Origin of the sequence: Bradyrhizobium canariense, assembly GCF_019402665.1 — a bacterium.
In the GTDB taxonomy this organism is placed as follows: domain Bacteria; phylum Pseudomonadota; class Alphaproteobacteria; order Rhizobiales; family Xanthobacteraceae; genus Bradyrhizobium; species Bradyrhizobium canariense.
The window spans coordinates 1-113,101 of the sequence record NZ_VSST01000039.1; the positions used below are offsets into that span (position 1 = coordinate 1).

At 64.5% G+C, this 113,101-nt stretch carries 105 protein-coding genes, 1 tRNA gene and 1 pseudogene (1 of these 107 cut by a window edge); 50 read left to right on the plus strand and 57 right to left on the minus strand.

Annotated elements, in window-relative coordinates; genetic code table 11:
• The coding region (locus FXB41_RS20590) for an IS110 family transposase (RefSeq protein WP_246649001.1) at positions 1-328 on the minus strand (328 nt) is incomplete at its 3' end.
• 24 nt (positions 329-352) lie between these two features.
• On the minus strand, positions 353-1,162 hold the full coding sequence (locus tag FXB41_RS20595) for an OmpA family protein (protein WP_246649002.1): 810 nt from the start codon (positions 1,160-1,162) through the stop codon (positions 353-355).
• Between the two features lie 176 nt (positions 1,163-1,338).
• Between FXB41_RS20595 and FXB41_RS20600 the strand changes: the two genes are divergently transcribed.
• Positions 1,339-2,145: a lytic murein transglycosylase gene (locus FXB41_RS20600; protein WP_219683003.1), complete on the plus strand. Its 807-nt coding sequence runs from the start codon at positions 1,339-1,341 to the stop codon at positions 2,143-2,145.
• A gap of 190 nt (positions 2,146-2,335) precedes the next feature.
• On the opposite strand, the gene FXB41_RS20605 is transcribed toward FXB41_RS20600, so the two are convergent.
• The gene (locus FXB41_RS20605) at positions 2,336-3,169 is read right to left on the minus strand and encodes an SDR family NAD(P)-dependent oxidoreductase (protein WP_219683004.1); all 834 of its coding nucleotides are present in this window, start codon (positions 3,167-3,169) and stop codon (positions 2,336-2,338) included.
• Positions 3,170-3,298: 129 nt separating this feature from the next.
• Here FXB41_RS20605 and FXB41_RS20610 point away from each other — a divergent pair, with 129 nt between their 5' ends.
• The 4 genes from FXB41_RS20610 (at position 3,299) to FXB41_RS20625 (ending at position 6,796) form a co-directional block, all read left to right on the plus strand.
• Complete coding sequence (locus FXB41_RS20610; RefSeq protein ID WP_007596606.1) at positions 3,299-3,673, plus strand: response regulator; 375 nt, start codon at positions 3,299-3,301, stop codon at positions 3,671-3,673.
• Positions 3,674-3,729: 56 nt separating this feature from the next.
• Positions 3,730-4,341: a LysE family translocator gene (locus FXB41_RS20615; RefSeq protein ID WP_007596605.1), complete on the plus strand. Its 612-nt coding sequence runs from the start codon at positions 3,730-3,732 to the stop codon at positions 4,339-4,341.
• A 582-nt stretch (positions 4,342-4,923) separates the two neighbouring features.
• Positions 4,924-6,135, plus strand: coding sequence for a GGDEF domain-containing protein (locus FXB41_RS20620; protein WP_219683005.1), 1,212 nt, complete (start codon positions 4,924-4,926; stop codon positions 6,133-6,135).
• 34 nt (positions 6,136-6,169) lie between these two features.
• Positions 6,170-6,796, plus strand: a complete 627-nt coding sequence (locus FXB41_RS20625) for a peptidoglycan recognition protein family protein (protein WP_219683006.1) — start codon at positions 6,170-6,172, stop codon at positions 6,794-6,796.
• Positions 6,797-6,847: 51 nt separating this feature from the next.
• On the opposite strand, the gene FXB41_RS20630 is transcribed toward FXB41_RS20625, so the two are convergent.
• The 3 genes from FXB41_RS20630 to FXB41_RS20640 all read right to left on the minus strand — a co-directional run bounded on the left by FXB41_RS20630 (position 6,848) and on the right by FXB41_RS20640 (position 9,633).
• Positions 6,848-7,189 (minus strand): hypothetical protein, encoded by a 342-nt coding sequence (locus FXB41_RS20630; RefSeq protein ID WP_219683007.1) that lies wholly within the window; start codon positions 7,187-7,189, stop codon positions 6,848-6,850.
• Positions 7,190-7,508: 319 nt separating this feature from the next.
• The gene (gene rpoH / locus FXB41_RS20635) at positions 7,509-8,408 is read right to left on the minus strand and encodes an RNA polymerase sigma factor RpoH (RefSeq protein ID WP_007596598.1); all 900 of its coding nucleotides are present in this window, start codon (positions 8,406-8,408) and stop codon (positions 7,509-7,511) included.
• Between the two features lie 217 nt (positions 8,409-8,625).
• Positions 8,626-9,633, minus strand: coding sequence for an RluA family pseudouridine synthase (locus FXB41_RS20640; RefSeq protein ID WP_219683008.1), 1,008 nt, complete (start codon positions 9,631-9,633; stop codon positions 8,626-8,628).
• On the opposite strand from FXB41_RS20640, the gene FXB41_RS20645 reads away from it, so the two are divergent.
• Entirely contained in the window at positions 9,632-9,976 is a 345-nt protein-coding gene (locus tag FXB41_RS20645; RefSeq protein WP_219683009.1) for a hypothetical protein, read from the plus strand. The two genes, FXB41_RS20640 and FXB41_RS20645, sit on opposite strands and share 2 nt — an antisense overlap.
• A gap of 188 nt (positions 9,977-10,164) precedes the next feature.
• A tRNA-Glu gene (locus FXB41_RS20650) sits at positions 10,165-10,239 on the plus strand.
• A 96-nt stretch (positions 10,240-10,335) separates the two neighbouring features.
• Here the strand turns inward: FXB41_RS20650 and FXB41_RS20655 are convergent.
• A complete protein-coding gene (locus tag FXB41_RS20655) occupies positions 10,336-11,289 on the minus strand; it encodes an alpha/beta hydrolase (protein ID WP_246649003.1) in 954 nt (317 codons plus the stop codon).
• 1,027 nt (positions 11,290-12,316) lie between these two features.
• Between FXB41_RS20655 and FXB41_RS20660 the strand changes: the two genes are divergently transcribed.
• Complete coding sequence (locus FXB41_RS20660) at positions 12,317-13,807, plus strand: amidohydrolase family protein (RefSeq protein ID WP_219683011.1); 1,491 nt, start codon at positions 12,317-12,319, stop codon at positions 13,805-13,807.
• Positions 13,808-13,810: 3 nt separating this feature from the next.
• Positions 13,811-14,740 carry a CobW family GTP-binding protein gene (locus FXB41_RS20665; protein ID WP_219683012.1) on the plus strand — a complete coding sequence of 310 codons (930 nt, stop codon included), beginning with the start codon at positions 13,811-13,813 and terminating at the stop codon, positions 14,738-14,740.
• A 61-nt stretch (positions 14,741-14,801) separates the two neighbouring features.
• Here the strand turns inward: FXB41_RS20665 and FXB41_RS20670 are convergent, their stop codons facing one another.
• Positions 14,802-15,275 carry a hypothetical protein gene (locus tag FXB41_RS20670; protein ID WP_219683013.1) on the minus strand — a complete coding sequence of 158 codons (474 nt, stop codon included), beginning with the start codon at positions 15,273-15,275 and terminating at the stop codon, positions 14,802-14,804.
• Positions 15,276-15,287: 12 nt separating this feature from the next.
• Entirely contained in the window at positions 15,288-15,638 is a 351-nt protein-coding gene (locus tag FXB41_RS20675; RefSeq protein WP_246649004.1) for a hypothetical protein, read from the minus strand.
• Between the two features lie 437 nt (positions 15,639-16,075).
• On the opposite strand from FXB41_RS20675, the gene FXB41_RS20680 reads away from it, so the two are divergent.
• The 4 genes from FXB41_RS20680 to FXB41_RS20695 all read left to right on the plus strand — a co-directional run bounded on the left by FXB41_RS20680 (position 16,076) and on the right by FXB41_RS20695 (position 23,861).
• Positions 16,076-17,758: a methyl-accepting chemotaxis protein gene (locus FXB41_RS20680; protein WP_007596584.1), complete on the plus strand. Its 1,683-nt coding sequence runs from the start codon at positions 16,076-16,078 to the stop codon at positions 17,756-17,758.
• Between the two features lie 11 nt (positions 17,759-17,769).
• On the plus strand, positions 17,770-18,453 hold the full coding sequence (locus tag FXB41_RS20685; RefSeq protein ID WP_007596583.1) for an aspartate/glutamate racemase family protein: 684 nt from the start codon (positions 17,770-17,772) through the stop codon (positions 18,451-18,453).
• Between the two features lie 127 nt (positions 18,454-18,580).
• Complete coding sequence (locus FXB41_RS20690; RefSeq protein WP_219683014.1) at positions 18,581-21,886, plus strand: carboxyl transferase domain-containing protein; 3,306 nt, start codon at positions 18,581-18,583, stop codon at positions 21,884-21,886.
• A 109-nt stretch (positions 21,887-21,995) separates the two neighbouring features.
• Positions 21,996-23,861: a sigma-54-dependent Fis family transcriptional regulator gene (locus FXB41_RS20695; protein WP_007596575.1), complete on the plus strand. Its 1,866-nt coding sequence runs from the start codon at positions 21,996-21,998 to the stop codon at positions 23,859-23,861.
• A gap of 211 nt (positions 23,862-24,072) precedes the next feature.
• Here FXB41_RS20695 and FXB41_RS20700 read toward each other — a convergent pair whose 3' ends face one another.
• Positions 24,073-24,642, minus strand: coding sequence for a flavin reductase family protein (locus FXB41_RS20700; protein ID WP_219683015.1), 570 nt, complete (start codon positions 24,640-24,642; stop codon positions 24,073-24,075).
• Between the two features lie 57 nt (positions 24,643-24,699).
• Positions 24,700-25,797, minus strand: coding sequence for an LLM class flavin-dependent oxidoreductase (locus tag FXB41_RS20705; RefSeq protein WP_007596571.1), 1,098 nt, complete (start codon positions 25,795-25,797; stop codon positions 24,700-24,702).
• A 239-nt stretch (positions 25,798-26,036) separates the two neighbouring features.
• Between FXB41_RS20705 and FXB41_RS20710 the strand changes: the two genes are divergently transcribed.
• The 3 genes from FXB41_RS20710 (at position 26,037) to poxB (ending at position 29,414) form a co-directional block, all read left to right on the plus strand.
• A complete protein-coding gene (locus tag FXB41_RS20710; RefSeq protein WP_219683016.1) occupies positions 26,037-26,951 on the plus strand; it encodes a 2-dehydro-3-deoxygalactonokinase in 915 nt (304 codons plus the stop codon).
• A 13-nt stretch (positions 26,952-26,964) separates the two neighbouring features.
• Positions 26,965-27,597 (plus strand): 2-dehydro-3-deoxy-6-phosphogalactonate aldolase, encoded by a 633-nt coding sequence (locus FXB41_RS20715; protein WP_219683017.1) that lies wholly within the window; start codon positions 26,965-26,967, stop codon positions 27,595-27,597.
• An 80-nt stretch (positions 27,598-27,677) separates the two neighbouring features.
• Complete coding sequence (poxB, locus tag FXB41_RS20720) at positions 27,678-29,414, plus strand: ubiquinone-dependent pyruvate dehydrogenase (RefSeq protein WP_219683018.1); 1,737 nt, start codon at positions 27,678-27,680, stop codon at positions 29,412-29,414.
• Here the strand turns inward: poxB and FXB41_RS20725 are convergent.
• Both FXB41_RS20725 and FXB41_RS20730 read right to left on the minus strand, forming a co-directional pair.
• Complete coding sequence (locus tag FXB41_RS20725; protein ID WP_219683019.1) at positions 29,411-29,776, minus strand: hypothetical protein; 366 nt, start codon at positions 29,774-29,776, stop codon at positions 29,411-29,413. The genes poxB and FXB41_RS20725 overlap by 4 nt on opposite strands.
• A 68-nt stretch (positions 29,777-29,844) precedes the next feature.
• Positions 29,845-30,753, minus strand: coding sequence for a PaaI family thioesterase (locus tag FXB41_RS20730; protein WP_219683020.1), 909 nt, complete (start codon positions 30,751-30,753; stop codon positions 29,845-29,847).
• 150 nt (positions 30,754-30,903) lie between these two features.
• On the opposite strand from FXB41_RS20730, the gene FXB41_RS20735 reads away from it, so the two are divergent.
• Complete coding sequence (locus tag FXB41_RS20735) at positions 30,904-31,224, plus strand: hypothetical protein (protein WP_007596563.1); 321 nt, start codon at positions 30,904-30,906, stop codon at positions 31,222-31,224.
• Between the two features lie 38 nt (positions 31,225-31,262).
• On the opposite strand, the gene FXB41_RS20740 is transcribed toward FXB41_RS20735, so the two are convergent.
• Both FXB41_RS20740 and atzD read right to left on the minus strand, forming a co-directional pair.
• Entirely contained in the window at positions 31,263-32,732 is a 1,470-nt protein-coding gene (locus FXB41_RS20740; RefSeq protein ID WP_219683021.1) for an amidase, read from the minus strand.
• A gap of 125 nt (positions 32,733-32,857) precedes the next feature.
• Positions 32,858-33,970, minus strand: coding sequence for a cyanuric acid amidohydrolase (atzD, locus tag FXB41_RS20745; RefSeq protein ID WP_219683022.1), 1,113 nt, complete (start codon positions 33,968-33,970; stop codon positions 32,858-32,860).
• 399 nt (positions 33,971-34,369) lie between these two features.
• Between atzD and FXB41_RS20750 the strand changes: the two genes are divergently transcribed.
• The 4 genes from FXB41_RS20750 (at position 34,370) to FXB41_RS20765 (ending at position 39,360) form a co-directional block, all read left to right on the plus strand.
• Positions 34,370-36,706: a Tex family protein gene (locus FXB41_RS20750; protein WP_007596557.1), complete on the plus strand. Its 2,337-nt coding sequence runs from the start codon at positions 34,370-34,372 to the stop codon at positions 36,704-36,706.
• A 300-nt stretch (positions 36,707-37,006) separates the two neighbouring features.
• Positions 37,007-37,510 carry a hypothetical protein gene (locus tag FXB41_RS20755; RefSeq protein WP_007596555.1) on the plus strand — a complete coding sequence of 168 codons (504 nt, stop codon included), beginning with the start codon at positions 37,007-37,009 and terminating at the stop codon, positions 37,508-37,510.
• A gap of 97 nt (positions 37,511-37,607) precedes the next feature.
• Positions 37,608-38,300: a response regulator transcription factor gene (locus tag FXB41_RS20760; RefSeq protein ID WP_219683023.1), complete on the plus strand. Its 693-nt coding sequence runs from the start codon at positions 37,608-37,610 to the stop codon at positions 38,298-38,300.
• Positions 38,287-39,360, plus strand: coding sequence for a sensor histidine kinase (locus FXB41_RS20765; RefSeq protein ID WP_219683024.1), 1,074 nt, complete (start codon positions 38,287-38,289; stop codon positions 39,358-39,360). Before FXB41_RS20760 ends, FXB41_RS20765 begins: the two co-directional genes overlap by 14 nt.
• Here the strand turns inward: FXB41_RS20765 and FXB41_RS20770 are convergent.
• A complete protein-coding gene (locus tag FXB41_RS20770) occupies positions 39,357-39,728 on the minus strand; it encodes a response regulator transcription factor (RefSeq protein ID WP_007596549.1) in 372 nt (123 codons plus the stop codon). The genes FXB41_RS20765 and FXB41_RS20770 overlap by 4 nt on opposite strands.
• A complete protein-coding gene (locus tag FXB41_RS20775; RefSeq protein ID WP_219683025.1) occupies positions 39,725-40,591 on the minus strand; it encodes a S1C family serine protease in 867 nt (288 codons plus the stop codon). Before FXB41_RS20775 ends, FXB41_RS20770 begins: the two co-directional genes overlap by 4 nt.
• A 193-nt stretch (positions 40,592-40,784) precedes the next feature.
• Between FXB41_RS20775 and FXB41_RS20780 the strand changes: the two genes are divergently transcribed.
• The 3 genes from FXB41_RS20780 to FXB41_RS20790 all read left to right on the plus strand — a co-directional run bounded on the left by FXB41_RS20780 (position 40,785) and on the right by FXB41_RS20790 (position 45,248).
• On the plus strand, positions 40,785-41,750 hold the full coding sequence (locus tag FXB41_RS20780) for a VOC family protein (protein ID WP_219683026.1): 966 nt from the start codon (positions 40,785-40,787) through the stop codon (positions 41,748-41,750).
• A 64-nt stretch (positions 41,751-41,814) separates the two neighbouring features.
• Positions 41,815-42,690 carry a dihydrodipicolinate synthase family protein gene (locus FXB41_RS20785; protein ID WP_219683027.1) on the plus strand — a complete coding sequence of 292 codons (876 nt, stop codon included), beginning with the start codon at positions 41,815-41,817 and terminating at the stop codon, positions 42,688-42,690.
• Between the two features lie 233 nt (positions 42,691-42,923).
• Positions 42,924-45,248, plus strand: coding sequence for a xanthine dehydrogenase family protein molybdopterin-binding subunit (locus tag FXB41_RS20790; RefSeq protein WP_219683028.1), 2,325 nt, complete (start codon positions 42,924-42,926; stop codon positions 45,246-45,248).
• Between the two features lie 90 nt (positions 45,249-45,338).
• Here the strand turns inward: FXB41_RS20790 and FXB41_RS20795 are convergent, their stop codons facing one another.
• Genes FXB41_RS20795 through FXB41_RS20805 form a run of 3 tightly spaced genes read right to left on the minus strand, consistent with a single transcriptional unit; the run spans position 45,339 to position 48,559 of the window.
• Positions 45,339-46,535, minus strand: a complete 1,197-nt coding sequence (locus FXB41_RS20795; protein WP_219683029.1) for an acyl-CoA dehydrogenase family protein — start codon at positions 46,533-46,535, stop codon at positions 45,339-45,341.
• A 15-nt stretch (positions 46,536-46,550) separates the two neighbouring features.
• Complete coding sequence (locus FXB41_RS20800; RefSeq protein WP_219683030.1) at positions 46,551-47,699, minus strand: acyl-CoA dehydrogenase family protein; 1,149 nt, start codon at positions 47,697-47,699, stop codon at positions 46,551-46,553.
• A 5-nt stretch (positions 47,700-47,704) separates the two neighbouring features.
• On the minus strand, positions 47,705-48,559 hold the full coding sequence (locus tag FXB41_RS20805; protein WP_219683085.1) for an enoyl-CoA hydratase: 855 nt from the start codon (positions 48,557-48,559) through the stop codon (positions 47,705-47,707).
• 183 nt (positions 48,560-48,742) lie between these two features.
• Between FXB41_RS20805 and FXB41_RS20810 the strand changes: the two genes are divergently transcribed.
• From FXB41_RS20810 to FXB41_RS20820, 3 genes are all read left to right on the plus strand, one after another.
• On the plus strand, positions 48,743-49,351 hold the full coding sequence (locus FXB41_RS20810; RefSeq protein ID WP_007596535.1) for a LemA family protein: 609 nt from the start codon (positions 48,743-48,745) through the stop codon (positions 49,349-49,351).
• A 132-nt stretch (positions 49,352-49,483) separates the two neighbouring features.
• Positions 49,484-50,377 (plus strand): TPM domain-containing protein, encoded by an 894-nt coding sequence (locus tag FXB41_RS20815; protein ID WP_219683031.1) that lies wholly within the window; start codon positions 49,484-49,486, stop codon positions 50,375-50,377.
• Positions 50,378-50,380: 3 nt separating this feature from the next.
• Positions 50,381-50,878 carry a TPM domain-containing protein gene (locus FXB41_RS20820; RefSeq protein WP_219683032.1) on the plus strand — a complete coding sequence of 166 codons (498 nt, stop codon included), beginning with the start codon at positions 50,381-50,383 and terminating at the stop codon, positions 50,876-50,878.
• 155 nt (positions 50,879-51,033) lie between these two features.
• Here FXB41_RS20820 and FXB41_RS20825 read toward each other — a convergent pair whose 3' ends face one another.
• Positions 51,034-51,846: an MBL fold metallo-hydrolase gene (locus FXB41_RS20825; protein WP_007596531.1), complete on the minus strand. Its 813-nt coding sequence runs from the start codon at positions 51,844-51,846 to the stop codon at positions 51,034-51,036.
• Positions 51,843-52,214 carry a Crp/Fnr family transcriptional regulator gene (locus tag FXB41_RS20830; protein ID WP_219683033.1) on the minus strand — a complete coding sequence of 124 codons (372 nt, stop codon included), beginning with the start codon at positions 52,212-52,214 and terminating at the stop codon, positions 51,843-51,845. Before FXB41_RS20830 ends, FXB41_RS20825 begins: the two co-directional genes overlap by 4 nt.
• A 286-nt stretch (positions 52,215-52,500) precedes the next feature.
• On the opposite strand from FXB41_RS20830, the gene FXB41_RS20835 reads away from it, so the two are divergent.
• The 3 genes from FXB41_RS20835 (at position 52,501) to FXB41_RS20845 (ending at position 55,313) form a co-directional block, all read left to right on the plus strand.
• Positions 52,501-53,481, plus strand: a complete 981-nt coding sequence (locus FXB41_RS20835) for a hypothetical protein (RefSeq protein ID WP_219683086.1) — start codon at positions 52,501-52,503, stop codon at positions 53,479-53,481.
• Positions 53,482-53,575: 94 nt separating this feature from the next.
• Complete coding sequence (locus FXB41_RS20840; RefSeq protein ID WP_219683034.1) at positions 53,576-55,123, plus strand: hypothetical protein; 1,548 nt, start codon at positions 53,576-53,578, stop codon at positions 55,121-55,123.
• Between the two features lie 25 nt (positions 55,124-55,148).
• Complete coding sequence (locus tag FXB41_RS20845) at positions 55,149-55,313, plus strand: hypothetical protein (RefSeq protein WP_219683035.1); 165 nt, start codon at positions 55,149-55,151, stop codon at positions 55,311-55,313.
• Positions 55,314-55,322: 9 nt separating this feature from the next.
• Here FXB41_RS20845 and FXB41_RS20850 read toward each other — a convergent pair whose 3' ends face one another.
• The 3 genes from FXB41_RS20850 to putA all read right to left on the minus strand — a co-directional run bounded on the left by FXB41_RS20850 (position 55,323) and on the right by putA (position 60,441).
• Positions 55,323-55,970 carry a glutathione S-transferase family protein gene (locus FXB41_RS20850; protein ID WP_219683036.1) on the minus strand — a complete coding sequence of 216 codons (648 nt, stop codon included), beginning with the start codon at positions 55,968-55,970 and terminating at the stop codon, positions 55,323-55,325.
• Between the two features lie 151 nt (positions 55,971-56,121).
• Positions 56,122-57,327 (minus strand): CaiB/BaiF CoA transferase family protein, encoded by a 1,206-nt coding sequence (locus FXB41_RS20855; protein ID WP_219683037.1) that lies wholly within the window; start codon positions 57,325-57,327, stop codon positions 56,122-56,124.
• Between the two features lie 114 nt (positions 57,328-57,441).
• Positions 57,442-60,441, minus strand: a complete 3,000-nt coding sequence (gene putA, locus FXB41_RS20860) for a bifunctional proline dehydrogenase/L-glutamate gamma-semialdehyde dehydrogenase PutA (protein WP_219683038.1) — start codon at positions 60,439-60,441, stop codon at positions 57,442-57,444.
• A 114-nt stretch (positions 60,442-60,555) separates the two neighbouring features.
• On the opposite strand from putA, the gene FXB41_RS20865 reads away from it, so the two are divergent.
• Positions 60,556-61,017, plus strand: coding sequence for an Lrp/AsnC ligand binding domain-containing protein (locus FXB41_RS20865; RefSeq protein ID WP_007596520.1), 462 nt, complete (start codon positions 60,556-60,558; stop codon positions 61,015-61,017).
• Positions 61,018-61,187: 170 nt separating this feature from the next.
• Here the strand turns inward: FXB41_RS20865 and FXB41_RS20870 are convergent, their stop codons facing one another.
• The 4 genes from FXB41_RS20870 to FXB41_RS20885 all read right to left on the minus strand — a co-directional run bounded on the left by FXB41_RS20870 (position 61,188) and on the right by FXB41_RS20885 (position 65,178).
• Positions 61,188-61,388, minus strand: a complete 201-nt coding sequence (locus FXB41_RS20870) for a cold-shock protein (protein ID WP_007596519.1) — start codon at positions 61,386-61,388, stop codon at positions 61,188-61,190.
• Positions 61,389-61,596: 208 nt separating this feature from the next.
• On the minus strand, positions 61,597-61,905 hold the full coding sequence (sorB, locus tag FXB41_RS20875) for a SorB family sulfite dehydrogenase c-type cytochrome subunit (RefSeq protein ID WP_219683039.1): 309 nt from the start codon (positions 61,903-61,905) through the stop codon (positions 61,597-61,599).
• An 11-nt stretch (positions 61,906-61,916) separates the two neighbouring features.
• Positions 61,917-63,116, minus strand: a complete 1,200-nt coding sequence (gene sorA / locus FXB41_RS20880) for a SorA family sulfite dehydrogenase catalytic subunit (protein ID WP_219683040.1) — start codon at positions 63,114-63,116, stop codon at positions 61,917-61,919.
• Between the two features lie 328 nt (positions 63,117-63,444).
• Complete coding sequence (locus FXB41_RS20885) at positions 63,445-65,178, minus strand: adenylate/guanylate cyclase domain-containing protein (RefSeq protein ID WP_219683041.1); 1,734 nt, start codon at positions 65,176-65,178, stop codon at positions 63,445-63,447.
• Positions 65,179-65,512: 334 nt separating this feature from the next.
• On the opposite strand from FXB41_RS20885, the gene FXB41_RS20890 reads away from it, so the two are divergent.
• Complete coding sequence (locus FXB41_RS20890) at positions 65,513-67,141, plus strand: glycosyltransferase family 39 protein (protein WP_219683087.1); 1,629 nt, start codon at positions 65,513-65,515, stop codon at positions 67,139-67,141.
• Here FXB41_RS20890 and FXB41_RS20895 read toward each other — a convergent pair.
• Together FXB41_RS20895 and FXB41_RS20900 are read right to left on the minus strand one after the other, a co-directional pair.
• A complete protein-coding gene (locus FXB41_RS20895; RefSeq protein ID WP_007596507.1) occupies positions 67,050-68,078 on the minus strand; it encodes a YcjF family protein in 1,029 nt (342 codons plus the stop codon). The two genes, FXB41_RS20890 and FXB41_RS20895, sit on opposite strands and share 92 nt — an antisense overlap.
• Entirely contained in the window at positions 68,075-69,544 is a 1,470-nt protein-coding gene (locus FXB41_RS20900) for a YcjX family GTP-binding protein (RefSeq protein WP_219683042.1), read from the minus strand. Before FXB41_RS20900 ends, FXB41_RS20895 begins: the two co-directional genes overlap by 4 nt.
• Positions 69,545-69,728: 184 nt before the next feature.
• On the opposite strand from FXB41_RS20900, the gene trhA reads away from it, so the two are divergent.
• The gene (trhA, locus tag FXB41_RS20905) at positions 69,729-70,424 is read left to right on the plus strand and encodes a PAQR family membrane homeostasis protein TrhA (protein WP_219683043.1); all 696 of its coding nucleotides are present in this window, start codon (positions 69,729-69,731) and stop codon (positions 70,422-70,424) included.
• Between the two features lie 56 nt (positions 70,425-70,480).
• On the plus strand, positions 70,481-71,275 hold the full coding sequence (locus tag FXB41_RS20910; protein ID WP_219683044.1) for an SDR family oxidoreductase: 795 nt from the start codon (positions 70,481-70,483) through the stop codon (positions 71,273-71,275).
• 173 nt (positions 71,276-71,448) lie between these two features.
• Here the strand turns inward: FXB41_RS20910 and mdlC are convergent, their stop codons facing one another.
• The 4 genes from mdlC to FXB41_RS20930 form a co-directional block, all read right to left on the minus strand.
• The gene (gene mdlC / locus FXB41_RS20915; protein WP_219683045.1) at positions 71,449-73,071 is read right to left on the minus strand and encodes a benzoylformate decarboxylase; all 1,623 of its coding nucleotides are present in this window, start codon (positions 73,069-73,071) and stop codon (positions 71,449-71,451) included.
• A 145-nt stretch (positions 73,072-73,216) separates the two neighbouring features.
• Complete coding sequence (locus FXB41_RS20920; RefSeq protein ID WP_219683046.1) at positions 73,217-74,065, minus strand: HTD2 family dehydratase; 849 nt, start codon at positions 74,063-74,065, stop codon at positions 73,217-73,219.
• Between the two features lie 15 nt (positions 74,066-74,080).
• Positions 74,081-75,184 (minus strand): CaiB/BaiF CoA transferase family protein, encoded by a 1,104-nt coding sequence (locus FXB41_RS20925; RefSeq protein WP_219683047.1) that lies wholly within the window; start codon positions 75,182-75,184, stop codon positions 74,081-74,083.
• A 10-nt stretch (positions 75,185-75,194) separates the two neighbouring features.
• On the minus strand, positions 75,195-76,364 hold the full coding sequence (locus FXB41_RS20930) for an acyl-CoA dehydrogenase family protein (RefSeq protein ID WP_219683048.1): 1,170 nt from the start codon (positions 76,362-76,364) through the stop codon (positions 75,195-75,197).
• 125 nt (positions 76,365-76,489) lie between these two features.
• On the opposite strand from FXB41_RS20930, the gene FXB41_RS20935 reads away from it, so the two are divergent.
• The gene (locus tag FXB41_RS20935) at positions 76,490-77,410 is read left to right on the plus strand and encodes a LysR substrate-binding domain-containing protein (RefSeq protein ID WP_007596491.1); all 921 of its coding nucleotides are present in this window, start codon (positions 76,490-76,492) and stop codon (positions 77,408-77,410) included.
• A gap of 239 nt (positions 77,411-77,649) precedes the next feature.
• On the opposite strand, the gene FXB41_RS20940 is transcribed toward FXB41_RS20935, so the two are convergent.
• Together FXB41_RS20940 and FXB41_RS20945 are read right to left on the minus strand one after the other, a co-directional pair.
• Complete coding sequence (locus tag FXB41_RS20940; protein WP_219683049.1) at positions 77,650-78,924, minus strand: cytochrome P450; 1,275 nt, start codon at positions 78,922-78,924, stop codon at positions 77,650-77,652.
• A 180-nt stretch (positions 78,925-79,104) separates the two neighbouring features.
• Positions 79,105-80,370: a cytochrome P450 gene (locus FXB41_RS20945; protein WP_219683050.1), complete on the minus strand. Its 1,266-nt coding sequence runs from the start codon at positions 80,368-80,370 to the stop codon at positions 79,105-79,107.
• 372 nt (positions 80,371-80,742) lie between these two features.
• On the opposite strand from FXB41_RS20945, the gene FXB41_RS20950 reads away from it, so the two are divergent.
• The 3 genes from FXB41_RS20950 (at position 80,743) to FXB41_RS20960 (ending at position 83,594) form a co-directional block, all read left to right on the plus strand.
• Complete coding sequence (locus FXB41_RS20950) at positions 80,743-81,888, plus strand: DUF898 family protein (RefSeq protein ID WP_246649013.1); 1,146 nt, start codon at positions 80,743-80,745, stop codon at positions 81,886-81,888.
• 3 nt (positions 81,889-81,891) lie between these two features.
• A complete protein-coding gene (locus FXB41_RS20955; protein ID WP_219683052.1) occupies positions 81,892-83,001 on the plus strand; it encodes a M48 family metallopeptidase in 1,110 nt (369 codons plus the stop codon).
• A 101-nt stretch (positions 83,002-83,102) separates the two neighbouring features.
• Positions 83,103-83,594 (plus strand): DUF305 domain-containing protein, encoded by a 492-nt coding sequence (locus tag FXB41_RS20960; protein WP_219683053.1) that lies wholly within the window; start codon positions 83,103-83,105, stop codon positions 83,592-83,594.
• Positions 83,595-83,610: 16 nt separating this feature from the next.
• Here FXB41_RS20960 and FXB41_RS20965 read toward each other — a convergent pair whose 3' ends face one another.
• Both FXB41_RS20965 and upp read right to left on the minus strand, forming a co-directional pair.
• A complete protein-coding gene (locus FXB41_RS20965; protein ID WP_007596483.1) occupies positions 83,611-83,823 on the minus strand; it encodes a hypothetical protein in 213 nt (70 codons plus the stop codon).
• Between the two features lie 78 nt (positions 83,824-83,901).
• The gene (gene upp / locus FXB41_RS20970; protein WP_219683054.1) at positions 83,902-84,531 is read right to left on the minus strand and encodes a uracil phosphoribosyltransferase; all 630 of its coding nucleotides are present in this window, start codon (positions 84,529-84,531) and stop codon (positions 83,902-83,904) included.
• A 212-nt stretch (positions 84,532-84,743) separates the two neighbouring features.
• Here upp and FXB41_RS20975 point away from each other — a divergent pair, with 212 nt between their 5' ends.
• On the plus strand, positions 84,744-85,703 hold the full coding sequence (locus tag FXB41_RS20975; RefSeq protein WP_446479882.1) for an IS5 family transposase: 960 nt from the start codon (positions 84,744-84,746) through the stop codon (positions 85,701-85,703).
• Between the two features lie 120 nt (positions 85,704-85,823).
• On the opposite strand, the gene FXB41_RS20980 is transcribed toward FXB41_RS20975, so the two are convergent.
• Entirely contained in the window at positions 85,824-87,062 is a 1,239-nt protein-coding gene (locus FXB41_RS20980; RefSeq protein ID WP_219683056.1) for a URC4/urg3 family protein, read from the minus strand.
• 7 nt (positions 87,063-87,069) lie between these two features.
• Positions 87,070-88,326, minus strand: coding sequence for a GTP cyclohydrolase II (locus FXB41_RS20985; RefSeq protein WP_219683057.1), 1,257 nt, complete (start codon positions 88,324-88,326; stop codon positions 87,070-87,072).
• Positions 88,327-88,704: 378 nt separating this feature from the next.
• Here FXB41_RS20985 and FXB41_RS20990 point away from each other — a divergent pair, with 378 nt between their 5' ends.
• Entirely contained in the window at positions 88,705-89,832 is a 1,128-nt protein-coding gene (locus FXB41_RS20990; RefSeq protein WP_219683058.1) for a threonine synthase, read from the plus strand.
• A gap of 112 nt (positions 89,833-89,944) precedes the next feature.
• Here FXB41_RS20990 and FXB41_RS20995 read toward each other — a convergent pair whose 3' ends face one another.
• On the minus strand, positions 89,945-90,760 hold the full coding sequence (locus tag FXB41_RS20995) for a DUF2927 domain-containing protein (RefSeq protein ID WP_007596475.1): 816 nt from the start codon (positions 90,758-90,760) through the stop codon (positions 89,945-89,947).
• A 69-nt stretch (positions 90,761-90,829) separates the two neighbouring features.
• Complete coding sequence (locus tag FXB41_RS21000; protein ID WP_219683059.1) at positions 90,830-91,408, minus strand: L,D-transpeptidase; 579 nt, start codon at positions 91,406-91,408, stop codon at positions 90,830-90,832.
• 264 nt (positions 91,409-91,672) lie between these two features.
• Here FXB41_RS21000 and FXB41_RS21005 point away from each other — a divergent pair, with 264 nt between their 5' ends.
• Both FXB41_RS21005 and FXB41_RS21010 read left to right on the plus strand, forming a co-directional pair.
• Positions 91,673-93,220: an acetolactate synthase large subunit gene (locus FXB41_RS21005; RefSeq protein ID WP_007596473.1), complete on the plus strand. Its 1,548-nt coding sequence runs from the start codon at positions 91,673-91,675 to the stop codon at positions 93,218-93,220.
• Between the two features lie 181 nt (positions 93,221-93,401).
• Complete coding sequence (locus FXB41_RS21010; RefSeq protein ID WP_219683088.1) at positions 93,402-93,920, plus strand: hypothetical protein; 519 nt, start codon at positions 93,402-93,404, stop codon at positions 93,918-93,920.
• Between the two features lie 45 nt (positions 93,921-93,965).
• Here the strand turns inward: FXB41_RS21010 and FXB41_RS21015 are convergent, their stop codons facing one another.
• The 4 genes from FXB41_RS21015 to FXB41_RS21030 form a co-directional block, all read right to left on the minus strand.
• On the minus strand, positions 93,966-94,532 hold the full coding sequence (locus FXB41_RS21015; protein ID WP_219683060.1) for a hypothetical protein: 567 nt from the start codon (positions 94,530-94,532) through the stop codon (positions 93,966-93,968).
• Between the two features lie 22 nt (positions 94,533-94,554).
• Positions 94,555-96,156, minus strand: coding sequence for a tetratricopeptide repeat protein (locus FXB41_RS21020; protein WP_219683061.1), 1,602 nt, complete (start codon positions 96,154-96,156; stop codon positions 94,555-94,557).
• A gap of 262 nt (positions 96,157-96,418) precedes the next feature.
• A complete protein-coding gene (locus tag FXB41_RS21025; protein WP_219683062.1) occupies positions 96,419-97,954 on the minus strand; it encodes a peroxidase family protein in 1,536 nt (511 codons plus the stop codon).
• A gap of 325 nt (positions 97,955-98,279) precedes the next feature.
• Positions 98,280-98,513 carry a DUF3551 domain-containing protein gene (locus FXB41_RS21030; RefSeq protein WP_007596464.1) on the minus strand — a complete coding sequence of 78 codons (234 nt, stop codon included), beginning with the start codon at positions 98,511-98,513 and terminating at the stop codon, positions 98,280-98,282.
• 254 nt (positions 98,514-98,767) lie between these two features.
• Between FXB41_RS21030 and FXB41_RS21035 the strand changes: the two genes are divergently transcribed.
• The 5 genes from FXB41_RS21035 to FXB41_RS21055 all read left to right on the plus strand — a co-directional run bounded on the left by FXB41_RS21035 (position 98,768) and on the right by FXB41_RS21055 (position 103,055).
• Positions 98,768-99,106, plus strand: coding sequence for a hypothetical protein (locus FXB41_RS21035; protein WP_219683063.1), 339 nt, complete (start codon positions 98,768-98,770; stop codon positions 99,104-99,106).
• 150 nt (positions 99,107-99,256) lie between these two features.
• The gene (locus FXB41_RS21040) at positions 99,257-99,772 is read left to right on the plus strand and encodes a hypothetical protein (protein ID WP_007596461.1); all 516 of its coding nucleotides are present in this window, start codon (positions 99,257-99,259) and stop codon (positions 99,770-99,772) included.
• 40 nt (positions 99,773-99,812) lie between these two features.
• Positions 99,813-100,295, plus strand: a complete 483-nt coding sequence (gene greA, locus FXB41_RS21045) for a transcription elongation factor GreA (protein ID WP_219683064.1) — start codon at positions 99,813-99,815, stop codon at positions 100,293-100,295.
• A gap of 54 nt (positions 100,296-100,349) precedes the next feature.
• Complete coding sequence (locus tag FXB41_RS21050) at positions 100,350-101,027, plus strand: SNARE-associated domain-containing protein (protein WP_219683065.1); 678 nt, start codon at positions 100,350-100,352, stop codon at positions 101,025-101,027.
• Between the two features lie 696 nt (positions 101,028-101,723).
• The gene (locus tag FXB41_RS21055; RefSeq protein WP_219683066.1) at positions 101,724-103,055 is read left to right on the plus strand and encodes a tyrosine-type recombinase/integrase; all 1,332 of its coding nucleotides are present in this window, start codon (positions 101,724-101,726) and stop codon (positions 103,053-103,055) included.
• Here FXB41_RS21055 and FXB41_RS21060 read toward each other — a convergent pair.
• The 10 genes and pseudogenes from FXB41_RS21060 to FXB41_RS21105 form a co-directional block, all read right to left on the minus strand.
• On the minus strand, positions 103,000-103,359 hold the full coding sequence (locus FXB41_RS21060; protein ID WP_219683067.1) for a hypothetical protein: 360 nt from the start codon (positions 103,357-103,359) through the stop codon (positions 103,000-103,002). The genes FXB41_RS21055 and FXB41_RS21060 overlap by 56 nt on opposite strands.
• Positions 103,360-103,897: 538 nt before the next feature.
• Positions 103,898-104,887, minus strand: coding sequence for a hypothetical protein (locus FXB41_RS21065; protein ID WP_219683068.1), 990 nt, complete (start codon positions 104,885-104,887; stop codon positions 103,898-103,900).
• A gap of 181 nt (positions 104,888-105,068) precedes the next feature.
• On the minus strand, positions 105,069-105,491 hold the full coding sequence (locus FXB41_RS21070) for a hypothetical protein (RefSeq protein WP_219683069.1): 423 nt from the start codon (positions 105,489-105,491) through the stop codon (positions 105,069-105,071).
• Positions 105,492-105,569: 78 nt separating this feature from the next.
• Complete coding sequence (locus FXB41_RS21075) at positions 105,570-105,878, minus strand: hypothetical protein (protein WP_219683070.1); 309 nt, start codon at positions 105,876-105,878, stop codon at positions 105,570-105,572.
• A gap of 124 nt (positions 105,879-106,002) precedes the next feature.
• A pseudogene (locus tag FXB41_RS21080) lies at positions 106,003-106,278 on the minus strand (TatD family hydrolase); the annotation flags it as partial.
• Positions 106,279-106,565: 287 nt separating this feature from the next.
• The gene (locus FXB41_RS41540) at positions 106,566-107,042 is read right to left on the minus strand and encodes a DUF4238 domain-containing protein (RefSeq protein ID WP_311985867.1); all 477 of its coding nucleotides are present in this window, start codon (positions 107,040-107,042) and stop codon (positions 106,566-106,568) included.
• A gap of 26 nt (positions 107,043-107,068) precedes the next feature.
• The gene (locus tag FXB41_RS41545; RefSeq protein WP_219683071.1) at positions 107,069-107,545 is read right to left on the minus strand and encodes a DUF4238 domain-containing protein; all 477 of its coding nucleotides are present in this window, start codon (positions 107,543-107,545) and stop codon (positions 107,069-107,071) included.
• A 197-nt stretch (positions 107,546-107,742) separates the two neighbouring features.
• On the minus strand, positions 107,743-109,116 hold the full coding sequence (locus tag FXB41_RS21095) for a DNA methyltransferase (RefSeq protein WP_219683072.1): 1,374 nt from the start codon (positions 109,114-109,116) through the stop codon (positions 107,743-107,745).
• Between the two features lie 33 nt (positions 109,117-109,149).
• A complete protein-coding gene (locus FXB41_RS21100; RefSeq protein ID WP_219683073.1) occupies positions 109,150-109,749 on the minus strand; it encodes an RES family NAD+ phosphorylase in 600 nt (199 codons plus the stop codon).
• The gene (locus FXB41_RS21105) at positions 109,746-110,354 is read right to left on the minus strand and encodes an antitoxin Xre/MbcA/ParS-like domain-containing protein (protein WP_219683074.1); all 609 of its coding nucleotides are present in this window, start codon (positions 110,352-110,354) and stop codon (positions 109,746-109,748) included. Before FXB41_RS21105 ends, FXB41_RS21100 begins: the two co-directional genes overlap by 4 nt.
• 116 nt (positions 110,355-110,470) lie before the next feature.
• On the opposite strand from FXB41_RS21105, the gene FXB41_RS21110 reads away from it, so the two are divergent.
• The 3 genes in view from FXB41_RS21110 to FXB41_RS21120 are tightly spaced (each overlapping or abutting the next) and all read left to right on the plus strand, a layout consistent with a single transcriptional unit that may run on beyond the window.
• The gene (locus tag FXB41_RS21110; protein WP_219683075.1) at positions 110,471-111,331 is read left to right on the plus strand and encodes a hypothetical protein; all 861 of its coding nucleotides are present in this window, start codon (positions 110,471-110,473) and stop codon (positions 111,329-111,331) included.
• Complete coding sequence (locus tag FXB41_RS21115) at positions 111,328-112,434, plus strand: hypothetical protein (protein ID WP_219683076.1); 1,107 nt, start codon at positions 111,328-111,330, stop codon at positions 112,432-112,434. Before FXB41_RS21110 ends, FXB41_RS21115 begins: the two co-directional genes overlap by 4 nt.
• Positions 112,427-113,101: the 5' portion of a hypothetical protein gene (locus FXB41_RS21120; RefSeq protein ID WP_219683077.1), read on the plus strand. Its footprint extends 765 nt past the window's final position; the window shows 675 of its 1,440 coding nt (coding positions 1-675); it begins with the start codon at positions 112,427-112,429; its stop codon lies beyond the right edge, outside the window. The genes FXB41_RS21115 and FXB41_RS21120 overlap by 8 nt, the downstream gene beginning before the upstream one ends.

Sequence of the window (113,101 nt, forward strand, 5' to 3'; positions counted from 1 at the left end):
CGGCAACGAACCGCATGTTCGGCCGCTGCGCAGCTTCGCAGATCGACTCTGCATCGTTTGCATCATTCTTTTGCCGCTTTACAAACGGCTTCACATAGGCGGGCGGGATCAGCCGAACCTGATGGCCAAGCTGCGTAAGCTGCCGGGCCCAGTGATGGGCTCCGCCACATGCCTCTAAAGCTACCGTGCAACTCGGCTGAGCTGCGAAGAAATCCAAGAGCTTTCCTCGGCTGATCCGTTTGCTGAATACAGCCTGTCCTTTCCCGTCCGCTCCATGTGCGTGGAAAACATGCTTGGCGATATCCAGACCGATTGTGCTAACCTGCATCACGGACGCCTCCCTTAAGTGGTACTAAACACCTCCACTTTGGCACATCGATGCCGTCGGCGGGGCGTCCACCCCATCATAGGCGCCCTGGCTGTCGGTGTGGCCGACGATGAAGACGTTGAGCTGCGGCTGGCTCGTCAGCAGCTTTGCGATCTGCTCCAGCGTCGGGCGGCTTTCCGGTTTGAGCACCGCGTTGTCGGTGTCGAAATAGATGCCGTAGAGCGCGATGTGGCCGGTCTCGCCGAGTCCTTTCGCCATCGCGGCGGCATCCACCATCTTGTTCGCGATGGCGCCGAGCTCGGCGACGGTGACCTGCGCGGTGATGTCCTGGTTGTTCTGGCTGACCAGGACGCTGGCGAAGGTCTCGCGTCCGCCCTCGGTCTTGCGGCCGGCGTAGTAACGGTAGTTGAAACCATCGACCCACATCTGCGGGACCGGCAGCGTGTCGACGGCTTCCGTAAAGGGAATGGCGCCGCAGGCATCGGTGTCGCAGGCGAGCAGGGTCTCGAAGCCGGCTTTCGCAAGCTGCGTCTCGAAATTGCGCGACACTTCCAGGATCGAGGGGCCGGGATTGGTGCGATAGGCGATGCGAAAGACGCGACCCTCGAGCCGCCGCGCATCGACGGGCTGGCCGTCCTTGAAGGGAGCCGCCTGCATCCGCGCCGCGTCAAAATCCTTCATCACATATCCGGTGATGACGCTGCCGGCGAACCGGCCGATGCCGGGATAGTCGCGGCTGCCGGCGACATCGCGCGTCTGTGCGGAAGCGGCCGTCACGGTGAGGGAGAGCAAGGCGAGGACGGCAAGCATCCGGCGCGACATGGACATGAGCATGGAGATCCGCATAGGCATGGTCATCTCGATCGGTTGGGGAGGGGGCGAGCGCATTTCATTTGTCGCAGGCAGGCAGCGATCGGTTCTGGCGAGGATTTGCCGCTTTGACGCGAATCCGGTTCCCGGGCATGATCGTGCGCCGCTCTCCCGCCCATTCCCCTGTAGGATTCATCCGAATGTCGAAATACGCCTTGGCCATCGCCTTCATCGCCTGTCTGGCCGGCGGATCGGCGCAGGCCGCGCGCTGCGGCGGCGACTTCAACAGCTTTGTCGCCAGCATGACCTCGGAAGCGCAAGCCGCCGGCGTCTCGGCGAGCGTGACCAGCGCGGCGCTCAGCGGTGTGCAGCAGGACGGCGCGGTGCTCGCCTTCGACCGGCGCCAGCGCTACACCTTCAACAAGAGCTTCGAGCAGTATGTCTCGACCCGTGTCGGCCCTGGCCGCATCAATGGCGGCAAGGCACTGCTGCAGCGCCACGCCGCACTGCTGTCGCGCATCGAACAGCAGTTCGGCGTGCCCCGTTATATCCTAGTTGCGATCTGGGGGCTGGAGAGCGATTTCGGCAAGGGCGACATCGGCAAGCTGCCGGTGATCCGCACCCTGGCGACGCTCGCGCATGACTGCCGCCGCACCGAGCTGTTCCAGGGCGAGCTGCTTGCGGCGTTGAAGATCGTGCAGCGCGGCGACCTGCCGCTGCGCGACCTGATCGGCGCCTATGCCGGCGAGATCGGCCAGACCCAGTTCCTGCCGTCGTCGTACGTCAAGTACGGCGTCGATTTCGACGGCGACGGCCATGTCGATCTCCGCCACAGCGTCCCCGACGTGCTCGCCTCGACCGCGAACCTGCTCCACACCAGCGGCTTCAAGATGGGCCAGCCTTACGGCGAAGGCACCGCCAATTTCGAAGCCATGCGCGAATGGAACAGGGCGGTGATCTATCGCAAGACGATCGGGTATTTTGCCGATCGGCTGGCGGGGCAGTGAGGGCGTGACGTCTCTCCGCCGTCGTCCTGGCGAAAGCCAGGACCCATTACCCCAGGCGGGACTCGTTACAACGACTGGCAGTCACGTACCTGGTAACTGGCAGTCTTCGCCAAACTGAATTCGGTGGCTATGGGTCCTGGCTTTCGCCGGGACGACGGCCGCGGGTGAATGATGCCATTCGCCTCATGCCTCACTTCGTCCCCTTCGCCATTCTCTCCAGCTTGCGCTGTAACGGCGCCCAGTACGTTCCCGGGCGGAAGCGCTGCAGGAGATCCATGAAGCGCGCGTCGTTACCGATCAGGATGCGTGGCTCGTTTCTTTCGATGCCCCTGATGATGCGCAGCGCGGCGTCTTGCGGCGTGGTCTTGGCTGCGTTCTCGAACCGCTCGATCGATTGCGACCGGCGCGCATTGTCGGTGACGCCGACCCCGGTGTGCGAATTGCGGGCGATAGCGGTGGCGACGCCGCCGGGATGCACCACCGACAGCCTCACGGCGCTGCCCGCCATCGCAAGCTCGTGCCGCACGCTCTCGGAAAAGCCGCGCACCGCGAATTTCGCCGCGGCATAGGCCGACTGTCCCGGCGGGGCGATGATGCCGAAGATCGAGGACAGGTTGACGATGTGTGCCTCGCCCATCGTCTTCAGATGCGGCAGGAAGGCGCGCGTGCCGTGCACCACGCCCCAGAAATTGATGTCGAACAGCCAGTCCATCTGCGCCTGGTCGATCTCCTCGAACGAGCCCATCAGCGCCACGCCGGCATTGTTGACGACGATGCCGAGCGCGGGATGCGCGGTGGTCGCGTCACGCGCGAACTGCGCGATGTCGTCGGGTTCGCCGACGTCGAGGCGATGCAGGCTGACCTTGCATGCGGCTCCGATCTCGGCCGCGAGCGTCTTCAGCCCGGCCTCCTCGCGATCGGCGAGCGCGAGATCGCAGCCGCGCCGCGCAAGCTCGATCGCCAGCGCGCGGCCGATGCCGCTTGCCGCTCCGGTGACGGCGGCGGCGCCGCGGATCGCAGTCATGATGATCCCCCGTCGAGCCTCTCGAGCGGAACTATGATTTACATTTTTTCATATTGGAACCGAACCGCATCGCGGTTCCCACCTTAACCTACGTTACTTGATGAAGACAGGCAGCATTGGGAGCCGCCGATGGGACAAGCACAGCCATTTCGCGCCACCGCACTGATCGTGGAAGACGACCTCATGCAGAGGGAGATGCTCAGTCTTCTTCTCGAAGAAAGCGGCTACGACGTCATTCAGTGCGAGAGCGCCGAGGCGGCCGAGCTGGTGCTCGACAAAAGCGCGGGCGTGCTCTGCCTGATGATGACCGACGTCCAGCTTGCCGGCCGCATGAACGGGGTCGAGCTCGCGCACGTCGCCAAGGACCGCAACCCCAGGCTCGACATCGTCGTCACTTCCGGCCGCCCCTTGATGCAGGCCTTGCCCGACGGCGCAAAGTTCTGGGCCAAGCCCTGGGCGCCGCTCGACGTGCTCCGAGAGGCCGAGATCGCGCAGCTGTCCTGACGGTCGGTCCGGCTGGCCGGCTTTCGTGGTCCCGGGCGCGGTGATAAGGTCGGTCCATGACCTTGTCCTTCCTGCTCACTTCGCTGATCGTCGTCGCCTCGCCCGGCACCGGCGTGCTCTACACGCTGGCCGCCGCGCTGACCCGCGGCTCGCGCGCGAGCATCGCGGCCGCCTTTGGCTGCACCCTTGGAATCGTGCCGCACATGACGGCCGCGATGCTCGGGCTCGCCGCCGTGCTCCACACCAGCGCGCTCGCCTTCGCCGCGCTGAAATGGTGCGGCGTCGCCTATCTGCTCTACATGTCCTGGCAGGCGCTGCGCGAGACCGGTGCGCTGGCAGTCGACGGCGAGATCCGCGAGCGTTCGGTCGGCCGGGTGATCGTGACTGGCTTCCTGATCAACATCCTCAATCCAAAGCTGTCGATCTTCTTTTTGGCCTTCCTGCCGCAGTTCATCGCCGCGGACGAAGCCCATGTGTTGGCGCGGATGCTGGAATTGAGCGGCGCCTTCATGGCGATGACATTTGCGGTGTTCGTGGTCTACGGCCTCTGTGCGGCCTCGGTGCGCGAGCGCGTCATCTCCCGCCCGCGCGTCATGGCCTGGCTGCGCCGGAGTTTTGCTGCCGGCTTCGCCGCGCTCGGCGCCAAGCTGGCGTTCGCGGAGCGGTAGCTTCTCCAGCCGATAAAGGCGGCAGCCAACAAAAAAGCGGGCCTTGCGCCCGCCGTCTTCAAACTCAGAACTCCCACCCGACGCCCGGGCGGAGCGAGCTCCACCCGGGCAAAGAATAAGAAGCCTCGTTACTTCTTCTTCGCTGCCTTCTTGGCCTTTTTCTTCGTCGCCTTCTTCGCCTTCTTCGCTTTCTTAGCCATAGGATCCTCTTCAGGGTTAATGGTGAAACGCGACACGAGGGATGCTCGGCGGAGGGCCAGCCTCGCAACATCCTCGATGACAAGCTCAGCAGATTCGCGCGCTTCTGCCCCGCGCTGTCACATCCGTGTCATCGCGTTATCCACAGCTCAGATGCGTTTTCTGGCGATTTTGGCCCGCGAATCCGCATCGCCGGCCGTGCCTAACGATCCGACAATGCGCCAGCCGTTCATGATTCCAAAACCAAAGGCATGTTTTCGCGGATCGCAGTGAGACTCCGTTAAGCGCGACGGCCGCATTGTCCTCCGCAAGAAAACGGGGACGGGTCATGAACGGACAGCTGGCAGGGACAGAGGGCGCGACGCTGCGCGTGTGGCGCGCGCCATGCTGAACGTGCCGACGCTCTGGACCGTGTTCGTCGTCAACTTCCTGGCGCTCGGCCTGATCTGGGCCTACGTGACGCGCTCCTATCCGAAATTCGCGGCCGCGCGGTTCTGGATGGCATCGTGCTTCGTCGGCGCGACCGGCACGATGGCGGCCCTGATCCGCCTTTTCGTCGTTTCGCCTGTCCCGCTTCTGCTCGGAGCCGCCGGCGTCATCGCGGCGAGCTGCCTTGCCGCCATGGGCATTCAGCGCTTCTACGGTCGGCCGGTGTCCTGGCGCCTCATGACCGCGACGGGAATTCTCAGCCTCGGCGGCGTCGTGTTCTTCATGGTCGCATACGATCACATGCAGCTGCGTATGCTCAGCTACTCGCTCGGCCAGGCGCTCCCGCTGGCGCTATCGCTGCGTTTGCTGCTCTCGCCGCCGGAAGGCCGCGCCAGTCCGGGAGCCCGGCTCTCCGGCATCGTGATCATCACCATCATCGCGATCTTCGCGGCCCGTGCGGTCGGCAATCTGCTCGGCGGCGATTTCTCGTCGGTCTCCGGAGGGCAGTCTCATGCCGTCATGGTGCTGGGCCTCCTGTTCCTGTCGATGACGCTGAATTTTGGCTTCCTGCTGATGGCGATGGACCGCCTGCGCAACGAAGTTGCCGACCTCGCGCTGCTCGACGATCTCACCGGTGTCGCCAACCGGCGGCACCTGTTGCAGCGGCTGGGTGAAGAATGCGCCCGCTCGGAGCGCAGCAGCGAGCCGTTCTCGCTGCTGGTGATCGATCTCGACGGCTTCAAGGCCGTCAACGACACCCATGGCCATGCCGCGGGCGATGCCTGCCTGCAGCACTTCACCCTGATGGCGCAGACGCGCTTGAGGCCCGGCGACATGCTTGCCCGCACCGGCGGCGACGAATTCTGCGTCGTGCTGCCGTCGTCGACCTTGCGCGAGGCGGCTGTGATCGCCCGCCGCGTGCTCGAGGTCTGCCGCCAGGATGCCGTCAACTGCACCGGCATCGACATCCCGATCGCGATCTCGATCGGGGTGGCGCAGTGGGACCGCGGCGTCGGCCAGTTTCCGGACCGCCTGATCGCGCATGCCGACCACGCCCTCTATGCCGCCAAGAAGAACGGCAAGAACGACTTTGCGGTCCACGATCCGGCGCCGCCGCTCATGCCTGACCCGATCGGTCCAGGCGAGGCCTTGCGCAAATTCGCGTAAGGGCGTGCTAACGTCAGGTCCGCATTGGACCCGCATGATGATCTCTCGCCTGCTCGCGGCCGTTATCGCCGCCCTCATTCTGATCGCACCCGCCGCCGCGACCGACGCCGAGCTCGCAAAGCTCGCGCGCGCCTCCGGCACGCCCGACATTCCCGGCCTGAAGATGGTGTGGCTGGCGCCATGGGGCGATGTCGGCAACGCAAAACCCTGGCGCAACATCATCGTGCACCAGACCGAGGGACCGGCAGGCTCGGCGCGCGGCGGCGCGCAGGTGCAGGCTAAGAATCCCACGCGTCGCGGCGTCACATTGTGGGTCGAGACCGACGGCACCGTCTATTGGGCGGTCGCGGAAAACCTGGTGCCGACCCACGGCGACGGTGCCAACCGCAACGACAATAAGTACATCGACAACAAGCCGACCTATCGCCAGGTGGTGCGCGACAATTCGATCGGCGTCGAGTTCGCCGGCAACTATCCCGACGTCACCACGGGCCCGACCGCGGCGCAGGTCGCGGCGTGGAAGATCCTCGTCCAAATCCTGCGCGCGCGCTACGGCATCCCACTCGACCACGTCTATGCGCACAACTGGATCGACTACAAGGACGCCCGCTATTGCGAAGGCTGCTGGCTCGCGACGCTGGCGCGGACATGGGGGGAGTAGCTTGCGTGTCATTCCGGGTTCGCGCTACGCGCCCCGGAATGACGAGAGAGGTCACACCGGCTGCGACATCCAGCCGAACAGCCGCCGGATCAGCCCCGGCCGCTGCGGCAGTTCCGGTGGGCCGTCCGCCGCCAGCACGCGTTTGAAAAAGTAGTCCAGGAACACCATGTCGTTCGGCTCGGTGACGGTGAATGTCTCGTCGCCGAAATAGACGCTGTAGTTGAAGAAGAACGGACCCATCAGCGGGATCGTCGCGGTCGAGGCATAGTCCTTCGAGATCACGAACTCCGACGGCTCGAGCCCGTGGTCGCGCATCGCCTGCTCGACCAGCGGCAGCTTGCGCATGAACTGGGCGGAGAAGCCGCCGACGGTGGATTGCAGGATGATCGACACGGCGCGTGTCCGTTCTCTTGATGCTGTCGGCCCGATGCTTTTGGTCGGTCGACCGGCAGCGCGGGTTCAAGGCACCGCCACAACCCCCGCTGTCATCGCCCGGTTTAGCCGGCGATCAAGTATTCCATTGGAGACCTCGCTCTTACAACAAGCGCCGCGGCGTACTGGATGCCCCGCCTGCGCGGGGCATGACAGTACGCCTGGTGTGTCGCATCACTCACGTGAACGAGGCATCCCACCCCAAACAAAAAAGCCGGCGTTGCCGCCGGCTTTCTGTCTCTTGTCGATCCGCCAATCTCTGGCGCCAAAAACCTCGCGCTTAGAGCGCGGCTTCCAGCGCGGCCTGTTCGGCCTTTGCGATCGTGCCCTTGACCGCGGACTGCACCTTCTCGAAGGCGCGGACCTCGATCTGGCGGACGCGCTCGCGCGACACACCAAACTCGGCGGCAAGGTCTTCCAGCGTCATCGGCTCGTCGGCGAGCCGGCGCGCCTCGAAGATGCGGCGTTCGCGCGGGTTGAGCACGCCCATGGCGCCGTTCAGGGCGTCACGGCGGTGATCATACTCCTCGTGCTCGGCCAGCATGGCTTCCTGGTTGGGCGAATTGTCGACCAGCCAGTCCTGCCATTCGCCGGCTTCGCCGTCGTCGCGGATCGGAGCGTTGAGCGACGCGTCGCCACCGAGGCGGCGGTTCATGTCGACCACGTCCTGAGCCGTGACGCCGAGACGCTTGGCAATGATGGCCACCTGGTCGGGGCGGAGATCGCCTTCGTCCAGCGCGGAAATCTTGCTCTTCGCCTTGCGCAGGTTGAAGAACAGCTTCTTCTGGTTCGCGGTGGTGCCCATCTTCACGAGCGACCACGAACGCAGGATGTACTCTTGAATCGACGCCTTGATCCACCACATCGCGTAGGTGGCGAGACGGAAGCCCTTCTCGGGCTCGAACCGCTTCACCGCCTGCATCAGGCCGACATTGCCTTCCGAGACGACCTCGGAGATCGGCAGGCCGTAGCCGCGATAGCCCATGGCGATCTTGGCCACGAGACGGAGATGGCTGGTGACGAGTTGGTGCGCGGCGTCACGATCATCGTGCTCGCGCCAACGCTTGGCGAGCATGTATTCCTGCTGGGGTTCCAGCATCGGAAACTTGCGGATCTCGCCGAGGTAACGGGAAAGGCCGGATTCGCCATTCAGGACCGGCAGGGTAGCTGTACGGGCCATAGTGCGCCCTCCAAACAGGTTCAGGCCCCCGATAGCGGCGGGCCAGGCAGACGACCGCTTGGTTAAAGCCGATCGGTGCTGCGATGTTCCGCGTTGGTCTTCAACGCAAGCGCAATATACTCCATCGGGAGGCAAAAAGGGAAGGATTGCTGACGTCACGTCCCCGTGTGGCAGCTATAACTTTTTGTAATGTAAAGCATTTCTGGAGCGGCCTGCGTCATAGCGCCGCTTTCAGGGCCCCCTGAAGGAGAAGCAAATCCTCCGGCAGAGGCGTCTCCCAGTGGAGTAATTCTCCAGTCCTCGGGTGCTCCAATACCAGCAGGTAAGCGTGCAGGGCCTGCCGCCCCAGCGCGGCCAGGACGGCCTGCGACTCCGGGCTCAGCTGGTTTGCCTTGGTCTTGAAATGCGGGCCGTAGACGGCGTCGCCCATCAGGGGGTGGCCTATGTGGGCGAGGTGGACGCGGATCTGATGGGTGCGCCCGGTCTCGAGCTCGCAGGCGAGCAGCGCGGCGATCGGCTTGCCGTCCCGTCCGGCAAAACTCTCCAGCAGCTCCCAATGCGTCACGGCCTCGCGGCCGCCCTGACGCACCGCCATCTTCTCGCGCGCATGCGGGTGGCGGTCGATCGGCGCGTCCACGGTGCCGCGATGGCGGCCCGGCAGCCCCCAGGCGAAGGCCATGTAGCCGCGCCGCATCGGCCCGGTGCGGCCGTGATCGGCGAATTGCGCGGTAAGCGAGGCATGCGCGAGGTCGTTCTTGGCGACCACCATCAGCCCCGTGGTGTCCTTGTCCAGCCGGTGCACGATGCCGGGCCGGCGCACCCCGCCGATGCCCGACAGCGATGAGCCGCAATGGGCGATCAGCGCATTGACCAGCGTGCCGGTCTCGTGGCCCGCCGCGGGATGCACCACCAGCCCCTTCGGCTTGTTGAGGACGACGATGTCGTCGTCCTCAAACACGATGTCGAGCGCGATATCCTCGCCTTTCGGCTCCGGCGGGGCCGCTTCCGGCACGTCGATTGTGATCGTATCGCCGGAGGCGACGTGATAAGCGGGGTCCCGGATCGCGGCGTCCCTGAGGCTCACCGCGCCCGCCAGAATCAGGGCTTTCAGCCTCGATCGCGACAACTCGGCAAGGTGCACAGCCAGCACGCGGTCGAGCCGGGTCGAGCCCTCGGAGCCCTCGACGACAACCTCCAACCTTTGCGCAGAGCCAGAATTTTCCATGACGACGTCTGATACCGTTGTTCCCGAACCGAGCCCCGAGCAGGCCGCGCTGTTCGCGCGGGTGCGGCGGATGATGCTGATCGCGGGGTTGACCACGGCGCTGGCAATCTGCGCCGTGCTGATCGCGGTGGGCTACCGCCTTTTCAAGTCCGAGGGAAGGGCGCCCGAGCCGGCAGGCGACGTCACCGCCACCCTGCCCAAGGGCGCCAGAATCGTCTCGACCGGTGTGGCCGGCGACCGGCTCGTGATCACGCTTGATGTCGGCGGCGTCACCGAAATCCGCACCTTCGACGCCCATACCTTGAGGCCGGCCGGAAATCTGAAATTCGCGAACGAGCCGTGAGTCTGGCCCCGGAACTCGCCGCCATCGTCGCGCTTGCGTGAACGAGAACGTCGTTCCGCTTTGCCTTAACCATCCGCATCCGGGCTGATGCGGTTCGGCTTTCGTCGGGACGACGCCAAGCAGACGTCCAAAACCCCTCGATCCCCGCTTGCCGCCGGCAAAATTCGAGGCTATGTCCTCTCCCTCACGCTCCCTTCGTCTAGCGGTTAGGACGCGGCCCTCTCAAGGCTGAAACAGGGGTTCGATTCCCCTAGGGAGCGCCATTTCTCCTGCCAGACCGGGCACTTCGAAAACCGGCCATTTCCGCTTGTAGCCCCCACCGGCGTGCGCAGTTCGCACGGCTCGGCGCGGGCGCTCTCCTAGGCGATCGTGCCGTCGATCGAGCGGCGGATCACCCGCTGTACTTCTGCATTCGACAGAAACAGATCGTGGTTGATGATGCCCCAGCCCTCCTGCGAAGCATCGACCACGCGCACACCGAGCTGCGCGATGACGGCTTTCTCGGCGGCGCCGACCCTGGTCATTCCACCTGCAATCTGTCCCGACAGCGCCAGGGCGCGATCGTTCGTGGAGGCGATCACGGTGATCTTGCCGGCAAGCGGACCGATGCGGTGGATCGCAGACGAGAACACGTCCATGTCGATATCGGGCGCGGCAAACACCACCGCGCCGATCTTGCTCGTCACTGTGTCGCCGTATCGCGCATAGAGCTGACGCAGGCTTTCGAGCGACAGCATGGTTCCCATGCTGTGCGCAACGATGTTCACGCGGCCGGTGCCTGGCGCCGACACGAGTGCGGAGAGCACGCGCTCAAACTCGTCGCGGGACCACATCGCACTGTCGCGGTCATAGGCATAGTCGAACAGTCCTGCCTTGGAAGGCCAGGAGAACACCATGGTCCGGCCGCGGAACTTGATCCCGTCGGAGAGATGGGCGCCATCCAGCACCGCCGTCTCGAACGTCTGCTTGAAGCCGTGCACATAGATCAGCACATCTCCTCCGCCGGCCTGCGCAACGAGATCGCCGGCGTCGGCCGATACCGGTTCGACCCGGTCAAGCCGCCAATCGCCAATTCCAACCGAGGCCAGCGAAAGTCGGCTTTCGTCCGGCGCCCCCAGCTTAGCCCGCGCGACTGTCATGGTCGTCGCCCGCTCCGGCCCGAACCAAGGCTTCGTGCGGCCGCCGTTCACCGGCTTGCGCGTGGTGGTGACGAGCAATGTGGGGTCGAGGGATAGCGATGACGCGTCGTAACGCGCCCCGGTCGCACCCAAGCCGGCGCATCCGCCGAGCGCGAGGGCGGTCCCTGCCGACATAAATCGGCCGAGGAGAGCGCGGCGCGAAATAGAATGACAGGGGTCGCGTTGCAGAAGAGGCCGAGCGATCACACTAAACCTTTGGGAACTTTGTCCACCGTAGCGCCCCGCTACATCCCTGAATGACAATGGGGGCGAGAAGACGGCGGAGCTGCTTCGCGGTCCATTGCTTGGTCTTGGGTCAATCACCTCCGCGGGGGCGGGCTAGAGTTACGGTGACGGTGCACAGAACTCGTGCCCCCTTGTAAGCCGCGATCTTCTTGATCTGTGCTGCCTGTCGGCCAACACAGCCGAAGTCCGTCAATCCCTCCTCACAAAAATATTCCACTTTACCGAAATTCGGAAATATCGTATGTGTCGGCCATCCCAGCCCACAAAAGGGGCGGTCGTACGTCGTCACGAACGCGGGTTGGGAGTTGCGGTGGACGCGGGCGGCGTTAAAGGCGGGTGAGTGGCGTGCAGGGCGAGATGAACCTCGTGAGCATGTCACGAACCGCATCGACGGACGGCGCCGAAGCCCTGCGAAGCCTCTTGGCGAAGCAGGGTCAGCTCGCGTACGGCGAAACCGTGTGGTCCTGGCCGTCGTTGCTACGGTCAAGCCTTTGCGAAGGCGTCAGCGCGTCAACCGGCGCGGTGCCGTGCATTTCGCGGAGGTGACGGAGGCAAGAAGGAACTCGTCTCCGGGGAGAGCGCGGCATAGGCCGTCAAACCATCGCGCAGGGAAGGCCTGGTCTCGGCTGCCCTGTGTCTCCCCTGTGCATTGCGTGTGCAATCAGTTCGCATGGGGGTTTTTATGGGTGCCAGCCGGCGCCCGGTCTTCCCTGCGCCCTTTCTTGGAGGGCGTGAAGCGAGAAGCATAGCTCGGGCAAACCTGCCGCGAGACTGCGAGCGCGTGTCCGCGCCCCGCATGCAAATTGCACCCCCCCTTTCGAGCCTTCCTTGCGAGCATGATGCGTCGGCATCGGTGGAGGTGGTCGTCCCTCCCGGAATCTGCCTTGATGCGAAATCAGCGTGAGGGAGCGACAATATGAGCGGCTTGGTGATCTCCGGCGGTCGGGTGGTGGATCCCGCCAGCGGAATGGACGCGGTTGGCGATGTGGCGGTGGTGGACGGCAGGATCGCCGCGGTCGGCGCCTCGCTCGGCAGCGCGGAGCGGGTGATCGACGCGACCGGCCTCGTGGTCGCGCCCGGCTTCATCGACCTTCATGCGCATGGCCAGTCGCTCCCCGCCGATCGCATGCAGGCATTCGACGGCGTCACGACGACGCTCGATCTCGAAGCGGGTGTGCTGCCGGTCGGCTCCTGGTATGAGCGCCAGGCGCGGAAGGGGCGCGTGCTGAACTACGGCGCCGCCACCAACTGGGCTTTTGCGCGCATCGGTGCAATGACGGGCTCCAATGCGGAGAGCTCGCTGGAGGCGTTCGGCAACGCCATGCGCGATCGCCGCTGGATGGACAACGTCGCGAGCGATGCGGAGGTATCGGGCATTCTGGAGCGCCTTTCGCGCGGTCTGAACGAGGGCGGCATCGGCATCGGCATCTTGAACGCGTATGCGCCGGGCGCCGGCGTGCAGGAGCTGACCGCGGTCTGCCAGCTCGCGGCCGCGCAGGACGTGCCGACCTTCACCCATGTCGCCTACATGTCGCGCGTTGATCCCGAGAGCGCGGCGGAAGCCTATATCCGCCTGATCGGTTATGCCGGCGCCACCGGTGCGCACATGCACATCTGCCATTTCAACTCGTCGAGCAAGACCGACGTCGAGCGCTGCCGCGTGCTGATCGCGAAAGCGCAGGCGCAGGGCCTGCCCATCACCGTCGAGGCCTATCCCTACGGCACCGGCTCGACCGTGCTGGCGGCGGCGTTCTTCAGCGACCCCGAATTCGTCGAGCGCAACGGCACGGGTTACGATTCCGTGCAGCGGGTCACCGACGGCCATCGCTTCAGCGATCGCGAGGAGCTCTTGAAGGCGCAGGCCGACGAGCCGTCTTCGCTGGTGCTGTGGCACATCCTCGACACCGAGAACAATGCACATCACCGCGACCTGCTCGACATGTCGGTGCTCTATCCCGGCGGCGCGATCGCCTCCGACGCGATGCCGTGGACGACGTCGGACGGCAAGACCTACACCGGCGATGCCTGGCCGCTGCCGGATGACGCCACCTCGCATCCGCGTTCGGCCGGCTGCTTCACGAAATTCATCCGCGAATGGGTGCGCGAGCGCAAGACGGTGTCGCTGCTCGAAGGCGTGCGCAAATGCGCGCTGATCCCGGCGGAGATCCTGTCGCAGAGCACGCCCGCGATGCGCGCCAAGGGAAGGCTCGCGAAGGACGCCGATGCCGACATCGTCGTGTTCGACTACGAGAAGCTCTCGGACCGCGCGACCTTCACGGCGATGAACCGCCCCTCCGAAGGCGTGCGGCATCTGATCGTCAGCGGCGAGGTACTAATCGGCGACGGTGTGCTGGACGTGGCGGCGCGGCCCGGCCGTCCCGTGCGCCGCCCCGTCGTCGGGGGCTGAGACATGCCGGTCCCCATTCTCCTGATCACGGGCTTTCTGGGGGCCGGCAAGACCACGGTCGTCAACCATCTGCTGGCGCATGCGGAGGGGCGGCGGATTGCCGCTGTGGTCAACGATTTCGGCGCGATCAACATCGATGCCGAGCTGATCGCGGGCGCGAGCGACGGCGTGGTCAGCCTCGCCAATGGCTGCATCTGCTGCTCGCTCGAAGGCGACCTGCTGCGCACGCTTGCGACGCTGCTGCGGCGTGATCCGAAGCCGGAATACATCGTCATCGAGACCAGCGGCGTCGCCGATCCCGCCGACATCGTCCGCAATCTAATGGATCCCGTGATCCTGCGCGAGGCGCCACTGGAGACCGTGCTCTGCGTGATGGACGCGGCGACACCGCCGGCTGCCCTGGACGATGCGCTGCACCGTTCGCAATTGCGCGTCGCCGATATCGTGGCTCTGAGCAAGCTGGATCTGGCCGACGAGGGCGCGGGCTCCCGCATGCGCGAGGCCATCCGCGCGCAACGCGTTCCTGCCGTGGTGGTCGATGCGCCGCACGGCGAGATTCCGTCCGCGCTGCTGTTTCCCGCAACTGTCGATCGCGCGCCGCCGCTACGCGAGCCCGGACCGAAACGTCCCGCAGAGCAACGCTTCGAAACCCTGAGCTGGACCTCGGACCGCCCGATCTCGCTGCCCCGCCTGCAGCAGGCGATCGGCCGGCTTGCGCCAAAACTCGCGCGGGCAAAAGGCCTGTTCGAGACCGTCGAGCAGCCCGGGCGCCAGATGGTGTTTCAATTCGCCGCCGGCCGCGCCACGCTCGCCCCTGGCGAAGTGCCGATGTCGGGCGCGCCGCGTGCGCGGATCGTCTTCATCGCCGAGCTCGGCGTGCTCTCAAAGGCGGAGCTCGACGGGATCATGGAGACCTGTGTTGCCGATCGGTGAAGCTATCACCTCAAGCGAATTGCGCGAGGCGAACACGGTGATCTGGCAGGACCGCTGGCTGTCAGCAGACCGCGAGCGCGTTGACTGCCCGCGTCGTCACGGTCTCGTTCTCGTTGCCGACGAACTGGCAGACGGCGGATTCGAGCTCACCCGCCTGGCTGCCGCGCGCCACCGCCAGCAGTCGCATCAATTCCGCCTCGTCCTTCGACAGGCGCCGGCACGACGGCGGCATGAAGCACAATTGGCAGGGCCGGCCGCTGCGCAGGATCCTGACCAGCGCGGCAACGCGTGCGACCAGCAGCGGGCTGTCGGCGACGCCAGGCGCCTCGTCGGCAAAGCGATAGGCCGCCTCCCAGCAATCGGACGCGCCGGTCGCATAGGCGGCAGCGATGAACCGGAACAGCGAGAGCGCGACGCGGCCAAAATCATCGTAGCTCTCGACGTCAGGCCGCGTCGCAAGCGCGGCCTGGAGCGGACAGAGCCGCGCCTGGCCGGCTTCCGTGACGGGCACAAAGCCGCAACTATCCTGCATCACGCGCGATCCCCGTCAGTGCAACGTCGGGCTTCCGACCAGCCAGCTCTTCATCGCCATCGTCCGGTCATGATCGAAAGACGGAACGTGCCGGTCGGGCAGGATGAGGCCCGCCATGCGGAAGATCGTTGCAAGCCCCCGCACGGGTGCGAGAGCCCAATCGGCACCGACCGGCGGCAGCCAGCATTCGAACTGCTCGCGCGCGATATCGTCGCGCTCTTTCTGCGCGGCCGCGATCGCCCGCAACATGCCGTGCTCGCTGACGGACATGCGCGGGCAGGTCGGGCAGTGCACCGCGATGGCCGTATGCGCCGTGCAGGCAAAGATCTCGATGATGCATTCCAGCGAAGGCACGGCGTCGCCCACGCGAAAGTGGTCGTAGACTTGGTGGATATCGGCCGCGGTCGGAACAGCGCTTCCGCTGCGCGCCTTGGCCCGAAATGAAGAGCCGCTCCGCCGCGCTCAGCGCCGGAAGCTCGAGGGACCCTGTCGATGTCGATTGATGCATTGAACCTCTGGCCTCTGGCTGCGCCTACGCCCCGACCGGCGCTGATGATCTGCACCGATCGTTCCGTCAGAGCCCCCTGCAAGTCAACGCTCGGAGGGGCGATGTCGAGGTCTTCTAGTTTTGAAGAGTTCGCATCTCGGATGCAGCCAGCCTCGCGAGCTTGCGAGGCCGTCCGCAGCATGCCGGTAGGATCCTACGGAGTTTTGCGGGTGGTGGGGAACCCGAATGCTTAAAGCTTTGCTAAGGGGCGCGGGATAAACTGGCATATCAGCCCTTCCAATTCTTGCGAGCTCCGATGTTTTTCTCCCGCATCAGTTTCAAGCTGGTCCTGATTGTCGGCATCAGCCTCCTTGGCATGATCGCGCTGGCGCCGATCGCGCTATCGACCCTGCGCGCGCAGATGATCGCGGACCGTGAGGCCAAGACGCAGCACATGGTCGACGTCGGCTACGGCATCCTGGCGCACTACCAGAAGCTCGAGAGCGAAGGAAAACTCCCACGCGAGCAGGCCCAGGCCGGCGCGATCGCGGAGATCAAGAGCCTGCGCTACGACAAGGTCGAGTATTTCTGGCTCAATGACATGACCCCCAAGATGGTCATGCACCCGATCAAGCCCGAGCTCGACGGCAAGGATCTCTCCGGGATGAAGGATCCATCCGGCAACGCGCTGTTCGTCGGCTTCGTTGACGTCGTCAAAAAGCAGGGCGCGGGCTTCTACAGCTACCTCTGGCCGAAGCCCGGCTTCGACCAGCCGGTCGGGAAAATCTCCTATGTGAAGGGCTTCGCGCCCTGGGGCTGGATCATCGGCACCGGTATCTATCTCGACGACGTCGACGCCGTCTTCCGCCAGAATGCGATGACCTTCGCCCTGGTGTGCCTGGCCGTGTTCGTGCTCGTGCTCGGCGCCTCCTTCGTGATCGGCCGCAGCGTGACCCGGCCGCTGGCGAAGATCACCGCGCTCACCGAGCGCCTCGCCTCCGGCGACAGCGCGTTCGACGTGCCCCATACCGACCGTCGCGACGAGATCGGCGGGCTCGCCAAGGCGCTCGCCGTGTTCAAGGACAATGCGTCGGCGGTCGGCCGGATGCACGCCGAACAGCAGGAGACGAAGCAGAAGGCCGACGAGGAGAAGCGCAAGACGATGACCGACCTCGCCGGTAAGTTCGAGGCGAACGTTCAGGCCGTCGTCCGCGACGTCTTCAACGAGGCGCGCGCGATGCAGCAGGCCGCGCAGGGTATGTCCGAGATCGCCGACAAGGCGACCGACCGTGCTAGCTTCGTCGCCACCGCCTGTCAGCAGGCTTCGAGCAACGTGCAGACGGTGGCCTCCGCCGCTGCGCAGCTGTCGTCCTCGATCACCGAGATCAGCCAGCGCGTCGCGCAGGCTGCAAGCGTGGCCGACAAGGCCGCCGCCGACGGCCAGCGCACCAACGACACCGTGCAGGGGCTGGCCGCCGCCGCGCACAAGATCGGTGAGGTCATCGACCTCATCAACCAGATCGCCTCGCAGACCAATTTGCTCGCGCTTAACGCCACCATCGAGGCAGCGCGCGCCGGCGAGGCCGGCAAGGGGTTTGCGGTGGTGGCAAGCGAAGTGAAGTCGCTGGCGAGCCAGACCGCGAAGGCGACCGACGAGATCGGCGCGCAGATCACCGCGATCCAGGCCGAGACCAACCAGGTCGTCGGCAACATCGACAGCATCCGCAAGACCATCTTGGAGGTCAACGAGATTTCCTCGTCGATCGCCGCAGCCGTCGAGGAGCAGGGCGCCGCGACCGCGGCGATCGCCCACAGCGTACGCGAGGCTGCCTCCGGCACCGACCAGGTTTCGCAGAACATCTCGGGTGTGACCGACGCGACGGCGGAGACCGGCCAGGCCGCCGGCCTCGTGCTGCAATCGAGTGGCCGGCTGTCGCAGAAGCTGCAATCGTTGGAAGACGAGGTCAGTGCTTTCGTTGCGGGGGTGCGGGCGGCCTAGTATAGCAGGGGATGAATCAGAGTTCTGATCGGCGCGCGCGCATTCTCCTGATCAATCCGAACAGTTCCGTGGCGACCACTGAGATGATGGTCGCCATCGCGAGGTCGACCGTCGTCGACGGCTTCGACATCGACGGCGCGACCGCAACGCGCGCGCCGCAAATGATCGTGACGCCGGATGCGCTGGATGCAGCTTCCGCCGAAGTTCTGGAGATATCGCAGTCGAACCGGCATGCATGCGACGGTATCATCGTCGCGGCGTTCGGCGATCCCGGATTGGCCGGCATCAAGGCCGCGATGAAACTGCCCGCGGTCGGCATCGGTGAGTCCTCGATGGTGGCAGCCGCCGAGAACGGCCGCCGCTTCGGCGTGGCGACCACGACGCCGCTGTTGGAAGCGAAGATCGACGCTCGGCCGGAAGCGCTGGGTCTGCGATCGTATTACACCGGCGTCCGCTTCGCGGAGGGCGATCCGCAGGAGCTGATGCGCGATCCGGCGCGGCTGCGAACAGCGCTCGCGGGCGCGGTCGAGGCCTGCATCGCGCAGGATGGCGCGGAGGCGGTCATCATCGGCGGCGGGCCGCTGGGCGAAGTCGCGCGCGAGCTTCAGCCGATCTTCACCGTGCCGGTCATCGCGCCGATCCCGTCTGCCGTGGCGCGGATTATTCGCCTCATCACGGCACGCGCGACCGACTGAAATTCCGGCCGGCGGGAACGGTCGTCGGGACCGGCGTTCTTGCCCTTGACGGCCTCGGTTAAAGTGACGAAGCAGAACAATCGGACCGGCCGACCCGCGCTTGGGCACGCGGGCATGGAGACGCTGCATGTCGTTCAAGAAGCTCCTGATCGCCAATCGCGGCGAGATCGCCATCCGCATCGCGCGCGCCGCAGCCGATTCCGGCCTCGCGACGGTCGCGATCCATCCCGCGGACGATGCGCTGTCGCTGCATGTGCGCCTTGCCGATGAGGCGGTCGAAATCCCCGGCCGCGGCGCGCGGGCCTATCTCGACATCGAGGCCGTGGTGAAGGCGGCGAGGAGCGCAGGCTGCGACGCCGTGCACCCCGGCTACGGCTTCCTCAGCGAGAACGCTGCGTTCGCGAAGGCCTGCGTCGATGCAGGCATCGCCTTCGTCGGGCCGAAGCCGGCGGCGCTCGAACTGTTCGGCGACAAGGTTGCGGCACGGCAACTGGCAAAGCGCTGCGGCGTGCCAATCATCGCCGGCACCAGCGGGCCCTCCTCGCTGGAGGACATCACGGCGTTCTTCACCTCGCTCGGCAGCAACCCGGCGATCGTGATCAAGGCGATGGCCGGCGGCGGCGGGCGCGGCATGCGCGTGGTCGAGCGCGCTGCCGATCTCGCGGAGGCCTATGCGCGTTGCCAGTCCGAGGCCAAGGCCGCGTTCGGCTTCGACGGCGTCTATGCCGAGCGGTTGATCCGGCAGGCGCGCCATATCGAGGTGCAGATCATCGGCGATCGCCACGGCGCGATCTCCCACCTCTGGGAACGCGAATGCACCATTCAGCGCCGGCACCAGAAGCTGATCGAGGTGGCGCCGAGCCCGTCGCTCAGCGACGGCTTGCGTGGCCGTATCAGCGAGGCGGCGAAGCAACTCGCCGTGGCCGCGTCTTACGACAATCTCGGCACGTTCGAGTTCTTGGTCGACGGCACTGCCGACGACAGTTTTGCCTTCATCGAGGCCAACCCGCGGCTCCAGGTCGAGCACACCGTGACCGAAGAGGTGCTGGGCCTCGATCTGGTCCGCGCCCAGCTCGCGGTCGCCGCCGGTGCCTCGCTTGCGTCGCTCGGCCTGGCGCAAGGCTCGATCCCGAAACCGCGCGGCTATGCCATGCAGTTGCGTGTCAACATGGAGACGCTGGACGAGCTGGGGGCGACGCACCCGACCGGCGGCGTGCTTGCCGTGTTCGAGCCGCCGTCGGGCCCCGGCGTCCGCGTCGATAGTTTCGGTTATGCCGGCTACAAGACCAGTGCCGCCTTCGACTCGCTGCTGGCAAAGGTCATCGTGCATACGCCGGGTGAAGCCTGGCACGACGTTGTCTCCAAAGCCGCGCGCGCCTTGCGCGAGTTTCGTATTGACGGCGTCGTCACCAACATCGCTTTCCTCCAGGCCGTGCTGGCGCATCCCGATTTCAGGGCTAACCGCATCGCGACAGACTTCATCGATCGCAACATCGGCAAGCTCGTCGAAGCCGCCGATGGCGCGGCCAAACCACTCTATTTTGCGGCGACGGAGCGAAGCGGCGGTCCCGGCATCGAGGCGCATACCGCACAGATCGTGCCCGAAGGCACGGTGATGGTCGCAGCACCCTTGCAGGGAACCATCGTCACCATCCAGGTGAAGGAAGGCGAGATCGTGCGTCCGGGCCAGCAGCTCGCCGTGATTGAATCCATGAAAATGGAACATCTGGTCATGGCCGAGCAGGGCGGCCGTGTCATGAAGCTACTCGCCGGCGACGGTGTCACGTTGATGCATGGCGAGCCGATCATGTATCTGCAGCCGCTCGAGGTTGCGGCTGATGCGTCTGCAACGGAAACCGATATCGATCTCGACCACATCCGTCCCGATCTCGCCGAACTGATCGCGCGCCAGGCCAACACGCTCGACGAAAATCGCCCTGCTTCGGTCGAGCGCCGCCGCAACACCAATCAGCGCACCGCGCGCGAGAATGTCGCGCAGCTCGTCGACGACGGCTCGTTCATGGAGTATGGCAGCCTTGCGATCGCGGCGCAGCGGCGCCGGCGCAAGCTCGACGATCTCGTCAAGAACACGCCGGCCGACGGCCTCGTCATGGGCGTCGCGACCGTCAACGCCGAGAAGTTCGGGCCCGAGGGCGGGCGCTGCATCGTCGTGGCCTACGACTACACCGTGCTCGCGGGCACGCAGGGCCACATGAACCACAAGAAGATCGACCGCATGCTGACGCTCGCGGAAGACTGGCGCGTGCCCCTGGTGTTCTATGCCGAAGGCGGCGGCGGCCGGCCTGGCGATACCGACCGGCTCGGCATGACCGGGCTCGATGGTCCGTCCTTCGTGCAGTTCGCCAGACTCTCGGGTCTTGTGCCGGTCATCGGCGTGGTCTCCGGCTATTGCTTCGCCGGCAATGCCGCGATGCTCGGCTGCTGCGATGTCATCATCGCCGCCAAAAATGCCTCGATCGGCATGGGTGGCCCCGCGATGATCGAGGGCGGCGGGCTCGGCGTCTATCACCCGGCCGAGGTCGGTCCTGTTACGTTCCAGTCGCCGAACGGCGTCATCGACATCCTCGTCGAGGACGAAGAGGAGGCGACATCCGTTGCGCAAAAATACCTGTCCTATTTCCAGGGCGAGGTGACGGACTGGCAGGCCGCCGACCAGCGGCTGCTGCGCCGCGCGATCCCCGAGAACCGCCTGCGCGTCTACGACATCCGCAGCGTGATCGACCTCGTCGCGGACAAGCACAGCGTGCTGGAGCTGCGCCGCGACTACGGCGTCGGCATGATCACCGCGTTGATCCGCATCGAGGGGAAGCCGTTCGGCCTGATCGCCAACAATCCGCGCCATCTCGGCGGTGCGATCGACGCCGATGCCGGCGACAAGGCCGCGCGCTTCCTCCAGCTCTGCGACGCCTTCGATCTGCCGATCGTCTCGCTGTGCGACACGCCCGGCTTCATGGTCGGCCCGGAAGCCGAGAAGACGGCGATCGTGCGCCACGTCTCGCGCATGTTCGTGACAGGCGCGAGCCTGACAGTGCCGCTGTTCGGCATCGTCCTGCGCAAGGGCTATGGGCTCGGGGCGCAGTCGATGATCGGCGGCGGCTTCCACGCCTCGTTCTTCACCGCGGCCTGGCCGACCGGCGAGTTCGGTGGCATGGGCCTGGAGGGATACGTCCGCCTCGGCTTCCGCAAGGAAATGGAGGCGATCGCCGACCCCGTCGAGCGTGAGACCTATTATCGCAACAAGGTCGCCGAGCTCTACGCCAACGGCAAGGCGGTCTCGATCGCCTCCGTGTTCGAGATCGACAACGTCATCGATCCCGCCGAGACGCGGCGGTGGATCATGGCAGGCCTGCGGTCGGTGCCGAAGCCGCCGACGCGGACGGCGAAGAAGCGACCCTGCATCGATACGTGGTGAGGGCGGTGCAGCAATTATGATTGCGCTTCGCCGCGTTCCCGGTTCCCGATTGACATCCCCGCCTGCGCTGCCAGACTTTGCACAATAATACAGGGTGGAGACGTCCGCGATGGCCAGCCTTTCGGCCTCGAACCATGTCGCCCGTGTCTTGTCCGTCGCCAATCAGGTTGCAGACCGCTTGGCCGACGTCGATGCCTCTTCGCGCATTGCCAATTCCTGGCGGCGCTGCCTGGTCAGCCACAAGCTCGATCCCGCCCGCCAAGGCCCGCCGCAGACGCTGACCGAAGCCGAGATCCGGCATGTCGCCGAGCCGATGGAAGAGACGATCCGGCTTGCAACACCGGAGCTCGACGATCTCGCCCGGGTACTCCGCGATGCCGGTTATTGCGTCAACCTGGCGGACGTGAACGCAACCATGCTGTTCAGCCGCCTGCCCGGCGAGGCCGACGCAAGACTGTTCATGGACTGGAAGATCTACACCGGCTCGAATTTTTCCGAGGCCTTTGAAGGCACCAATGGGCTCGGCACCGCGCTTGCCGAGCAAAAGCCGATCCTGGTGCATCGCGACGAGCACTTTCGCGCGCAGTGGCACATGTTTTCCTGCGCCGTGACGCCGCTGTTCGACCAGGCCGGACGGCTCGCAGGCGCCGTGAACATCACCTCCTGCCGCGAGGACCTCGAACGCACCGCGCATCAGCTCGCGCTGGCGGTGACGATGGAGGCAACGCGGCGCATGGAGGGCGCGATCTTCCGCGGTCATTTCCGCAACGCCTGGATCGCGACCGTGCCGGGCGATGGCGGCAGCGGCCTGCTCGCCTATGACGACGATCGCCGCATCGTCGGCGCCTGCCGTTCGGCGCGCGCACTGCTGGGTCTCACCGACGGCTTGATCGCCTCCGGCATCGATCTGTCGCGCTATGTCAAATTCGACCATCCCGCCGCGCGCGACGCGGACGATCTCGTCGAGCTGCGCCGGGGCGATGGCAGTCCGTTGGGGCATGGCCATGTCGCGCCGCCGCTGCGGCCACGGGCGTCCACGCAGCGTCGTGACGTTCCTGTGGACCCCTTCGATGCGCTGCAGCGCCTCGCTGGCCGCGATCCAGGACTGATCAAGAGTGTAAAGCGGCTCAGACGCATCGGCGATCACAATCTGCCGGTGCTGCTGCATGGCGAGACCGGCGTCGGCAAGGATGTGTTCGCCCGTGCCATCCACGCGGCCGGCAATCGCGCGCGCCACAACTATGTCGCGCTGAACTGCGCTGCGATGCCGGACAGCCTGATCGATGCCGAGCTGTTCGGTTACGAGGCCGGCGCCTTCACCGGCGCGCGCCGCGACGGCTCGAAAGGCCTGATCGTGCAGGCCGACGGCGGCACGCTGTTCCTCGACGAGATCGGCGACATGCCGATTGCGCTGCAGACGCGGCTGCTACGGGTGCTGGAGAACCGCGAAGTCTGGCCGCTCGGCGCGCTGAAGCCCGTGCCGGTCGACATTCGCCTGATCAGCGCCACGCATCGCGATCTCGGCCGCATGGCCGAGGAGGGCGCCTTCCGCACCGACCTCTATTTTCGTCTCCGCGGCATGGAGGTGCGGCTGCCGGCCTTGCGCGAGCGCGCCGACCGCGACGACGTCATCCGCCAGATCGCGCGCGAGGAAGCGCCGAACTGTTCCCTCTCGGACGAGGCCTGGGCGCAGCTCTCGGCCTATCCCTATCCCGGCAACATGCGCCAGCTCCGGCACGTGCTGCGGCTCGCCGGCTGCACGGCGGAAGACGGTGTCATCACCGATGCCGACCTCGATTTGCCGCCGTTTGGTGGAAGGGCGGAGCCGGATCTCGCGGCGGCGGAGCGCGCCACGATCGTGGAGGCGTTGCGCGAGCATGGTGGTCGTGTGATCGAAGCGGCGCGCGCGCTGAAGCTCAGCCGCGCGACGCTCTATCGCAAGATCAAGCAGTTGAAGATAGAGACAGCGCAGTAGCACTCAGCTGCATGCGGCGAGCTTTCTTCCCCTCTCCCCCTGCGGGAGAGGGTGGCTCGCCGCGACAGCGGCGAGCCGGGTGACGGGTCTCTCTCCGCACCTGATTCTCTGGCTTCTGGATTCGCGGAGAGATACCCCTCATCCGGCGTTTCGCGCCACCTTCTCCCGCAAGGGGAGAAGGGAAGAGCGCACCATCAACGCCGCCGCTGCCTTACGAAAAATCGCTCCAGCTCAGATGTCGCGAGTCGAGGTCGCCGACGGTTACGGTGCCGCGGATTTCGCGCGGGGCGTGGAAGCTGCTGCGCAGATACACGAGCGGCGCCGCGCCGTCGGAATGCGATGCGCCGCGCACCTCGCCGACGAAGATCGAATGCGTCTTGGTCTCGAATTCCTGCGCCAGCACGCAGTCGAACGCGGCGACCGCATCCGTCAGCACCGGCGCGCCGGTCACCCCGCGCGTCCATTCCCCGAACGCAAAGCGGTCGTCGCCATTGACGCCCTTCTGGCCGCTGAAGGTCAGCGCCAGTGCCGCGTGGTCCTCGTGCAGGAAGTTGATCGCGAACGCGCCTTCCTCGCGGATACGCGCGTGCGCACTGGCGTTGCGGTTGACACACACGATCAGGGATGGCGGCGAGTCCGACAGTGAGCAGGCCGAGGTCACAGTCAACCCCGTGCGCTTGCCGTGCTCGGCGCCGGCCGTCACCAGCGCGACGGCGCCGGCGCACTGGCGCATCGCCTGCTTGAAATCCTTGGCGTCGAAAGCACTGGCGTCCACGCTCACGCGGAAATCTCCGAAATGGATGCGGATGCGGCACGATCGCGCCGCACCCGCGTCGGGTCAAGCCGCCTTCTGCGCGGAGCCGAGATGCTTCAGGCGCGGCATCACCTCGTTCCTCAGCAGCGACAGCGAGTGATGCCAGGCTTCAGCCTTGTGCTTGTAGTCGAAGCCGAACACCAGCAGCACGCCGAAGCCGCCGACTTCCTCGTAGATCTTCTCGATTTTCTCGGCGACGGTCGCGGGCGAGCCGACGATCCAGTTCCGCTTGGCGCAATATTCGACGGTGACGTCGCTATCGGGCACGTCGGGCGCGTGCTTCAAATAGTCCTTGAAGCCGAAATGCCCGAGCAGCGGCAGGAAGTACTCGCCCATCATCCGGCCCATCATGTCGCCGGTCGAGAGCCTCCACGCTTCCTCGTCGGTATCAGCGACGAACACCTCGCGCACCAGCCGCCAATCCGCGCGGTCCGGCTTGCGTCCGGTCTTGGCGGCACCGGCTACGACCGAATCCCAATGACTGCCGACATAGGCCGGGTTGAGGTTGAGGCTCATCGGGATGAAGCCGCGCTCGCCGGCGAGCTTCAACGTGTCCGAGTTCTTCGAAAGACCGGCGACACCGATCGGCGGATGCGGCGTCTGCAACGGCTTGATGTGGGGTTTCAGGAAGTCGAACATCGTGTCCGGCTTGGTCACCGTCCAGAATTTGCCCTTGTAGGTCCAGGGCGCGGGATCGCTCCACATCTTCAGAATGATCTCCAGCGCCTCGCGCGTCATGTCGCGGTTCTGTCCGCTCATGCCGTCGACGTTGAACATGGCCCAGTCGCTCGGCAGGCCGCTAGCCGCGACGCCGAAATTGAGCCGCCCCCCGGAGAGATGATCGAGCATGGCGACGCGGTTGGCGAGCTCGGCGGGGTGGTGATAGGGCAGCAGGAAGCCGCCTGGTCCGATGCGAATATTCTTGGTCTGCATCAGCGCCTGTGCGATCAGAAGGTCTGGCGTGGGATTGGGTTCCCAGGGCGCGGTGTGGTGCTCGCCGACCCAGGCCTCCTGATAGCCGAGCTCGTCGAGCCAGCGCATGACCTGCAGGTCCCAGTCGTTCCCTTCCTTCAGGCCGCACTCCGGCGGGTGCGAAGGCATCGTGAAATAACCGATCTCCATGGGTTTCCTCTCCACAATTGACGCGTCTTGTTGCGCGGTTCACGGATGTGAGCAGAAACGCTTTAGCAAGCGGTGTGCCAGCTCTTCGCGAGTGGTGGGCCAGCGCGAACGGCGCCTCAGACCTGCGAGAAAAGGCTGGTTTGCGGCGGCAATAGCCGATATCCCGGGACAGATTTACGGGGCCTCGTCTCACTGTCGCGAGACGGCGTCTCGGCGGTGAGACGAGGATACGAATCGAGATGACTGAACCTGCCTATGTCGCGGTAGACTGGGGCACCAGCAGCTTCCGACTCTGGCTGATCGACCGCGCCGGCGAGGTGCTGGCCGAGCGCCGCAGCGATGAGGGCATGCTGGCCGCCGCGAAGGCCGGCTTTCCCGCCGTGCTGCAATCGCATCTCGCGGCAGTCGAGGCTCCCGATCATCTGCCCGTCCTCGTCTGCGGCATGGCCGGCGCGCGTACCGGCTGGGTCGAGGCCGGTTATGTCGACACGCCGGCACCACTCTCCGCTGTTCTGAAGCAGGCCGCGCGCGTGCCCGGCGAAGCGCGCGACATTCGCATCTTGCCGGGTATCGCGCAGCGCGATGCAAAAGCGCCGGACGTGATGCGCGGCGAGGAAACGCAGCTGCTCGGCGCGCTCGGGCTCGATGCCGCCGGCGAAGCGCTAGTCTGCATGCCCGGCACGCATTCGAAATGGGTGCGCGTGAAGGACGGCACGGTCGCGCATTTCTCCACCTTCATGACCGGCGAGCTCTTCAGCGTCGTGTCGCGCGAGACGATTTTGTCGCTTGCGGTCGCCGGCGCCGAAGACGCCGAGGATGTCGCGAGCTTCAAGGCGGCGGTGAAGGCCGCGTACGAAGCACCGGCCTTCGCGGCTAATTTTCTGTTCGGCGCGCGCTCGCGTCAGCTCCTGTTCGGGGGCACACCGGCCGCGGCGCGCGAAACGCTGTCGGGCACGTTGATCGGCGTCGAGCTGGCGGCGGGGCTTTCCGGCGCGATGTCGAAAGCTGGCATCACGCTGATTGCCTCGGGGCGGCTCGCGATGCTGTATAGGCTGGCTTTCGACGCGCTGTCGGTCGCCGTGAACCAGGTCGATGCCGATGAAGCGGTCCGCCGCGGTCTGTCGATGGCGGCTGCCGCGATCTGGACGCAATGAGAGGACTGTCGAGATGAGCGTTCCCTTTCCGGCGATGAAGCGGCCACTGGTCGCGATCCTGCGCGGCGTGAAGCCCGAGGAAACGCAGGCTATCGTCGGCGTGCTGATCGAAGCCGGCATGACCGCAATCGAGATTCCGCTGAACTCGCCCGACCCGTTCCGCTCCATCGCAACGGCCGTGAAACAGGCGCCGGCCGGCGTGCTGATCGGCGCCGGCACGGTGCTGACCACTTCGGATGTCGACCGTCTCAACGATGTCGGCGGCAAGCTGATGGTCTCGCCGAATGTCGATACGCAGGTGCTCACGCGTGCGCATCAGTACGCCATGGTGACATTGCCGGGCGTGTTTTCGCCGACCGAGGCACTGCTTGCCGCGCGCTCCGGCGCGTCGGGCCTGAAATTCTTTCCCGCCAGCGTGCTCGGCGCGTCCGGTATTGCCGCGATCCGCGCCGTGCTGCCTGCCGGCGTGATGATCGCCGCCGTCGGCGGCGTCTCCGAGCAGAATTTCGCGGAGTACATCAAGGGCGGCGTCACTGCGTTCGGGCTCGGCTCCAGCCTCTACAAGTCCGGCATGACGGCAACGGACGTTGCCGCTCGCGCAAAGGAGACGATTGCGGCCTACGATCGGGCGATTGCGAAAGAGTGAGATCGCAATAAACAAGCCGTGATCCCGTCACGGTCGCGCGTTATCCTATCTTGCTGGACCAGCGGGATCAGGAGACCGACATGGCGATCAACAACGTGGCCGATCTGTTCGTGGCAACGCTCGAACAGGCCGGCGTCAAGCGCATCTACGGCATCGTCGGCGACAGCCTGAATGCGCTGACCGAAGCGCTGCGGCGGCGCGGAACGATCGAGTGGATCCATGTCCGGCATGAAGAGGTTGCGGCCTTTGCCGCGGCCGGCGAAGCGGAGATGACGGGCAGTCTTGCGGTGTGCGCGGGCTCGTGCGGTCCCGGCAATCTGCATCTGATCAACGGCCTGTTCGATGCCCATCGCAGTCGGGTTCCCGTGCTGGCGATCGCCGCACAGATCCCGACCGCCGAGATCGGCAGCGGCTATTTCCAGGAGACCCATCCGCAAAACCTGTTCCGCGAGTGCAGCCATTATTGCGAGCTGGTCTCCGATCCGAGTCAGCTGCCCTACGTGCTGGAAAACGCCATCCGTGCGGCTGTCGGCATGCGCGGCGTTGCCGTCGTCGCCATGCCGGGCGACGTCGCCTTCCGCAGCCCACCGAAGCGCGCGCTGTCGACGGCGCGTGGCCTTGCGCTGTCGGCGCCGAAGGTCGTGCCGCAGGCCGATGAGCTGAAGGCGCTCGCGGACCTCTTGAACGGCGCCGAACGCATCACCCTGTTCTGCGGCCGCGGCTGCGCTGGCGCGCATGCGCCGCTGATGCAGCTTGCGGAAGCCTTGAAGAGCCCGATCGTGCATGCGCTGGGCGGCAAAGAACATGTCGAATACGACAATCCCTACGACGTCGGCATGACCGGCTTCATCGGCTTCTCCTCCGGCTATGCCGCCATGCACGCCTGCGACGCGCTCGTGATGCTCGGCACTGATTTTCCCTACAAGCAGTTCTTCCCGACCGATGCGAAGATCGCGCAGATCGACATCCGTCCGGAAAATCTCGGGCGGCGCTGCAAGATCGATCTCGGTCTTGTCGGCGACGTCAAGCTCACCATCGAGGCGCTGCTGCCGCTGCTCGAGGCCAAGACGCGGCGCAAGCATCTCGACGATGCGATCGCGCATTACAAGAAGGCACGCGAGGGCCTGGACTCGCTCGCGAAGGGCACGCCCGGAGCCAAGCCGATCCATCCGCAATATCTCGCAAAGGTCATCAGCGACCATGCCAGCGATGATGCGGTGTTCACCGCCGATGTCGGCACGCCGACGGTGTGGGCCGCGCGCTATCTCGACATGAACGGCCGCCGCCGGCTGATCGGCTCGTTCGTGCACGGCTCGATGGCCAACGCAATGCCGCAGGCGATCGGCGCGCAGGCCGCGCAGCCCGGCCGCCAGGTGATCTCGCTCTCAGGCGACGGCGGCTTCACCATGCTGATGGGCGATCTGATCACGCTGACCCAGATGAAGCTGCCGGTGAAGGTGGTCATCTTCAACAACGGCGTGCTCGGCTTCGTCGCACTGGAGATGAAGGCGGCCGGCTTCGTCGACACCAATGTCGATCTGGAAAACCCGGACTTCGCGGCGATGGCGCGCGCGATGGGCATCCTTGCAAGGCGCGTCGAGGATCCCGGCGAGCTCCCGGGCGCCATGAAAGAGATGCTGGCCCACGACGGGCCGGCGCTGCTCGATGTCGTCACCGCCAAGCAAGAGCTGTCGATGCCGCCGACCATCACGCCCGAACAGATCAAGGGCTTCAGCCTCTGGGTCTTGCGCGCCGTGATGAACGGCCGCGGCGACGAGGTCGTCGATCTCGCCAAGACCAATCTGCTGCCGCGCTAACCGCGCTTGACCGACGGTACGGGCAGCCGCTCATGGCGGCGCTGGAAGCGTTGCCAGTGCAGCACGATGCCGATCAGCAGCGCCGGCACGAAGCCGAGCGCGATCAGGAAGTGCGGCAGCTGCGCCGGTGAGATGAACGCGATGGCGATGTCGGAGATCAGCCAGAGCGCGGCGAACATCACCGCGAAATCGGTGCGCGGGCAGCGCAGATAGTAGAACACGGCAGTGATGACGACGGCGGGTCCGATGGCGATGCCGATCATCACCGTCGTCAGCTCCTTCGGCGTCAGCGCGTCGAGCACCATCGCTGCCAGCAGCCAGAGCGCGGCGAACATGGCGACGATGTCGAGCGGATGCCGCAACCCAATACCTCTCGCAGAAAACGCACTATCGTTGTGGCCCGGACCTTGGCCGTCAAGGGAAAATGCGCCTATTCCTCGTCGTTTCCGGGCGTCGGCCGCAGCATGAAATGGCCGAAGGCGGTGGCGATCGGCTTGTTCGCATCGTCCTGCCAGGCTCGCGCCTCGAAGGCGACGATGCGCCGGCCCTGCTTCACGATCGAGACGTTGGCGAAGGTGTCGAGCGCGCGGCCGGAGCGCAGATAGTTGACGGTCAGTCCGATCGGCTTGGGCAGTGCGGCGGCGCCGAGCTCGCGCGCCACTCCGAAGATCGCGGTGGTCTCGAGGAAGGCGCCGGTCATGCCGCCATGGATCGCGGGCAGGATCGGGTTGCCGATGATCTTTGGCGAGAACGGCATCGTCAGGGTGTCGTCGCCGTTGACGCGAATGCCGAGGCAGCGCGCGAACGGGCTGTTGGCGAACGGACCGTCCGGATTGTCCGGCGCCTCCAGCGACGGGATGCTGGGCAAATCCATCCTGCGGTCCACGAGCATGTTGGTGCGGTTGGCGCCGATCATGAAACAGGCGGTCGCGGTCGCGACCGGATCGTCCTCGGACTCCTGATAGGCGGTCGATCGCACGAAGGCTATCGACCGCGTGGTGCGGTAGCAGACCGAATGCGCCTTGATGTCGAGCCCGGGCGTTGCCGGCTTCTGATAGTCGATGCGCAAATCAAGCGTCGCGATCGCGCTTGTGCCGTCGAGCGCGAGTTGCACCGCCATGCCGCAGCTCTCGTCCAGCATCGCGGTGACGACGCCGCCATGCAGGACGCCGGTCTCCGTGTCGCCGACGAAGACGGGCCGGTAGGGCAGGCTGGACCAGGCCTCGCGAGGTGCGAAGCGGTCGAGCTGGAGTCCGCTGATCTGGCCGTAATCGGAGCGGCGGCCCTTGATCGCCTCGGCGAGGTCCTCGAACGAAAGTGTGGTCGGTGAGCTGGACATGAGGACGATCTAAACCAGCGGCGGGCGCGGTGCAAAACCCCGGATGGGCGTCCCGCGGCAGGAGTTCCGAGGCCGGTTTGGCCTCGACAGGGCCGGCCGAAGCAACGATGGTGGGCGCCTCGTTCGTTCGACCAGCCGCAAGGAGTGCCCATGGCCGATCCCGAAATGCCCGCCACCAGCCAGGGGCCCGTCATCATTTCGACCTCGAGCTCGGAGCGGGCGCCGATCATCTATTTCGACGGTGCGTCCTGCTTCGGCCACCACAACGGCGCTATCCAGATCGAGCTTGCTGCGAACCTTCTGATGCCGGTCGGCGCCGCCGTCAGGGTCGACGTGGTCCAGACCGCGCATCTGCGCTGCAGCGTGGCCGCCGCGCTGGCCCTGCGCGAAGCGCTCGACAAGGCATTGGCGATGTACCAGCAGGGTCAGCAGGAGCCCCGGCCGGAGGAAATTCCGACGGTGAAGAACTGAGGCAAGCGGCGGATCGCAAGTTAATGCGATCAACTCGCTCAGCTCACATGCACCTTCGGCTTCCTGCCATCGTTCCACTTGCCGTCGAGCGCGCGCTCGATCTGGGCGGCGAGTTGCAGCAGCAGGCCGTCATTGGCCTGTTTCGCAATCGCCTGGATGCCGAGCGGCAGGCCGTGGTCCTGCGTGGCCATCGGCATCGAGATCGCCGGCATGCCGCAGAGATTGGCGAGCGGCGTGAAGGCGAAGAAGCGCCAGAGATTGCCGAACCAGTCGAGCACGTCAGGATTGTCGGAGATGGTGAGATATTCCCGGGTGCCGACCTTCGGCGTCGGCAGCGCGGTGATCGGCGTCAGGATCACGTCCCACTGCTCGAAGAAGGCGCCGAAGGCGCGTGAGGTCGTGTTGAACACGCCTTGCATCTTCGCCCGCTCGGCGAAGCTCGTATGCCGGCCGGCTTCCCAGATCCGGATGTTCATGGGCTCGATGAGGTCTTCCGGGGGCCGCTCCAGCCCGCGCGCGGCGAGCATGTTGGAGATTACCACGGCAAAATTCGAGATATAGCAGGTGGTCTGCGCCTCGAACGCGGCGCGGAAGTCGAGCTCGGGCAGGCCGTAGTCGACGTGATGGCCGAGGCCTTCGAGGAAGCGGCCGGCCTTTGCCAGCTCGGCCGCGATCTCTGGCGTCGCGGTGTAGTCGCCCCAGCTGTGCGACAGCGCGATGCGAAGTTTTGACGGATCGCGTTTGATCATCTCGGAGTATGGTTGCGCCGTGGTCCAGAACGGCATGAACTCGCCCGGCGCCGCTCCCCTGGCATGGTCGACGAAGGCGGCGGTGTCGCGCACCGAGCGCGACTGGCAACCCTGGATCGAGACGAGGCCGGTGAGATCCGACATGTGCGGTGCCAGCGAGAACACGCCGCGCGAGACTTTCAGGCCGATATTGCCGTTGACGCCGGCGGGAATGCGGATAGAGCCGCCGCCGTCAGTCGCATGCGCGATTGGCACCACGCCCGCGGCCACCATCGCGGCGCTTCCCGCCGACGAGCCGCAGGTGGTGTAGTCGGTGTCCCAGGGATTGCGCGTGACATAGACGGCCGGATTGTCGGCCGAACTGCAGACGCCGAATTCCGGAGTCGTGGTGCGTCCGATCAGGTTCAGTCCGGCCTGGCGGAATTTGCCGGTCAGGAACGTGTCGGCGCTGGCGCGATTGCCGCGCATCAGCAGCGAGCCCATTTCCTGGAGCCGGCCCTTCATGGTCGGCCCCAGATCCTTCATCAGGAACGGCAGACCGGCGAACGGGCCGGCGAGATTGGCGCCGTCCTTGGCCGGATCGGCGATCACGTCATCGAACAGCTCGACCACGCCCGACAGTGCCGGATTGACCTTGGCAACGCCCGCAGCGGCCTGACGCGCCAACTCCTTTGCCGTGAGCTCGCCCTTGCGGACGCGCGCGGCCAGTCCCACGCCATCGTGCTGCGCCCATTCGTTCCAGCTCATCGGGAAAGTCATGCGATCCAAACCTCTTCGTGCGGCGCCACCTTAGTTTCGCACGGGAACATTTTAATCAACTGAGGCGGCGCGAAGGGCAGGGTTGCGCGGGATGGAGAGGTAATCCTCCATTGCATGCGCACGCATCAATCCGAGAGCTTTGCGATCACCGCGACCGGCCCGCCGCCAGCGGGGCCCTGGTGCTCGGCGCCGCCGGAGACGTAGACCGCCCCGGTGCCGGCGAGGCCGGCAATCAGGCCGCCGACGGCAGCCCGGGCGTGGCGCGTCGAGCTGATATCGGTATCTTCCAGCATGGTGTGGCGGAGGCCGCGCACGCTGCCATCAGGCGAGGCCTCGGCCTTGGCGAAGATGTTGACGAGCTCGCGGCCGGTCGTCGTCTGCGGCGCGGCACAGAGCCCAACGCTCTCCAGCGCCGCGAGCACGGCGGCAGCGTCGATCGCATCGCTCATCACGGCATGCCCGATCTCGAATTCGCTCGTCGAGGAGATCGAATTGCCGAGCACGATGACGACGTTGTGCATCAGCTCGATTCCGGACGAGGTCGAGGCGACGTTCGAAAACAGATCGTAGCGCCGCAGCACGTCGTCGTCTCGTAGGTCGGTTGCGATCTCGCCGAGCGCGACTGCAACCCCGAGCGCGGAGGCGCCGCGCGAATAGGCCATCGAACTGTAGGCGCTGGTCGTCGCCGTCTTGTGGCCGCGCGCATTCGCCGCTTCGACGCGCTCGCTGGTGAGCAGCGGGCATTTGATCTGCACGAAATGGACGTCGGCGGGATCGGCGATCCCGGCATCCGCCATCGCGGCCTTCACGGCCTTGGCTGTCTCCGTGATCTGAGCGGAGCGGCCGAGCTCTTCAGGGAGAAAATCCCGCGTGTGCGCCATGCCGATGCTCAGGCGCTTGCCCGAGATGCCCGGCGGGCGCTGCTGGACGTCCTGGCGCGTGAACACCGTGATGTGCGGGCTAAGCACGCCCTCGGTGCCGCCGGACATCACGAAAGCGATGCGCTGCTCGACCTCCTGCGGCGACAGGCCGAGCTGCGGCGCCAGCGCCGTGCACAGCGCGGCAACGGCATATTCCCGGGTAAAGTCGTTGACGCCGCCATTGCCTTCGGTCTTGCCGAGGATGGCCAGGATGGATGCCGGATCGATCGCGCCGGAGCCGATCATGCTCATCAATCCGGAGACGTCGCCGGGGCCTTTGGTGGCGACCTTGAAGACGCCGACCGATGTCGTCCGCATGATAGTCCTCACATGGGGTTCAGGAGCCCGGCCGACAAAACAGCCGCTGAACCGGGGCGCCTGTCAAGGTGTCGAGGCAATCCCATCGTCGTCCTGGCGAGCGCCAGGACGCATGACCCAGGGGGCATTTGGCGAAGTCTCGTCGTTCGGTACGCCTACCGCCTACAATCGATGAATCACGCGCTATGGGTCCTGGCCTTCGCCAGGACGACGATGGAGTATGTGCGTCGTCCTCGCCGCCCCTCACGATTGTGGCGAGATCGCATCGGTTCGACAAAAAATCCCTTGTCGACGATCGTCCGCCGCACCTTGATGAATCAACCCCGATTGGTCCATAAGCGGCGTCCCGCAGCCGGTGGTTCGCCTCCGCGATGCGTGCTTGGATAGAGGGGTTCTCGCGTGGCAAATATCAACCAGAAAATTGCGCAGGAGCTTGGGGTTCGGGCGGAGCAGGTCGAGGCGACAGTGGCGCTGCTCGACGGCGGCGCCACGGTTCCCTTCATCGCCCGCTACCGCAAGGAAGCGACCGGTGCACTCGACGACGCGCAATTGCGCACGCTGGAGGAGCGCCTGGGTTACCTGCGCGAGCTCGAGGACCGCCGCAAGGCCATCCTCGAATCGGTCCGCGAGCAGGGCAAGCTCGATGCCGCGCTGGAAGCCTCCATTCTCGCCGCCGACAGCAAGGCACGCCTCGAAGACATCTATCTGCCGTTCAAGCCGAAGCGCCGCACCAAGGCGGAGATCGCCAAGGAAGCCGGCCTCGAGCCGCTCGCCAATCAGCTCATGGCCGACCCCACCAACGATCCGAAGGTCGTCGCTGAGGCCTTCGTCAATGCCGAGAAGGGTGTTGCTGATGCCGCTGCGGCGCTCGACGGCGCCCGCGCCATCCTCGTCGAGCGTTTCGACGAAGACGCCGACCTGATCGGCGCGCTTCGCGAAGAGGTGTGGACCAATGCGCGCATGGCCTCCAAGGTGCGCGACGGCAAGAAGACCGAGGGCGAAAAGTTTGCCGATTATTTCGAGTTCTCCGAGCCGCTGACGAAGCTGCCCTCGCACCGCATCCTCGCGATGTTCCGCGGCGAGAAGGAAGAGATCCTCGATCTCCAGATCCAGGCCGAGGCCGAAGCATCGCCGCCGGGCGTGCCGAGCGTCTATGAGCTGAAGATCATGAAGCGGTTCGGCATCGCCGACCTCAAGCGCGCCGGCGACCGCTGGATGATCGACACCGTGCGCTGGGCCTGGCGCACCAAGATCCAGGTGCATCTCAACATCGACCTGCGCATGCGGCTGTGGAATGCGGCCGAGACCGAAGCCGTGCGCGTGTTCGCCTCGAACCTGCGCGACCTCCTGCTGGCCGCGCCGGCCGGCACCCGCGTCACCATGGGACTCGATCCCGGCTTCCGCACCGGCGTCAAGGTTGCCGTCACCGATGCGACCGGCAAGGTGGTGGATACTGCCGTGATCTATCCGCACGAGCCGCAGCGACAGTGGAACGAGGCGCTTGCGATCCTCGGCAAGCTCGCATTGAAGCATCGCGTCGAGCTGATCGCGATCGGCAACGGCACCGCCTCGCGCGAGACCGACAAGCTCGCGGCCGACCTCGTCAAGGGCCTGCCCGACTTGAAGATGACCAAGATCGTGGTGTCGGAAGCTGGCGCGTCGGTCTATTCGGCCTCGGCTTTCGCCTCGGAGGAGTTGCCGGGCCTCGATGTCACCCTGCGCGGTGCGGTGTCGATCGCGCGGCGGCTCCAGGATCCGCTCGCCGAGCTCGTCAAGATCGAACCTAAGGCGATCGGCGTCGGCCAGTACCAGCACGACCTCGGTCAGGCCAAGCTCGCCAAATCACTCGACGCCGTGGTCGAAGACTGCGTGAACGCGGTCGGCGTCGACGTCAACACCGCCTCGGCACCACTGCTCGCGCGCGTGTCGGGCGTCGGTTCCGGCCTTGCCTCGAGCATCGTGGCACACCGCGACGCCAACGGTCCGTTCAAGTCGCGCAAGGCGCTGAAGGACGTGCCGCGGCTCGGCCCCAAGGCGTTCGAGCAGTGCGCGGGCTTCCTGCGCATCCTCGGCGGCGAGGACCCGCTCGACGCCTCCGGCGTGCATCCGGAAGCGTATCCGGTGGTGCGCCGGATTCTCAGCGCCACCAAAAGCGACATCAAGGCGCTGATCGGCAGCAGCGACATCGTTCGCACGCTGAAGCCGAAAGACTTTGTGGACGAGACGTTTGGTCTGCCGACCGTCACCGACATCCTGCGCGAGCTCGAGAAGCCCGGCCGCGACCCGCGTCCGGCGTTCAAGGCCGCGGTGTTCATGGACGGCGTCGAGGAGATCAAGCACCTCAAGAAGGGCATGATCCTCGAGGGTACCGTGACCAACGTCGCCGCGTTCGGCGCCTTCGTCGACATCGGCGTGCACCAGGACGGCCTCGTGCACATCTCGGCGATGTCCAGGACCTACATCAAGGATCCACGCGAGGTGGTGAAGCCCGGCGACATCGTCAAGGTGAAGGTGCTGGACTTCGAGGTCGCGCGCAAGCGCATCTCGCTGACGCTGCGGCTCGACGACGAGGTCGGCGCCAAGAAGGACGCGCCCGGCATGCAGCGGGACAACAGCTCGCGCAATCCGTCCCGTATGACCTCGTCGGCCCCGCGCCAGCAGGAATCTTCCGGCGGCGGCGCCCTCGCGGAAGCGCTGCGCCGCGCGGCCGAGAAAAACGGCGGCAAGAGGGCGTAGCTTCTAACCTCTCCCCGCTCTTCTGCTGGGAGGTGTCGGATCGCTGCTCGATATATCGAGAGTTCTATCCGCGTCGTCATTGCGAGCGCAGCGAAGCAATCCAGAATCTTTCCGCGGCGGGACTCTGGATTGCTTCGTCGCAAGGGCTCCTCGCAATGACGAGGAGAGAGCGCGGGTCCGTCTCCCTAACTTCCGCGTCAGAATCTGGCGCGTTTGTAAGTTGAAGGTGCCGGTCCCTTCCTCTCATCTGATCCTTCTCGCGCGGCAGAAATATCGCCGCGCAGTACGGAGGATGCTTCGATGGACAACAGGCTTTTCAAAGGCCTCACCGCGGTGACGATCGCAGCGGTGATGGCGCTCGCTTCACCGGTGCTCGCCCGTGGCGGCGGTGGAGGCGGCGGCCACGGCGGTGGTGGTTTTGGCGGCGGAGGTCATGGCGGCTTTGGCGGTGGCGGGCATTTCGGTGGCGGCGGCATGCACGCGGGAGGCTTTGGCGGCGGCATGCACGCCGGTGGCTTCGGCGGCATGCACGTTGGCGGCATGGGTGGCGCCCGTTTCGCCCATGTCGGCGGACCGGGCTTCGGCGGCGCCCGCTTCGCGCACGCGGCGATCGGGCCGCGCTTCGCTGGTTCCGGCTGGCACGGCAGGCCCTTCATCGGCCGCCACGCCTTCTTCCGGCACCACCATCGCTTCTTCTTCGGAGCACCTTTCATCTATGCCGGCTACAATGACGGCTGCTGGCGCAGGAGCTGGACGCCCTATGGGTGGCAATGGGTCAATGTGTGCGGAGACTCTTGGTACTAGCATCGCCGTACCGCACCATTGTCGCGATCGTCATCGGACGGTTCCGCTCAGCCCCGGAACGGGATAGTCTGGTGGCGATCGTCGCGCGGAGTTTGTCATGTCCGGAGGTCACCGCCGCATTCTGGTCGTCGAGGACGACGCGGAAACCGCAGGCCAGCTCGTCGAGGAGCTGACGATTTCCGGCTACGACGTCGATCTCGCCGCCACCGGGCGCGAAGCCCTCAGCCACGGCGCCGCGCGCGACTATGCCGTGATCACCATCGACCGCATGCTGCCCGACATCGACGGCATCAGTGTGATGCGCCAGTTGCGCGACGACGGCATCGCCGCGCCGTTCCTGATCATCTCCGCACTTGGCGAGGTCGACGACCGCGTGCGCGGCTTGCGCGCCGGCGGCGACGATTATCTGGTCAAGCCGTTCTCCTTCACCGAATTGCTGGCGCGGCTGGAGGCACTCGGCCGGCGCAGCGACACCGTTGCCAAGGAGACGATCCTGCGGGTTGGCGATCTCGCCGTCGACCTGATCGCACGTAGCGCGAGCCGCCGCGGCCGGAAGATTCCGCTGTTGCCGCGGGAATTCCAACTGCTCGAATATCTCGTCCGCAACGAGGGCCGCGTCGTCTCGCGTGCGATGCTGCTCCAGCATGTCTGGGATCTGCATTTCGATCCCTCCACCAACATCATCGACGTCTATGTCGGGCGCGTCCGTCGCAAGGTCGATGATGCCCAGGCCTATCCGCTGATCCACACCATCCGCGGCATCGGATATTGTCTCCGTGCTCCTGGCTAAAACGCTCCGCTCCTCGACCTTCCGCCTTGCGCTGATCGCGATCGCAGCATTTGGGCTGATCGTCGCGGCGATCATGGCCTATGTCTATTTCGGCACGATCACCTATGTGCAGAACCGTGTCGGCGATGCCGGCGATCACAGCGGCTTCACCGCGATGATCGAACTCGCAATGGCCGCTGTCGCGGTGCTGATGCTGGTGCTCGCCGGGCTCGCCGCGGTGCTGGTGACGCGCCGCACGGTCGGGCGAATCGAGGAGATCAACGCCACCAGCCGCGCCATCATGATGTCGGGCCTCGACCAGCGCATTCCCTTGCGCGGCAGTCACGACGAGTGGGACCGCGTCGCCGAAAACCTCAACCAGATGCTCGACCGCATCGAGACACTGATGGGCGAGGTCAAGCAGGTCAGCGACAACGTCGCCCATGATTTGCGTACGCCGCTGACGCGCATGCGGGGCCGGCTGGAGAAGGCCTATCACGCCCCTCGCAACGGCGAGGCCGACGCGGCTCTGATTGGTGACACCATCGCCGATCTCGACGCGGTGCTCGGCATGTTTGCCTCGATCACCCGCATTTCGGAGATCGAGACCCGCGCCCGCCGCAGCGCGTTTCGCACGCTTGATCTCACCGAAATCGCCGGCGAGGTCGTCGAGCTCTACGATGCCGCCGCCGAACAGGTTGCGACGCGGCTCAGCCTCGGCGGCGATCGCGAGGTGGCGATCACAGGCGATCGCGACCTCCTGTTCGACGCCATCGCCAATCTCGTCGACAACGCGATCAAGCACGGCTGCGAAGGCGGGCAGGTGATCGTCACCTGCCGCCGCACCGACGGCGGTGCGACGATCGCGATCGCCGACGATGGTCCCGGCATTCCCACTGATGAGCGCGATCATGTGTTCAAGCGCTTCTACCGGCTCGAACAGAGTCGCTACACCCCCGGTAACGGCCTCGGCTTAAGCTTGGTCGCCGCGGTCGCCCGCCTCCATGGCGCCGAGATTGCCCTGCACGACAACGCGCCGGGGCTGACGGTTCAGCTCAGCTTCCCGCCGCACCTGCCCTAGAGTTCGATCACGCCGCGGCGGGCCGCATGTGCCACCGCATCGGTTCGGCCGGTGGCGTCGAGCTTGTCGAGCAGCGAGCCGACATGGAATTTGACCGTGTGGACGGAAATGCCGAGCTGACGCGCGATCATCTTGTTGGAGCCACCTTCCGCCATCAACGCCAGCACATCGAGCTCGCGCTGTGTCAGCGCGATGTCCTCAGGCATGATGCGCGGATCGCGGGTGACAATCGTCGCGGCCGCCTTCTCGCCGGGTTCGGCGAGGCGAAGCCCGGCGATATGGCCGAGCAGAGCCGCCAGGCGATCGGCAAGGGCGGGATCGTCGATCTCCAAGGCCAGAACGATCTCGGGGGCGATATCCTCGCTCACGCCGCCGGCCTCTCGCCGATCGTGACCTTGAAGCTGACCGGCTCGCCGCCGCGGCGCGCCGCGATATCGACCACCGCGCCCACGCTCGCCGGACCCAGCGTCCGCGACAGTGCACGCACGCCGGACAGTTTCTGGTCGTTGACGGCGACGATGACGTCGCCCTGGCGGATGCCGGCCGCCGCCGAAGGGCCGGCCTTGTCGACATTCATCACCATCGCGCCGACGCCGTCGTCGAGCCGGACCGGCTGCAGCCCGAGGCCGAGATATCCGCGTGCGATGCGGCCGCGCGCCTCTAACTGGGCCGCGACCCGCTCGATCGTCGCTGTCGGGATCACCAGCACACGCCTCGGGCCGAGCACGGCCATGCCGAAGGCTTCCCCCGATGCATCGAGCGCGAGGCCGCCCTGCTGGCTAGAGCGCAAGCGGACGTCGAGCTCGATCCGCGCGTCGATGTCGCCGCCGCGCAAGGAGCGCCAGCTCTTGCCGGACAGCGACACCATGCCGAGCGCGGCGCTCGGCGCATCGCGGTTGGTGGCGACAACAACCGACAACGCGCCGAGGGGCGGCACAATTGTGGCCAGCTTGACCGGGGCAATCGCGCTATCGACGCGCAGCAGTGCGATATCCGTCGTATGGTCGCGGCCTGCGATCGTGGCGGCCGCGGTGCTGCCGTCGGGGAGGCCGATCTCGACGTCGCCCTCGTCGGCCAGCGCCTCGTCGGCGGTGACGATCAGGCCGGGTTTCCAGACGAAGCCGGTGGCGCGGGAGCGATGCGAATGCACGGCGACGACGGAGGGCGCGGTGCGCGCCACGACGTCAGCGAGCGCCGACGATAGGGAGGTCAGGGGAGTTGAGTCGGTCATGGGGGGCTCCTGTAAGCTGCCCCCAATCTGGGATGTCGCGGCCGATTGTGAAACTGGCCGGATGGCCAGGAAATGAGCAGGGAAAGCTGGTCCGTAAGACCACGGCCGACGAACATGTGATTGGGAGCCGCTCACGGCAACGTGTAGCAATCGAGAAATTGCGCCGCCTCCAGGATTTTAGCGAGCCTGAACGATGACCATCGACCTCACCCGCCGCACCCTGCTTCAACTCGCCGGCGCCACCTCGCTTGCAATGGCGGCAGCGGGCGCGGCGCGCGCTGAGGGCGCACCACAGGGCGGTGGGCCGACCTACGCCAGCCGTACCCCGATGCGGGTCGGCATGGTGACGCTCCGGGTGAAGAATCTCGACAAGGTTGCGGACTACTACCGCGACGTCATCGGGCTCACCGTGATGGAACGCTCGGCAACTGCTGCAAGGCTCGGCACGGCCGGTATCACCCTGCTGGTGCTGGAGGCCCGTCCTGATGCCGAGATCGAGCCACGCAGCGCCGCCGGCCTTTACCACACTGCGTTCCTGATGCCGACCCGCAAGGACTTGGCACGCTGGTTGGTCGCAGCGGCCTCGCATCGTGTGCCGCTGTCGGGCTTTGCCGATCATCTCGTCAGCGAGTCCGTCTATCTCGACGATCCCGAAGGCAACGGCATCGAGGTCTATGCCGACCGCGATCCCTCGCAATGGCAGTGGAGCGAGGGCAGCGTGAAGATGGCGGCGGACGAGCTCAACATTCCCGACCTGCTGTCGCTGACCAATACGCGCGTGCCTGATTATGCCAAGGCGCCCGACGGTCTGCGCATCGGCCACATGCACCTGCGCGTCGGCGACCTCACGCAGGCTGAGCGCTTCTATCACGGTGCCATCGGCCTGGACCCGACCCGCAGCCGCAACGGTGCCGCGTTCCTGTCGTCGGGCCGCTACCACCATCACCTCGGCATGAACGTCTGGCAGAGCCAGGGCGCCGGCCAACGCGACGATCAGGCAACAGGGCTCGCCTGGTTTTCGCTGGTGACGGAGAAGCCGGACCTGCTTGCCGCCCAAGACGAGCGCCTGCGCAAGGGCGGCGCGAAAGTTACGGCGCTGGCGAATGGCGTGGAGGCGGTTGATCCCTGGGGCACACGGGTCCGGCTGATCAGGGTTTGATCGCGGGCGCGAGCGTTGGTAAGACCGGTCAGGCGCAAGCCAGTTTCCGGGATTTACAGCTGACATGTCCGATTTTCGCGGCGTCTTCCCCTATCTCGTCTCGCCCGTCGCTGCCGACGGCGCAGTGCGGACGAACGTGCTCGCAAGGCTCTGCGACGATCTGATAAGCGCCGGCGTCCACGGTCTGACCCCGCTCGGCTCGACCGGCGAGTTCGCCTATCTCAATGCCGCCCAACGCACCGCGGTCGTGCAGACCACGATCGAGGCGGCAAGGGGACGCGTGCCTGTAGTCGCGGGCGTGGCCTCCACCTCGACGGCTGACGCGGTGGCGCAGGCGAAGGCGTATCAGAAGCTCGGTGCCGACGGCATTCTGGCGATCCTGGAAGCGTATTTCCCGCTCGCCGATGCCCAAATCGAATCCTATTTTCGCGCCATCGCGGATGCCGTGGACATCCCCGTCGTGATCTACACCAATCCGCAATTCCAGCGCTCCGATCTCACCCTCGACACCATCGCGCGCCTCGCCGAGCATCCGCGCATCGGCTACATCAAGGACGCCTCGACCAACACCGGCCGGCTGCTCTCGATCATGAACCGCTGCGGCGATGCCTTGCGGGTGTTCTCGGCCTCCGCCCACATCCCGGCCGCGGTGATGCTGATCGGCGGGCTCGGCTGGATGGCGGGCCCTGCCTGCATCATCCCGCGCCAGAGCGTCGCGCTCTACGACCTCTGCAAGGCCGGCCGCTGGGACGAGGCGATGGCGCTCCAGCGCAGGCTGTGGCGCATCAACGAGGCTTTTGCCCGCTTCAATCTGGCGGCCTGCATCAAGGCCGGTCTGGCCATCCAGGGCTATGACGTCGGCGATCCCGTCCCGCCGCAGGCCGCACTCACCGCCGATGCGCGCAAGGTCGTGGAAGCGGCCTTGCGGGAGCTGGCGTAGCCGATCCCCTCGTCGTCATGGCCGGGCATAGCCGTCCGAAGGACGGCGTCGCTTTCGCTCGCCTATGTCCCGGCTATCCACGCGCTTCCACACGAAAAGTACGTGGATGCCCGGGACAAGCCCGGGCATGACGAAATCGCGGATATACCGCCTAAAAGCGCGGCTGGTATGCCCTTGATCGATCCGCTAAAAGGCGGCCCGCAGTTTCGAAAAGACCCTGAGGACCCCACGGAATGAACATTCTTCCCGGCAATTTGCGTTTCGGAGCGGGGCAGCCCGTCAAGCGTTTGGAAGACCAGCGACTGCTCACCGGGAAGGGACAGTTCATCGACGACAAGCCGGAAGATGGCGCGCTGTGGTTGTACCTGCTGCGCTCGCCGCATGCCCACGCGAAGATCGTCTCGATCGACGCCGGCGCCGCAACTGCGATGCCTGGCGTGACCGCGGTCTACACCGGCGCCGACCTCGTCAAGGACGACATCGGAATCATCCCGACCTTGAGTATCTTCAAGCGCCCCGACGGCAAGCCGATGACGGTGCCGCCACGCCGCCTGCTGGCGCACGAAATCGTGCGCTATGCGGGCGAGGCCGTGGCCGCCGTGGTGGCCTCCTCGCGTGCCGACGCGCAGAGCGCGGCCGAAGCGATCGTGGTCGAATATGACGTGCAGCCGGCCGTGGTCGACCCGGTCGAGGCGGTCAAGCCCGGTGCGCCATTGGTGTGGCCGGAGGCGCCCGACAACATCGTTGGCGCGATGAGCTACGGCGATGCTGCCAAGGTGGACGAGGCTTTTGCCAAGGCGGCGCATACCGTCGAGCTCGATCTCGTCAGCCAGCGCCTGGTGCCGTCGGCCATGGAGCCGCGCTCGACCATTGCCGAGATCGACAAGACGTCCGGCCGCCTTCTGCTGCATGTGCAGTCGCAGACGCCCGCCTCGACCCGCGACGTGCTGGCCGAGGCCGTGCTAAAGCGGCCGAAGGACAGCGTGCGCGTTCTGGTCGGCGATATCGGCGGCGGCTTTGGCCAGAAGACCAACCTCTATCCCGAGGACGGCATCGTTGCTTACGCCGCGACCAAGCTGAACAAAAAAATCCGCTGGCGCGGCGACCGCACCGATGAATTCGTCGGCGGCACCCACGGCCGCGATCTCACCTCGACCGCTTCCTTCGCGCTCGACGAGAAGGGCAAGGTGCTGGCCTACCGCGTCAAGTCGATCGGCTGCACCGGAGCCTACTCGTCAGGTGCGGGGAATATCATCCCGCTGGTGCTGGGGCCGTTCGTGCAGACCGGCGTCTACGATTTGCCGCTGGTGCATTTCGAGGTGAAGTCGGTGATGACCCACACCGCGCCGGTCGGCGCCTATCGTGGTGCGGGCCGGCCCGAGGCCGTGTTCATCGTCGAGCGCCTGTTCGACGCTGCCGCGCGAAAAATCGGCATGGACCCGCGCGCGATCCGGAAAGCCAACTACATCAAGCCGGCGCAACTGCCCTACACCAATGCTGCGGGGCAGGTTTACGACTCCGGCGCCTTCGCGCACATGCTCGATCGCGCCGTGAAGCTTGCGGACTGGGACGGCTTTGCCGCGCGCAAGAAGGCCGCGAAGAAGAAGGGCCTGCTCTACGGCCGTGGGCTCACCTCCTATATCGAATGGACCGGCGGTCGTGCCCACACCGAGAAGGTCAGCCTGCACGCGACCGCGCAGGGCCGCGTCGTCCTGCATTCCGGCACCATGGCGATGGGGCAGGGGCTGCAGACCACCTACACCCAGATGATCTCCGACACGCTCGGCATTGCCATGGACAAGATCGACGTGGTCCAGGGCGATACTGATCTGGCGATGGGCTTCGGCAGCGTCGGATCGCGTTCGCTGTTCGTCGGCGGCACGGCGGTCGCGGTCTCCTCCAACGATCTGATCCAGAAGGCGCGCGAGAAGGCGGCGAACGTGCTGGAGACCTCGATCGAGGACATCGAATACCAGGGCGGCATGCTCACCGTGGTCGGCACCGACCGCCGCATCAGCCTGTTCGATCTGGCCGAGAAGGAAGGCGGCGCAAAACTCAGCGTCGATTCCGAAGGCGAGGTCGATGGTCCGAGCTGGCCGAACGGCACGCATATCTGCGAGGTCGAGATCGATCCGGAGACCGGCGTGTCCAAGGTCGTGCGCTACACCACCGTCGACGACGTCGGTGTCGCCGTGAACCCGATGCTGGTGACGGGGCAGATCCATGGCGGCGTGGCGCAGGGTATCGGCCAGGCGCTGTATGAAGGCGTGTCCTATGATTCCGACGGCCAGCTGCTCACCGCGAGCTACCAGGACTATTGCATCCCGCGCGCGGACGACGTGCCGCCGATCGTGGTGACGCTGGACGATTCCGCGCCCTGCCGCACCAATCCGCTCGGCGCCAAGGGCTGCGGCGAATCCGGCGCCATCGGCGGGCCGCCCTGCGTCACCAACGGCGTGATGGATGCGCTCGCCGAGCTCGGCATCACCCAGCTCAACACGCCCCTGACGCCGCAGAAGATCTGGCAGGCGATCCGGGATGCGAAGGTGGGCGGTTAGCGGCCATTGTCGTGCTGGCTGTCGCCACAAATCCAACTCGTCGTCCCGGCCTTCGCCGGGACGACACCGAGGGTGAGGAAAAAGTTCGCGCTAAATCCCCAGCATCATCTTCGCAATAATATCGCGCTGGATCTCCGAGGTGCCGCCGAAGATCGTGTAGGCGCGGCCGTTGAGATATTCCGGTACCACCGTCAGCATCTCCTCCGGCATCGGCGGCTCATGGTTGAGCCTGTAGAGCGGGCGCATCGGCTCGACCGCGAGGGCGTCATGGCCGATCACGTCGGCGCCAAGCCGGGTCACGGCCTGCCGGATCTCGCTGTTGCGCAGCTTCAGGATCGACGACACCGCACCGGGATTCTGTCCGGTCTGCAGCGCCGATAGCACGCGCAGCTCGGTCATCTCCAGCGCGTCGATGTCGACCTCGACCTCGGAGATGCGCGTCGCGATGTCGGGACTGTCGATGGCGCGCCCCGTCAGGTCGGACTCGGCAAGCTCCGCGATCGCCTTCAGCCCCTCGCGCAATTTTGCCGAGGCGATGCCGGAGCCGCGCTCGAACTCGAGCAGATATTTTCCGTAGGTCCAGCCCTTGCCTTCCTCGCCGACGCGGTTCGCCACGGGAACGCGCACGTCGTCGAAGAACACCTGGTTGACCTCGTGGTCGCCGCCGATGGTGAGGATCGGGCGCGTTGTGATGCCCGGTGTCTTCATGTCGATCAGGATGAAGCTGATGCCGTCCTGCTGCCGCGGGCCGTCGCTGGTGCGCACCAGCGCGAACATGCGGTTGGCGTGGTGGGCATGCGTGGTCCAGATCTTGGTGCCGTTGATGATGTAGTCGTCACCGTCGCGCACCGCGCGCGTCTTCAGCGAAGAGAGATCGGAGCCGGAGCCCGGCTCGGAATAGCCCTGGCACCAATAGTCTTCGCCGGAGAGAATGCGCGGCAGGTAGAAGTTCTTCTGCTCCGCCGAGCCGAAACCGATGATGACGGGGCCGACCATCTTCACGCCCATCACGTTGACATTGGGCACCCCGGCCCGCGCACTTTCCGTCTCGAAAATCCAGCGCTGCGCCGGCGTCCAATCCGGCCCGCCATGCTCGATCGGCCAGCCCGGCGCGCCCCAGCCGCGGCTGTGCAGCGTGCGCTGCCAAGCCATGCCGATATCGGGGTCGGAGAACACCGACGGCGTCAGCGCGGTCGCGCGCTTCATCTCCTCGGTGAGATTTTTCGCAATGAAGCCGCGCACCTCGTCCTGGAAGGCGCGCTCCTCGGCATTGAACGACAGGTCCATGATGCGCTCCTTGTGTCAGGCTGGCACGGTGGTGCGGCCAAGCCGAGCGTGGCGGCCGTAATGGTGCGAGCTGCCGCCGAACAGCGTGTCGAAGGCGACCAGCCGCTTGAAATAAGCGCCGACCTCGAGCTCTTCGGTGACGCCCATGCCGCCGTGCAGCTGGATCGACTGCTCGCCGACGAAACGTGCGGATCTGCCGATCTTCGCCTTCGCGCCCGACGCCGCCCGCGCGCGCTCGACCGGATCGGAGTCGACCTTCAGCGCGGCGCGCAACGCCATCGAACGCGCTTCGTCCACCTGCACCGCCATGTCGGCGAGGCGGTGGCGGATCACCTGGTTGGCCGAGAGCGGCCGGCCGAATTGCTTTCGGATTTTTGTGTACTCCAGCGTGGTGTCCAGCAGCACCTGCATGATGCCGACGGCCTCGGCGCCAAGCGCAGCCATGGCGCGGTCAACAGCCCATTCGATGGCCGCCAGTGCGGCATGCCCGTTGCCGAGCAGGGCATCCTCCGGCAGTTGCACGTCCGATAGCTCGATGTTGCAGGCCCGCCCGCCGCCGAGGCGCTCGTAGTCGCTGATGGCGAGGCTCGGCGTCGTCGCCGGCACCAGGAAAAGGCCGATGCGGCCCGACGGTCCCTGATGATCATGGATATGCGCGGAGACGATGATCTCGTCGGCGGCATGACCGTCGAGCACGGCAATCTTGCTGCCGGCAAGGCGCCAGCCTTGCGCCGTCTTGTGGGCGGTGGTTGCAACATTGGCAAGATCGAACCGCGCCGCGCGCTCGGAATGCGCGAGCGCGAGCTTCAACGATCCGTCAGCGATCTTCGGCAGGATGGCCTGCTTCTGCGCCGTGCTGCCGCACCGCTCGATCAACGCAGCGCCAAGCACGACCGTTGCGATATACGGCTCCGACACCAGCCCGCGGCCGAAGGCGTCCATCAAAATGCCGATCTCGACCGCGCCGCCGCCAAGCCCGCCAAATTCCTCCGCGATCGGTAATGCCAGCCAGCCGAGTTCGGCGAATTGCGTCCACATCGCCGGGCTGAAGCCGAGCGGGTCGTTCGCCATCTTGCGGCGGTGATCGGCATCGTAGCTTTCGGCCACGAAGCGCTCCGCGCTTTCGCGCAGCAGCCGTTGCTCGTCGGTGAGATTGAGATCCATCCTGTCTACTCCGCGGCTGCCGGCGGCTTGCGCACGGAGGGGTGCAGGCCGGATGGATCGACCACCATGCCGAATTCCTGAAGATTATGCGCGTGGCAGAGCTGATGCAGCGCAAAGGCCTGGTCGATCGCGGCCGGCTGGCCCATCACGTCAACCGAGCGGTTCACGGCTTCCTTGGTCAGCTTCAGCGCAAAGGACGGTTTTGACGCGATTTTGCGCGCCAGCGCGAGGACGGCGGATGAAAGCTCTGCGCGCGGCACGACCAGGTTGACCATGCCGAGTTGATGCGCCTCCTGCGCGCTCCAGCTGTCTGCGGTGAACAGGAATTCCTTGGCCTTGCGCGGGCCGAGCTCCCAAGGGTGCACGAACCATTCGACGCCGCAGACACCCATGGTGACCACGGGATCGCAGAACTGCGCATCGTCGCTGGCGACGATGAGATCGCAGGCCCAGGCCAGCATCAGGCCGCCGGCGATGCACTTGCCGTGCACCTCGGCAATGGTCGGCTTGGCGAGGTTGCGCCAGCGCCGCGTGATCTGGAGATAGATCTCCTGCTCGCGCGCGAAGCGGCCATGAGCGTTTGCTTCGGCGAAACCGCCCCAATTTCCGATCGGCGGAAAATCCACGCCGGCTTCATTCTTGCTGCCGGGCCGCAAATCATGGCCCGAGGAGAAGTGCGGACCGTTGCCGGCGAGAATGATCACCTTGACCGAATCGTCCTGCACCGCCTCATCGAAAGCGGCGTTGAGATCGTAGGTCATTTGCAGGTTCTGCGCGTTGCGCGCGTCGGGCCGGTTCATCACGATCCGGGCAATCGCCGGCTCCGGCCTCTCCACGAGGATGGTCTCGAACGAACTCATCGCGTTCCCCTGGCGTTCCCGACCCGGTATTATTGTTCCCTCAAGTTGACTATTACAGCCGGGATTAAGCAAGAGGCTTGCGTACATCGGCTGCATTTCGCGGCCTCGGCCCGGACGCAAGATGTCTGGCATCTCGCGCGCGCAATCTGGTAGCTTGCACCCGATTCCACCGGGAGAAATTTGATGCGCAAGATCCTGACCGTACTGGCGGCGCTGGCCTCGTTGAGCCTCACCAATTGCGGCTACAACGCGATCCAGAGCGAGGACGAGCAGATCAAGGCCAACTGGTCCGAGGTCGTGAACCAGTATCAGCGCCGCGCCGATCTCGTGCCCAATCTCGTCAACTCGGTGAAGGGTTTTGCGCAGCAGGAGAAGGACGTGCTGCTCGGCGTCACCAATGCCCGCGCCAAGGTCGGCAGCATCCAGGCGACGCCCGAGGTGCTGAACGATCCCGCCGCATTCCAGAAATTCCAGGCCGCCCAGGGCGAGCTCTCCGGCGCGCTGTCGCGGTTGCTCGTGGTCACCGAGAACTACCCGCAGCTCAAATCGGATGCGCTGTTCAAGGATTTGATGTCGCAGCTCGAAGGTACCGAGAACCGCATCACCGTGGCGCGCAACCGCTACATCAAGGCGGTCCAGGACTACAACGTCACCATCCGGTCGTTCCCGAGCAACGTCACCGCGATGATGTTCGGCTACAAGGAGAAGCCGAACTTCACGGTCGGGAACGAGAAGGAAATCTCGACCGCACCGAAGGTCGATTTCAATCCGGCGCCCGCGCCGTCGAAGTAAGTGCCTTCGACTCCGATGCATACCCCACCCACCACTGTCATTCCCCGCGAAGGCGGGGAATCCAGTACGCCGCGGCTTCACCGTATCCCGCTGGCGTCTCTGGAATACTGGATCGCCCGGTCAAGCCGGGCGATGACAGCCCATGTGTGGCGAGCGATAGTCGCTGTCGCATTCTCATTCTTCCTCACCTTTGCGCTTCCCGCCTCGGCCGATGTCGCCATACCCCAACTCACCGGCCGCGTGGTCGATCAGACCGGCACGCTCTCCAGCGGTGACATCGCCGCGTTGTCGCAAAAGCTGCAGGACTTCGAGACGCGCAAGGGCAGCCAGGTCGCCGTCCTGATCGTGCCGACGACGGATCCGGAGACGATCGAGCAATTCGCGATCCGCGTTGCGGAGGCCTGGAAGATCGGGCGCAAGAAGGTCGATGACGGCGCCATCCTCGTCGTGGCCAAGAACGACCGGCATTTGCGCATCGAGGTCGGTTACGGCCTCGAGGGCGCGCTCACCGACGTCACGTCGCGGCGCATCATCGATGAAGCCATCACGCCGAAATTCAGGAGCGGTGATTTCGCCGGCGGCATCACGGCAGGCGTCGATCGCATGATCCGCGTCATCGACGGCGAGCCGCTGCCGACGCCCTCGCGCAGCGTGAATTTCGGCGATTGGAACGACGTCGAGCCGCTTTTTTACTTCCTGCTGTTCGGCCCGCTGGTGATCGGCGGCATCCTGCGCTCCATATTCGGGCGGCTGTTCGGTTCGGGAATAACGGGAGCGATCGTTGGTGTCCTCGCCTGGTTCGTGATCGGCTCCGCGGTCGTTGGACTGGGCGTCGGTGTGCTCGGCGCTGTCCTGACGTTTATCGCCGATCTGTTTGGGGCGGGATCGGGCACGGGGTCGTCGCGTCGCGGCTCGTGGTCGAGCGGCCCGTCATCCGGCGGCTGGAGCGGCGGGTCGTCGTCGAGTGGCGGCTTCAGTGGCGGTGGCGGCAGTTTTGGCGGCGGCGGCGCCTCGGGGAGCTGGTAGGTCATGAGCATCAAGCGCATCACCCGGCATCTGCTCCAGCATCATTGGCGTGCCAAGCAGGTGTTTCCTAAGGGCGCGCTCGACCGCATCGAGCAGGCGATCAAGCGCGGCGAAGCCAGCCATTCCGGTCAGGTCCGGTTCGTGGTCGAAGGCGCGCTCGACGGCGGTCCGCTGTTTCGCAACCAGCCGGCGCGCGAGCGCGCGCTCGACGTGTTCTCGCAACTGCGCATCTGGGACACCGCGCACAACAACGGCGTCCTGATCTATCTCCTGCTCGCCGACCGCGATGTCGAGATCATCGCCGACCGCGGTATCGATGCGAAGGTTGGTCGCGAACGTTGGGAGAGCATCTGCCGCGCGATGGAGGCGGAGTTCAGATTAGGGCAATTCGAACGCGGCGTGATCGACGGCATCGAGGCGGTGTCCCGCGAGCTGGCAAGGCATTTCCCGCCGCAGGGCCCGCATGCGAACGAGCTGCCGGATGCGCCGGTGGTGATGTAGTCCCGGCTGATAGCCCACACTCCGTCATTGCGAGCACAGCGAAGCAATCCAGATTGTCTCCGCGGTGGGACTCTGGATTGCTTCGCTGTGCTCGCAATGACGATGTTGAAGCGCCGTGCTTCTTTCGCAAAGAGGCACACGCAGCCGCACGTCCCTTAATCGTCCAGCTTGTTCAGATCCCGCACCGACTGCATGATCGGCTCGAAGTTCGAGCGCGCATCCAGCGCTTCGAACAATTGTGCGGTGTCCTCCAGCAAGCCGTGCGACCGCGCAATGGCGATACGCACGTCTTCCTGTGGCGCGTCCGATAGCCGGCCGTGGCCTGAAAGCAGGATCCTCGCGTTCAATCCCTTCAGCCGCTCCAGCGACTCGATGTAGTCGGCGATGCTGCCGGAGCCGAACACGCCGCCCATCACGCCGCCGGGCATGAGCGTATCGGCGGCGAACAATAGCCCCTTGTCCTGATCGAACAGCGTGATGCAGGCCGAGGTGTGTCCCGGCGTGTGCATCACGTTGAGACGGAAATTGCCGAGGTCGATCAGATTGCCTTCCTCGAGCCAGATGTCGATGTTAACAGGCACGTTCGGCTCGTTGAACATCTTGCGCAGCATCGAGAAGTCGTCGCGCAGCATGATCTTGTTGGCGGCGAGGCGATGGGCGGCGACGAAGGTGCGGCGCTCGTTGAAGTGCCAGGCCGCGCCGATGTGGTCGAGGTGCTCGTGGCTGAGCACCACCATGTCGATCTTCTCCGGCGGGCAGCCGACAAAGTTCAGGCATTCGACCATCGCCGCATAGTTCGAGGACAGCCCGGTATCGATCAGGATCGTCCGCGCCGAGCCGCGCACGAGATAGACGTTGGCGGCGCGATTGGAGAAACGGATCTGGTAGACGTCGTCCGCCGCCTGGATCAGCGAGCAGGTGTCGTTCTTCATCAGGACCGGAAAGGCCGTCGGCTTGCCGTCGCTCATGATTGGGCCGCCCGGTAGTTGACCGCGTTGGCGGCGCGCAGGCGTTTCGACAGCGCGTCCATCACCATCAGCGCAAACGCCGGCTGCTGGCTGACGAGATAGACGAAGCGGGCATGGTTGACCCTCATCACCTTGGTGTTCGGCGCCGCCGCGATCGCGGTCGCCGAACGTGCGGAGCCGTCGATCACGGCCATCTCGCCGAAGAATTCGCCCTTGCCGAGTTTGATGATGCTGGTCTTGCTGGCGCCGCTGAACCTGGCGATCTCGACCTCGCCGTCAAGGACAACGTACAGCTCGCGGCCGGTCGAGCCCTCCTCGAAAATGATGTCATCGACGCCAAACTCGTTGATGCACTTCTCGATCGTCATGACACCCCCAAGGGCTCTGGAGCCGTTCTGGCTGACAGGACAGTCATGTTAGCGGGGTAACAGGGGCGGGCAACAGCTCCTTCGGCGAGAGCGTGGCCTACCGCAGGGCAGCATCGGCTGACAATTTGTTGCACAGCGCCACATCGGTTCCACTTTCCCGGCCCAATTCGGCCCCGGATGAATTCCTAAAATTTTGGTAAGCGGGTCCGCAGGTAAGGAATTCGCAAGCAATGAAAGTTACCAAAAGGTCAACCGAGACTGGAGTATTTGAGCCGTGAGCGAACCAATGCCCGAGCAGGCCGCCCAGGATACTGGCGTCGTCGAAGCCGCAGCGACCGTGCCGCAGGCCATCGAGGCTGCTGCCGGCATCGAGGCCCCCTCGATTGCCCCCGACCACGAGACGCCGCCCAAACCCGACCTGGCCAAGGTCGAGCCCCCAAAAATCGAGGCATCGAGGATCGAGACGCCGAAGTTCGAAGCCAAAGCCGAGACCAAGCCTGAAACCAAGTCCGAGCCAAAGCCCGGCAAGCTCATCGTCATGGCACCCGCGGAGCGGTCCTGGGACCGCGAGGAGTTCGCGCCGCATGTGAAAGCAGACGAGCCGCGCGAGACCGGCGGCAAGCGCCGCCTGTCGGCGATGGCCGCGGTGGTGGCGATTGCGGCCAGCGTCGGCGCCATCAGCGGCGCGCTCGCGACCGCAGGGATGATGCACTTCGCAAGCCCCGCGCCGGCACAGGTTGCCGACACCAGCGCGCTGGAATCCTCGGTCGCCCGGATCGATGCCGATGTCGTCGCGCTCAAGGCCAACGTCGAGCACACGTCCAAGACCGGCCTCGGCCAGTTCAACCGCACCAACGACCGCCTCGACAAGCTCGAGAAGGCGCAGGCCGAGCCGATGGCCAAAATCGCGAAGCTGTCCGAGACCGTCGACAAGCTCCGCGCCACCCCGCCCGCGGCGCCCGCCCAGGCCGCAGCCGCCGTGCCGGCCCGTGAGACCACCGGCTCGATCGCACCGGCGCAGGTTGCGACCGCGGCAGCTGCGCCAGTTCCCGCCGCACCCAAGACCGAAATCGGCCGGCTGCCGACGGTCGAAGGCTGGGTGCTGCGCGACGTCTCCAACGGCGGCGCACTGGTCGAGGGTCGCAATGGCCTCTACGAGGTCTATGCCGGCGACCCCATCCCCGGCGTTGGCCGTGTCGATGCGATCCGCCGTCAGGACGGCCGCTGGGTGGTCGTCACCAGCAAAGGGCTGATCGTCGCGCGCTGAGCGGCTCATCATCCGACTTTCGAAGAGGCGCTTCACCACGATGTGAAGCGCCTTTTTGCTTGAATAGCCGTCCCTGCGCGGTGTTACCTGAGGCATGAGCCGCGCCTTGCGAATTCTCGTTGCCGCCGCCGTATTTTTCGGCGGCATCGTGTCGTTGTTGGCCGCGGAGAACGCGCAACTGGCGCGCGGCACGGCGATCACCGATCCCGATCTCCTGCGCGAGCTCGACCAGCACGATGCGCTCACCATCTCGCGCCTGTTGTGGCCGGAGCGGAACGCGAACTTTCCGCTGACGACCGATCTGATGTTTTCGTGGTTGTCGCAGCTCAAGGAAATTCGCCCCGCAATCGACACGGAGATCGACCGCTACATCGCGCGGCAGAAGGCGGCATATCCGACCGAGACCATCGGCGTCGGCGAGGGCTTCGACGTGCAATTGTTCGATCGCGCCAATCTGAAATCCCGCGATACCCGTTTCGTGCTGGCCGGCATCGTCAACCGCATGGACCGGGCCTATGTCTCGGAAGACTCTTGCGGCGAGATCAGGCTGATCTATCGTCTCGCGCGTTTCGAGACAAAACCGGATGGCGGCAGGACAGCCACGCGGCTGCCGATGACGCTCAATCTGGTGATGAAGGCGCGCGACGCGCGCCAGATGGACGGGAACGGCAAGCCGATCACCTGCGCCGAGGTCGCGCGACGCTGGCTCGGCAATGGCGACTGGCAGGGGCTGATCGGCAGCGACTTCTTCCCTTACGATGCGATGCTCGATCGCATCGAGACCAATGTTCAGATCTCGGTTGCGGCGAAATCGGCGCTGCACGATTTCCGCTCCGACTATCTGCTCAAGGTGTTCAAGTACGACGCCGTCTCGAAGATGTTCGAGGAATCGACGCTGGAGAACCAGATCGACCGTGACCGCATCCTCACGGACGACGCGCTCCGGCGCGACTTCAGGGATTGGCTGCTCGCGCCCGATCATCTTCGCGATTTCGATCGCGGCACGGTGCTGATCCCGGAGAAATTCCTGGCCAAGGCTGCAATGGTGCCGACGCCAGCCGGCCTCGATGCTTCTCCTTTGCAGCCGGAGTTCGGGATGATGCAGGGGGAGGGCAACGGAGAGGGGCAAGGCGAGCCGGTCTTCTCCGACAACGACGTGGTCGGTGCGTTGAAGCAAGCGGCCGCGCGCGGCGACATGCAGAACGTCCGCTCGGTCGCGGGCTTCCAGCGCCGCCTCAACGACGTCACCTGTGCCGGCTGCCACCAGACCCGCGGCATCGGCGGCTTTCACTTCCCGGGCGTCGATTGGCTTGCGGACAAGCCCTCCAATGCCACCATCGTGCCGGCCTCGCCGCATTTTCTTGGCGACCAGATCCGCCGCCGCGACATCCTGACCGCGATGGCCGCGGGCAAACGTCCTGATTTCTCACGCGGATTTGCCAGCCGGCCGCAGACCCGCGGCAGCACTGAGCTGGCGGGGACCGAATATCAGGACGGCTGGGGCGCGCATTGTTCCCTGGAAAATGCAGGATCGGGATCGGCCGACAAGAGTTTTACGTCATGGAGCTGTGCTAAAGGGCTGACCTGTCAGGCTGCCGCGGCCTCGCGCCGCATCGGCATGTGCTTCATCAAGACGCGTTAAGCCCACAAGCGATTTGGATGAACCCATGACGAATACGAGCGAAGCCAACAAGGAGCGCAATCGCGAGATCGCGCAGAATGAAGAGGCCAAGCAGGTTACCGGCAGCATCCGCGTCAGCACCTGGGCGGTCGCGGTCGTCGTCATCATCGGCGGAATCCTGTTCACGCTCGGCTGGCTCGCGCTGAAGTAGTCGGCGCCCTCACTTCGCGTAGTTCGTCATGCGCTTGCCGGGCAGCAGCTCGTAGGCCGGCTTCCACCCGGGCAGTGCGGCCATGCGGCCAAGCCAGGCCTGGATGGCGGGATAGCTTTCCGCGAAATCGAAGCCGTGCTCGTCGCTCGGATAGTGCAGATAGGCCATCATCGAGATATCGGCGACGGTCGGCCTGATGCCGATCGCAAATTCATTGCGCTGGAGATGGCCGTCGAGAATGCCGAGAAAATCCTCGAGCCGCCGGCGGAAATGTTTCAGCACCTGCGGATCGTTGCTTTGCGTGAAGGCGCGCATGAAGCGGTAGGTCGCCATGTAGCCGGTGAGCTTGTGGTTGTCCCAGAACAGCCAGCGCAGCAGCTCGAACTTTTCCCCCTCGGTCTCGGCACCGAAACGCCCGTACTGCTCGGCAAGCTTGAGCAGGAGAGGCGCGGTCTGCGTCATCTTCACACCGTCGATCTCGAGCACAGGAATTTCGCCCATCTCGTTCACGCTCTTGCGCCATTCCGGCGTGCGCGTGACGCCGCCGCCAAAGTCGGTCCAGACCGGCTCGAACCCCTCGCCGCAAAGCGTCAGCATCAGCGCCAGCTTGTAGCTGTTGCCGGATTCGGGGAAGTAGTGCAGGCGGTAGCTGGGCATGGGACCTCGCGATTGCTTTGCCAATTGTTATACCGCGATCTCCCGACGTCGTCATTGCGAGCGTAGCGAAGCAATCCAGCAATGCATCCGCGGCGGGATTCTGGATTGCTTTGCTGCGCTCGCAATGACGGGGTTATGGCAGCGTATCGCCTTACCCCACTGCCCCCTGCGACCGCAGCTGCTTGATCGCGGCCTCGTCGTATCCCGCGCCACGCAAAATCTCGTCACTGTGCTCGCCGACGCCGGGGGGCTTGCGCGGCTGCACTTTCTTGGCGCCGTCGATCCAGATCGGGCTGGAAATGGTGAGCATGGTGTCGTTCTCGAACGGCACCAGAACGTCGTTGTCGAGCATCTGCTTGTCGTTCGGGATGTCGTCCAAAATACCGACGATGCCGAACACCAGTCCGTTGCCGTCGAGGATCTTGCGCCATTCGGCGAGATCCCTGGTTGCAAAGGTCTCGTCGAAGATCTTGATCAGCTCGACGGAGCGGGCGTGGCGGTCGGGTTTGGTAGCGAAACGCGGATCGGTGATGAGGTCTTCGCGGCCAAGACACCTGGCCAGCGTCGGAAACTGCTTCTCCTCGCTCAGCAGCGACAGGATCAGCCAGCGGCCGTCCTTGCACTGGTAGTGGTTGGCGACCGCGTTCAACGCGCGTTCGCGCGGCCGCCGCTCGGCAAACTTGGCGCCGCAGAGCTTTGCCTGCGCCAGCACGCTGGCAGCCCACACGCCGTTTGCCATCAGATTGGAGGCGACATGCGAGCCCTTGCCGGTCTTCTCGCGCTGATAGAGCGCGGTGACGATGGCGCCGTAGAACGCCATGGCGCAGGGATGGTCGCCCATGCCGGCGACCGAGCGGGCCGGCGTCGTGTCGGTGTCGGCGCGGACGAGGTCCATCAGGCCGGAGCGCGCCCAATAGGCGTTGCTGTCGAAGCCGGGCTTGTTGGCCTCTTCGCCTTTTTCGCCATAGCCGGTGAAGGAGGCGTAGATCAGCCGGTCGTTGAGATGGGCGAGGTGGTCGTAGGTGATGCCGAGTTTGGTGCGCACCGGCGGCGGCATGTTGGTGATGAAGACATCGGCCTCTTCCACCAGCTTGTAGAGCACGGCCTGCGCTTCCGGCTTGGCGAGGTCGAGCGCGATGCTCTTCTTGTTGCGGGCCTCCAGCAGCCAGGCGAAATTGTGCTCACTGGTCGGATATCCCGGAATGTTGGGCAGGTTGCGGTAGGGATCGCCTGCGCCGGGCGGTTCGATCTTGACCACATCGGCGCCGAAATCCGACAGCACGGTCGCGGCGGCTGGTGCTGCGATGAAGCTCGCGCAATCCAGCACCTTGAGCCCTGCAAAAATGCCATTTTCCATCGCCGCGTTGCTCCCTCGCTCGTGTTGTTTCCCGCGCGCTGGAATTGGCGAGGGCCACGTCAGGGGCAGCATTAGACCGATGTTTCGGCGGGATGCAACGCTCCTCGCCGCGGCTCACTCATCCCCTGCGAGCAGGGCAGCGTTGCCGCCGGCTGCTGCGGTGTTGATCGTCACGGTCTGCTCGGTCGCAAAGCGCGCGAGGTAGTGCGGGCCGCCGGCTTTCGGGCCGGTTCCGGACAGGCCGTTGCCGCCGAACGGCTGCACGCCGACGACAGCGCCGATCATGTTGCGATTGACGTAGATGTTGCCGATCTGGACGCGGTCGACGATCGCCTCGATGGTGTCGTCGATGCGGGAATGGATGCCGAGCGTCAGACCGTAGCCGGTGCGCTCGATGGCTTGCAGGACGCGTTCGAGATGTTCCGCACGATAGCGCGCAACGTGGAGGATCGGGCCGAACACCTCCGAGGTCAGCTGGCCGGCATCGCCAAGCTCGAAAATATGCGGCGCCACGAAGCAGCCCTCCGGCGCGGTGCCGGCAAAGTGCAGCCGTGCCTCTCTCTTCATCCGTGCGATATGTGCATCGAGGCGCTGCTTGGCCTCGCTATCGATCACCGGACCGATATGGGTCGCGACGTCGCTCGCGTCACCGATCTTCAACTCGCGCGCCGCGCCCGCGATCATCTCGATCATGCGGTCGGCGACGTCCTCCTGCACGAACAGCAGCCGCAGCGCCGAGCAGCGCTGGCCGGCGGAACGAAACGCCGAAGTGACGACATCGTCTGCGACCTGCTCGGGCAACGCAGTCGCATCCGCGATCATGGTGTTGATGCCGCCGGTCTCCGCGATCAGCGGCACGATCGGCCCGTCCTTGGCCGCCAGCGCCCGATTGATGCTGCGCGCGACCTCGGTCGAGCCGGTGAAGACGATTCCGGCGATACCGGGGTGCGCCGTCAGCGCGGCGCCGACGCGGCCGTCGCCGGCGACGAGATGCAGCGCGCTTGCGGGGATGCCGGCCTCGTGCAGCAGCCGCACCGCCTCGACCGCAATGCGCGGGGTCTGCTCTGCGGGCTTGGCCACCACGCTGTTGCCGGCCATCAGCGCCGCCGTGACCTGGCCGAGGAAGATCGCCAACGGAAAATTCCATGGCGAGATCGCCACGAAGACGCCACGGCCGCGCATGGCCAGCGCGTTGCTCTCGCCGGTCGGCCCCGGCATCGCCACATCGTTGCCGAACAGCTTGCGGCCCTGCGCGGCGTAATAGCGGCAGAAATCGGCGGCCTCGCGCAGCTCCGACAGCGCATCGTCGAGCGTCTTGCCGCCCTCGCGTTGCAGCAGCGCGATGAAATGGGGCGCGCGGTTCTCCAGAAGATGCGCGGCCTGCTCCAGCGCCGCCGCGCGCGTGGCTGCGGGTGTCCGGCTCCAGGCGGCAAAGCCGGCGCGCGCTGCAGCCACTGCCGCATTGGCCTGATCCGGCGTTGCGTTCGCGATCGGCTTGAGGTCGATCGTCTCGGCTTTGACATCCGTCAGCAACCGGTCGAGCGCGGCGCGCGCGCCGAATTCGACGCCGCGCGAATTCCGCCGCTCCGGCGCGAACAGATCGCGTGGCAGCGGAATTTTCGGATGGGCCGCCTGCTGCAGCCGGACGATGGCATCCGCCGGACGTTGCAACAGCGCCGTAACAGGCACGCGGTAGTCAGCCGCCTGCGCCACGAAGGAGGAGTTGGCACCGTTCTCCAACAGTCGCCGCACCAGATAAGCGAGCAGGTCGCGATGGCTGCCGACCGGGGCGTAGGTGCGGTAGGCGATCTCGGGGCGGTCCTTGGCGAGCTGCTCGTAGAGTGCCTCGCCCATGCCATGCAGGCGTTGGAATTCGAAGCCGCCGTTGGCGCCGGCAAGCTCCAGCACCGTCGCGACGCTCAGCGCGTTGTGGGTGGCGAATTGCGGGAAGATGCGTGGCCGCAGACTCAAGAGCTTTTGAGCGCAGGCAACGTAGTTCAGATCCGTCATCGCCTTGCGGGTGAACACGGGATAGCCGGCGAGCCCGCGCTCCTGTGCGCGCTTGATCTCGGTGTCCCAATAGGCGCCCTTGACCAGCCGCACCATCAGCTTGCGGTCATGCGCGCGGGCGAGCGCATCGACATAGTCGATCACGTCGCCGGCGCGCTTCTGATAAGCTTGGATCGCGAGGCCAAATCCGTCCCAACCGGCAAGCGAGCGATCGGCAAGCGTTGCCGCGATCACGTCGAGCGACAATTCCAGCCGGTCGGCTTCCTCGGCATCGACGGTGAAGTTGAGATCATGGCTCTTGGCGCGCTGCGCGAGGTCCAGCAATCGCGGCACCAGCTCGGCCATCACGCGGTCGCGGCTGATCGCTTCGAAGCGCGGATGCAGCGCCGAGAGCTTGACGGAGATACTGGGCCGGTCGGGCAGGGGATGGTTGCCGGCCGCCTTGCCGATGGTCAGAATCGCGCTGGCATAGGCGTCGAAATAGCGCCTGGCATCAGTGGCCGTGCGGGCGCCTTCGCCGAGCATGTCGAAGGAATAGCGCGCCCTCTCGCCGGAGCGCGGCCGGGCCCGCTCCAGGGCCTGCGCGATGGTCTCCCCCAGCACGAAATGATTGCCCATCAGCCGCATCGCCTGACGCGTGGCGGTGCGCACGGCGGGTGCGCCCAGCCGCTTCACGAGACGGCCGATGGTGCCGTCGGGGGTCTCGCCGGGCTGGATCACCCGGGCCGACAGGCCGAGTGCCCAGGCCGAGGCGTTGACCAGGAAGGCGGTGGACTTGGTCTCGTGGTGGATGAAGTCGCCCTCGCCGAGCTTGTCCTCGATGAACTGGTCGGCAGTGCGCGCGTCCGGCACGCGCAGCAGCGCCTCGGCCAGCACCATCAAAGCAAGCCCCTCCTTGGTCGAGAGCGCGAACTCCCGCAGCATGTCCTCGACTCCACCGAGCCGGTCGTCGCGCTTGCGGATGGCTTCGATCAGCCGTGTCGCGGTGCGATCGATCCTCGCCTCCTGCGGCGGGCCGAGATGCGCAGACGGCAAAAGGCGCGCGGCGATATCGGCATCATCGGGCGCGTAGGCGGCGGAGAAGAGAGGCGGAATGTTCGGCATGGCGTGTCCTGTGGCTTCAATCCAGGATAATGCCCGCAATACCTTAGCTCGATAGACAATTTAGCTGATTTGGCTTAGGAAATGAAGCCTCATAGCCATTTGGCCTCATAAAGTATGGAATTAGATCGAACCGACCGGAAAATCCTCTCGATTTTGCAGCAGGACGGGCGAATCGCCAATGTCGAGCTCGCGGAACGCATCGGGCTATCGCCCACCTCGATCGGCGAACGGCTGAAGCGTTTGCAGCGAGAGGGCTTTATCGAGGGCTATGGCGCGCGGCTCAACCCGCACCGGCTCGGCCTCGGGCTCCTGGTGTTCGTCGAAGTGCTGCTCGACAAGACCACGCCCGACAATTTCGAGCGTTTTGCCCGCGCGGTGAAGCTCGCGCCCGAGGTGCTGGAGTGTCACATGGTTGCCGGCGGCTTCGACTATCTTGTGAAGGCGCGGCTGGCAGACATGACCGCGTATCGGCGCTTCCTCGGCGAGACCTTGCTGTCGATGCCCGGCGTGCGCGAAACGCGAACCTATGCGGTGATGGAAGAGATCAAGCGCGACGCACCGTTGCCGGTGGACTAACGAAGTGCCGTCGCGATTGTCATTGCTGTGGCGTCGAACGGGCGGTCTTCGCGGGACAAATAGTTCTCCGTGTGCAATCGCAACGCCTGTCGTCGAATGCACTGACCGTCTTCTGAAATTTCTTGGCCCGGCTCCCGGATCGATCCGGGAGTTAGCAACAGCCGGCGGGCTTATACTTTGAGGTTCTCTGCGGAGCTTTTGCCTCGGTTTGCGATCTCTTCATATTCCACCGTCTGTCCTTCGTTCAGGGACGACAGACCGGCTTTCTGCACTGCCGAGATATGCACGAACACATCCTTGCCGCCCGACGCAGGCTGGATAAATCCATAACCCTTCGTCGGGTTGAACCACTTGACCGTACCTTTAGCCATCACGACTTCTCCGCGGGTCTTCCTCCGAGATCGCGAACCGCCAGTCCCCGCCAACCGGCCGGTTCGGTCCTAATACGATACGCGGAATGTGGCTGGCTTGGTAGCTCAAACCACATCCGCCTTTCGCCGAATTCCGCTCAACTTCGCGGCGGTTTTGCCGGATTTGCCCGTTTCGCGGTCACTTGGTCCGCGCGCCGCGCGCCATCCGTCAATAAGTCGCGGCCAGATAATCGACGATCTTGCCGACATCGGCATCGTCGATCGGGGCGCCATAGACCTTCATCATCTTGGTCACCTCGGCCTGCCAGAAAGCTTTCTTGTCCTTCATCGGCGGCTGCGTGTTGATGTAGTCGGCGGAGTGGCAGGCGCTGCAATTGCCCTGCACGACTTCGAGATTGGGGCCTGGCTTGAACGCCGCGACCTCATCGGGGGTCTTGTAGTTGACCGGTGCTGCAAGTGCCGAACCCACCACGGCGGCGAGGGCGAGCGTGATGGCGAGGAAAACGGTGCGCTGCATGATCATTCCCCTCAAGCCACGGTGACGCGGACGGTTTCGACGACGTTGCGCAAGTAACCCGCCGGATTCCAGCGCGGCGTATCCGGCTGGGTTTCGCCGCCATTGCCGGTGGCGCGCACCTTGAGCTCGTGAGAGCCCGCCGCGAGCTTCACCGGCAGCGTCCATTCACGGAACGAGTATTTGCCAAGGTCCTTGCCGAGCTTGGCGTTGGTCCAGGTCTTGCCGCCGTCGGTGGAGACCGCGACCTCCTTGATACCCTTGCCGCCGTCGAAGGCGATGCCGCGCAGCGTCGTGCCGCCTGCTTTCAGCTTGGCGCCGTCGGGGACGCTGGTGATGAAGGAACGGATCGTGAAGCGGTTGATCGGGATCGTCGCCTTCGGCGCGGTGCCCGGCTCGACCGCATTGTTCGGGGTGTCCGGAATGCGATAGGCCGACTTCATCCAGAAGCCGTCATAGACATTGTCGACGACGGTGATCTCGTTGACGTGCTTGACCCAGTAGGTGCCGAAATAGCCGGGCACGATCAGGCGCAGCGGAAAGCCGTTGAGGAACGGCAGGTCCTCGCCGTTCATGCCATAGGCCAGCATCACCTCGCCGTCGTTGGCGTGATCGATATCGAGCGCCTTGACGAAATCGGGCGTCTTGTCGCTGACCGGACCGTCCATGCCGTTGAAGGTGACCTGCTTGGCGCCGCTCTGCACGCCCGCCATCGCCAGCACCGCCTTCAGCGGCACGCCGCGCCATCGCGCATTGCCCATCGCCCCGTTGGCGAGCTGGCCGCCGGCGACGCGCGGATCCAGGAAGCCGCGGCTGTTGCCGGAGCACTGGTTGACGGCGACGATCTCGGTCGCCTTCATCTTCCGGATGTCCTTCAGCGACAGCTTGAGCGGCTTGTCGACCTTGCCCTTGACCTCGAGCGTGAACTTGTCGGGGTCGAGATTGTAGGGCAGGTCGGAAAGGTGATAGCGCACGAAGAACGCGTTATTCGGCGTGATCGGGCCGTCGTTGAAGACCGCGAACGGCGTCTCGAGCTGCGGCGGGCGGCTGGTTAGGCCGATCATCGGCCGCTTCTGCGGATATTTCACCAAGGGCCGTTCGCCATTGGCGAAGGGCAGGGTGACAGTGTCGAGTGCCAGCGCCTTGGCCGGGTTCAGTGCAGTCGCAACAGCGGCAAGGCCCGCTCCTTTGAGCAGGTCGCGTCGATCGAACATGTGGTCTCCTCCCGGAGCTTTTCGTTGATCGCGGTCATCACCGCAATCTCGCGCTCATGTGTCGCAACGACTCAGTTGAAGTCAATTCGTGCTTTCGCAGCAGGCCCATGCCGTTGCGTTGCAGCAAGCCGGTGTTACGCCGCGATGTTTTTCGTTGGATAACTCGATCTCGACGCAGGCTCGGTGCACCTCGCCCGCTTGCGGGAGAGGTCGCGCCGAAGGCGCGGGTGAGGGTTCTCTCCTCTGGGGATTGTCCCTGTGCGGAGACACCCTCTCCCCAACCCTCTCCCGCAAGCGGGAGAGGGAGAGCACCGCCTTCGTGGCTGCCTCACGCCGCGACGCGTTCGCCGTGGTCAACGAGCGCCGACAGCTCCCTGGCGTCCGCGACGACGCGCACGGCCATGGGTTCGTCGCGGCCGCGGATCGCGACCTCCTGCTGCGGCAGCGCATCGTCGGCAAGGCCGGCGGTGCGGCGGACTTCCTCTGAGACGATCGCTTCGCAGGCCAGCGTCTTGGTCATGTCCTGGAGGCGGGCTGCGACGTTGACGGCATCGCCCAGCGCTGTGAAGACGATGTGATCGCGATAGCCGATGTCGCCGATGATGACTTCGCCGCCGTGGATGCCGATGCCGAAGCGGATCGGCTGGCGCAGATCATGGCTCAGGAGCTCGTTGAGCTCGTCGATATGCGTGGCAATGCCGGCGGCGGCCTTCAGCGCCTGCCGGCAGGCTTCTTGCGGCTCGGCGCTCAGTCCGAACAGTGCCAGCATGCCGTCGCCGACGAACTGGTTCGGCTGGCCGCCATTCTCGATCACGGCCTGCGAGACGGCGCCGAGGAAGCGGTTGACGATGAACACGGTGTCGAACGGCAGCCGCTTCTCGGCCAGCTGCGTCGAGCCGCGCATGTCCACGAACAGGCTGACGAGATAGCGCTCCTGGCCGATTCTGGCGGGCGCCGAGGCCTGCGCGCTCGCCGACAGGGTATGCGCGGTGAAGAGCTGGAAGAAGGAAAGATCCGACGTCGGCCGCAGCTGGCAGGCGAGCCTGATCGAGGGATCGCTGGTGCCGACACGGGTGAGCACGAATGCCTCGCGCTGCGACGGCTCGGGCAGGGCGCCATGATCGCCGATGATGCGGATGCGGCAGGTCGAGCAGCGGGCGCGGCCGCCGCAGACGCTGGCATGCGGCACATTGTGGCGCAGGCTCGCTTCCAGCACGGAGAGGCCTTTTGGCACCCGCACTGTCTTGCCGTTGCCGTAGGACAGCGCGATCATGCCGCCGCGCCGTTCGCGCAGGGCGCGCACGCCGCGCGCCAGCAGCGCCAAAGCGAGCAGTCCGAGATAACCGGCGGTGAGGCCACCGGTGATGCGGTCGAGCGTCGCTGCCTCGGCCGTCGTGCCGACCTGGCTGCGCGTGAGATTGTGCGTCCGCCATTCCCCGTCGTCGGCCTCGACCTCGACGCTGCGGCCACCTTGGTAGACACCCAGCAGCGACAGCGTCGGGATCAGCACAGCAGCCGCGAGCAGATAGGGGGCCGCGCGCGTGAAGAACGGTTTGAGGCGAAGCCAGAAATAGATGCCGATGCAGCCGTGCACCCAGGCGATGAGAAGCAGGACCGTCATGGTCCAGATACGGTTCGACGCGACGAAGAACAGATAGAGTTCCTGCGGATAGAGTTTTTGGTGTCCGTAAAGCGTCTGGCCGAGCCGCACCCCGATCACATGCGCCATGACCAGCGCGGGGATGCTCAAGCCCAGCACGAGCTGCAGCGGCTCGACCGTCCGCCAGCGGAACTGCCGGCGCTGATACAACGCGTAGATGCCGAGCCCCATATGCGTGAGCGCCGCCGTGTAGAACGTGATCGCAACCGGCAGGAACTGCCAGAACAGCGTGTGGTAGTAGACCCCGATCTCCATGGCATCGACCGAGATGTTGCCGAGCGCATGGTTGAGGAAATGGCTGATGACATAGGCGAACAGGATCACGCCGCAAACCAGCCGCACCTGGCGCAAGCTGACGGCGCGGGAAAGCTCGGAAAATCGTGAGGATGCGGTTGCGGCCATGATTCTGTTGTATCAGTTCATGAAGGAGAACAGCCAGCGCCGCGTTTAATTCCGGGGGTGGACAGCTTGCGGGATCACATCCGCGGTAGGGTGACGAAATCGTAGGGTGGGCAAAGGCGCCTTGGCGCCGTGCCCACCAATCGGCACTTATGGTGGGCACGTTGCGCTTTGCCCACCCTACGGTTTCCGCGTCGGGGCTGGGATCGCGACAGCGCAACAGGCCGATCCACCCCCAACATTGACTCCCCCTCCCAGGTTGGCGAAAAGCGCCGCCGTGACGACAGCTCCTGACATCACGAAGCCCCCCGCCGGCGCGGCGCGCCGGCCGCTCGTCATGGCCGCGGCGATCATCGCGGCGATGACGCTGCTGCGCATCGTCTACGCCTCGGCCATCGAGCTGCGCACGGACGAGGCCTATTACTGGACCTGGTCGCAGGAGACCGCGCTCAGCTTCCTCGATCATCCCCCCGGTATCGCCTGGCTGATCCGGTTCGGCACCGCGATCTTCGGCGACACCACGCTCGGTGTGCGCTTTGGCGGTATCGTCGCGATGCTGGTGACGCAGCTTCTGCTCGCCGATATCGTCCGTCGCCTCACCCATGACGTGCGCGCCGTCGTGCTTGCGGTGCTGATGCCGGAGGCCGCGCTTTATTACGGCCTGCTGATGGCCAAGGTCGCGCCCGATGTCGCCATGATCCCGTTTGCGGTGGCGATGATGTGGTCCCTGGTGCGGCTTGCGCAGGGCGGCGACGGCCGCTGGTGGCTTGCGGCCGGCCTGTTCGCCGGGCTGGCGATGCTGTCGAAATTCACCGTGATCATGTTCGCGCCGGCGGTTGCCGCCTTTCTGCTGGTGCCGGATTGGCGCTGGCGCTGGCTGCGCAGCCCCTATCCGTATCTCGCGGTCCTGATCGCAATCGCAGTGTTCTCGCCCGTCCTGATCTGGAACGTGCAGCACGACTGGGCCGCGATCCGCTTCCAGGGCGTGCGCGCCACCACCAGCTATGGCATCTCGCTCCGCACCCTCGGCGATTACATCGGCCTGCAATTCGGACTGGTCGGCTTCGTCATGCTGCCGGTGGTGCTGACAGGAGTGGTGCTGACGGCGTGGCGCGGCTATCGCACGCGCGAGCCGGTCGCGATTCTGCTGTCGACCGCGGTCCTGGTGCCGTTTCTTTATTTTCTGACGAAATCCCTGACCCTCCGCGTCGGCGACACCTGGCCGATGTTCATGTGGCCGGTCGGTTTCGCCGCTGCCGCTATTAATCTCACCATGCTGTCGCGCGAAGGAAGATCGGCGCGGATGATCAGATCGGCGCAGTTCTGGGCCAGCACAGCCGTGGTCTCGGGCATCGCTTTCGTCGTGATCGTGTTCCTCTATTACATCGCCGCGCCCTGGAATTTGCTCGGCAAGATCGATCCGATCGGTGCCGAGTCCGGCTACGAGCAGGTTGCCGCGCGCGCACAGGCTGCATTGGACGAGACCGGCGCGACCTGGATCGCCACCACGGACTACCGCACCTATGCCATGATGCGCTGGCTGTTCAGGGGCCGTGTGCCCGTGATCGAAATCAACGAGCGCGGCCGCTTCCAGGATTTTCGCGATCCCGGCATGGATCGGATCAGAGGCCACGCCGGCATTTATGTTGGGCGCGAGCCAGACAACCGCTCGTCGCTGTGGGATTCGATCCCGGCCAAGCGCGAGCAACTCGGCCAGGTCGAGCGCCGCTGGCGCGGTCTCGTGATGGACAATTACGTGCTGGAGAAGCTCTCAGGCTGGACGCCGGAGCTGTCGCCGCCGACGAACTCGCCGCTGTTCCAGTGGCGCGTGCTGGCTTTCTTCTCCCCGCAAGCGTGGGACGGCAAACAGAACGCTACTCCTCCTCATCCTTCTTCCGCAGCAGATCCGTCGCGAGATCCGACAGCTTCGGCGGCGGCAGTGCCGCGAACGGCAGCGGCCGTGTGACGTCGATCGCGGCGAGGCCCAGCCGCGCCGTCAGCAATCCATTCAGCATGCCTTCGCCCAGCCGCTGCGATAGCTTCGCCGCGATGCCGTGGCCGAGCATCTGCTGCACCAGGCTGTCGCTCGCCGCCATGCCGCCGGTGATGGCGAGATGGGCGACGACGTGGCGGAGCAGGCGGATCATGCCGAGTGCGCCGGGACGGCCGCCGTAGAGAAAAGCGAGCTGGCGGATCAATCTCAGCGAGGCCACGAACACGAACAACACGTCGATCAGCGCGCGGGGCGAAACCGCTGTCACGATCGAGACCTTTTGCGCGGCTGACGACACCAGCCGCCGCGCCTCAATGTCCAGCGGCGACATCAATTCGCGCTCGGCGAGCCGGATCATGTCGGCGCCGTCGATGATCTCGCCGGCATGGCTTTCCAGCGCGGCGCGGGCGCGCGCGAGCTGCGGGTTCTGGTGCGCGATCTTGAGCAGATCCTGCACGATGATACGGCTCTCCTTGCGGTCGTCGCTGGCAAGAACAGCGGCTGCACGCTGATGCAGCTTTTCGATCGTTGCCAACCGCGCCAGCCCGAACGCCTCGCGTCCGGTCACCACCGCGAGCGCAAGGGCGGTGACGGAGGCAAGCGCCAGTCCGACAAAGCCGAGGCTTTCGCTGCGCGCAAACAGATCCTCGATCAGACGGACGACGCCGAGCCCGACGCCGAGCAGAGTCAGCCCGGCGACGCCGGACCAGAACAGCGCGCCCCAGGGAAAGCCGCGTCGCGCCGGAAGCGACGATGCGATCGGCACCGGCAAGTTCGCCGGATCGGGCTCCGGCGTGATCTGGATGGTGGTGCGGCCGAGCCGGGTCGTCTCGTCGGCCTCGGTGACGACGACGCCGGGGTCGTCGAGCCGGAACGTCGCCGGCCGCCGTGGCTTCGATCGGTCGTTCATGACAACTTGTCTCCGATCAGGAACTGCAAGGCACGGTCGAGGCGGATGTGAGGCAGCGCCGGCTGGTCGGCCCCCTCGCGTTCGAGCTTTGGCGGACGGAAACGCAGAAAGCGAAAATCGCTCTTGCCGGCGGCCGCGGTCGAGAGCCCGCGGAATGCGTCGGTGCCGTTGAACAGGGGTTCGGGATCCAGCGGCAGATCGCCCGGAAAAGCCGCGACCTCGGTGTTGCCGTCGAAGAACTCGCCGCCGGCGCTTTCGCCCGCGGCCGGCGTTCCCAGGATCGACGGCAATTTGTCACGGCCATGCGCGACCTGCGCCTCGCGCGTGGCGCGGACGGCGGCGAGTGCGACGACGTCGATCTCCGCGCCGGTAGTTTCCGCGCGCGCAACCGCGCGGGTGACGGCGCGGCGCAACACGGCCTCGAGCCGGTCATGGCTGGAATGATGCAGGTGATCCGCCTTGGTCGCCGCGAACAGCACGCGGTCGATCCGCGGCCGAAACAGGCCGCTGAGGAACGTGCTGCGGCCGATGTTGAAGCAGTCGAGAATGCCCGCGAGTGCGGCTTCGAGATCGTGCAGCGCTTCGGGGCCGGCGTTGAACGCGGCGAGCGCATCGGCCAGCACGATCTGGCGATCGAGCCGGGCAAAATGATCCCGGAAGAATGGCCGCACCACGACGTCCTTGTAGGCCTCATACCGCCGCACCATCATGGCCCACAGCGATCCCTCCGGCGCCTGGCCGCCCGCGGGTACGTCGAGCGGCGCAAAGGTCAGCGCCGGTGTGTCGGCGAGATTGCCCGGCATCAGGAAGCGGCCGGGCGGCAGCAGGCTCATCGCAAACCGCTCGTCGCGGCAGCCTTGCAAATAGCCCCTGAAGAGCTTCGCGGCCGTCAGCGTCGCCTGTTCATCCTCGCGCGCTTCGGGCTTGAGCGTTGCGAGATGCGCGTGCCAATCCGCGGCAAGATGGACGCGCGGCGCCTCGCGCGACAACGCCAGGCTTTCGGCCGACCATTGCTCAAAGCTCTTCTGAAGCAGCGGCAGATCGAGCAGCCACTCGCCGGGATAGTCGACGATGTCGAGCGTCAGCGTGCGGTCGGCGCCGTTCGGGCGCTGGTAGTCGATGACGAGCCTGAGTTCGCTGATGTCGACAGTCGAGCTCGGCCAGCGCCGCTCCTCGATCAGCGCGCGCAGATGGCTCTCATAGGCAAAGCGCGGCACCGCGTCGTCCGGCTGCGGCGCCAGATGCGCCCGGGCGATCCGCCCGGATGAATAGGCCTCGAACACCGGAAACCGCCCGCCACGGGTGAGGCCGTGGATCAGCGCGGTGATGAACACGGTCTTGCCGGCCCGCGACAGGCCGGTAACCCCCAATCGTACCGTCGGATTGAAGAAATGCTCGCCGTAGTCGATCAGCGCCCGAGCCGACAGGCGCGCCTCCTCGAGCATATCCTGGAAACTAAATGCCATATGAACGTTGGGAATCCCGGGCGGGGGCGGATACGCAAAAAGGACTAGTCACAAAAGTGGCAACTGCCTGAGGAAAATCAAGCTTCATACTTCCACCGTCTTTGTCGGCAAATCAGCCGTTTGAACGACGCGCCGATCCCGAAACACCCATACAAGAGGGTATTGTCTCACTTTGCGGATTGCCATGACCGTCTTCCAACTGAAACAGCTCGCATCCTCCTCCGTCCACGCAGCCGCCGACGCGATCGGCTGGCATTACGACCGCGCCGAGCTGATCGCCGACGGCGTGATCCACGCGATCGGCGTGCTCTGCGGCATCGTCGCCGCGACCGTGCTGGTGGTACTGACGGTGCTCTATGCCGACGCAACCGACGTCGTCGGGGTCTCGATCTACGTCGCCGGCCTGCTCTCGATGCTGGTGTTGTCGGCGACCTATAATCTGTGGCCGATCTCGCCGGCCAAATGGCTGTTGCGGCGATTCGACCATTCGGCGATCTACCTCCTGATCGCGGCGACCTACACGCCGTTCATCCTGGAGGTGAAGGACAGCGGCTTCGCGCTGGTGCTGCTCGCCGGCGTTTGGTGCGTGGCGCTCCTCGGCATCGTGCTGAAACTTCTCTACCCCGGCCGGTTCGACCGCGTCGCCGTCGGCATCTACCTCGCCATGGGCTGGAGCGGCATCATGCTCTACGATTCCGTGGTCAAGGCGCTGCCCGCGCTGGTGCTGGGCTTCATCCTTGCGGGCGGACTGCTCTACAGCTTCGGCGTGATCTTCCATGCCTGGCGGCGGCTGCGCTTCCAGAATGCGATCTGGCACGGCTTTGTCTTGGCCGGTGCGGCGTGCCATTATACCGCGGTGCTCGACCTCGTGTTGAGCTGAGCAAGCTCCGCCAAGCGGAACAAGCCAAAACGCTATAAGACAAGAGGAGACGTCGCATGCAGGTGACCGGCAAGGTCGTGGTCGTCACGGGCGGCGCCAACGGCATCGGCAAGGCGCTGTGCGAAGCGTTTCACAAGGCCGGTGCGGCCAAGGTCGTCGTCGCCGACATGGACGCGGACAACGCGCGGGCGGTCGCGGCCACCGTTGATGGCGCGGCCTTCAGATGCGACGTCGCGCAGGAAAAAGAGATCGCCCACGTCATCGAGGAGACCGAGCGGCAGTTCGGCCCGATCGAATTGTTCTGCTCCAATGCCGGCATCGGCGGCGGTTTCGACCCGATGTCGGTCAATGCCGGCGGTGCCTCGGATGAGCCGTGGCAGCGCAGCTGGGCGATCCACGTCATGGCGCATGTCTATGCGGCGCGGCATCTGATCCCGCGCATGAAGGCGCGCGGCGGCGGCTATTTCCTCAACACGATCTCGGCAGCGGGCCTGCTGTCGCAGGTCGGCAGCCCGGCTTATTCCACCACCAAGCACGCCGCGGTCGGCTTTGCCGAAAATCTCGCGATCTCGCACAAGGCGCACAACATCCGCGTCTCGATCCTCTGCCCGCAGGGCGTCGACACCAACATGCTGCGTTCGATCCCCAAGGGCCCACAATCCGGCGACGGCGACCTCACGCCCGAGCAGGTCGCCGAGGACGTGCTCGCGGGCCTCGAGCAGGAGACGTTCTTGATCCTGCCGCACCCGCAGGTGCTCGGCTACATGCGCAAGAAGACCGAGAATTACGACCGCTGGATCGGCGGCATGGCCAAGATCCAGGCCAGGATGCGGGAAGATTTCGGGAGGTAGGGAAGGCCGGCCCACAATTTCGGTGTCGTCCTGGCGAAAGCCAGGACCCATACCGCGAGGTCTACCGATCTTGCCGTAGTAGCAGTACCGAACGACAAGTCTTGGCCAAACTACTCCCTGGGGTATTGGGTCCTGGCTTTCGCCAGGACGACCACATGAAATGTAGTGCGCCGCTAATGCTTCTGCCCGTACAGCACCGGCACCGCCGAATCCACGATGACCTCCACGAGGCTGGTCCCTTCGAATGCCATTCCGCGCTTGAGCGCCTCGCCCAGTTCGGCTGCCTTGCTCACCCGCACCGCATGGCAACCCAGGCCCTCGGCGAGCCGGACGAAATCGATCCCCGGCAGTTCGAGTCCCGGCACGTTCCTCACCTGCATCACCTGGCTGAACGAGCGCATCGCGCCGTAGCCGGAATTGTTGATGACGACGATGGTGAGCGGCAGCTTGCGCTGCGCGGCGGTCCACAGCGCCTGGATCGAATACATCGCCGAGCCGTCGCCGATCAGGCACACCGTGCGGCTCTTTGGTTTACCGAGCGCCATGCCAACCGCGGCCGGCAGCGAGTAGCCGAGGCCGCCGCTGGCCATGGTGTAAAAACTGTCCTGGCCGCGCATCGGCATGAACTTTTGCATCGCCGGCCGGTGCGAGGGGATTTCCTCGACCAGCGACGCGCCCTCCGGCATCGCCTGCGACAGCGAATGCAGCAGGAATTCGACCGGCAGCGGATCGGCGGCCTGCGGGGCCGGTGGCAGCGTTCGCCCCTTCGGTGCGGCTCGCTGGCTCTCCGGCAGGAGGTCGAGCAGCATTGTGAGCGCCGGCTTCATCGTCGCGATGATGCTGGTTCCGACCGGCGTCACCGCTGCGGCATCCGGGTCGTCCGTGATCTGGAAGATCGTCGCGCCGCCGTCGAAGATCGCGGCGTGGCCTTCGACATGGAAGGTGAACACCGGCGCGCCGATCACGACGACGAGATCGTGCTCGCGCAGGGCGTCCGACAATTGCGCCGGCGAGGCATGCAGGAAGCCCGCGAACTGGGGATGGCGTTCCGGGAACGAGCAGCGCGCCGAAAACGGGCTGACCCAGACGCTGGCCCTGGCCTTCTCGGCGACGCGCACCATCAAATCGACCGCGCCCGCGCGATCGACGCCGGGGCCGACGACGAGGGCAGGGTGCTTGGCCGAACCGAGCGCGGTGACCAGCGCCTTCATCGCGTCAGCCTCGGGCGCTATCTCGCGGCTGACCTTGCGGGCTTCGATGGGAGCTGCGGCATGCGCCCAGTCGTCGACCGGGATCGATACGAAGGTGGGCCCGCATGGCGGCTGCATCGCGGTGTAATAGGCGCGCGCGATCGCGGCCGGCACGTCCTCGGGCCGCGCCGGCTCCACGCTGTACTTCACATAAGGCCGCGGGAATTCGGACGCACGCTCCGCATAAAGGAACGCCTGCAACGGGAGGATCGAGCGCGCCTGCTGGCCCGCGGTGATCACCAGCGGCGTCTGGTTGCGATGCGCGGTATAGATGTTGCCGAGAGCGTTGCCGACGCCGGCGGCCGAATGCAGATTGACGAAGCCGGCATTGCGCGTCGCCTGCGCATAGCCATCGGCCATGCCGACCGCGGAGGCCTCCTGAAGCGCCAGCACATAGTCGATGTCGTCGGGCCAGTCGCTCAGGAACGGCAGCTCGGTCGAGCCGGGGTTGCCGAAGACGCGTCTGATGCCGAAGGAGCGCAGCAGCTCGAGTGTCGCCTGCTTGACGGTGACGGATTTGCTGCCGCTCTTGCCGTTTTTGGACATGGTTTCCGTTCCCTGATGTTTATCGGCTATCAGCCCCACCGTCATTGCGAGGAGCCCTTGCGACGAAGCAATCCAGACTGTTACCGCCGAGGGACTCTGGATTGCTTCGCTACGCTCGCAATGACGAGGAGGAAGCAGCAGTGTATCACCACACCGCGGTCCCCTTCATCGTCGGCTGCCCCTCCGCGTTTGCCGTCCACAGCTCCATGCCCGCCTCGGTCTCATTGGCGTTGATGGAGAACTCGCTGCCCTCGAACAGCGGCTGCACCCCGCGATAGGTAAACTTCTTCGGCGGCTTGCCGCCGCGCAGCTTCGCGGCCATCTCGATGATGAACGTGGCCTGCAACGGCCCATGGAAGATCAGGCCCGGATAGCCCTCGACCTTGGTCACGTAGTCGCGGTCGTAATGGATGCGGTGGCCGTTGAAGGTCAGCGCGGAATACCGAAACAGCAGCACGGGATCCGACACATGCGTCTCGCGATGCTGCGCCTTGGGCGGCGGAGGCGGGGCCTTTGCCGTCGCGTACGTCGTCGTCATCTCGCGATAAACGATGTCCTGCCGCTCGCGGATGGCGATGCCGCGCGGCGAGGAGATGCTGTGCTCGACCGAGACGAAGCACAACGTGCCGGTCGAGCCTGATTTCACCTGCACGTCCGCAATGCGCGATGTCCGCGTCGATTCGTCGCCGACGCGCAGCGGCTGCAAAAATTCGATCTCGCCGCCGGCCCACATCCGGCGCGGCAGCGGCACCGGCGGCAGGAAGCCGCCGCGGGTGGGGTGGCCGTCGGGCCCGAGCATCGACATCGGAAACACCGGCTGCGCCAGGCACCAATGCACCGTGAACGGCGCCGCGTCGCCCGGCTTGGGCGCGCCGACCTCCTGGAACAGCGTCGCGCGCAGACCCTTGACGAGCTGCGCGGTGACGGTGTCGGTGGCCTCTTCGCTGCGGCCGATCCACTGCCGCAAATGATCGATGTCGAGCTTCTCGGTCATGACGCCTCGCTCTTGTTATTTCCTGGATTGGGGATTTTCGCCGATCCCCGGCACCGCACCATAGCTGCGCGTCTCGCCGACAATGATCGGCGCCGGCGCGGGATAGCTGACAGGCCCCTGCGGCGTGTCGACCTCGATGCGGCGCAGATGCGGATGATTGGTGAGGTCGGCCATGGTGTTGACCTCGGCAAAGGCGATATCGGCATCGGAGAGCCGCCTCAGCAGCTCGTCGCGTGTCATCTTGCCGAAGGCATCCGCGACCGTCTTGTCGGTGAAGTCGCGGTTGCGCACGCGCTCGACCATGTTGGCCACGCGCGGATCGGCGGGCAGATCCGGCTGCTCCAGCACTTTTGCGCAAAGCGTCTTCCACTCGCGCTCGCTCTGGATCGAGATCAGAATGTCCTTGCCGTCACTGGACGTGAACACGCCATAGGGCGCGATCGAGGGATGGCGGAGCCCCATGCGCTTGGGCGGATTGCCGGCTTCGGAGTTGAGCAGCGGCACGGTGCACCAGTCCGCCATCACGTCGAACATGGAGATGCGGATGTCGGCGCCCTTGCCGGTGCGTCCGCGCCCGATCAGCGCCTCCAGGATTGCCGCATGCGCAGTGGCGCCGGTCGCGACGTCGACGATCGACATGCCGACCCGTGAGGCACCGTCGGGATTGCCTGTGATCGAGGCAAGGCCGCTCTCGGCCTGGATCAGCAGATCATAGGCCTTGCGGTGCGCGTAGGGACCGTCGTCGCCGTAGCCGGTGATCGTGCACGAGATCAGTTTGGGATAATCCTTCAGCAGCCGCTCGCGCGAAAAGCCGAGCTTGTCCATCGAGCCGGGCTTGAGGTTCTGGATCAGCACGTCGGCGCTGGCGATCAGTCTTTCCAGTTCGGCGCAGCCTTCCTTGGTGGCGAGATCGACCACGGCCGATTGCTTGCCGCGGTTGAGCCACACAAAGTAGCTGCTCTGCCCCTTGGCCGCCGCGTCATAGCCGCGGGCGAAATCGCCTTCCGGCCGCTCGATCTTGATGACTTCCGCGCCGGCATCCGCCAGCCGCGACGAGCAGAACGGCGCCGCCACCGCCTGCTCGACCGCAATCACCCTGATCCCGTCAAGTGCTCCCATGATGGCTGCCTCAGTACGAGCGGGGCATGCCGAGGACGTGCTCGGCGATGAAGGACAGCACGAGGTTGGTCGAGATCGGCGCCACCTGATAGAGCCGCGTCTCGCGGAATTTGCGCTCGACGTCGTACTCCTCGGCAAATCCGAAGCCGCCATGGGTCTGGACGCAGGCGTTGGCCGCTTCCCAGGACGCATCGGCCGCGAGCATTTTTGCCATGTTGGCCTCCGCGCCGCAGTCGAGCCCGGCTTCGTATTTGCGCGTCGCTTCCTTCACCATCAGTTCGGCCGCGCGCATCGCGGCGTAGGCCTTGGCGATCGGAAACTGGATGCCTTGGTTCTGGCCAATCGGCCGGCCGAAAACGCTGCGCTCCTTGGCGTAGTTGGTGGCCTTGGCGATGAACCATTTGGCATCGCCGACGCATTCGGCCGCGATCAAAATGCGCTCGGCATTCATGCCGGAGAGGATGTAGCGAAAGCCCTTGCCCTCCTCGCCGATCAGATTCTCCGCCGGCACCTTCATGTCGGTGAAGAACACTTCGGTGGTGGCGTGGTTCATCATGGTGCGGATCGGGCGGATCTCGAGGCCCTTGTTCTTGGCCTCGCGCATGTCGACGATGAACACCGAAAGGCCATCGGTGCGCTTCTTGACCTGGTCCTTCGGCGTGGTCCGCGCCAGCAGGAGCATCAGGTCCGAATGTTCGGCGCGGCTGGTCCAGATTTTCTGGCCGTTGACGATGTAGCCGGCATTGCCGTCCTTGCGCGCAAAAGTCTTCAGCGAGGTAGTGTCGGTGCCGCTGGTCGGCTCGGTGACGCCGAAGGCCTGCAGGCGCAATTCACCGCTCGCGACCTTCGGCAGATATTTTGCCTTCTGCTCGTCATTGCCGTGCCGCAGCACGGTGCCCATCGTGTACATCTGGGCGTGGCAGCCGCCGCCGTTGCAGCCCGCGCGCTGGATCTCTTCGAGGATCGCGGCGGCCGCTGAAAGCTTCAAGCCCGCGCCGCCATATTCCTCGGGGATCAGCACCGAGAGATAACCGGCCTCGGTCAGCGCGTCGACGAAGGCCTTGGGGTAGGCCATCTCGCGGTCGAGCTTGCGCCAGTATTCGCCGGGAAACTGCGAGCAGAGCTTTGCGACGGCTTCGCGGATGTCGGCGTGATCTTCGGTGTGGTGTTCTTCACTCATGGGGTTTTCCCGTATGTGCGGCAGTTAGGATAACGCCGGCCGATCCTCTGGCGTTGTGAAAACAATGCCAGCCCCCTATGCTCATTTGCTATAGCGTATGGAGTAGCCTTCCAGGATTGGCAAGCATGGATTTCCGTCAGCTCAGGACCTTCAGTTGCGTGGCGGAGCTCGGCAGCCTCTCCAAGGCGTCCGACACGTTGCGTGTGGCGCAGCCGGCGCTCTCCAGGCAGATCAAGCTCCTGGAACACGAGCTGCGCACCGAATTGTTCACCCGCAACGGCCGCGGCATGGTGCTCACGGATGCCGGCCGCCTGTTGCTGGCGCGCACCTCGGGCATCGTGCGGCAGATCGACCAGATCCGCGACGATATCCAGTCGTCCAAGGGGCCGCCGTCCGGCCAGGTCGTGCTCGGCCTGGTCCCGACCGTGAGCTGCGTGCTGTCGGCGCGCTTCGCGCGGCGCTGCGTCGAAAAATTCCCGGGCATTTCGCTGCGCATCGTCGAGAGCTACAGCGGCCATCTGGTCGAATGGCTGCATCGCGGCGAGATGGATCTCGCCATCCTCTACGGCCGCTCCGCCGATCTGCATCTCAACGTCGAGAGCTTGGGGCGCGACAACATCGTCGCGGTGGGTCCGCGCGGTTGTGGCCTCGCGCGCAAGAAGAGCGTCGATATCGGCTGGCTGCTGCGGCAACGGCTGGTGCTGCCCAGTCATTCCCACGGTCTCCGTGCGCTGATCGAGCACGCGGCGGCGCAACGCAAGATCAAGCTCAACGTCCAGCTCGAGGCGGATTCATTCCGCGTGCTCACGAGCCTCGTCGAGGAAGGCCTCGGCTTCGCGCTGCTGCCGCCCTCGTCGGTCCACGCCGAGGTCGCGGACGGGCGGCTGGAAACGGCCGTCGTCTCGAAGCCGATGACGCGCGAGCTCATATTCGCCTCTCCGATCGATCGTCCGGTCTCGACGGCCTCGGTTGCCGTCACCGCCCTCCTGCGCGAGGAGGTCGCCGCCTGCCGCAAGGACGGCGTGTGGGACATCAAATTGAGTTAGATGTGCCGGTGCGGTTTAGGACAGAAGGCCGTATGCGACCCATCGCATGTTGTGCGAGCTGTCATGCCGGAATTTTATATCCGCGCGAAGGCGCTTATCCTCATCCTGAGGAGCGCGTCTTCGCGCGTCTCGAAGGATGCAGGCCCTGCTCTCGGCCTCGCCCTTCGAGACGCCTGCTTTGCAGGCTCCTCAGGGTGAGGGGATAGAGTTGAAGGCGCCGCAATGACGGACAGTGAAGCCTACCCCGGAATCCTCACCGGCAGCGACTCGTATCCCTTGATGAAGCTCGAATAGATCCGCTTGGGCTCGCCGACCACCTCGATGCGGTCGAAACGCTTCAGCATCTCTTCCCAGACGATCTTGAGCTGGAGCTCGGCGAGGCGCATGCCGACGCAGCGGTGGATGCCGAAGCCGAAGGAGAGGTGGGTGCGCGGCCGCGGGCGGTCGATGATGAATTCGTTCGGCCTCTCGAACATCTCCTCGTCGCGGTTGCCGGAGACGTACCACATCACGACGCGGTCGCCCTTCTTGATGTGTCTGCCGCCAACTTCAGTGTCCTGCAGTGCGGTGCGCCGCATATGCGCGAGCGGGGTCTGCCAGCGGATCACTTCGGGCACCATGGAATCGATCAGTTCCGGGTTGGCGCGCAGCCTGTCGTACTGCTCCGGGTTCTCGTTCAATGCCAGCACCGAGCCGGTCATGGTGTTGCGCGTGGTGTCGTTGCCGCCGACGATGAGCAGGATGATGTTGCCCATGAGATTGTCGGGATCCATGAACCGCGTGGCGTCGTTGTGCGCCATCAGCGACAGCAAATCGTTGCGCGGCGCGGAGTTGACGCGCTCGTTCCAGAGCTTGGACATGTAGGCGTAGCATTCGTCCATCTCGCGGCGGCGCTCTTCGGCCGAGGCAACAATGCCGCTCTTGGGTAGCGCGGTCGCGACATCTGACCAGCGCGTCAGCTTGCGCCGTTCTTCCCAGGGGAAGTCGAACAGGGTGGCCAGCATCTGCGTCGTCAGCTCGATCGAGACGCGCTCGACGAAATTGAAGGTCTCGTTGCGCGGCAGATTGTCGAGCACGGTCTGCGAGCGCTGGCGGATCAGTTTCGCCAGTTCGTCCAGATGAGTCGGCGTGAACATCGGCGACACCGTCTTGCGCTGCGACGAATGACGCGGCTGGTCCATGGCGATGAAGCTCGGCCAGTCATAACCTTCCGGCACGTCGCGGATGCCGATGCCGCCGAGCGTCGAGTCAGAGGAGAACAGGCCGTGGTTGGTGTCGACATGCATGATGTCGTTGTACTTCACCACCGACCAATACGGCTCGATCGGCGCGTTGGTGCAGTAATGCACCGGCTCTTCCTTGCGCAGCCGCTCGAACCACGGCCACAGGGTGTCATCCTGGAACAGCCTGGGCGCGCCCGGGTGGAACTGCGCCAGCGGCGTCGCATAGGCCTCCTCGCGGGCCCTGCGCATGCGTTCGGCCTTGTCCACTTGAACCGGCGCTTGGATGTTCATGGTCGTAGCTCCAGTGTTTCTCTTTCTTCGCCTCTCCCCGCTTGCGGGGAGAGGCCGGAATTCGCGCACCGCGCGGATTCCGGGTGAGGGGGACTCTCCGCGAGTCGGCGGCTACTTTTTTCGCGGATAGAGCCCCCTCACCCCGACCCTCTCCCCGTAGAACGGGGAGAGGGAGTAATCTCACGCCGCGATCTTCACCGGCAAGGTTTCGAGACCCTTCACGAAACTCGAATAGACCCGCTTGGGTTCGCCGACCACCTCGATATGGTCGAATCGCTTGAGGATCTCTTCCCAGATAATCTTGAGCTGGAGTTCGGCAAGCCGCAAGCCGACGCAGCGGTGGATGCCGAAGCCGAACGAGAGATGCGTGCGCGGCCGTGCGCGGTCAATGATGAATTCGTAGGGCTTTTCGATCGCGTCGGCGTCGCGGTTGCCCGAGACATACCACATCACGACCTTGTCACCTTTCTTGATCTGCTTGCCCCGGAACTCGAAGTCCGCAAGCGCGGTGCGCCGCATATGAGCCAGCGGCGTCTGCCAGCGGATCACTTCCGGCACGAAGCTGTCGAGCAGCGCGGGGTTTTCGCGCAGCTTGCGATATTGCTCGGGATGCTGGCTCAGCGCGTCGAGCGAGCCGGACATGGTGTTGCGGGTGGTGTCGTTGCCGCCGACGATCAGAAGGATGAGATTGCCGAGGAAGTTTTTCGCGTCCATGTCGCGCGTCGCGGCGCCATGCGCCATCATCGACAACAGGTCGCTCTTCGGCGGCTGCTCGATGCGCTCCTTCCACAGCCGCGCGAAATAGCCGGCGCATTCGGTGAGCTCGGCCTGACGCTCGTCTTCGGTGGCGACGAGGCCGTCGGGTCCGGGAATGGTGGTCGCGATGTCCGACCAGCGCGTCAGCTTGCGGCGGTCCTCCCAGGGGAAGTCGAACAGCACCGCGAGCATCTGCGTGGTGAGCTCGATCGAGACGCGGTCGACCCAGTCGAACACCTCGCCGCGCGGCAGATTGTCCAGGCACTCGGCCGAGCGCTTGCGGATGCTGAGCGCGAGATTGTCCAGATGCGTCGGCGTGAACATCGGCGCCACGGTCTTGCGCTGCGCCGCGTGGCGCGGCGGGTCCATCGAGATGAAGCTCTCGCGACGCAGTTCCGGATCGATGTCGCGGATGGTGATGCCGCCGAGCGAGGAGGCCGAGGAGAATACCGAATGATTGGTCTCGATCTCCATGATGTCGTTGTAGCGCGTCACCGACCAATACGGCCCGAACATCGAGTCCTTGCAATAGTGCACGGGATCTTCGCGGCGCAGGCGATCGAAATAGGGCCAGAACGTATCGGTCCTGAACAGCTCGGGGTCGCCCGGATCGAACTGCTCCAGCGGCAGTGACGTTGCGCGTGCGCGCAACGCGTCGAGCTTCGCCGCGCTTTCGATGGTCCCATGCATGACCGCTCTCCCTGACATAACCGCGCGTTCTCGTTGAATTCTGCGCTGCGGTATTTGATTTGCAATTACAGCCGGTTGTCTGCGCCGGAGCAAGGGCGAGTTTTGCCACATGGGTGTGAAGTAGCCCGGATGGAGCGAAGCGAAATCCGGGATTCGGGCCCCCACTGCCACCGTCCCGGATTGCGCTTCGCTCCATCCGGGCTACCGGACATTCGCGAACGTGATCTCGCGCACGCCCTCGGCCGTGGAAATGCGTCAGAAATCGACCGGAATCGAGCCAAATCGAACCCGCCCATCTTGGGGATCGACTAATCTCTGATCTATAGTTTGAACGAACCAGGTCCGCACCCCGAGGTTGCCGCCGTGAACGATATGCAATGGACGCCCATCGGCTCCGAACCCTTACCCCCGCCGCTGCCGCCCACGGGGGTCGATTTCACCGGCAACCGCACCGAGTTTCGCAAATTGGTTACCAAGGGTGCCCTGCTCGAGCTCGTCACCTTCGGCTTCTACCGGTTCTGGCTCGTCACCGACATCCGTCGTCATCTGTGGGCGAACACCGCGGTCGACGGCGACGCCGCCGAATATACCGGGCGGGCCAAGGAGCTCTTGGTCGGCTTCCTGTTCGCGCTCGCGATCCTGGTGCCGATCTACCTCGCTTACTTCCTTGTCGGCATCGAGTTCGAGCGCTGGCAGGGCTTTGCCTCGACGCCGCTGTTCATCAGCTTCTACGCTTTCGGCCAGTTCGCGATCTTTCGCGCGCGGCGCTATCGCCTGACGCGGACGGTCTGGCGCGGCGTGCGATTCTGGATGGATGGATCGGGCTGGGCCTATTCGTTCCGCGCCATGCTGTGGGGCTTGCTGGTGTTTCTGACGCTTGGGCTCGCATTGCCGTGGCGCGAGGCCTCGCTCGAACGCTACAAGATGCGGCACACCCATTACGGCGATTTGCGCGGCGATTTCCAAGCCGACGGCTGGACGTTCTTCAAGCGCGGCTGGTGGCTGTGGCTCTTGAGCCCGATCGCAATGGTGATCTTTCCGCTCGCGCCGTTCGTCTATGCCGAGTTCAAGGCGCGCGAGTGGCGCTGGTGGCTCGACGGTATCCGCATCGGCGATGTCAGCGTGTCCTCGCAACTTCCGCACAACGCATTTCACGGCCTGTACTGGAAGGTGATCGGCTGGTGGATGCTGCTCTCGGTCATCTTCGCCGCTTATGTCGGCGGAGCCACCATGCTCGTCGTCAAGCTGAGCGGTCTTTCGGTCGAGCAGGCGTTGGGGCCCGGCAATGCGGCCAAGAGCATCCCGACACTGGTGATGATGGTCGTCGGCTACCTCGCACTCGCTCTGGCCCTCAACATCGTCATGCGGGTCTATCTCCAGCGCGATCTCTGGGCCAAGGTGCTGGAAACGGTCGATGTGCACAACATCGCCGCCGCCGCGGACGTGCGCGGCAGCGCCGAGCTTGCCAGTGCGCTCGGCGAAGGCTTTGCCGATGGACTCGATGTCGCGGGATTCTGAGCTGTGAGTGACGTATTCGCCGAAGCCCCGGCGCAGTCCGCAAAGCCGACGATCTTCTTCGACGGCGTGTCGAGCCGCAGGCGGCAGGTGACGCTGACGCTCAGTGACGCGCTCGAGATCCTCGAAGAGGGTGCGACGCCCGTTCGCTGGGGCTATGCCGACATCCGTCGCGCCGACAGTCCGCCCGGCATTTTGCGGCTCGCCTGCGCTTCCGCGCCGCCGCTGGCGCGGCTGGAAATCCGCGACGCTCTGCTCGCCTCAGACGTGACCGCGCGCTGCATGCGGCTCGACGACCACCAGACTTCGCGCCGCGGCGTCGCAAAAATCGTCGGCTGGTCGATGGCTGCCGCCGTCTCCATCGTCTGCGTCGTGCTGTTCGGCGTGCCGCTCGCTGCCGACCGCCTCGCGCCGCTGGTGCCGAAACCGATCGAGCGGCGCATTGGCGATGCGTCGGAGGTTCAGGTGAAGACCATCTTCGGCCGCAATGCGTGCGAGGATGCGGCGGGGAAGGCGGCCTTCATCAAACTCGTCAATCGGCTGCGCGATGCCGCCGGCCTCGACGACGATTCCATGACCGCGGGCGTGCTGCCGACCCCGGTGCCGAACGCGTTCGCACTGCCGGGCGGCAAGGTCTTCGTGCTGAAGGGCCTGCTCGACAAGGCCGAAAGCCCGGACGAGCTCGCCGGCATCCTCGCCCACGAGCTCGGTCATCTCAAGCATTACGACAACATGCGCGGCCTGATCTACAACGGCGGCACCTCGTTCCTGATCGGCCTGTTGTTCGGCGACGTCACCGGCTCGAGCGCCGTGATCTTCGCCTCGCGCAGCGTGGTCGAGGCTTCCTATTCACGCGAAGCCGAGACCGCTGCGGATACGTTTGCCATCGAGATCATGCACAAGCTCGGCCGTTCGCCGAAGCCCGCAGCCGAATTGATGTTCCGCATCACCGGCAAGGAAGGCGGCGGCCTCACGTCGATCCTGGCGAGCCATCCGCTGACCGAGGACCGGCTCGCGCGCATGACGAAGGAGGATCGCCCCGCCAGCGGCCCGCCGCTGCTGACGGATGCAGAGTGGCGGTCACTGAAGGGGATCTGCGGCAGCGGCAAGATCTGAATCTCTTGCCGCCGACGCGTCGGCCCCGCGCCAAATCATGAATCGGCGAGGAACGATCGCTCGGGGAGTGGTTATCCCCCATAAACAGCGGGAAGTTCCTCATGGCTTACGGTCGTTTCGTCACGATGATCGCGGCTTCCACCGTGATCATGTTCGGTCTGATGTATCTCAACACCTTCGCTCTGGATCACGTCTGGTACAGCCAGACCCGGACGTGGATGGCGCTGCTGATGGGCGCCGTCATGGCCGCCGTGATGCTCGCTTTCATGTCGGGCATGTACAGGAACCGCACGGCGAACGTCGCCATTCTGGCCGCCAGCGCCGTCGTGTTTGCGGTTTCGCTCTGGCTCGTTCGAAGCCAGCAGACCGTGACCGACGTCGCGTATATGGAGGCGATGATCCCGCATCATTCCATCGCGGTTCTCACCAGCGAGCGCGCGCACATCAGGGATCCCCGCGTCCGCAAGCTGGCCGACGACATCATCGAAGCCCAAGTGCGGGAGATCGGCGAGATGGAACGGTTGATCGCCGACCTCAAGGAGAGGCCCGCGCCCGCGGATGCGAAGGATCTGCCGCCGCGGCCGCCGACCTGACGGAGCGGCCCTCGTATCACTTTGCCGGGGCGGCCGGATTGGTTGAGCCCGTGGTGACGCTCGGCGCGTTGTTCGGGCTGGTGGTCGTGGTCTGGGGACCGACATCGCGTCCATTGTAGAAGAAGACGGCCGCGACGACGGCGATCACGAAGATCGCGCCGATCGCCCAGCCCACCGGGCTGTTGAGGCGTGCTCTGTCTACTCTGCGGTCGTCATCCTGATAGGTCATCGTGCTCTCCATCGTAGAGCAGGAAAACCTTGCGCGAGCGAAGCTGTTCCTAATGTGACGCGGTTTGCAGGCCGACGCTTATCTCGTCCCGTAGGCGCGGTCGCCGGCGTCGCCGAGTCCCGGCAGGATAAAGCCGTTCTCATCGAGACCTTCGTCGACTGCGGCCGTCCAGATCGGGACGTCCGGATGCAGTCCGCGCAGCCGTTCGAGCCCTTCGGGGGCGGCGATCAGGCAGGCGAGGCGAATGTCCTTGGCGCCGCGCTCCTTCAGCCGGTCGATTGCGGCCACAGCCGTATTGGCGGTCGCAACCACCGGCGTTACCACGATCGCCAGGCGTTCGCCGAGATCGGACGGCGATTTGAAGAAGTACTCGACCGCCGCAAAACTGTGCGGCTCACGATAGAGGCCGATATGCGCAACGCGCGCGGTCGGCACCAAATCCATCATGCCGTCGACGAAGGTCGTGCCGGCCCGCAGCATCGGCACGAATACCAGCTTCTTGCCGGCAATCTTGGCCGAATGCATCGTCGCCAGCGGCGTGTCGATAACGGTATCGGCGAGCGGCAGGTCACGCGTCACCTCGTAGCACAGGAGCATGCCGATCTCCTTGATCAGCTCCCGAAACGATTTGGTCGAGATCGATTTGTCCCGCACCAGGGTCAGCTTGTGCTGCACCAACGGATGATCGACGATCGTGACGCCTTGCATGACGGGATGCCTTTCTTCCTTCTCCCCTTGTGGGAGAAGGTGGCGCGAAGCGCCGGATGAGGGGTACTTTCCGCGAACTCCTGTGAGAGATATGCCCGCGGAGACAACCCCTCACCCGGCTTCGCTTTCGCGAAGCCACCTTCTCCCACAAGGGGCTTGTTGCGTAATCCGTCAATTGTGATTCTCTAAGGCAAAGCGTTGGAGGAATGACGATGGCGGTGAAGCAGACGGGGCAGCCGAGTTTTGTTGAGGCTTGGCTCCCGAAGGGAGCAGGTGCCAATGCAGCGCTGGATCGGCTGTCGGGGTTAGTCAAGTGGTACCGGTTCGAGAAGCTGATCGGCCATTTGCGGGATGAAGGGAGCCCCGGTCGTCCAGGCTATCCGGTGCTGGTGTTGTTTCGCGCCCTGCTATTGCAGTCGCTCTACGGTCTGTCGGAACGCGAGCTCGAAGAGGCGCTGGGCGACCGGTTGTCGTTCAAGCGCTTCGTCGGTCTAAGCCTCGAAGATGCGACACCCGACCACACGGTTCTGAACCGTTTTCGGAACCAGCTGGTTGAAGAAGGTCTGTTGGAGAAGCTGTTTGGCGAACTGGATCGTCAGCTTGAGAATGCCGGCGTCATCCTCAAGCGCGGCACGATGCTGGACGCAACCTTGATCCAGGCGGTGTCGGCTCCTCCCAAGGAGGATCGTCCTTCAAACGATCCCGACGCCCGTTTTGCCAAGCGGCAGGGCAAGAGCGGTTCGACCTTCGGTTACAAGGCCCATGTGGGTGTTGATGAAGGATCCGGCTTGATCCGCGCGGTGCTGACGACGCCCGCCAATGTCAACGACACCACGCCGGCTGATGAGTTGATCCGTGGCGATGAAGCCGTGGTGTGGGCCGATGCGGCTTACGATACCCATGCCAGACGAGCCCGGCTGAAGGCGGAAGGCAAAAAGCCCCGCATCGCCCGGCGTCCCAACCGCCATCACCCAGAGTTGCCACCGAGGCTCAAACGCTACAACCTACTCATCTCTCGACGACGGGCGACGGTGGAGACCACCTTCGCTACCCTCAAACGCCGGATGCGGCTGACCTACATCCGTTACGTCGGTCTCATGAAGGCAAGCGGACAAATCCTGCTCGCCTCCATCGCATTCAACATGAGGAAATGGGCCGCGATCGCGGCCTGAGCCGCCCGCCGAGGGCGACAATCACAGTCTTGGCCGGAGCCTGTCGCGACCCAGACCTTCTCTCTCGACGTCTTCAGCCTCAAAAGCCAATAGCGCAACAGGCCCACAAGGGGAGAGGGTTTAGAAAACCGTGCCGTCGCTGATCACCTTGAGCGGCGGCGAACCATCGGGGCGGCGCGCGAAGGCGATGGCGCGGCCCGCGGCCCAGGTGCCGCCTTCCAGAATGCTGGCGAGCGGCAATGTCTCAGGGGTGCGGCCGAGTTTTGCGCGGACCAGATCGGCAAGCCGGTCGAGCAGCGCCACGGTCAGCGCGCGCCACTCGACGACGAGCAGCGAATCCACCGCATGCGCATGTTCGGCATCGGCGGCGTCGCGCAGGCGCAGCACCTCGTGATCGACGAACAGCCCGCCATTGCGATACTCGGCAAGCCCGGTCAGGCCGTCGATGTCGGTGACGTCAATTCCGGCGCGCTGGAGCGGCTCGATCAGCGAATAGCTCAGCCATTGCGACAGCTTGTGCAAGGGCACGAGACCCGAGGTGGCATCACTGGCCTTGATCGCCGGATGGCGCCAACAATCGCCGAGCGGAATTCCGGCAAGCTCCAGCCGCGACGGCCAGATCGGTCCGAGCTGGTTCAGCACCGCCGAGAGAATCGCGGGTGCGGGAACCGCGCCGCCCTTCGCCTGTGCCGCGATGTGATCGAACAGCCCGCCCGGCCGCGGCGTGTCGTGCGAGCCGAATACCTCCGCGCGCTCCGCCACCAGCTTGCCCAGACGCCGCAGCAGGTCGGTCCGCCCCTCGAGCCCGAGCAGCGGATTGGCATCGCTCACCTGAAAGGCGGATGTAAGCGCGGCAAGCGGCAGTTGCGCGAGCACGTCGGCATCGGTCCTGAACGGCGCGCGGGAATCGTGGGAAAAAAGACCGCTCGCGAACATGTCGAGACTTGCAATCGCAAGTCCCTCCGACCGGCCGATCTCTTGTCCCGTCACAGCGTCGCGGTATCGCCACGCCGCACCCGCGCCGGCATCGAGCAGCACGCTGACGATGGCAAGGTCGAACTCCGCGCGCGCCCGCGCCGCGCGATCGGGCCACGACGCCGCGTCTGCAAGCCGCGCCCAACGGTCGACGCCGCCAAACACAAAATGGCGCCACCGCGCATGGAACGGAATCTCCAGCGTCGGATAGGCCTTTCGCGTCACCGCGAGCACGGCATCAGCAACGCCGTCCATGCGATCGAGATCAACAGTGAAATGGGTGAGTCCGCCGGCAAGGCCGATGTCAAGTATCTCCCCGGCACGCGCGCGAACCGCTGCTGCGCTGAGCAGCGAACGGGCCTGCAATTCCAAAGCGTCTGCCATCAATCGATCAGTATTTTTCCAGCGAACGCCCGACAACGCCGTCGACGTCCTTCTCCGGCGCGATGTCGGTGGAGTAATAGCCGGCGGCCTTCTTCGCGGCGATCTCGACATAGGCGTCGGCGGGAATGAGCTCGGGCGGGATCGGCACGCGCTCGACGATGTCGATGCCCTGCGATGTCAGCGCGTCGTGCTTCATGTCGCTCATCGAGAGGAAGCGGTCGATGCGCTTCAGGCCAAGCCAGTGGATGGTATCGGGCATCAATTGCTGGAAGCGGGCATCCTGGACGCCGGCGACGCATTCGGTGCGCTCGAAATAGGCGGCGGCCGCATCGCCGTCCTCCTGGCGCTTGCGCGCATTGTAGACCAGGAATTTCGTGACCTCGCCGAGCGCGCGGCCTTCCTTGCGGTTGTAGATCACGAGCCCGAGCCCGCCCTCCTGTGCGCCGCGCGCGGATTCCTCGATGCCGTGGATGAGATAGGGACGGCAGGTGCAGATGTCGGAGCCGAACACGTCGGAGCCGTTGCACTCGTCATGGACGCGGCAGGTGATCTTGGTGCGATGGTCCGGCAGTTTTGTCACATCGCCGAACATGTACACTGTGGTGCCCCCGATCGGCGGCAAGAACACCTTCATGTCCGGCCGGGTCACCAGCTCGGGGAACATGCCGGCGGTCTGCTCGAACAGCGTGCGCCGCAGCTCGGTCTCGTTGGTCGCAAAGCGTTCCGCAAGGCCCGGCAGATACCAGACCGGATCGATCGCGATCTTCACCACCGACACACTGCCATTGGCATGCACGACGTCGCCGTCGGCGCGCAGGCGCTTGGCGGCGAGCGCCTCGCGGATCTCCGGCAGGTCCAGCCGCGCGCGCGTCACCGCGATGCTCGGCCTGATGTCGATGCCCTCAGCAATGTCCTTGCCGAAATTCTCGGCGACGAGATGCCCCCAGGGATCGAGCGCGACGATTTTTGCGGGATCGCGCCATTGCTCGAACGGCCCGATGGTCGCGGCCGGAAAGGTGTTGGTGAGATCGGGCCTGCGAATCGGATCGAGCGCGCCCGCGGACACCGCGAGCGCGCGGTACATCGCATAGGAGCCGCCATGGCTGCCGATCACGTTGCGATCCCCCGCGCGCGACACCGTGCCGATGATCGGCCCGCGGGCGCGTGCGTCGGCGGCGCCCCAGTGGATCGGGAAGGCGGCTGTCCTGCCCGGCTCCGGATGGGAGGTGAGGCGGATGTGGTCGGTACGGTTCGCGCGGCTCATGACCAAACTCCCAAAAAGCCAACGGCCCGCCGCTCGGACGGGCCTGGCTCTGCGGCGTTGCCGATGCGGTCACCGGCGACGCAATCCAACATATTGTAGCGGCCAGCCACGACAGACAAGTTAATCGTGCTGCGCAGGGCAGGCGGCTTGCGGCCAAATCCCCATCATCACCGAGCCAGCAGGGGCTGCGTGAGAGCCACGCTACCGCACGGGCCGACCCCGGTGAGATCGCTGTAAGTCGATGAAGTAATTATATTTTTCGTGCTTTCAAGGGGGCGTGCACGGATGGTACGGCGGGCGTCGAGTTTCCGGACAAAACGTGTCATCAAACCAAACGTACAGATCGCCTTTGCCGTATCGCCTTCCTTGGAGACCGCCATGCCCGCCGCCGCCTACATCGACCCTCGCAACGGAAAGCTCTATCCGCTGGACCAGCCGCGCTGGTGTTCGGACGAGCGCACGCCGCTGCTGGTGACGCCGGGGACGGGGATCTCGCGCGAGGACATTGACAGCCGGGCGCGCTCACTCTGGCGCTACCGGGCGGCGCTCCCGGTCGAGATCAAAACTCCGATCACGCTCGGCGAAGGCTGCACACCACTGGTGCAGCAGGCCTGGGGCGAACTGCGCCCGTTCTTCAAGCTCGAATGGTTCAACCCGACCGGCAGCTTCAAGGACCGCGGCTCCGCCGTGATGCTGTCCTTTCTTCGGCAGATTGGCGTCGACGCCATTCTGGAGGACTCGTCCGGCAATGGCGGCTCGTCGATGGCGGGGTTAGGTGCCGCCGGCGGCATGCGCGTGAAGATTCTCGCGCCTGCATCGACGTCACCGGCCAAGATCGCGCAGGTCCGTGCTTATGGCGCGGCGGTGCAGCTCGTCGAGGGCCCGCGCGAGGAATCGGAGGCCGAGGCCATCCAGCAGTCGAGCCAAACCTTCTATGCCAGCCACAATTGGCAGCCGTTCTTTCTCGAAGGCACCAAGTCGCTCGCCTACGAGATCTGGGAAGATCTCGGCTTTCGCGCCCCCGACAACGTCATCGTTCCCGTCGGCGCCGGCAGCAGCCTTTTGGGTTGCGCCTTTGGTTTCCGCGAGTTGCTCAAGGCGGGCCAGATCGCCAGGCTGCCGCGCCTGTTCGCGGCGCAGCCGCTCAATTGCTCGCCGATCGATGCAAGCTTCAAGGCCGGCGTCGACACCCCTGTCGCGCGTGAGGTCAGCAAGACCATCGCCGAAGGTACCGCGATCAAGCATCCCCTGCGCCTGCGCGAGATCATCGCCGCGTTGCGCGAGAGCGGCGGCGGCACCGTAGCGCTCACCGAGGACGAGATCGTCGCCGCGCTGCGGCGTCTTGCGCGGCAGGGCCTGTTCGCCGAGCCGACCAGCGCAAGTGCCGCCGCCGCGCTGGACAAACTATCCGTCGCCGGTGCCATCAAGGCGAACGAGACAACGGTCGCAGTCCTCACTGGCACCGGCCTCAAGGCCGCGACCATCGTTGCCGATCTCGTGCAGTAGGGACGATACGCTTCATCCGTCATTGCGAGCGCAGCGAAGCAATCCAGAATCTTTCCGCGGACAGTCTGGATTGCTTCGCTGCGCTCGCAATGACGGGTAGAGATGAGACTGATTACTCCTTCAGATCGTTCACACGCCTCACCCACACGCGCACATCGGCGAGCACGTCGGGCAGCGCCGCCTTGACCTCCTGTACGGTCATGCCGGCCTTGATGCGGGGATCGTAGAGCAGGTTCAGGATGTACTGGTCGTAGACGTCGAAATAGCCCATCGAGACGTTGTCGTTGAACATGGTCCAGGGCACGCTCGCGGTGTCGTTGATCGGGCCGAGCGATTGCAGCAGCTCCTCATAGGCGCAGTCGAGGAAGGTGAAATCGCCGTTGTCGACCGTGAGAATGACGTCGGAATGCTCGATCTCGAAATTGTCGTTCTTGCGGAAGCCGGACAGGCATTGCGGATCGAGCGAGGTGCGGATCTCGCGGGCCTTCTCCGCACCGTAGAAGCTCGAGATGGTGCGGAACAGATCGCGGTCGCGCACGAGCTTCACCCGCACATTCGCCGCCTCGCTGCTGTCGATCATGGCGATGTCGAGATGCTGCACGTGCTTGCCGATGTCGGCCACGACTTTTGCGAGCTGCGCCTTGCGGTCGGCGCGGTCGCTCTCGGCGAACACGCGCACCGGCCCGTCAAACTTGCGGATGCGGTCGACACGACCGGCAAGGTGATATTCGGCGCCGAACGCCGTCTTCAGAAAGCCATCGACGATCTCGCCGTCGGTAAAGCTCTTCTTCTCGGCGCGCTGACGCGAGACGATCGCGGGCAATTCCCCCGCGACGGCGATGGTAGCGGTGTCAGGGGCAAACGCGACGGTGGCGAGCGCCAGCAGGGCGATGCGAAAGCCGGACGAAGGCGGGGCTAATGCGCTCATTGCCAAGCGACGCTGCCGTATTCGCGTCGCGCGCACAAGACCGCATATCCACGCGCCCGTCGGTTCCTGCTAGTTGTTCAGCACGACCACGGTGGTGCCGACTCCGACGCGGCCGTAGAGGTCGGTTACGTCGTCGTTGGTCATGCGGAAGCAGCCCGAGGACACCGCCTGGCCGATCGTCTCCGGCTCGTTGGAGCCGTGGATGCGGTAGAGCGTCGAGCCCAGATACATTGCGCGCGCGCCGAGCGGATTCTCGACACCGCCCTTCATGTGGCGCGGCAGGTCCGGCCGGCGGGCCAGCATCTGCGACGGCGGCGTCCAGTCCGGCCATTCCTTCTTGGCGGTGATCCTGTGCACGCCGCCCCAGCGGAAGCCGTCGCGGCCGACACCGATGCCGTAGCGCAGGGCCTGGCCGTTCTGGAGCACCAGATAGAGCCGGCGCTCCGAGGTGTTCACCACGATCGTGCCGGGGGCGTAATTGCCGTTGTACATGACGGTGGTGCGGGGGACCGGGCTCGAGCCGCCGCGGAAGAAATTCGGGCCGCCGCCCATGATGTCGCGCGAGTCGAACTCCTCGGCGAAGGCGCCGCCGGCGGTAGCCGTCAGCAGTGCGATGGCGGCAATCGGCGCGGCAAAATACCGGATCATTGTTCCCCCAGCAAAAAATCGATTCAACTGAAGTTACAGGCCATATTTGCGGGCTTTCCGCAAGCCACGGCCCCGTGAGGGAGGCATCCTTAATGAAGGAAGTTACCAAATCGGCAACCGCGCCAGTTGGAAGAAAACGTTAGTCAAACCGGCGCATCGCTGCGCGGGGCAGGGCGGCGATGCCGGCTATTGCTTTGACGAGACGAGCGAACAATGATTGATCGGACGGATTGTTGGAACATTGCCGGTTGCGGGAGCTGACGGATGAACGGTGCGGAAAGTCTGGTGCGGACGATGGTCAAGGGCGGGGTCGACGTCTGCTTCTCCAACCCCGGCACCTCCGAGATGCATTTTGTCGCAGCGCTCGACCGCGTGCCCGGCATGCGTTGCGTGCTCGGCCTGTTCGAAGGCGTGGTGACCGGCGCCGCCGACGGCTATTTCCGCATGAAGGGCACGCCGGCCTCGACGCTGCTGCATCTCGGTCCCGGCCTCGCCAACGGCCTTGCCAATCTGCACAACGCCAAGAAGGCGAATTCCGGCATCGTCAACATCGTCGGCCAGCATGCCGTCTACCACATCGGCTACAACGCGCCGCTGACCTCCGACATCGAGGGCCTGGCCCGGCCGATGTCGTCCTGGGTCCGCACCTCGCCGGACTCCAAATCGGTCGCCGCCGACGGCGCCGCGGCGATCGCCGCCGCCAAGAGCGCGCCGCCGCAGATCGCGACCCTGATCTTGCCCGCCGACACCGCCTGGAACGAAGCGGACGGCATCGCCGAGGTTCCGGCCGAGCAGCAGCGCGCGAGCTATTCGCCGCAGGCGGTCGAGCAGGCCGCAAAAATCCTGCACGGCGACGGCGAGGGCACGCTGCTGCTGATGACCGGCAGTGCGCTGAGCGAGCAGGGCCTGGCGCTGGCCGAGCGCATCGCCGCCAGGACCGGCTGCACCGTGATGGGCCCGACCTTCCGTCCGAGAATGGCGCGCGGCCGCGGCCGCTTCTCGATCGATCGCATCCACTACGTGATCGACAACGCGCTGCAGATGCTGGCGAGGTTCCGTCACATCGTGCTGGTCGAGTCCGACGATCCCGTGGCGTTCTTCGCCTATCCGAACAAGCCGAGCATCCTCAAGCCCGAGGGCTGCGACGTGCATCGCATGACCTCCTGGGGTGAGAATTCGGTCGCAGCGCTGGAAGCGCTCGCCGGCGCGGTGAAGGCCAGCGCGAAGGACGTCAAGCCGCAGGCTTCGGCCGAACTGCTCAAGCCGACCGGCGCACTGACCCACGCCTCGATCGCCCAGTCGATCGCCTATGCGATTCCCGAGAACGCAATCCTGGTCGACGAATCCCTCACCACCGGCCGCGCCTTCTTCCCGCCGACGGCGGCGGCTGCTCCGCACGACTGGCTCCAGAACATGGGCGGCTCGATCGGCTTCTCGACGCCGCTCTCGATCGGTGCCGCGATCGCCTGCCCGGACCGCAAGGTGATCTGCATGGTCGGCGACGGCAGCGCGATGTACACGATCCAGTCGCTGTGGACGCAGGCGCGCGAAAATCTCAACATCGTCACCATCGTGTTCGCCAATCGCATCTACCAGATCCTGCGCGGCGAGTTCGACAATGTCGGCGCCGGCGAGCCCGGCCAGCGCGCCAACGACATGCTGCGGCTCGACCGGCCGACGCTGGATTTCGTGGCGCTGGCCAAGGGCATGGGCGTCCCCGGCCGCGCCGTCACCAACGCGGACGAATTCAACAAGGCGCTGGCCGAAGCCGTCGCCGAGCCCGGGCCGCGGCTGATCGAAGTCCAGATGTAGGTCTGGTCGATCGCGCCGCGAATTCCGGCCTCATCCTGAGGAGCCCGCGTGCGCGGGCGTCTCGAAGGATGGTGACAGGCGGGATACGGGCCTTCATGGTTCGAGACGCGCGTTCCGCGCTCCTCACCATGAGGGTCCGGTGACGGCGCATCGGAATGCGCGTGATGAGCCGGGGGGCAAGATGCAGACCGAGCTGAACAAGGTGATCGCGGCGCTCCGGGATTTCTACGCCCACGAAGCCTTCCTGTTCGCGAAGGACATCGGCGAGCGTGCCATCACGCACCGCTTCGCCGTGTATCTGGAGAAGCAATTCTCCGGCTGGTCGGTCGATTGCAACTACGACCGGCTCGGCGAACGCACGCTGCATCTGCCGCACGGCACCATCATCTCGACCGACGATCACCTGGGCAAGTCGATCTATCCTGACGTCGTCGTGCATCAGCGCGAGATCCCGAACAATTTGCTCACGGTGGAGATCCGCAAGGCGAGCAATCACACCGCGCTCGACCACGACCAGCACAAGCTGATGGCGCTGACCGATGCGCATGTCTGGTTCGCCTTTTGGATCGGCATGCTGCTGGTGCTGGACAAGGACAATGTGACGATCTCGGAAGTCTATGTCGGCGGCGTCCTCGATCAGCCGCTGTCGCGCTGGTTCGCGACGCGGCTGGAGGAGATCGGCCTGCGGGCTGCGCGGTAACCAGCGCGCCGAGATTGTCGCCTTCAATTCAGCTATTGCTTTGAGTCATAACCCAAGCGCGATCTCGGCCCATTTCAGCATGCGGTCGCTATTAAGGAATGACAGCACCGCCGGCTCCAGTGACGCGGTCGCGCCCGGTGCGAGCAAAGCCGTCGCGGCGACCATGTCGCAGCGTTGATTGAAGGCGAGTGAGAGCGCGGCCTTGGGGTTCCCCTCGACGCGATATGCCCTGCTGCGGCCGCGCATCGGACCGACGACGATCTCTCGGCCGGCAGCCGTCGGCGTTGCCTTCCCAATCAGCGCCAGGTCGCCCATCTGTTCGAGGTCGCCGTCGTCGGCAACGCCGGTGGCGCAATTGCAAAAGCCGAGCTTGGGGCGAACGTAGAGCAGGACCTCGCCGCCGCAATCTTCGGCCTTGCAGCGAAACGCCTTTCCTTTCCCCCAGGGATCCGCGCCGAAAGGCCAGTCGATTTCCGTCCACACCGGGCGGACCTCGCCGGAGGCCGCTGTTGCGCGTGCCGGTTCGCCGGATCGCGATATCCAGAGCGCTGCGGCTGCGCAGAGCAGCGCAGTGGCTGCGCTGATTGCAACGAATTTGCTTGTCAGGCACATGGAAGCTGCCGCGGCACCTTTGCTAATTCTGAGCCATCAACTTTCGTGCGGCCGCGAGGTCCTCCCGCGATGAGTCGCCATTTCTCGCCGTTTCGACGACTTTGGCGTAGTACTGGCGGGCCTTCACAGCATCCCCCGCTTTCTCGGCCGCGTGAGCGGCGCCGATGGTCGCGCCAAATCGGTTCGGCTCCTTGCGCATGGTGCTTTCGAACGCGACCAATGCCTCCGTCGCCATGCCGCGTTCGAGCAGCATGGTCCCGTAAAGCTCGCGTGCGGGAGCAAGCGGACCCGGCGTCACGATGGATTTTTCGGTCTTGTCTTCGGCATCGGCGGCAAGGCGCATCGCTTCCAGCGCATCCGCCTGTTTTCCCTGAGCGTTGAGCTGCCAGGCTGTGGCGACCTGCCGCTGAATGTCCACGATTTCGGTCCAATAGGCGTCCTTGTCCTGCTGCAGCTTGTCCCGCAACTCCGCCAGCTTGGCGATGTCCGCCGCTGCAGCGTCTGCATTGCCGGAGCGCGCGGCGCCAAGGGCGCGAGCGAAATAGGTGATCGCATCGACATAGGCAAACCGGCTCGGCTCGACTTTCAGCGCGGCAGCGCCCTGCCAATCACCGCGTTCGACCATATAGCGCGCCTGGCTGGCCGCTATCGCGTAGGGTCCGGCGCGGACAGCCGGCGCATAGCCCGTGGTCGCAATCATATCCGCGATGACCTCGCTGGCTCGGCTGTCCTGCGCAAGCTGGAGCAGGGCGTAGACCATATAGTCGTCGGCATGCAGCTGCTCGCTCGGGTCCTTGCCCTCCTTGGCAGCCTTGGCGGAACGGCTATTGGCGTCGATGGATTCGTTCCAGTAGCCGACGCGCGTGAAAATGTGCGACGGCATATGCAAGGCGTGCGGTGCCGCCGGCGCGATCTCGGAATAACGCTTGGCAGCGTCGAGTCCTTGCTCTGCGATCGCCGGATAGTCATAGAGATGGATCAGGTAATGCGCGACGCCGGGATGCCGCGGCTGGCGCTTGAAGATCGGCTCCAGGATAGCAGCGCCCTTGAGCTGGTTGGCATAGGTCTTGTCGTTTGGTGACGCCGTGACATTCAGCGTGATGGCGTAGGCGATCTGCGCCTCGTCATCATCGGGATAGCGCGCGGCGACGGCTTCGGTTGCCTTGAGATAGGCCTGCGCCCGCTGGCCAAACGTCGTCTTTTCGTCGCCCGAATAGAAGGCCAGCAGCGCGTCGATATAGTCGCGTTCGCGTTCGCTCTTGGCGCCGAGTGCCTTGGCCTTCTGCAGCGCGACAAGGCCTGCGGTAAGGTTTTCCTTTGGCGCGGGAAAATGCGGATTGTACAGCAGGCTCAGGGCAATGCCCCAATAGGCGATCGCGCATTCCGGATCGGCCTGCAGCGTCTCCTCGAAAATCTCTTTTGCGGGCCGGTACCAGAACGAGTGCTGATAACGCATCCCGCGATCGAAGCGGCGCTGCGCCACCTCGTTGCAGGAGGTCTGGAAGTGCACCTTGCCAAATTGCTCATCGGTCCCGTCCTCCGCGCGTGCGGCAGGCGTGCCGAAAATCGAACCCAGAGCAGCGAGGGCGAGAAGTGAGACGGTTCTCAAGGCAAGCGCGCGCATCGGCCCCTCCGTTTCTGTTCAGAATAAATTTGGTCAGATGGCGCCGATAAAACCGAGAGCGCCGAAGTTCGTACTGCTGAGACGGGCAATGGCAATTGTCTTGCTGAAGGATTTCTCCATTCGCGATGCGAGTCAATAAGAAGCGGACGGATTTGCGTTAGGGAAGCACGCCTGCCAGGATCCATCCGCCCGCCCGTCGAGGCGAGTGGGCCACAAGGCCGCTCGCACGACGAGCGGCCTTGCATCATAGTCCCTCACCCGCTCAATGCAGCGGATCGCCCTGGCCGAGCGCGTAGGCGACGAGGTCTTTGAGCGCGAAGCCGGAGCCGGTCACCGGCGTCCATTGCGGGTCGAGCGACAGCACGGAGGAATTATCTCCGAACATCATGCCGAGGAAGACCTCGGCGACGATGCGACCGCCGACCGGTCCGAGCTGCGGTGTCCTAACCGTGGCGGGCCCACCAGTGGCTGAGATTGCCATGTCGGTCGCGTTTTGCCGCGCCTCGGCGAGGATGTAGGCCCACAGCGGGCAGTTGCCGGCGAACACGCCGTTCGCGATGCTCGCGATCTTGACTTGCGGATCGCCCGCGCCGGGCTCGTCGACGGCCTTGCCGATGATGATCTCGTCGTCGCTCAGCGGCGTCAGGTTCATCGCCCTGGCGACGGCCTGGCCCGACGGCAGTCCGAGCCGCCAGCTGCGCTCGAGATTGCGCAGCGCCAGCGACGCCGGATTGGAGGCGACTTCCGGGGGCAGCTTGCGCAGCGGGTCCACCAGCGAGGCATCGATGCGATAGGCGAACTGCAGCCGCCTCTTGTTGTCGGGATTGGTGTCGTCGTCCTCGACGCCATAGGGGCGCGTGTCGAGATCGATGAAGCGGCCCCAATCCATGGCGCGTCCCGGTCCCATCGCACGGAAGCCGGTCAGTGCGTTTTGGTCGGGATTGTTGGGATCGGGGAAGATCTGCAGCAGCATGTTGGCCGCGTCGTTCAGCCGGTAGCCGGGGCGGATCATGGAGTGCCCGAGCCGGTAGGCCGCGACCGAAAATTCCACCGGCATGAACGGATAGGTCTTCCAATGGTAGTACGCGAGCTTGCTGCGGTCGTATTGACCTGCGGTCTTGAGCTCGTCCAGCACGCTGGCGTGGACGATGCGCGGCAGGAAGTCGTTCAGCACCACGTACTGATAGTGGAATCGAACGCGCTGCTGCACGTCTTCGAACGACAGGCTGTCATTGTCGTCGACCATGCGGTTGTGAAAGCGCAGCATCAAGGCCTGGAATTGCGAGACGATGCTGTTCTCGTCGTTGCGGGGATCGCCGATCAGCGCGCGGCCCTTGAAGCGCGGCAAATCGACTGCATCGGCCACGCCGGCGCCCGTGACCTTCTCGCCGAGCCGGAACTTGATCCCGTCATACATGTAGGGCTGGTCGTTCGGACCGCGGCCGTAGAGATTGTCCATGTCGAGCGATGGCGTGCGGAAATCGACGAGCCCGTCGGGATCCTGCTGCTTGGTCAGCGAACTGACCGGATCGAAGGTGATGTCGTGGTCGATGAACTGGCCGAAATAAGTGTAAAGCGAGGGAATGCCGCTCTCTTCCCCGTCCGGCCCGTCCTTCGGCCCGTCGAAATCGGCGACCATCTTGTCGGCCAGCGCCGACAGGTTTGCGAAATTGTCGGAATCGTTCGGGCCGAATTTGGCCGGTGCGAGCTTGCGGAACATGCGGCCGAAGCGGCCTTGCGAAAGCGGCGAACGCGTTGCGTTCAGACCGCGCGGAACAATTGCGTGGCGGCTGCTCATTGAAACACCTTCCTGAAAAGTCGAATGAAACAGATCGGGCTAAAGTTTCTCGCGCTCGGGTTTGCAGCCTAGGCGCGATCACGCCTGCCACGAGCGAGATGGATCACAATTGCCCGGCATCGAAATTTTCGGAAGGTGCGCCTTGCCCGCAAGCCGCGGCTGCGCATCGCGAATTTCCTCCGTGGCGATGACGGATAACATTCTCGTCATCGACGGACGCAGGCGGCTTCGCACAGTTTCAATTCGTCGGGGCGTCGGCGAAGCGGATCGGCTTCACGTAGAAATTGTAGCGGCGCGCGCGTCATGCGCGCACGCCGCCAATTCGTCAGTAGTCGCGCTGCTGCGAGAACGCGTAGCGCGGGTTGATGCCGCAATAAGACGATGTGCCGGAGGCGGTGGCGAGGCACTGCTGATAGCTGGCGAACTGGCAATTGCCGGGGTAACCCCACGAGCGGCCCTGGATGCAATATCGATCGTTCGCAGGATGTGCCTGGGCGGCCGGGGATGCTACGGCGAGCAGGGCCGCGAGCGATGCGAGAGTGAGGATGGTGCGACGCATGTCAGTCTCCTTCGAGAGCGAGTGGGTGGGAATGTCAGCGAGCCTGGCTCGTCTGTTGCGCAGTCATGCCTGTATTGGTGTCGGCGGAATGCCTTGCGTTCGCGACAGGGCACATCATGACGCAGCCTGCCGCCAGCAATGTGATCTCGGCCACAGTTCACGATGGGGTTCGGGCCTATCGTGAACGGACTTGCACGCGTCGATCCCGGAGAACTACGCTTGCCTTATTCGGATCAGGTATTTTGGAGGTTCTGATGCAGAAATCATACTTGCTGGCTGCGACAGCAGCGCTGGCGCTTCTCATGCAGACACCGCTCGCGTTGGCGCAGGGCGCACCAGCCGCCGCCGGAACCGCGGCGCCTGCGACGACAACCGCCGCGCCGGCAGCGACGACGACCGCGCCGACTGCAGCCAACGACGCTTCCAGCCAGCCGACCGACTCCAAAAAGAGTGCGTCGAAAAAGCCGGCGAAGAAGAAGATGACGCGGCAGCAGGAGATCGATCACTCGGTCGACAGCGGCACGGTGCCCGCGCGCTACCGCAGCTCGGTGCCCAAGCAGTACCAGCAATACATTCCGTTCGATAAGCAGTGACGGATCGCACGGCGGCGCGGCGTGATCGGGCATCGCACCGCCGGTGCCATCGCGTCAAAATAGGACCTTGGCCGGGCGGAATCCGGCCATACATCCCCAGTGGCGGTCCGCGCGAGCGGTGCTAGAGTAGGCCGAAGCCTAGGGGGAGTAATGAGTGACGACGTGAAGGATGCTGGCCTCGTGGCCATGATCAGCAGCATCCTGGGAGGCAACAGGCGCGCCGCAGACAGTATTGTGCCGCCGCCGCTCATCGAGGTTCCGCCGCCGACAGCGCCGACGAACGGATTTGAGCTGGCCGAGCCGCCCGCCGCCGATACGCCGCCGGCCAAGGCCGAGAACAACCCAGAGAACAATTCCGAGAACGCGCCCGGTGCGGCGGCGGCTGCCGCGAAGCCGGTCGAGCCGCCCGCGAAGATCGCGACGACGCCTGATGGCAAGCAGTTGCTGCCTGCTGAAGCGATCGCCGATCTCGTCCTGGGTGAGCTGCGCAAGCTGGAGAATTTTCCGGCGACCGGTGCCTCCGTCACGGTCTACGGTTACAGGCACTGGAATGCGATGATCACCTTCGCGCCGTTCTCGACCACATTCCGGGATGCCACGCGGTTCCGCCAGGCCATGCCGGACATCGTCTTCAAGCTGCGCCGTTTCGTCGAACTTGAGATATGATCCTGGCCATGAGCCCGAACAGTTCGACAGGAATTTCGACTTGAGCGTTGCCTTTACCAAAGAAGAGAGCGCGGAAACCGCCGCCGAGACGCTGTTGCCGGATCGGCCGATCTCGCCGCATCCAAACCTCGTGACGGAAGCAGGCTTGCAGGCGCTGCAAAGGCAGCTTCAGGACGCACGCGAAGCCTATGAAGCTGCGCAGGCGATCGAGGACGTCAACGAAAAGCGACGGCAATCGGCGGTGCCCTTGCGTGACGCCCGCTATCTCACCGAACGGCTGCGCACGGTGCAGGTCATTCCCGCCCCGGCCTCGACTGATGTCGTCGCCTTCGGCAGCACGGTGACCTTCAGCCGCGCCGATGGCCGCGTGCAAACCTATCGCATCGTCGGCGAGGACGAAGCCGATCCCAAGGCCGGCACGATCTCGTTCGTGGCGCCGGTGGCGAAGTCGCTGATGGGGAAGGCGGTCGGGGATGTCGTGGGATCGGGTGCGCAGGAGATCGAGATTTTGTCGATTGGGTAGGGGGCGTTTATCGATGGTTTCCGCTGTGTCCGTGCAACCAAGCGCGATAGCTGGATGAGGCGGTTTCTGTCGGGGGCGTTGCCGTTTTACGCGCTGGCCGGATTGGCCATGTGCATGTACCTCGTCCTGTACAAGACTGATCTGTTCGACTTGAACGCCGTCGTCCAGGATGCAGCCGGTTCGTCGTGGTTTCCGGTCTTCATATTCGTCTGCGTGCTACTCGAGTCGGTCTTCCCGTATTTTGGCTATTTTCCCGGAACCGCTCTTATCCTGATGTCCGTAGCGCTCAATCCGAAGCCCGCGGACGTCCCCGTCTTCATCGTGGCGTGGTTGGCCATCATCGCGGGCGCCGTCCTGAGTTACGGGCAGGCTCGCTTTTTCAGACCGCTGTTGCAGCGGGTGGCCTCAAAGGCGGCGCTGAACCGCTGTGAGTCCCTCCTCGACGCCTACGGCCCTTACGCGCGCATTGCCCTGTTCGTTCATCCCAACGCCTGCGCGATGTATTTCACGGCGCTCGGACTCCTCGGCCGCAACCTGACGCGAGAGCTCGCTTATCTCGGCGTGGGGGCAGCAGCCTCCGTGGGCGTTCTGTTCGTCGTCGTGACCAGACTTGTGTCGTCCGTAGGCACCACCGACGACGGGGAATTGCAGCTGCTGCTGGCCGCAGCACTGGTTGCCATCGGAACCCTGGTCGGTCTCTACGCGGCTTGGCGGCCGGCGCGGACGGCTTGAAGCTCGAGGAGGCGTGCGCGTCAGCCGGCGCGGTCTCACCCCTTGCTCCGTCATTGCGAGCGCAGCGAAGCAATCCAGTCTGTCTCCGCGGAAAAACTCTGGATTGCTTCGCTACGCTCGCAATGACGAGGGGAGATCATGCGCAAAACAAAGAGCTAGTGCCCGAAGGGCGATGGCCCAATACTCCCGCTCAGGCCACCGCGACGATGCCATCATGCGCCTGTTTTGCCCGACGAGTCAAATCCGATTTCGGAAAAATAGCATGGTTGTAACCCATTGATCCGACTGATGCCGGCTACTGTGCATGGGGTTGTTTTCGACATTTTGTGATTGAGACGGTCCCGACACGCCACTGTGTGTCGACGATAGGTCCACAATCAGCAGGGTTCAGGAAGGTGGATGGTGGGCGCACAAGGGATCGAACCTTGGACCTCTCCCGTGTGAACCACAATCCGTAGACCCGAGCTAACCAAATCCGGCCATAGTTAGAATGTAAAAACTCCTTTAATTGATGGGAGTTATGGCCTCATGCGACCGTAGTAGCCCATAAGCGGCCTTGCTACATTTTGTATGCCCCCGTTGTGCCCGCCGTGGATTTTCCCCTTGGGCACAAAAACGAGGGAGGTCTGAGAGCCGGTTCTGTTCGAGGGCTGACTGCCCTTCTGGGGCACACCGGGCGCAGAGAGAGAAGGAATCATGACGGAGCCGGCCAACCAGCTGACACTCACCGATACGGTGATCCGCAACGCAACGCTGCCGCCGGGTAAGGCGCAGCATTATCTCCACGACGACAAGCTGCCCGGCCTCGCCTTACGCATGCGCGCCACCGGCGGCCGGACCTGGGTCTACCTCTTCACCAAGCCGGGGGTGAAGGGGACCCAGCGCAAGACCCTCGGCGCATGGCCCAAATATAATGAAAAGGCCGCGCGCAAGGCCGCCACCATCGCCGCAGGTGAGGTAGTCAAGGGCTTGGACCCGAACGACGCGAAGCGCGAGGCGAGGCGGCAACAGGCAGCCGAGAAACAGCGCACCACGCTCGCGACGCTCATTGTTGAAGATGGTCCCTACCAGACGTCCTTGACCGAACGTCAAGTCGTCAACTGGAGGCCGGCAATGTCGGCGCTCCGGCGCGGGCTGAAGGATCACGCCGAGAGCGGCGTGGGGGACCTGACGCGACGGCAGATTATGGCTGCGGTCGACAAGATCGCCAAGACCGGCAAGCGCGGCGCAGCCAAGGACTTGCGCAAGCACGTGCATACCTTCCTCGAATGGTGCGTGGGCGAAGGTTACGTCGAGCACAACGTGCTCGCTGGTTATCGCGCCCCCAAGGAAACCCGAGCGCAGAGAGTCGGGCGCCGAACAAAGGGCCGCGCGCTCACCGATGAGGAGATCATCAAGGTCTGGGATGCATCCGGCAAGCTCGGGGCTTTCGGTCTCCTGGCTCGCATGTGCCTGCTCGGTGGCCCGCGCCGCAGCGAGCCTACCATGATCGAGTGGCGAAAGCACATTATGGATGACCGGATCACCTTCGATGCGGCCTGGACCAAGATGGGGCTGCACCACGATGCTCCGCGGACTCATCTGGTTGACGAGGTGCTCGCGGCCGCGAAACATTTCCAGCGGGCAACCTCCGACTATGTCTTCCCGTCACCAAAAACCGGCGGCCAGATGTCCGGCTTCACCAAGATGGTCAACCGACTGGTCAAGGAAGCGAGCGTCGCCAAGTTCACCATGCATGACTTAAGGCGCAGCTTGCGCACCATCATGTCACGCTGTGGCTACGACAACGAAATCCAGCGTCTATGTGTTGGGCAAAAGCCTAGTGGAATCGATCAGGTCTACAATCACGACGAACAGTGGATCATCCGCAAGATGGCCTTCGAAGCTGCCCACGACTACATTGCGGAGTTAGTCGGCGCGAAACGGGTCGGCAAAATCGTGCGCCTTCAGCGGACGAATCCACTTGACCCGATCAAGGCAGAGCTCCTCGGCCGTCTCCGTGAGCATTATGCTTCCGAGGCGCCTTAGTGGTCTTTTCGCACTTGGCCAGATAGTCGCGCACCGCGTCGACACGATAGAGTGGCCGGCCATCGACGTAGCGCCATTTCAGCGGGTGGTTCGGATCGCGCCGCCACTGCTCCAGCGCGCCAGGCGTTCGCCGGATGACCGCGGCCGTCTCCAATGCCGTCAAATTGGAGCTACCGGGCAGCGTATCGATATCGAACGTCGCGGGCGGCGGCATGCCACGGTTTTTGCGTGACCGCTTCGTAGCGTGCAGCTTCTTGCCACCTTCCGGCACCCCTAATGCCTCGATCGGAGTCTTCCCGCCCATGCCTGCGACCGAACCGTGACCCGCTGAGGCAATAGAAGCGCAAGCTTCTCCAGGAACAAAGAGATCTAGAGCTTAAGCATAGCTGCCGGGTAGCTGTGGCGTGCAAAAAGGACGAATTGCATCCATTTGCCGGTGATGGGGACTTGTAAGGGGCGTCGCGGGGCCGATCGGTACCTAAATGTCAGAGAGGCCTCGCATTAGGGGAGAGCTGCGCACAATCGATTTGACAAGAAATGGCCCGCCGATGAGATCGGTGGGCCATTTCTTGTTGCTGATTCAAAATCGTCGTGGCCGCTTTCGGCGAACATGACAATTTGTTCCATGCTTGCTCTCGCTGTCCGCCAGATAGGGCTACCCCGCGCTGGCGCGAGCCGCGCACGATTCGATCGGCTTCAGGCGTTCGTCACATGGCCGGGAGATAGAGCAACCCTGATGTCGCGAGGGACCTCGTTTGATCCTTGCGGCAGTGACGCGATCGCAACGAGAAGAGCTGCGGCAAGCAAAAGCGTACGGGACATGATAGATCCTTTCTTTCTTATCAGTAGCTGGACAGGTTGAGACTTACATCGTCGGGTAATGAACCGAACGGCACGCCGTTCAGATCGCGCTTCGCAGAGCTCCGCGTTTCCCGCTCCTCGCGTCGCTGGTTCTCGACCTGCTTTGCAAGGTTGAGCGAAGTCTCAAGGGCAGGAATTCGGCTCAGCGGAACTTCGTGACCGACAGGGTGATGTTCCGGGAGGTCGGAAGCCTTGATGTCAAGGCGCTCGGCCGCGTCGCACAGCAGATTGGCCGCGAGATCGTGCCGCTCGTTGACGGCGACACGCGAATCGCCGGTGACAAAGGACACGTAGATGACGAGTTTGACGAAATCGTCCTGCGCCAGGCTGTTCGTGACGTTCACCTTCATCTGGTGGTTCGCAAAGTACCAGTTGATCATCGAACGAACAAAAAGGACCTTGGATCCAAGGTCATTCGGCGAACCGAGAAACGAGAAAGCCTGTTTGAAAGCTGCCGACGCCAGTTTGTAATTCTTGCGGTACAGCTCCAGCTGACCTTCGAGCGAGGCGAGCGCCGCCCTGTCGATGGCACGTTCCTGACGCTTTGGCGGGGTCATCGGGGAGCGCGCCTCACGAAGTCGGTCCCGCAGCCGCGAGAGCCTGCTGTCGGCTTTCTCCTTAATCCTCTCGAGAGTGTCACTCAGCCGCTCGGGCAATTCTTCCTTCGTCCGGCGGGCGAAGTCCATCTCGGCGTGAGCCGTGCGAAGTTCGTATTCCGTCAATTGCGCATCGAGTGCGACGCCCAAGACACCGGGATACAGAAGCTCCAGAACAGCAGGGGCGAGGCCAGCGACATCGCCGGTGCCCTTACGGGCGCGGCTGACGGCAACCTCGGTGACGTTCAGGAAATCCGCAATCGCAACGCCTGAACTGTAGTTGAAACCGTGCCTGAGGATGTTCAGAAGGATGAGGTTGTCCACCGAGGCCGGGATTTTGGGGGCGCCGGCATCAGGCGTTTTGGCTTTCGTCATTGGTCTAATCACCTCCGTGAAGGGGTAGTTGACGATATGGTAGCCGCCCCGGCCGCCTCCACTTTCAGAATGAAATATGGGTGAAACGTGGCTGCGACCTCTTGCCGCCGGGCGCGAAAAGCCCTGCCGGGCCTTGCGACCCGGCAGGGCGTACCAGTTAGAGGAGCCCGAACGGAGGTCGTTAGGCCGCTTTGCGCGCTCCGAAGCCCGCCAGCGCGGCGTCGGACATCACCGCTGTCGAAGCCGGCGCGTAGGCGTTCTGCGCGGGATCGAACACGAGCGTCACCGCCTCGCCAGCGATCACTACGTCGAGTTCGTAGAAGCCGGCAGTGACCCGATCGGAGATCGTGATCGACTGCAGCTTGTCCGTCGGAATGAACCCGCCGTAACCGTAGATGCCGTCGACCAGGAGGTAGGCAATGTCGACGAAGGGGCCGGTGTTGAAGAGGACGGCCAGCTTCGACGTATCGCCCTTCGTGGAGACCTCCAGGTACTGGGACGACAGCAAACCTGAGCGGACGGCGCCGATCGTGGTGTAGGGGAGGATCATTTCCTTCACATCACGGAACGCCCTGAGTTCGGCGAGTAACCGGCCGAACTGCATTACCGCTTCTATGCCATGTGGGATATTTGCATACCGCCAAGCTAAGCCGATCGATTGAGCGCGCCCAAGCTCGTTTGCCTACGGGCCCTGCTTCGCCCACTTGGCGACGATCGCATCAAACGGGCGTGGATAAGTCCATCTATTGATGAAGAACTTGCGTTCGTCTGCAGGAAACGATCGAGCGCAGAACAGGAAGGCGCGTCTTTGCCACGCATCCATGCCTTCGAAGTCTTCTTTGAATTCGCGAAGCCAATCAGTCGCGTTGCTTGTGCTGGCCGCCAACAAAATCTCTCGTTTGGCGAATGGATCGCTGCCCGCGTGCCGCTTTGCCAGTTCGGAGAAATGGTTGATCGATGAATTTCGTGAGAAGAGGGAGAGGATCGACAATCTGAAGTATTCACTGTCCGTGATCGATGGCGTGTCAAGAAGTTCGATAAGCTTCGCTCCGACGGTCAGCCAGTCCTCACGCGAGATGTTTTGAACAGATGCAAGGTATGAACAGATGGCTTTCTCACGCAGAAATCAGCTGATTGAGGTTGCCCTGGATTCGCGAGGCGAGCTCATCCTCTTCAAGGCCGAGCAGGCGCGCGAGCGATGCAAGCGTTTGCGCGACATCGAGCGGACGCATGTTTCCCACGTCACCCTTCACAAAGGGTCCATCGGTCTCCGTCAGCAGGCGGTCGTGCGGAAGATCCGCCACCAAAGCCACATGGCGGTCGTTCTTCAGCATCTCGATGTTGATGGAGAAGTAACAGCCAAGCTCGATCGCACGTTTGGCACTTAGAGCATTTGCAGAAAATCCTCCTCACGGAAGACTTTGCGAATCACTTGTTGAGGACGAATCATAGTTGACTTAGCTAGTGCGCCGCCCGCGGATAGTTCAAACGGCGATCGAAGGCGGGCGTTCGAAGAGCTTCAAGAGCCCGTATCACTTGCGGCGCTGGTGGCCTTTGCAAACATCCTTGCCATCGAGTGAGGTCACGTTCGGCGCGGAATCGGCAATGACCGGCGTAAGCGCGTACGCCTCGCGCATGAGTATCTGATGAGTGGCCGCCAGAGCCTCCAAACTGCAATCTATTTGGCTCGTAGAGCAACGATCTTGTCGTCTTTAGGCTTTCCCGCAGCTAAGAACACATTGTCTCGCCACAGGGTGGCGCCGCTGCTTATCCCGTCTTTTGGACTCTGTTTGTAGTTGAACAGAGCGTTTTGGGCGTAAAGCTGATTATGAATATTGCTGATCAGCAGGCTGTTGATCCCTGCGACTGTGTCTCCGTCTGCGTCGATCAAGTTCTCTTCTCCTTCAAAGGTGCCGCGCAGGACCAACGTTGGAGAAAGCGGAAAAATCACTTCTGTACCCGGTACGCCAAATCCAGGCGACATATTTCCATGGTCTTGTCCGTCTGACCAGCGCAAGCAAACCGGGTGGTCGCTCGTGACGAAGCCGCCGGAACCGTCGCTCGCTAGGAGCATTTGCCAGCGCCGTCCTTGATGCAGTTGAACCAGATTGTCGTGAAACTGGAGCTCGACGAGAATATTGAAGTCTTGCGACACCTTGAATCTGCCTGGTGTGCTTTTGACTATTTCCTTGAACTCCTCATAGTCTCCCTAACCGGCGTCCCCTCCGCTTTCATTGCAGCGGCGTATTCGTCATATCGGCCCCGCGTCTCCAATCCTGCGGCCAGCATTCGTTGACCGGCTTGATCTACTATTTCGCCTATCGCCGCTCGTTGCTTCGGATTTCGCAATGTGACCGCCGCAATGAGATTCATGACCGCGCTTCGATCTTGCTCAGTGGTGAGCGACTTTGCAGCTTTGACGCGTTCAAGAGCGGGCGCGACTATGCCCTCCATTTCGGAAAGCGCCTTCTCGACTGCAAACGGATCGATCCCTTTCACGTTGATCAGATTGAAATAGAGTTCGCCGCCAACCTTCTTTGTTGGCACCCGGAAGAACTTCCCCCGCGGCCGATCTACGACGTAGAGGTGGTCTTTCGCATCAATGAAGCTACGCAGATAATATTGAGGTACGTAGTGCTGAATTTTCGCCTCGGCCACTGTGCACAGTCCTCTCATTTCGACGACGGGGCGGCATTCCCCACCTTTTGTCCTCCGAGCGCATCGTGTGCAATTTGGCGCGCGGACAGCGCAGCAACTTTCGCTTGGTATAGCCGTCGAATTGAAGGCATCGAGCGTCGAACGATCAACCAGGCTCGATGACAGTGACCTTGTGCTGTTGATAGCGGATCTAAGCGTCACCGCCGACAGCTTCGAGCCGGACGAGCGCCTTTTTTTGACGGCGGCGTTGTTCTTGCCGCTTTGCTGGTTTTAACGAAGCAGAGTACAGATTCGGTCGCCCCTGTGGGTCGCTCGTACGTTTTTCTGCCAGGATTGATGTCGGACATCGAACGGAGGTGAAAATCCTCGCGATCCGAGAGGGAAAGGCCTTGCCGTGCGCCCATTTCCGTGAGGATTGCAGGCAAATCATTGTGGATTTCTTTGTAATAGGAGTCCTGCACAACGAATACAGCTCGGCCACCCGGCTTGAGCGCTTTCGTAACTTGGATGAGCGAGCGTGCGGTCTTGTTGAAGTAATCGAGATGGGTCTTGTAGTAGTAGCCGTCCGACGCCTTCGAAGGATGTTTCTTAAGGGCGGCGAGAAACGAGGAACAGGTCGGTCCCCAGCTTTTGTCGATCGCGATGGCCCCGTCGGGCACTTGGACTGAGCCGATCATCCGCCGTCCAAGATCGCGCGGTTTCATCTTAAGGAGCGGGCCGAGCACTGCCAGCTCGATTCGGGTCGCGGCAGTGTAGTCGATGCGAGTGCAATAAGGCGGCGATGTTAGCACGAAGTCGATGCTGCTCTCGGGAATAGCCATGGTCGCGGTATCGGACAGTTGAATTGTACTCGCGCCGGCCCGGAACTCTGCGCCATTGATTTCCTCCTCCAGTTGCTTGGCCGCGAGGGCCTTAGACATGCCGCGCACGTTTTTGGCGAACTGATGGGCAATCGCATAAGCAGTCGGATCAAGCCGGTCATCGTCGGCCTTTGGCAGTTTGATCCAGGTTGGATTGGAGGACCGAAGAGATACAGCGAGCCGGCGGCAAGCAGCAAATAGTGCCACATAGAGGGTCGCGGCGGTGCCCGATATGCGGTCAAGGTGAATTCCGTCGGGCGACTTGGTCATGCTGCCCAAAAGCGTGCGGCGGATGTTCTGCTCGATGATGCGAACGACCCTTGCTGCGGCTGGCTGAAACCAGGTGAGGAGGGGATCCTCGTCGGGAAGAGTCACCGGCGACTCTCGCAAGTGCGCGAGGATTGTCGCAGCCAGCGGGCGCAAGTGATCGGCCTCGCTCGGTGGTAGGAGACGTGCCCTGGCTACGATGATCATTACCGGGTTGAGGTCGATCCCGATGGATTTGAGGCCCAACTGACTGGCAGCGTAGGTTGTGGTCCCACTACCGTTCCAGGGATCGAGGATCACGGCATCGTCTCGGAGTTTGGCGCTCTCTAAGATGTCGCGGACAAAGAGCTCCGGGAAGCCTGCATAATAGGGGAAGAAGCCCTCCCAACCTGTCTGCAGCCGCTTGTTACGCTTCGGCGAACCGATCTTCAGACCTACTCCCAATTTACCTCGCGCTCCTGCAGCTGCCCTTGCGACTCAGGATAGCCCAAAACCCCGCTCGCGGCGAACGGTGATGTTAAGCCGCTTCAGCTCAGGAGCCAGTTCGGCAACCTGCAGCAGGGAAATCGGCACGCTGCCCGAGAGGCTGGGCAAGGCCCTCTCATAGATTGCGACGCAGCGGGCGCTTGTCAGTCGCGAGTCGAAGAGGATGCCGTCGACATCGGGCAGCTGGCCATGGAGCAGCTCGGAGAATTCCTGGCCGCGTCGGTGATCGCGAGCCCTATTCGCATCGGTATCGACTCCAAGCTCGTATGCGCCGGCCCCGGTCAGATCGACCAAAGCCAGCTCGCGGCTCGAAGAGATCGACGTCACGCAACGAGCCTCGATATCCGGACGGTAGAGGAAGCGCCGCTGTTTGCCCTCGAAGCGATCGCGTACCACTGCCTCGGCGAAGGCCGTGGAGAAATCTTCGCCCGCATAAAGGACCGTGAACTGGCGCGCAGGGCTCGAGAACCGGCTCGAGCCAAAGCCGGCCCCCGCCGGTTGGGCGCGGTGACGGCTGGGCAGTATCCGTGGCCAATCGCTGATCCGGGCGGTAATGATCCGCTCACGTATTTTTCTCTCAATCAGCTTCACGTGTAGTCCAACGCACCTTCGGCGGCGCTCACCACCGCGTCAACATTGCCGGCCTGCAGCTCGTCTATTGGCGCCTTGCCGTCCGTAATCCGATTCGGCGTGACCAACCACTCCCAGGCTTCCTCGGGCGAGGAGAACATCGGAGTCACTCGTTCAAGACCACCAATCGGCCCGCGCCGATCGAATTGACGGAGCGGGTAGACGTAGTTACGGAGGCCCTTCCTGAGCGCGATGACTTTGTTGGCCTTGCGCCAGTTGTCGAGCGTCCCTCGCGCCACTTTTAGTCGCGCGACGACTTCACCTGCACCGGCTAGCTCGCTCTCGGCCCAGTCTGTCGAGTCGTCATCGACCGTAATCTGATCCAGTCGTCGCGTTCCTTCCGCCGCAGGCAGAACACGTCCAATGCCCTTGCCGACCAGCACATGGTCGGTTGGGCCGCCCGTATGAGCTGCAGCCACCTGCCTGCTGCGCGGGGTTCTGCCCCCGGCCTCGGGCAGAGAAACCTTCAGATCCAGTGCCAGCCTGACGAGCGCCTTCATGTCGAGGCGCTGGACCTTGGCTTCGATCGCTTGTGTAAGCTCTATCCTTTGCTGGTTCTGTTTCATCGCTTGCTCCCTTGCTATAGGCATAATATGCAATATAGGCAAATTATGCAATGCCAATGTGCGGAACCCAGATAACGTTTCGTCGAGCATCAAAGCATGGTATTGCATGGAAGAGCGTGGAAGACTATATTGGCGTCATGTCTCGTACCCTGTCCATCGCCGAGAAACTGACCCGCAACGCGGAAAAGCTGCAGCAGGCCTATGCCGGGCTGGCCAAGGCGCTCGGGGTAGGGGATGCCATTGGTCGCGAGCGTGCTCAGGCAAAGATCGCCGAGTACAACGCCGAATACGAAAGCCTCGCTGAACAACTGCGTTTTGCCGAACTCGAGGCCCGCGAGATCGCTGCGCCGCGAGGTCGTAAACCGGCCAAGCCGTTGCGGGAACTAGCTCTCGATGCCCTCGATGATCTTGGGGTACCCGCCCCGCCGGCCCTGATCGCAGATCTGACCGCGGCGCTGACCGGTATTCGCCCATCGCCGTCGCGGTTTGCCAGCCTGAGGAGGGACGAGGAAAATGCGGCACGGCGCAACGTCGCTGCCCGCCCGGCCTGGATCGTCCCGGCAATAAACGCCGCCGAGCTCACGGCTATTCCACGTCTCCTCTGCAGCTCGGCATGGAGTCTTGAGCGGCGCATCGTCGGGTCGCGCAGCATGCGCACCGATCATCTGCGCATCGCCGAGAGCCTGGCGCGCCGGCTGAAGCAGTTGCGAGAGGCCGGCGCCCCCGAATCGAAAAATATTGAACGTCTCCTTTTTCCGATCGCCCGCGCGATCCCCGGAGCAACCGAGACCGGCGTTCTCGTCGATACCGATAAGGTAACGGAGGCCGCCCGAGCCGAACTCTCGGTCCTTGAAGAGGCGGACCGTGCCGAGCGCGGTGAGGCTTGCGCCCGGTTCGCAACCTCTAGCCCGCACGTCCGCCTGTGGGGCCGGCCCGTGCTTATCGACACTGCTGCAGCCGCGAGGGCCATCAAGTGACCCCCGAAAACGCACGACTGCATCAGCTTCGTGGCGGACTAGCGCCAGTTGAGGTCGGTGCACGCGGTATCGAAAGCCTGGCGCGCAATGCCGATTGCACCCGCCTTCGGGCGATCGTCATCACCGGGCTCACGCCGAGCAAGGTGATCGAGCACGTTCTGGGCGAGCTGCCCGATGCGATGTCACCCTTCGCCATGACCCTGACCCAGGCTTTCGAGAAGCGCCTTCTCTCGAACGCCGGCGGGTCACTGTTGACGGTCTATCGCGAAAAGGGGCACCTCGATCCGCAGGACGCTAAGATCACGAACGTGGCCGATCTGGCACCGCGCGACACCCAGGTGGATCGCATTCGCCGCGAGCGCGAAACCCGCCGGCTGATCGAGCTGAAATTGCGAGGTGACCCAGCAGCTCCGAATCTGATCTTGAAGCCGCGTCTCACCTTGACCATCGTGGGCGTCACCCATGCCATCGAACTCGACTATCTGATCGCGAGCGACAGAGAACCGTTCTATCGTGTAGGAGTCATCAAGTCCTACGCCGACCGTGTCGGCAAGACCAACAAGGCCCACATCCGCACGGCTTGCCGGGAAGCGTCGGTGGGCACGCTGGCTTTGCAGCAACTGCTGACCTCGCTTGGGCAACCGGTCGAGCTTGCCGGCGATCGGATCGATATGGTCTTGAAAGCCCCGGGTTCATTCACGCCGCGGCTTTACGCCGCCCAGCGCGCCGAGTCCGAACTGGCCTCGCTGACCCGCGCCTTGGCGGCGGCGCCGAGCGACCTCGACCAGATCGAGCAGATGCTTCCTGCTGGAGCGTCTCTCGCCAAGCCCGAGGTCATCGAAGCGCTGCCCAACCACTATTGCTCGAGTTGCAAGGAACATTGCGCGCTCTGGCAACACTGCCGTGCTCAGGCGCAGGCACAGGGCAACGCGATCATCCTTGGCGATCAGGCTGCCGAGCAGTTGGCGGCAGCCGGTTCGCTCAACCGCGCCATGGACCTGTTGAACGGCAGCGGCCGTCCTCCTGACAACCGCGCTGAAGTGGTGCTGGCCGCCGACTTGCGGGCCGCCTCAGCTCTTCTCGATCGGATTGCCAATGGCTGATCTCCTCAACGTCGTCGCCCGCATGCGCGCGCTCGAACAAGGCCAAGCCGTCCGCATCGTCAGTCAGCGTCAGGTGCTTATCCAGCCCGGTGCGCAAATCCTGACCATGCTCTCGATGGCCGGAGAAGACACGTCCGTGCATGCCGTCGCGGTCGGTCGCCTTGGCGTCGCGCCGCGGATCAAGGTCGTTGCAGATCCCCGGCGCCGCGACGACCAGTACGAGCTGTTGCGTTGGCTACTCCCACATTTCGAGACCTACTACGCGCAGTGTCGCGCCGAGGGGACGTTCCCCCAAATCTGGGTCTCCTCGGACGGAGCGCTGGGCCATCTGGATACGCTCGCAGACCGACTGCGCTTTACCGACGACCAGCAGGTGCAACGGCTCGGCGAACTTTGGACTTATGCGGGCGAGCGCTCGCCAATCGCCGGCCAGCAGGCCTTGATCAGCGCCACATCCGCTCTCACGGCTCATTTTGCGACCGGTCAGCAGGAAACCGAGGACGAGCATCTGGGTGCCCTGCTGACCTGGATAGAACCGCCGCCCGGCCGCGACATCTTCGCGGCGGTCGCGATGGCTGAGCAGCAGCCGATGGGCGCCAAAACCGATCCCCGGTTCGACGCCGATGAACTGCAGCCGGCGGTGGCGTCGTTCAACAAGGCCCGCAAG

Excerpts from the sequence above, each read along its gene's own strand:
- FXB41_RS20705 (WP_007596571.1), bottom strand. The coding sequence starts at position 25,797 with ATGGAGATCGGTTATTTCACGATGCCTTCGCACCCGCCGGAGTGCGGC.
- FXB41_RS21000 (WP_219683059.1), bottom strand. The coding sequence starts at position 91,408 with ATGATCCGGTATTTTGCCGCGCCGATTGCCGCCATCGCACTGCTGACG.
- FXB41_RS21040 (WP_007596461.1), top strand. The coding sequence starts at position 99,257 with ATGAGTGACGACGTGAAGGATGCTGGCCTCGTGGCCATGATCAGCAGC.
- FXB41_RS20805 (WP_219683085.1), bottom strand. The coding sequence starts at position 48,559 with ATGAGTTCGTTCGAGACCATCCTCGTGGAGAGGCCGGAGCCGGCGATT.
- FXB41_RS20975 (WP_446479882.1), top strand. The coding sequence starts at position 84,744 with ATGGCGGTGAAGCAGACGGGGCAGCCGAGTTTTGTTGAGGCTTGGCTC.
- poxB (WP_219683018.1), top strand. The coding sequence starts at position 27,678 with ATGGCGATCAACAACGTGGCCGATCTGTTCGTGGCAACGCTCGAACAG.
- FXB41_RS20825 (WP_007596531.1), bottom strand. The coding sequence starts at position 51,846 with ATGAGCGACGGCAAGCCGACGGCCTTTCCGGTCCTGATGAAGAACGAC.
- FXB41_RS20740 (WP_219683021.1), bottom strand. The coding sequence starts at position 32,732 with ATGACTTTCCCGATGAGCTGGAACGAATGGGCGCAGCACGATGGCGTG.
- rpoH (WP_007596598.1), bottom strand. The coding sequence starts at position 8,408 with ATGGCCCGTACAGCTACCCTGCCGGTCCTGAATGGCGAATCCGGCCTT.
- FXB41_RS20800 (WP_219683030.1), bottom strand. The coding sequence starts at position 47,699 with ATGGATCTCAATCTCACCGACGAGCAACGGCTGCTGCGCGAAAGCGCG.
- FXB41_RS20610 (WP_007596606.1), top strand. The coding sequence starts at position 3,299 with ATGGGACAAGCACAGCCATTTCGCGCCACCGCACTGATCGTGGAAGAC.
- FXB41_RS20735 (WP_007596563.1), top strand. The coding sequence starts at position 30,904 with ATGGCCGATCCCGAAATGCCCGCCACCAGCCAGGGGCCCGTCATCATT.
- sorB (WP_219683039.1), bottom strand. The coding sequence starts at position 61,905 with ATGCAGCGCACCGTTTTCCTCGCCATCACGCTCGCCCTCGCCGCCGTG.
- FXB41_RS20755 (WP_007596555.1), top strand. The coding sequence starts at position 37,007 with ATGGACAACAGGCTTTTCAAAGGCCTCACCGCGGTGACGATCGCAGCG.
- FXB41_RS21030 (WP_007596464.1), bottom strand. The coding sequence starts at position 98,513 with ATGCGTCGCACCATCCTCACTCTCGCATCGCTCGCGGCCCTGCTCGCC.
- FXB41_RS20835 (WP_219683086.1), top strand. The coding sequence starts at position 52,501 with ATGCCCGAGCAGGCCGCCCAGGATACTGGCGTCGTCGAAGCCGCAGCG.
- FXB41_RS21050 (WP_219683065.1), top strand. The coding sequence starts at position 100,350 with ATGAGGCGGTTTCTGTCGGGGGCGTTGCCGTTTTACGCGCTGGCCGGA.
- atzD (WP_219683022.1), bottom strand. The coding sequence starts at position 33,970 with ATGCGGACGACATCGGTCGGCGTCTTCAAGGTCGCCACCAAAGGCCCC.
- FXB41_RS20980 (WP_219683056.1), bottom strand. The coding sequence starts at position 87,062 with ATGGCAGACGCTTTGGAATTGCAGGCCCGTTCGCTGCTCAGCGCAGCA.
- FXB41_RS21025 (WP_219683062.1), bottom strand. The coding sequence starts at position 97,954 with ATGAGCAGCCGCCACGCAATTGTTCCGCGCGGTCTGAACGCAACGCGT.
- FXB41_RS20760 (WP_219683023.1), top strand. The coding sequence starts at position 37,608 with ATGTCCGGAGGTCACCGCCGCATTCTGGTCGTCGAGGACGACGCGGAA.
- FXB41_RS21020 (WP_219683061.1), bottom strand. The coding sequence starts at position 96,156 with ATGCGCGCGCTTGCCTTGAGAACCGTCTCACTTCTCGCCCTCGCTGCT.
- FXB41_RS20730 (WP_219683020.1), bottom strand. The coding sequence starts at position 30,753 with ATGTCCAGCTCACCGACCACACTTTCGTTCGAGGACCTCGCCGAGGCG.
- FXB41_RS20830 (WP_219683033.1), bottom strand. The coding sequence starts at position 52,214 with ATGACGATCGAGAAGTGCATCAACGAGTTTGGCGTCGATGACATCATT.
- FXB41_RS20810 (WP_007596535.1), top strand. The coding sequence starts at position 48,743 with ATGCGCAAGATCCTGACCGTACTGGCGGCGCTGGCCTCGTTGAGCCTC.
- FXB41_RS20940 (WP_219683049.1), bottom strand. The coding sequence starts at position 78,924 with ATGAACATCCAAGCGCCGGTTCAAGTGGACAAGGCCGAACGCATGCGC.
- FXB41_RS20845 (WP_219683035.1), top strand. The coding sequence starts at position 55,149 with ATGACGAATACGAGCGAAGCCAACAAGGAGCGCAATCGCGAGATCGCG.
- FXB41_RS21060 (WP_219683067.1), bottom strand. The coding sequence starts at position 103,359 with ATGGGCGGGAAGACTCCGATCGAGGCATTAGGGGTGCCGGAAGGTGGC.
- FXB41_RS20595 (WP_246649002.1), bottom strand. The coding sequence starts at position 1,162 with ATGCTCATGTCCATGTCGCGCCGGATGCTTGCCGTCCTCGCCTTGCTC.
- FXB41_RS20890 (WP_219683087.1), top strand. The coding sequence starts at position 65,513 with ATGGCCGCGGCGATCATCGCGGCGATGACGCTGCTGCGCATCGTCTAC.
- putA (WP_219683038.1), bottom strand. The coding sequence starts at position 60,441 with ATGCCGAACATTCCGCCTCTCTTCTCCGCCGCCTACGCGCCCGATGAT.
- FXB41_RS20605 (WP_219683004.1), bottom strand. The coding sequence starts at position 3,169 with ATGACTGCGATCCGCGGCGCCGCCGCCGTCACCGGAGCGGCAAGCGGC.
- FXB41_RS20910 (WP_219683044.1), top strand. The coding sequence starts at position 70,481 with ATGCAGGTGACCGGCAAGGTCGTGGTCGTCACGGGCGGCGCCAACGGC.
- FXB41_RS20820 (WP_219683032.1), top strand. The coding sequence starts at position 50,381 with ATGAGCATCAAGCGCATCACCCGGCATCTGCTCCAGCATCATTGGCGT.
- FXB41_RS20840 (WP_219683034.1), top strand. The coding sequence starts at position 53,576 with ATGAGCCGCGCCTTGCGAATTCTCGTTGCCGCCGCCGTATTTTTCGGC.
- FXB41_RS20710 (WP_219683016.1), top strand. The coding sequence starts at position 26,037 with ATGACTGAACCTGCCTATGTCGCGGTAGACTGGGGCACCAGCAGCTTC.
- FXB41_RS20900 (WP_219683042.1), bottom strand. The coding sequence starts at position 69,544 with ATGGCATTTAGTTTCCAGGATATGCTCGAGGAGGCGCGCCTGTCGGCT.
- FXB41_RS20785 (WP_219683027.1), top strand. The coding sequence starts at position 41,815 with ATGTCCGATTTTCGCGGCGTCTTCCCCTATCTCGTCTCGCCCGTCGCT.
- FXB41_RS20990 (WP_219683058.1), top strand. The coding sequence starts at position 88,705 with ATGCCCGCCGCCGCCTACATCGACCCTCGCAACGGAAAGCTCTATCCG.
- FXB41_RS20950 (WP_246649013.1), top strand. The coding sequence starts at position 80,743 with ATGCAATGGACGCCCATCGGCTCCGAACCCTTACCCCCGCCGCTGCCG.
- FXB41_RS20600 (WP_219683003.1), top strand. The coding sequence starts at position 1,339 with ATGTCGAAATACGCCTTGGCCATCGCCTTCATCGCCTGTCTGGCCGGC.
- FXB41_RS20790 (WP_219683028.1), top strand. The coding sequence starts at position 42,924 with ATGAACATTCTTCCCGGCAATTTGCGTTTCGGAGCGGGGCAGCCCGTC.
- FXB41_RS20775 (WP_219683025.1), bottom strand. The coding sequence starts at position 40,591 with ATGACCGACTCAACTCCCCTGACCTCCCTATCGTCGGCGCTCGCTGAC.
- FXB41_RS21070 (WP_219683069.1), bottom strand. The coding sequence starts at position 105,491 with ATGCAGTTCGGCCGGTTACTCGCCGAACTCAGGGCGTTCCGTGATGTG.
- FXB41_RS20665 (WP_219683012.1), top strand. The coding sequence starts at position 13,811 with ATGCCGGTCCCCATTCTCCTGATCACGGGCTTTCTGGGGGCCGGCAAG.
- sorA (WP_219683040.1), bottom strand. The coding sequence starts at position 63,116 with ATGTTCGATCGACGCGACCTGCTCAAAGGAGCGGGCCTTGCCGCTGTT.
- FXB41_RS20695 (WP_007596575.1), top strand. The coding sequence starts at position 21,996 with ATGGCCAGCCTTTCGGCCTCGAACCATGTCGCCCGTGTCTTGTCCGTC.
- FXB41_RS20945 (WP_219683050.1), bottom strand. The coding sequence starts at position 80,370 with ATGCATGGGACCATCGAAAGCGCGGCGAAGCTCGACGCGTTGCGCGCA.
- FXB41_RS21010 (WP_219683088.1), top strand. The coding sequence starts at position 93,402 with ATGCAGACCGAGCTGAACAAGGTGATCGCGGCGCTCCGGGATTTCTAC.
- FXB41_RS20930 (WP_219683048.1), bottom strand. The coding sequence starts at position 76,364 with ATGAGTGAAGAACACCACACCGAAGATCACGCCGACATCCGCGAAGCC.
- mdlC (WP_219683045.1), bottom strand. The coding sequence starts at position 73,071 with ATGTCCAAAAACGGCAAGAGCGGCAGCAAATCCGTCACCGTCAAGCAG.
- FXB41_RS21065 (WP_219683068.1), bottom strand. The coding sequence starts at position 104,887 with ATGACGAAAGCCAAAACGCCTGATGCCGGCGCCCCCAAAATCCCGGCC.
- FXB41_RS20870 (WP_007596519.1), bottom strand. The coding sequence starts at position 61,388 with ATGGCTAAAGGTACGGTCAAGTGGTTCAACCCGACGAAGGGTTATGGA.
- FXB41_RS20995 (WP_007596475.1), bottom strand. The coding sequence starts at position 90,760 with ATGAGCGCATTAGCCCCGCCTTCGTCCGGCTTTCGCATCGCCCTGCTG.
- FXB41_RS20985 (WP_219683057.1), bottom strand. The coding sequence starts at position 88,326 with ATGAGCCGCGCGAACCGTACCGACCACATCCGCCTCACCTCCCATCCG.
- FXB41_RS21055 (WP_219683066.1), top strand. The coding sequence starts at position 101,724 with ATGACGGAGCCGGCCAACCAGCTGACACTCACCGATACGGTGATCCGC.
- FXB41_RS20645 (WP_219683009.1), top strand. The coding sequence starts at position 9,632 with ATGACGACGTCTGATACCGTTGTTCCCGAACCGAGCCCCGAGCAGGCC.
- FXB41_RS20885 (WP_219683041.1), bottom strand. The coding sequence starts at position 65,178 with ATGGCCGCAACCGCATCCTCACGATTTTCCGAGCTTTCCCGCGCCGTC.
- FXB41_RS20640 (WP_219683008.1), bottom strand. The coding sequence starts at position 9,633 with ATGGAAAATTCTGGCTCTGCGCAAAGGTTGGAGGTTGTCGTCGAGGGC.
- trhA (WP_219683043.1), top strand. The coding sequence starts at position 69,729 with ATGACCGTCTTCCAACTGAAACAGCTCGCATCCTCCTCCGTCCACGCA.
- FXB41_RS20625 (WP_219683006.1), top strand. The coding sequence starts at position 6,170 with ATGATGATCTCTCGCCTGCTCGCGGCCGTTATCGCCGCCCTCATTCTG.
- FXB41_RS20690 (WP_219683014.1), top strand. The coding sequence starts at position 18,581 with ATGTCGTTCAAGAAGCTCCTGATCGCCAATCGCGGCGAGATCGCCATC.
- FXB41_RS21005 (WP_007596473.1), top strand. The coding sequence starts at position 91,673 with ATGAACGGTGCGGAAAGTCTGGTGCGGACGATGGTCAAGGGCGGGGTC.
- FXB41_RS20960 (WP_219683053.1), top strand. The coding sequence starts at position 83,103 with ATGGCTTACGGTCGTTTCGTCACGATGATCGCGGCTTCCACCGTGATC.
- FXB41_RS21015 (WP_219683060.1), bottom strand. The coding sequence starts at position 94,532 with ATGTGCCTGACAAGCAAATTCGTTGCAATCAGCGCAGCCACTGCGCTG.
- FXB41_RS20815 (WP_219683031.1), top strand. The coding sequence starts at position 49,484 with ATGACAGCCCATGTGTGGCGAGCGATAGTCGCTGTCGCATTCTCATTC.
- FXB41_RS20865 (WP_007596520.1), top strand. The coding sequence starts at position 60,556 with ATGGAATTAGATCGAACCGACCGGAAAATCCTCTCGATTTTGCAGCAG.
- FXB41_RS20715 (WP_219683017.1), top strand. The coding sequence starts at position 26,965 with ATGAGCGTTCCCTTTCCGGCGATGAAGCGGCCACTGGTCGCGATCCTG.
- FXB41_RS20935 (WP_007596491.1), top strand. The coding sequence starts at position 76,490 with ATGGATTTCCGTCAGCTCAGGACCTTCAGTTGCGTGGCGGAGCTCGGC.
- FXB41_RS20795 (WP_219683029.1), bottom strand. The coding sequence starts at position 46,535 with ATGGACCTGTCGTTCAATGCCGAGGAGCGCGCCTTCCAGGACGAGGTG.
- FXB41_RS20660 (WP_219683011.1), top strand. The coding sequence starts at position 12,317 with ATGAGCGGCTTGGTGATCTCCGGCGGTCGGGTGGTGGATCCCGCCAGC.
- FXB41_RS20780 (WP_219683026.1), top strand. The coding sequence starts at position 40,785 with ATGACCATCGACCTCACCCGCCGCACCCTGCTTCAACTCGCCGGCGCC.
- FXB41_RS20920 (WP_219683046.1), bottom strand. The coding sequence starts at position 74,065 with ATGACCGAGAAGCTCGACATCGATCATTTGCGGCAGTGGATCGGCCGC.
- FXB41_RS20615 (WP_007596605.1), top strand. The coding sequence starts at position 3,730 with ATGACCTTGTCCTTCCTGCTCACTTCGCTGATCGTCGTCGCCTCGCCC.
- FXB41_RS20895 (WP_007596507.1), bottom strand. The coding sequence starts at position 68,078 with ATGAACGACCGATCGAAGCCACGGCGGCCGGCGACGTTCCGGCTCGAC.
- upp (WP_219683054.1), bottom strand. The coding sequence starts at position 84,531 with ATGCAAGGCGTCACGATCGTCGATCATCCGTTGGTGCAGCACAAGCTG.
- FXB41_RS20655 (WP_246649003.1), bottom strand. The coding sequence starts at position 11,289 with ATGTCGGCAGGGACCGCCCTCGCGCTCGGCGGATGCGCCGGCTTGGGT.
- FXB41_RS20855 (WP_219683037.1), bottom strand. The coding sequence starts at position 57,327 with ATGGAAAATGGCATTTTTGCAGGGCTCAAGGTGCTGGATTGCGCGAGC.
- FXB41_RS20965 (WP_007596483.1), bottom strand. The coding sequence starts at position 83,823 with ATGACCTATCAGGATGACGACCGCAGAGTAGACAGAGCACGCCTCAAC.
- FXB41_RS20680 (WP_007596584.1), top strand. The coding sequence starts at position 16,076 with ATGTTTTTCTCCCGCATCAGTTTCAAGCTGGTCCTGATTGTCGGCATC.
- FXB41_RS20685 (WP_007596583.1), top strand. The coding sequence starts at position 17,770 with ATGAATCAGAGTTCTGATCGGCGCGCGCGCATTCTCCTGATCAATCCG.
- FXB41_RS21035 (WP_219683063.1), top strand. The coding sequence starts at position 98,768 with ATGCAGAAATCATACTTGCTGGCTGCGACAGCAGCGCTGGCGCTTCTC.
- FXB41_RS20620 (WP_219683005.1), top strand. The coding sequence starts at position 4,924 with ATGCTGAACGTGCCGACGCTCTGGACCGTGTTCGTCGTCAACTTCCTG.
- FXB41_RS21105 (WP_219683074.1), bottom strand. The coding sequence starts at position 110,354 with ATGAAACAGAACCAGCAAAGGATAGAGCTTACACAAGCGATCGAAGCC.
- FXB41_RS20850 (WP_219683036.1), bottom strand. The coding sequence starts at position 55,970 with ATGCCCAGCTACCGCCTGCACTACTTCCCCGAATCCGGCAACAGCTAC.
- FXB41_RS20925 (WP_219683047.1), bottom strand. The coding sequence starts at position 75,184 with ATGGGAGCACTTGACGGGATCAGGGTGATTGCGGTCGAGCAGGCGGTG.